Annotated in this window: 99 protein-coding genes and 2 tRNA genes (2 of these 101 running past the window's edge); 51 read left to right on the top strand and 50 right to left on the bottom strand. The window is 34.8% G+C overall.

From position 1 onward, the window contains the following. The 15 genes from BMZ76_RS01495 to BMZ76_RS01425 all read left to right on the top strand — a co-directional run. Positions 1 to 1,218, top strand: the 3' portion of a protein-coding gene (locus BMZ76_RS01495) for an NADP-dependent malic enzyme (RefSeq protein ID WP_091202887.1). Its footprint begins 1,071 nt before the window's first position; only the last 1,218 of its 2,289 coding nucleotides appear in the window; its start codon lies beyond the left edge, outside the window; it ends in the stop codon at positions 1,216 to 1,218. 94 nt (positions 1,219 to 1,312) lie between these two features. Further along, positions 1,313 to 1,894 carry a Holliday junction branch migration protein RuvA gene (gene ruvA / locus BMZ76_RS01490; protein ID WP_091202885.1) on the top strand — a complete coding sequence of 194 codons (582 nt, stop codon included), beginning with the start codon at positions 1,313 to 1,315 and terminating at the stop codon, positions 1,892 to 1,894. A 25-nt stretch (positions 1,895 to 1,919) separates the two neighbouring features. Continuing rightward, on the top strand, positions 1,920 to 9,104 hold the full coding sequence (gene sov / locus BMZ76_RS01485) for a T9SS outer membrane translocon Sov/SprA (protein ID WP_091202883.1): 7,185 nt from the start codon (positions 1,920 to 1,922) through the stop codon (positions 9,102 to 9,104). A gap of 94 nt (positions 9,105 to 9,198) precedes the next feature. Next, positions 9,199 to 9,579 (top strand): glycine cleavage system protein GcvH, encoded by a 381-nt coding sequence (gcvH, locus tag BMZ76_RS01480; protein WP_091202879.1) that lies wholly within the window; start codon positions 9,199 to 9,201, stop codon positions 9,577 to 9,579. A 79-nt stretch (positions 9,580 to 9,658) separates the two neighbouring features. Beyond that, complete coding sequence (locus BMZ76_RS01475) at positions 9,659 to 9,949, top strand: VanZ family protein (protein ID WP_244281725.1); 291 nt, start codon at positions 9,659 to 9,661, stop codon at positions 9,947 to 9,949. A gap of 234 nt (positions 9,950 to 10,183) precedes the next feature. Further along, positions 10,184 to 10,927: a deoxyribose-phosphate aldolase gene (gene deoC / locus BMZ76_RS01470; protein ID WP_091202872.1), complete on the top strand. Its 744-nt coding sequence runs from the start codon at positions 10,184 to 10,186 to the stop codon at positions 10,925 to 10,927. 19 nt (positions 10,928 to 10,946) lie between these two features. Beyond that, positions 10,947 to 13,070, top strand: a complete 2,124-nt coding sequence (locus BMZ76_RS01465; RefSeq protein ID WP_091203089.1) for a gliding motility protein RemB — start codon at positions 10,947 to 10,949, stop codon at positions 13,068 to 13,070. An 81-nt stretch (positions 13,071 to 13,151) separates the two neighbouring features. Beyond that, positions 13,152 to 14,054 (top strand): heme o synthase, encoded by a 903-nt coding sequence (gene cyoE, locus BMZ76_RS01460; RefSeq protein ID WP_091202870.1) that lies wholly within the window; start codon positions 13,152 to 13,154, stop codon positions 14,052 to 14,054. A gap of 2 nt (positions 14,055 to 14,056) precedes the next feature. Next, positions 14,057 to 14,644, top strand: a complete 588-nt coding sequence (locus tag BMZ76_RS01455) for a cytochrome c oxidase subunit 3 (protein WP_091202867.1) — start codon at positions 14,057 to 14,059, stop codon at positions 14,642 to 14,644. A 42-nt stretch (positions 14,645 to 14,686) separates the two neighbouring features. Beyond that, complete coding sequence (locus tag BMZ76_RS01450; RefSeq protein WP_091202864.1) at positions 14,687 to 15,664, top strand: cytochrome c oxidase subunit 3; 978 nt, start codon at positions 14,687 to 14,689, stop codon at positions 15,662 to 15,664. A gap of 18 nt (positions 15,665 to 15,682) precedes the next feature. Further along, positions 15,683 to 16,033, top strand: a complete 351-nt coding sequence (locus tag BMZ76_RS01445) for a cytochrome C oxidase subunit IV family protein (protein ID WP_091202862.1) — start codon at positions 15,683 to 15,685, stop codon at positions 16,031 to 16,033. 75 nt (positions 16,034 to 16,108) lie between these two features. Beyond that, entirely contained in the window at positions 16,109 to 16,750 is a 642-nt protein-coding gene (locus BMZ76_RS01440) for a hypothetical protein (protein WP_091202859.1), read from the top strand. A 6-nt stretch (positions 16,751 to 16,756) separates the two neighbouring features. Next, positions 16,757 to 17,443: an SCO family protein gene (locus BMZ76_RS01435; protein ID WP_091202857.1), complete on the top strand. Its 687-nt coding sequence runs from the start codon at positions 16,757 to 16,759 to the stop codon at positions 17,441 to 17,443. Between the two features lie 2 nt (positions 17,444 to 17,445). Beyond that, positions 17,446 to 17,988: a DUF420 domain-containing protein gene (locus BMZ76_RS01430; protein ID WP_091202854.1), complete on the top strand. Its 543-nt coding sequence runs from the start codon at positions 17,446 to 17,448 to the stop codon at positions 17,986 to 17,988. A 16-nt stretch (positions 17,989 to 18,004) separates the two neighbouring features. Further along, a complete protein-coding gene (locus tag BMZ76_RS01425; protein WP_244281724.1) occupies positions 18,005 to 18,247 on the top strand; it encodes a hypothetical protein in 243 nt (80 codons plus the stop codon). A gap of 113 nt (positions 18,248 to 18,360) precedes the next feature. On the opposite strand, the gene BMZ76_RS01420 is transcribed toward BMZ76_RS01425, so the two are convergent. After that, on the bottom strand, positions 18,361 to 19,770 hold the full coding sequence (locus BMZ76_RS01420; protein ID WP_091202852.1) for a DUF4403 family protein: 1,410 nt from the start codon (positions 19,768 to 19,770) through the stop codon (positions 18,361 to 18,363). Between the two features lie 193 nt (positions 19,771 to 19,963). Here BMZ76_RS01420 and BMZ76_RS01415 point away from each other — a divergent pair, with 193 nt between their 5' ends. The 3 genes from BMZ76_RS01415 (at position 19,964) to tsaB (ending at position 23,397) form a co-directional block, all read left to right on the top strand. Continuing rightward, a complete protein-coding gene (locus BMZ76_RS01415; RefSeq protein ID WP_091202849.1) occupies positions 19,964 to 21,334 on the top strand; it encodes a TolC family protein in 1,371 nt (456 codons plus the stop codon). Positions 21,335 to 21,340: 6 nt separating this feature from the next. Continuing rightward, positions 21,341 to 22,645 carry an efflux RND transporter periplasmic adaptor subunit gene (locus tag BMZ76_RS01410; RefSeq protein WP_091202846.1) on the top strand — a complete coding sequence of 435 codons (1,305 nt, stop codon included), beginning with the start codon at positions 21,341 to 21,343 and terminating at the stop codon, positions 22,643 to 22,645. An 83-nt stretch (positions 22,646 to 22,728) separates the two neighbouring features. Beyond that, entirely contained in the window at positions 22,729 to 23,397 is a 669-nt protein-coding gene (gene tsaB / locus BMZ76_RS01405; RefSeq protein ID WP_091203087.1) for a tRNA (adenosine(37)-N6)-threonylcarbamoyltransferase complex dimerization subunit type 1 TsaB, read from the top strand. Positions 23,398 to 23,400: 3 nt separating this feature from the next. Here the strand turns inward: tsaB and BMZ76_RS01400 are convergent, their stop codons facing one another. The 5 genes from BMZ76_RS01400 to BMZ76_RS01380 all read right to left on the bottom strand — a co-directional run bounded on the left by BMZ76_RS01400 (position 23,401) and on the right by BMZ76_RS01380 (position 28,533). After that, a complete protein-coding gene (locus BMZ76_RS01400) occupies positions 23,401 to 24,249 on the bottom strand; it encodes a mechanosensitive ion channel family protein (RefSeq protein ID WP_091202844.1) in 849 nt (282 codons plus the stop codon). A gap of 80 nt (positions 24,250 to 24,329) precedes the next feature. Further along, a complete protein-coding gene (locus BMZ76_RS15960; protein WP_208857622.1) occupies positions 24,330 to 25,100 on the bottom strand; it encodes a hypothetical protein in 771 nt (256 codons plus the stop codon). A 49-nt stretch (positions 25,101 to 25,149) separates the two neighbouring features. Further along, complete coding sequence (locus BMZ76_RS01390; protein ID WP_091202841.1) at positions 25,150 to 27,168, bottom strand: thioredoxin domain-containing protein; 2,019 nt, start codon at positions 27,166 to 27,168, stop codon at positions 25,150 to 25,152. Positions 27,169 to 27,319: 151 nt separating this feature from the next. Further along, on the bottom strand, positions 27,320 to 27,520 hold the full coding sequence (locus tag BMZ76_RS01385) for a dodecin family protein (protein ID WP_091202837.1): 201 nt from the start codon (positions 27,518 to 27,520) through the stop codon (positions 27,320 to 27,322). A gap of 113 nt (positions 27,521 to 27,633) precedes the next feature. Beyond that, positions 27,634 to 28,533 carry a NifU family protein gene (locus tag BMZ76_RS01380; RefSeq protein ID WP_091202835.1) on the bottom strand — a complete coding sequence of 300 codons (900 nt, stop codon included), beginning with the start codon at positions 28,531 to 28,533 and terminating at the stop codon, positions 27,634 to 27,636. 169 nt (positions 28,534 to 28,702) lie between these two features. On the opposite strand from BMZ76_RS01380, the gene BMZ76_RS01375 reads away from it, so the two are divergent. Together BMZ76_RS01375 and BMZ76_RS01370 are read left to right on the top strand one after the other, a co-directional pair. Further along, complete coding sequence (locus BMZ76_RS01375) at positions 28,703 to 29,701, top strand: PorP/SprF family type IX secretion system membrane protein (protein WP_091202833.1); 999 nt, start codon at positions 28,703 to 28,705, stop codon at positions 29,699 to 29,701. Between the two features lie 11 nt (positions 29,702 to 29,712). Then, positions 29,713 to 30,228 (top strand): gamma carbonic anhydrase family protein, encoded by a 516-nt coding sequence (locus BMZ76_RS01370; RefSeq protein WP_091202831.1) that lies wholly within the window; start codon positions 29,713 to 29,715, stop codon positions 30,226 to 30,228. An 11-nt stretch (positions 30,229 to 30,239) separates the two neighbouring features. Here BMZ76_RS01370 and murI read toward each other — a convergent pair whose 3' ends face one another. From murI to BMZ76_RS01330, 8 genes are all read right to left on the bottom strand, one after another. After that, on the bottom strand, positions 30,240 to 31,019 hold the full coding sequence (gene murI, locus BMZ76_RS01365) for a glutamate racemase (RefSeq protein ID WP_091202828.1): 780 nt from the start codon (positions 31,017 to 31,019) through the stop codon (positions 30,240 to 30,242). A 110-nt stretch (positions 31,020 to 31,129) separates the two neighbouring features. Next, on the bottom strand, positions 31,130 to 31,630 hold the full coding sequence (locus tag BMZ76_RS01360; protein ID WP_091202826.1) for an OmpH/Skp family outer membrane protein: 501 nt from the start codon (positions 31,628 to 31,630) through the stop codon (positions 31,130 to 31,132). A gap of 21 nt (positions 31,631 to 31,651) precedes the next feature. Beyond that, a complete protein-coding gene (locus tag BMZ76_RS01355) occupies positions 31,652 to 32,662 on the bottom strand; it encodes an OmpH/Skp family outer membrane protein (protein WP_091202824.1) in 1,011 nt (336 codons plus the stop codon). Positions 32,663 to 32,698: 36 nt separating this feature from the next. After that, positions 32,699 to 35,428: an outer membrane protein assembly factor BamA gene (gene bamA, locus BMZ76_RS01350; RefSeq protein WP_091202822.1), complete on the bottom strand. Its 2,730-nt coding sequence runs from the start codon at positions 35,426 to 35,428 to the stop codon at positions 32,699 to 32,701. Continuing rightward, positions 35,361 to 36,101, bottom strand: a complete 741-nt coding sequence (locus tag BMZ76_RS01345) for an isoprenyl transferase (protein ID WP_091203086.1) — start codon at positions 36,099 to 36,101, stop codon at positions 35,361 to 35,363. Before BMZ76_RS01345 ends, bamA begins: the two co-directional genes overlap by 68 nt. Before the next feature lie 4 nt (positions 36,102 to 36,105). Then, entirely contained in the window at positions 36,106 to 36,780 is a 675-nt protein-coding gene (porG, locus tag BMZ76_RS01340; protein ID WP_091202820.1) for a type IX secretion system protein PorG, read from the bottom strand. A 168-nt stretch (positions 36,781 to 36,948) separates the two neighbouring features. After that, positions 36,949 to 37,833, bottom strand: coding sequence for an NAD kinase (locus tag BMZ76_RS01335; protein WP_091202817.1), 885 nt, complete (start codon positions 37,831 to 37,833; stop codon positions 36,949 to 36,951). Positions 37,834 to 37,919: 86 nt separating this feature from the next. Further along, a complete protein-coding gene (locus tag BMZ76_RS01330) occupies positions 37,920 to 38,579 on the bottom strand; it encodes a CBS domain-containing protein (RefSeq protein WP_091202815.1) in 660 nt (219 codons plus the stop codon). 114 nt (positions 38,580 to 38,693) lie between these two features. Between BMZ76_RS01330 and BMZ76_RS01325 the strand changes: the two genes are divergently transcribed. The 3 genes from BMZ76_RS01325 to BMZ76_RS01315 all read left to right on the top strand — a co-directional run bounded on the left by BMZ76_RS01325 (position 38,694) and on the right by BMZ76_RS01315 (position 40,671). Continuing rightward, entirely contained in the window at positions 38,694 to 39,407 is a 714-nt protein-coding gene (locus BMZ76_RS01325) for a pyridoxine 5'-phosphate synthase (protein WP_091202812.1), read from the top strand. A 106-nt stretch (positions 39,408 to 39,513) separates the two neighbouring features. Continuing rightward, complete coding sequence (locus BMZ76_RS01320; protein WP_091202811.1) at positions 39,514 to 40,272, top strand: alpha/beta fold hydrolase; 759 nt, start codon at positions 39,514 to 39,516, stop codon at positions 40,270 to 40,272. 54 nt (positions 40,273 to 40,326) lie between these two features. Beyond that, a complete protein-coding gene (locus tag BMZ76_RS01315) occupies positions 40,327 to 40,671 on the top strand; it encodes a phage holin family protein (RefSeq protein ID WP_091202808.1) in 345 nt (114 codons plus the stop codon). 102 nt (positions 40,672 to 40,773) lie between these two features. Here BMZ76_RS01315 and BMZ76_RS15665 read toward each other — a convergent pair whose 3' ends face one another. Next, the gene (locus tag BMZ76_RS15665; protein ID WP_143071038.1) at positions 40,774 to 41,007 is read right to left on the bottom strand and encodes a hypothetical protein; all 234 of its coding nucleotides are present in this window, start codon (positions 41,005 to 41,007) and stop codon (positions 40,774 to 40,776) included. Between the two features lie 278 nt (positions 41,008 to 41,285). Here BMZ76_RS15665 and BMZ76_RS01305 point away from each other — a divergent pair, with 278 nt between their 5' ends. The 10 genes from BMZ76_RS01305 (at position 41,286) to BMZ76_RS15820 (ending at position 51,993) form a co-directional block, all read left to right on the top strand. Beyond that, positions 41,286 to 42,161: a DUF3347 domain-containing protein gene (locus tag BMZ76_RS01305; RefSeq protein WP_091202803.1), complete on the top strand. Its 876-nt coding sequence runs from the start codon at positions 41,286 to 41,288 to the stop codon at positions 42,159 to 42,161. A gap of 238 nt (positions 42,162 to 42,399) precedes the next feature. Then, positions 42,400 to 42,870: a TlpA family protein disulfide reductase gene (locus BMZ76_RS01300; protein WP_091202799.1), complete on the top strand. Its 471-nt coding sequence runs from the start codon at positions 42,400 to 42,402 to the stop codon at positions 42,868 to 42,870. 6 nt (positions 42,871 to 42,876) lie between these two features. Continuing rightward, on the top strand, positions 42,877 to 43,407 hold the full coding sequence (locus BMZ76_RS01295; protein ID WP_091202797.1) for a heavy-metal-associated domain-containing protein: 531 nt from the start codon (positions 42,877 to 42,879) through the stop codon (positions 43,405 to 43,407). Then, complete coding sequence (locus tag BMZ76_RS01290) at positions 43,407 to 44,216, top strand: hypothetical protein (RefSeq protein ID WP_091202794.1); 810 nt, start codon at positions 43,407 to 43,409, stop codon at positions 44,214 to 44,216. Before BMZ76_RS01295 ends, BMZ76_RS01290 begins: the two co-directional genes overlap by 1 nt. Positions 44,217 to 44,310: 94 nt before the next feature. Next, entirely contained in the window at positions 44,311 to 45,024 is a 714-nt protein-coding gene (locus BMZ76_RS01285) for a DUF3347 domain-containing protein (RefSeq protein ID WP_091202791.1), read from the top strand. 137 nt (positions 45,025 to 45,161) lie between these two features. Then, a complete protein-coding gene (locus BMZ76_RS01280) occupies positions 45,162 to 45,446 on the top strand; it encodes a heavy metal-binding domain-containing protein (protein WP_143071037.1) in 285 nt (94 codons plus the stop codon). A gap of 77 nt (positions 45,447 to 45,523) precedes the next feature. Next, the gene (locus BMZ76_RS01275; RefSeq protein WP_091202786.1) at positions 45,524 to 48,061 is read left to right on the top strand and encodes a heavy metal translocating P-type ATPase; all 2,538 of its coding nucleotides are present in this window, start codon (positions 45,524 to 45,526) and stop codon (positions 48,059 to 48,061) included. Between the two features lie 38 nt (positions 48,062 to 48,099). Beyond that, entirely contained in the window at positions 48,100 to 50,745 is a 2,646-nt protein-coding gene (locus tag BMZ76_RS01270; protein WP_091202784.1) for a multicopper oxidase domain-containing protein, read from the top strand. A 311-nt stretch (positions 50,746 to 51,056) separates the two neighbouring features. Beyond that, complete coding sequence (locus BMZ76_RS01265; protein ID WP_091202781.1) at positions 51,057 to 51,443, top strand: DUF302 domain-containing protein; 387 nt, start codon at positions 51,057 to 51,059, stop codon at positions 51,441 to 51,443. Positions 51,444 to 51,819: 376 nt separating this feature from the next. Further along, positions 51,820 to 51,993: a hypothetical protein gene (locus BMZ76_RS15820; protein ID WP_167547398.1), complete on the top strand. Its 174-nt coding sequence runs from the start codon at positions 51,820 to 51,822 to the stop codon at positions 51,991 to 51,993. A 172-nt stretch (positions 51,994 to 52,165) separates the two neighbouring features. Here the strand turns inward: BMZ76_RS15820 and BMZ76_RS01260 are convergent, their stop codons facing one another. The 3 genes from BMZ76_RS01260 to BMZ76_RS01245 all read right to left on the bottom strand — a co-directional run bounded on the left by BMZ76_RS01260 (position 52,166) and on the right by BMZ76_RS01245 (position 55,980). Continuing rightward, entirely contained in the window at positions 52,166 to 52,345 is a 180-nt protein-coding gene (locus BMZ76_RS01260; protein WP_091202779.1) for a hypothetical protein, read from the bottom strand. 580 nt (positions 52,346 to 52,925) lie between these two features. Next, complete coding sequence (locus BMZ76_RS01250; protein WP_091202775.1) at positions 52,926 to 54,377, bottom strand: flavin-containing monooxygenase; 1,452 nt, start codon at positions 54,375 to 54,377, stop codon at positions 52,926 to 52,928. 763 nt (positions 54,378 to 55,140) lie between these two features. Beyond that, positions 55,141 to 55,980, bottom strand: coding sequence for a hypothetical protein (locus BMZ76_RS01245; RefSeq protein WP_091202773.1), 840 nt, complete (start codon positions 55,978 to 55,980; stop codon positions 55,141 to 55,143). 340 nt (positions 55,981 to 56,320) lie between these two features. Between BMZ76_RS01245 and BMZ76_RS01240 the strand changes: the two genes are divergently transcribed. From BMZ76_RS01240 to serB, 4 genes are all read left to right on the top strand, one after another. Continuing rightward, a complete protein-coding gene (locus tag BMZ76_RS01240; protein ID WP_091202769.1) occupies positions 56,321 to 57,646 on the top strand; it encodes a trigger factor in 1,326 nt (441 codons plus the stop codon). Positions 57,647 to 58,044: 398 nt separating this feature from the next. Then, entirely contained in the window at positions 58,045 to 58,719 is a 675-nt protein-coding gene (gene clpP, locus BMZ76_RS01235; protein ID WP_091202765.1) for an ATP-dependent Clp endopeptidase proteolytic subunit ClpP, read from the top strand. Between the two features lie 76 nt (positions 58,720 to 58,795). Then, complete coding sequence (clpX, locus tag BMZ76_RS01230; RefSeq protein WP_091202762.1) at positions 58,796 to 60,028, top strand: ATP-dependent Clp protease ATP-binding subunit ClpX; 1,233 nt, start codon at positions 58,796 to 58,798, stop codon at positions 60,026 to 60,028. Positions 60,029 to 60,190: 162 nt separating this feature from the next. Next, positions 60,191 to 61,429 carry a phosphoserine phosphatase SerB gene (serB, locus tag BMZ76_RS01225; RefSeq protein ID WP_091202759.1) on the top strand — a complete coding sequence of 413 codons (1,239 nt, stop codon included), beginning with the start codon at positions 60,191 to 60,193 and terminating at the stop codon, positions 61,427 to 61,429. Positions 61,430 to 61,480: 51 nt separating this feature from the next. Here serB and BMZ76_RS15815 read toward each other — a convergent pair whose 3' ends face one another. Next, the gene (locus tag BMZ76_RS15815) at positions 61,481 to 61,630 is read right to left on the bottom strand and encodes a hypothetical protein (RefSeq protein WP_167547397.1); all 150 of its coding nucleotides are present in this window, start codon (positions 61,628 to 61,630) and stop codon (positions 61,481 to 61,483) included. A gap of 12 nt (positions 61,631 to 61,642) precedes the next feature. Beyond that, complete coding sequence (locus BMZ76_RS01220; protein WP_091202757.1) at positions 61,643 to 63,166, bottom strand: GH3 auxin-responsive promoter family protein; 1,524 nt, start codon at positions 63,164 to 63,166, stop codon at positions 61,643 to 61,645. Positions 63,167 to 63,261: 95 nt separating this feature from the next. Here BMZ76_RS01220 and BMZ76_RS01215 point away from each other — a divergent pair, with 95 nt between their 5' ends. Continuing rightward, on the top strand, positions 63,262 to 64,056 hold the full coding sequence (locus BMZ76_RS01215; protein ID WP_091202754.1) for a DUF2797 domain-containing protein: 795 nt from the start codon (positions 63,262 to 63,264) through the stop codon (positions 64,054 to 64,056). 246 nt (positions 64,057 to 64,302) lie between these two features. Here the strand turns inward: BMZ76_RS01215 and BMZ76_RS01210 are convergent, their stop codons facing one another. Then, on the bottom strand, positions 64,303 to 66,906 hold the full coding sequence (locus BMZ76_RS01210) for an AsmA family protein (RefSeq protein ID WP_091202751.1): 2,604 nt from the start codon (positions 66,904 to 66,906) through the stop codon (positions 64,303 to 64,305). A 194-nt stretch (positions 66,907 to 67,100) separates the two neighbouring features. Beyond that, positions 67,101 to 68,861, bottom strand: a complete 1,761-nt coding sequence (sppA, locus tag BMZ76_RS01205; protein ID WP_091202749.1) for a signal peptide peptidase SppA — start codon at positions 68,859 to 68,861, stop codon at positions 67,101 to 67,103. 138 nt (positions 68,862 to 68,999) lie between these two features. Here sppA and folK point away from each other — a divergent pair, with 138 nt between their 5' ends. Next, a complete protein-coding gene (folK, locus tag BMZ76_RS01200) occupies positions 69,000 to 70,136 on the top strand; it encodes a 2-amino-4-hydroxy-6-hydroxymethyldihydropteridine diphosphokinase (RefSeq protein WP_091202746.1) in 1,137 nt (378 codons plus the stop codon). A gap of 18 nt (positions 70,137 to 70,154) precedes the next feature. Here folK and BMZ76_RS01195 read toward each other — a convergent pair whose 3' ends face one another. The 3 genes from BMZ76_RS01195 to BMZ76_RS01185 all read right to left on the bottom strand — a co-directional run bounded on the left by BMZ76_RS01195 (position 70,155) and on the right by BMZ76_RS01185 (position 73,409). After that, a complete protein-coding gene (locus BMZ76_RS01195; RefSeq protein ID WP_091202743.1) occupies positions 70,155 to 72,314 on the bottom strand; it encodes an Ig-like domain-containing protein in 2,160 nt (719 codons plus the stop codon). Positions 72,315 to 72,353: 39 nt separating this feature from the next. Continuing rightward, complete coding sequence (locus tag BMZ76_RS01190; protein ID WP_091202740.1) at positions 72,354 to 72,890, bottom strand: RNA methyltransferase; 537 nt, start codon at positions 72,888 to 72,890, stop codon at positions 72,354 to 72,356. A gap of 69 nt (positions 72,891 to 72,959) precedes the next feature. Next, positions 72,960 to 73,409, bottom strand: a complete 450-nt coding sequence (locus BMZ76_RS01185; RefSeq protein ID WP_091202739.1) for a DUF1573 domain-containing protein — start codon at positions 73,407 to 73,409, stop codon at positions 72,960 to 72,962. 160 nt (positions 73,410 to 73,569) lie between these two features. Between BMZ76_RS01185 and mutS the strand changes: the two genes are divergently transcribed. The 4 genes from mutS (at position 73,570) to BMZ76_RS01165 (ending at position 77,013) form a co-directional block, all read left to right on the top strand. Next, the gene (gene mutS / locus BMZ76_RS01180) at positions 73,570 to 76,176 is read left to right on the top strand and encodes a DNA mismatch repair protein MutS (protein ID WP_167547396.1); all 2,607 of its coding nucleotides are present in this window, start codon (positions 73,570 to 73,572) and stop codon (positions 76,174 to 76,176) included. 148 nt (positions 76,177 to 76,324) lie between these two features. Next, positions 76,325 to 76,397: transfer RNA gene (locus tag BMZ76_RS01175), tRNA-Gly, on the top strand. Between the two features lie 14 nt (positions 76,398 to 76,411). After that, positions 76,412 to 76,497: transfer RNA gene (locus BMZ76_RS01170), tRNA-Leu, on the top strand. A gap of 168 nt (positions 76,498 to 76,665) precedes the next feature. Next, positions 76,666 to 77,013 (top strand): DUF1508 domain-containing protein, encoded by a 348-nt coding sequence (locus BMZ76_RS01165; RefSeq protein WP_091202737.1) that lies wholly within the window; start codon positions 76,666 to 76,668, stop codon positions 77,011 to 77,013. A 159-nt stretch (positions 77,014 to 77,172) separates the two neighbouring features. Here BMZ76_RS01165 and BMZ76_RS01160 read toward each other — a convergent pair whose 3' ends face one another. The 4 genes from BMZ76_RS01160 to BMZ76_RS01145 all read right to left on the bottom strand — a co-directional run bounded on the left by BMZ76_RS01160 (position 77,173) and on the right by BMZ76_RS01145 (position 81,472). Beyond that, entirely contained in the window at positions 77,173 to 77,406 is a 234-nt protein-coding gene (locus tag BMZ76_RS01160) for a PG1828 family lipoprotein (protein WP_091202735.1), read from the bottom strand. 193 nt (positions 77,407 to 77,599) lie between these two features. After that, positions 77,600 to 79,774: a S46 family peptidase gene (locus BMZ76_RS01155; protein WP_091202733.1), complete on the bottom strand. Its 2,175-nt coding sequence runs from the start codon at positions 79,772 to 79,774 to the stop codon at positions 77,600 to 77,602. 23 nt (positions 79,775 to 79,797) lie between these two features. Further along, positions 79,798 to 80,244: a GNAT family N-acetyltransferase gene (locus tag BMZ76_RS01150; protein ID WP_143071036.1), complete on the bottom strand. Its 447-nt coding sequence runs from the start codon at positions 80,242 to 80,244 to the stop codon at positions 79,798 to 79,800. Beyond that, positions 80,237 to 81,472, bottom strand: coding sequence for a 3-deoxy-D-manno-octulosonic acid transferase (locus BMZ76_RS01145; protein WP_091202731.1), 1,236 nt, complete (start codon positions 81,470 to 81,472; stop codon positions 80,237 to 80,239). The genes BMZ76_RS01150 and BMZ76_RS01145 overlap by 8 nt, the downstream gene beginning before the upstream one ends. Positions 81,473 to 81,702: 230 nt before the next feature. Here BMZ76_RS01145 and BMZ76_RS01140 point away from each other — a divergent pair, with 230 nt between their 5' ends. Next, positions 81,703 to 82,833 (top strand): DegT/DnrJ/EryC1/StrS family aminotransferase, encoded by a 1,131-nt coding sequence (locus BMZ76_RS01140; protein WP_091202729.1) that lies wholly within the window; start codon positions 81,703 to 81,705, stop codon positions 82,831 to 82,833. A gap of 81 nt (positions 82,834 to 82,914) precedes the next feature. Continuing rightward, a complete protein-coding gene (gene galE, locus BMZ76_RS01135) occupies positions 82,915 to 83,928 on the top strand; it encodes a UDP-glucose 4-epimerase GalE (protein ID WP_091202726.1) in 1,014 nt (337 codons plus the stop codon). Positions 83,929 to 84,032: 104 nt separating this feature from the next. On the opposite strand, the gene fabD is transcribed toward galE, so the two are convergent. Continuing rightward, positions 84,033 to 84,908 carry an ACP S-malonyltransferase gene (gene fabD, locus BMZ76_RS01130; protein WP_091202724.1) on the bottom strand — a complete coding sequence of 292 codons (876 nt, stop codon included), beginning with the start codon at positions 84,906 to 84,908 and terminating at the stop codon, positions 84,033 to 84,035. A 184-nt stretch (positions 84,909 to 85,092) separates the two neighbouring features. Here fabD and BMZ76_RS01125 point away from each other — a divergent pair, with 184 nt between their 5' ends. Beyond that, positions 85,093 to 86,736: a hypothetical protein gene (locus BMZ76_RS01125; RefSeq protein ID WP_091202721.1), complete on the top strand. Its 1,644-nt coding sequence runs from the start codon at positions 85,093 to 85,095 to the stop codon at positions 86,734 to 86,736. Between the two features lie 39 nt (positions 86,737 to 86,775). Here the strand turns inward: BMZ76_RS01125 and BMZ76_RS01120 are convergent, their stop codons facing one another. From BMZ76_RS01120 to BMZ76_RS01085, 8 genes are all read right to left on the bottom strand, one after another. Beyond that, a complete protein-coding gene (locus BMZ76_RS01120) occupies positions 86,776 to 87,099 on the bottom strand; it encodes a DUF6370 family protein (protein ID WP_091202718.1) in 324 nt (107 codons plus the stop codon). Positions 87,100 to 87,139: 40 nt separating this feature from the next. Beyond that, positions 87,140 to 87,502: a DUF983 domain-containing protein gene (locus BMZ76_RS01115; protein WP_091202716.1), complete on the bottom strand. Its 363-nt coding sequence runs from the start codon at positions 87,500 to 87,502 to the stop codon at positions 87,140 to 87,142. Between the two features lie 161 nt (positions 87,503 to 87,663). Further along, on the bottom strand, positions 87,664 to 88,854 hold the full coding sequence (gene purT / locus BMZ76_RS01110; RefSeq protein WP_262987271.1) for a formate-dependent phosphoribosylglycinamide formyltransferase: 1,191 nt from the start codon (positions 88,852 to 88,854) through the stop codon (positions 87,664 to 87,666). Between the two features lie 232 nt (positions 88,855 to 89,086). Next, entirely contained in the window at positions 89,087 to 89,242 is a 156-nt protein-coding gene (locus BMZ76_RS16340) for a VOC family protein (protein ID WP_317615040.1), read from the bottom strand. Between the two features lie 22 nt (positions 89,243 to 89,264). After that, complete coding sequence (locus BMZ76_RS01100) at positions 89,265 to 89,741, bottom strand: hypothetical protein (RefSeq protein WP_143071035.1); 477 nt, start codon at positions 89,739 to 89,741, stop codon at positions 89,265 to 89,267. Further along, positions 89,728 to 90,534 carry a hypothetical protein gene (locus BMZ76_RS01095; protein ID WP_091202708.1) on the bottom strand — a complete coding sequence of 269 codons (807 nt, stop codon included), beginning with the start codon at positions 90,532 to 90,534 and terminating at the stop codon, positions 89,728 to 89,730. The genes BMZ76_RS01100 and BMZ76_RS01095 overlap by 14 nt, the downstream gene beginning before the upstream one ends. 467 nt (positions 90,535 to 91,001) lie before the next feature. Continuing rightward, positions 91,002 to 92,189: a pyridoxal phosphate-dependent aminotransferase gene (locus tag BMZ76_RS01090; protein WP_091202705.1), complete on the bottom strand. Its 1,188-nt coding sequence runs from the start codon at positions 92,187 to 92,189 to the stop codon at positions 91,002 to 91,004. Between the two features lie 91 nt (positions 92,190 to 92,280). Beyond that, positions 92,281 to 93,375 carry a fatty acid desaturase family protein gene (locus tag BMZ76_RS01085; RefSeq protein WP_091202703.1) on the bottom strand — a complete coding sequence of 365 codons (1,095 nt, stop codon included), beginning with the start codon at positions 93,373 to 93,375 and terminating at the stop codon, positions 92,281 to 92,283. A 105-nt stretch (positions 93,376 to 93,480) separates the two neighbouring features. Between BMZ76_RS01085 and rsmG the strand changes: the two genes are divergently transcribed. Next, complete coding sequence (gene rsmG, locus BMZ76_RS01080) at positions 93,481 to 94,110, top strand: 16S rRNA (guanine(527)-N(7))-methyltransferase RsmG (protein ID WP_091202701.1); 630 nt, start codon at positions 93,481 to 93,483, stop codon at positions 94,108 to 94,110. 135 nt (positions 94,111 to 94,245) lie between these two features. Here rsmG and pruA read toward each other — a convergent pair whose 3' ends face one another. From pruA to BMZ76_RS01065, 3 genes are all read right to left on the bottom strand, one after another. After that, a complete protein-coding gene (pruA, locus tag BMZ76_RS01075) occupies positions 94,246 to 95,871 on the bottom strand; it encodes an L-glutamate gamma-semialdehyde dehydrogenase (protein ID WP_091202699.1) in 1,626 nt (541 codons plus the stop codon). Positions 95,872 to 95,978: 107 nt separating this feature from the next. Further along, positions 95,979 to 96,365, bottom strand: a complete 387-nt coding sequence (apaG, locus tag BMZ76_RS01070; protein WP_091202696.1) for a Co2+/Mg2+ efflux protein ApaG — start codon at positions 96,363 to 96,365, stop codon at positions 95,979 to 95,981. Between the two features lie 81 nt (positions 96,366 to 96,446). Further along, positions 96,447 to 97,712 (bottom strand): type IX secretion system plug protein, encoded by a 1,266-nt coding sequence (locus tag BMZ76_RS01065; RefSeq protein ID WP_091202694.1) that lies wholly within the window; start codon positions 97,710 to 97,712, stop codon positions 96,447 to 96,449. Between the two features lie 167 nt (positions 97,713 to 97,879). Between BMZ76_RS01065 and BMZ76_RS01060 the strand changes: the two genes are divergently transcribed. From BMZ76_RS01060 to BMZ76_RS01045, 4 genes are all read left to right on the top strand, one after another. Further along, positions 97,880 to 100,690 (top strand): M16 family metallopeptidase, encoded by a 2,811-nt coding sequence (locus BMZ76_RS01060; RefSeq protein ID WP_091202692.1) that lies wholly within the window; start codon positions 97,880 to 97,882, stop codon positions 100,688 to 100,690. Between the two features lie 256 nt (positions 100,691 to 100,946). Beyond that, the gene (locus tag BMZ76_RS01055) at positions 100,947 to 101,345 is read left to right on the top strand and encodes a Riean_0653 family protein (RefSeq protein ID WP_091202689.1); all 399 of its coding nucleotides are present in this window, start codon (positions 100,947 to 100,949) and stop codon (positions 101,343 to 101,345) included. A gap of 176 nt (positions 101,346 to 101,521) precedes the next feature. After that, positions 101,522 to 102,043, top strand: coding sequence for a Riean_0653 family protein (locus BMZ76_RS01050; protein ID WP_091202687.1), 522 nt, complete (start codon positions 101,522 to 101,524; stop codon positions 102,041 to 102,043). A gap of 95 nt (positions 102,044 to 102,138) precedes the next feature. Next, positions 102,139 to 105,345: a T9SS type A sorting domain-containing protein gene (locus tag BMZ76_RS01045; RefSeq protein ID WP_091202685.1), complete on the top strand. Its 3,207-nt coding sequence runs from the start codon at positions 102,139 to 102,141 to the stop codon at positions 105,343 to 105,345. Positions 105,346 to 105,408: 63 nt separating this feature from the next. Here the strand turns inward: BMZ76_RS01045 and BMZ76_RS01040 are convergent, their stop codons facing one another. The 9 genes from BMZ76_RS01040 to gpmI form a co-directional block, all read right to left on the bottom strand. Next, complete coding sequence (locus tag BMZ76_RS01040) at positions 105,409 to 106,173, bottom strand: class I SAM-dependent methyltransferase (protein WP_091202683.1); 765 nt, start codon at positions 106,171 to 106,173, stop codon at positions 105,409 to 105,411. 91 nt (positions 106,174 to 106,264) lie between these two features. Continuing rightward, the gene (locus BMZ76_RS01035; RefSeq protein WP_091202680.1) at positions 106,265 to 106,639 is read right to left on the bottom strand and encodes a GxxExxY protein; all 375 of its coding nucleotides are present in this window, start codon (positions 106,637 to 106,639) and stop codon (positions 106,265 to 106,267) included. 76 nt (positions 106,640 to 106,715) lie between these two features. Next, complete coding sequence (gene map, locus BMZ76_RS01030) at positions 106,716 to 107,534, bottom strand: type I methionyl aminopeptidase (RefSeq protein WP_091202677.1); 819 nt, start codon at positions 107,532 to 107,534, stop codon at positions 106,716 to 106,718. Positions 107,535 to 107,578: 44 nt separating this feature from the next. Next, positions 107,579 to 108,967 carry a TolC family protein gene (locus BMZ76_RS01025; protein WP_091202675.1) on the bottom strand — a complete coding sequence of 463 codons (1,389 nt, stop codon included), beginning with the start codon at positions 108,965 to 108,967 and terminating at the stop codon, positions 107,579 to 107,581. After that, entirely contained in the window at positions 108,967 to 110,313 is a 1,347-nt protein-coding gene (locus BMZ76_RS01020) for an HlyD family secretion protein (protein WP_091202673.1), read from the bottom strand. The genes BMZ76_RS01025 and BMZ76_RS01020 overlap by 1 nt, the downstream gene beginning before the upstream one ends. 2 nt (positions 110,314 to 110,315) lie before the next feature. Beyond that, complete coding sequence (locus tag BMZ76_RS01015) at positions 110,316 to 111,977, bottom strand: peptidase domain-containing ABC transporter (RefSeq protein ID WP_091202670.1); 1,662 nt, start codon at positions 111,975 to 111,977, stop codon at positions 110,316 to 110,318. 17 nt (positions 111,978 to 111,994) lie between these two features. After that, complete coding sequence (locus tag BMZ76_RS01010) at positions 111,995 to 112,666, bottom strand: TetR/AcrR family transcriptional regulator (RefSeq protein WP_091202668.1); 672 nt, start codon at positions 112,664 to 112,666, stop codon at positions 111,995 to 111,997. 356 nt (positions 112,667 to 113,022) lie between these two features. Then, entirely contained in the window at positions 113,023 to 113,661 is a 639-nt protein-coding gene (locus tag BMZ76_RS01005) for a leucine-rich repeat domain-containing protein (RefSeq protein ID WP_091202666.1), read from the bottom strand. 227 nt (positions 113,662 to 113,888) lie between these two features. Then, on the bottom strand, positions 113,889 to 115,343 hold the 3' portion of the coding sequence (gene gpmI / locus BMZ76_RS01000) for a 2,3-bisphosphoglycerate-independent phosphoglycerate mutase (RefSeq protein ID WP_091202663.1). Its footprint extends 63 nt past the window's final position; only the last 1,455 of its 1,518 coding nucleotides appear in the window; the start codon falls outside the window, past its right edge; the stop codon is at positions 113,889 to 113,891.

Genomic DNA, 115,343 nt, shown 5'->3' with positions numbered 1-115,343 from the left:
GTTCCAGAGCAAGTGAACATAGCTTACGGAGCTACAAAATTGGTTTTTGGAAAAGAATATATTATTCCTTCTCCATTCGATCCTAGATTGATAACTGTTGTTGCGCCAGCTGTTGCAAAAGCAGCGATGGATTCCGGTGTAGCGTTAAATCATATTACAGATTGGAAAAAATACGAAGAAGAATTATTAGACCGTTTAGGGAATGATAATAAAATGGTTCGTTTAATTACCAATAGAGCTAAGATGGATCCTAAAAAAATTGTTTTTGCTGAAGCAGATCATTTAGATGTTCTCAAAGCAGCGCAAATTGTATGGGAAGAAGGTATCGGTTTCCCAATTTTATTAGGGGATAAAGAAATTATTTTAGAATTAAAAGCAGAAATAGGTTTTGATGCCGATATTCAAATTATAGATCCTAAAATTAACGAAGAAGAAGAACGAAGAAATAAATTTGCAAATACCTACTGGTCCACTCGACAAAGACGTGGAATTTCTTTTTTAGATGCGCAAAAATTAATGCGTGAAAGAAACTATTTTGCCGCAATGATGGTCAATGAAGGAGAAGCAGATGCACTGGTAACAGGACACTCAAGAAGTTATCCTTCTGTGGTTAAACCAATGTTGCAACTCATCGAAAAAGCGCCAGGAGCTTCTATTATAGCTACTACTAACATGATGATGACGGCTCGTGGGCCCATGTTTTTGTCCGATACTGCAATAAACATTAATCCATCAGCAGATGATTTAGCTAAAATTGCCATTATGACGGCCAAAACAGCCAAAATGTTTGGGGTAGAACCGGTAATTGCAATGGTATCATTTTCTAATTTCGGATCGTCTTCAAGTGAAAGCGCAACCAAAGTAAGAGAAGCGGTAGCTTATTTGCATAAAAATCATCCGGAGATGATCATTGATGGTGAACTTCAAGCAGATTTTGCTTTGAACCCAGAAATGCTGAAAGCAAAATTTCCTTTTTCAAAATTGGCAGGTAAAAAAGTAAACACTTTGATTTTTCCAAATTTAGAATCAGCAAACATTACCTATAAGCTTTTGAAAGAATTGAATAAAGTAGATTCAATAGGGCCCATCATGCTGGGAATGGGAAAACCAGTCCATATATTTCAATTGGGTGCAAGTGTTGAGGAAATGGTCAATATGGCTGCTATTGCGGTGATTGATGCACAGGAAAAAGAAAATAAAAAAGCCAAACAAATTTAATTTAATACACTGAAGACAACAAGTATAGTTAAAATTATGAATTTAATTTAACTCGATGCTAATTTTGTTATATTTGGAAATATATTAACACTTCATGATAGCACATTTACAAGGCAAATTGGTAGAGAAATCGCCCACACAAATAATCATTGATTGTGGAGGTGTTGGCTATCATGTAAATATTTCTTTACATACGTATTCCTTATTACCAAACACAGATTTAATAAAAGTCTATACGCATCTTCAGATAAAAGAAGATGCGCATACGCTTTTTGGTTTTATGGAAAAGTCAGAAAGAGAAATTTTTAGGCTCTTATTATCTGTTTCCGGCATAGGAGCGAGTATAGCCCGAACCATGCTTTCCTCATTAGATCCAAAACAAATTACAAATGCCATTGCATCTGCGGATGTAATTACTATTCAATCAATAAAAGGAATAGGCAGTAAAACAGCTCAAAGAGTAATATTGGATTTAAAGGAAAAAGTATTAAAATTGTATGATTTAGATGAAGTTTCTATGTCAAAAAGCAATACTAATCGAGATGAAGCGTTATCAGCTTTAGAAGTTCTTGGGTTTGTACGAAAAACTTCAGAAAAAATTATTGAAAAAATAGTCAAAGAAGATCCAGATGCTTCTGTAGAATCAATTATCAAAAAAGCTTTAAAAAACCTTTAAAAGATATTCAAGAAAAACGAGTTGTATGCATAAAATTTGTATTTTTTTACTTGTTTTATTTTGTGGATTAGTGTCGCAGGCACAAGTAGAACAAGCAGCTCAGGATACCGTTAAAACTGGTTTTTCTATTGGGAAACTTCAACTAAAAAACCCTCAAAGTATTCTTTCTGCTTACACGTATGATCCTGTTACGGATCGTTATGTTTACACCAATTCTGTTGATGGATTTTCTATCAATTATCCTATTATTTTAACACCAAAAGAGTACGAAAGCCTTGTTTTGAAAGAATCCATGCGTGATTATTTTAAGAAAAAGGTAGACGCAATTGATGGGAAAAAAGAAGGAAGTGAACTTGCGAAAAGAGATTTGTTACCCAGATATTACATAAAATCAGGACTGTTTGAATCTATTTTTGGAAGTAACACAATTGATGTAAAACCTACCGGATCTGTAGAAATGGATTTGGGAATGCGTTACACCAAACAAGATAATCCATCTTTTTCTCCAAGAAACAGATCCAATCTTTCTTTCGATTTTGACCAAAGAATAAGCATGAGCTTGATGGGAAAAGTGGGAACACGACTTACTGTGAATGCCAATTATGATACGCAGTCTACATTTGCTTTTCAAAATTTAATCAAGTTAGATTACGCTCCTTCTGAGGATGATATCATTCAGAAAATTGAAGTGGGGAATGTCAGCATGCCGTTAAACAGTTCTTTAATTCGAGGCGCGCAAAGTTTGTTTGGTGTAAAAACGCAACTGCAATTTGGAAAAACAACAATAACAGGCGTTTTTTCGGAACAAAAATCACAAACAAAGAGTTTAATTGCTCAAGGGGGAGGAACAATTGAGAATTTTGAAATGTTTGCTTTGGATTATGATAGTGACAGACACTTTTTTTTATCCCAATATTTTAGAAATAGATATGATAAATCGCTGACAAATTATCCCTTCATCGATAGTAGAGTCCAAATTTCCAGAATTGAAATTTGGGTAACCAACAAACAAAACCGAGTTACCGCAACCAATAATAATCTAAGAAATATTATTGCGCTTCAGGATTTAGGAGAAGGACAGTTGTCTGGTTTGCCTGATAATGAAGTGGTTGTTTTAGATCCTTCAACAGGAATTTTCAACAATCCTTTAGATTCTCCTACTGACAACTCCAATAATGATTATGATCCGGCTCAGATTCTTACAGGAACGGGTTTGCTAAACCCTAATATTCGCGAAATAGTAACTTCGAATTCCGGTTTTAATGCAACGGTAAGCGAAGGTCAGGATTACTCAAAATTGGAAAATGCCAGAAAACTGAATCCAAATGAATACACATTCAATCCACAATTAGGATATATTTCATTGCAACAACGATTGGCAAATGATGAGGTTTTAGCAGTGGCGTACCAATATACGATTGGTGATAAAGTTTATCAGGTGGGAGAATTTGGTAATGATGGTGTAGATGCAACCGTTGTGACAGGAAATACTCCTTCAAACCAAGCTATTATTTCTCAAAGTTTGATTTTGAAAATGTTGAAAAGTAATTTGACCAATGTTAAAAATCCAGTTTGGAATTTGATGATGAAAAACATCTATCAGATTCAAGGCGGCTATCAATTGAAACAAGAAGATTTTAGATTTAATATTCTTTACACAGATCCTTCGCCATTAAATTACATTACCGAAGTGCCGGGAAGTCCTTTTCCAGCAAATCCTACTAAAGAAAATAAAGTTGCCGAAACGCCGTTGTTGAAAGTATTCAATTTGGATAAATTAAATTACAACAACGATCCGCAAACTGGTGGAGATGGTTTTTTTGATTTTATGCCAGGCTTGACTATTGATGCGCAAAACGGAAGAATAATATTCACCACCAAAGAGCCCTTTGGAGAATTATTATTTTCTAAATTATCTAATAGAGGTTCCGGAGAAAATTATAATAATAGTAGTACTTATAATGAAAATCAAAAAAAATATGTGTTCCGCAGTATGTACCGAAATACACAATCTGGCGCTTTGCAGGACAGTGATAAAAATAAATTTTTATTGAGAGGAAAATATAAATCGACCGGTAGTGACGGAATCCCAATTGGTGCATTCAATGTTCCTCAAGGTTCGGTTGTGGTAACCGCAGCGGGAAGAGTTTTGGTTGAAGGAATTGATTACAGCGTCAACTATCAGTTAGGCCGCGTTCAAATTTTGGACCCCTCGTTGCAAGCATCAAATACACCTATTGAAGTCTCATTGGAAAACAACTCTGTTTTTGGTCAGCAAACCAGAAGATTCATGGGACTAAATGTAGAGCATAAAATTTCCGATAGCTTTGTGGTTGGGGGTACATTCTTAAAAATGTCTGAACGACCGTTTACACAAAAATCGAGCTTTGGTCAGGAATCCGTTAACAATACTATTTTTGGATTCAATACAAATTTCTCTACTGAAGTTCCTTTTTTAACCCGTTTGGTAAATAAATTACCAAATATTGATACCGACGTTCCTTCTAACCTTTCGGTTCGAGGTGAAATAGCTTTTTTGAAACCGGACTCGCCAAAAGCGGATCAATTTCAGGGAGAATCGACCATTTATCTTGATGATTTTGAGGGCTCGCAATCTACCATTGACATGCGTTCCTCGTATTCTTGGAGTTTAGCATCCACACCAGAGCGAAATCCATCAAGTACGTATGATTTTAATGCAACTGCCAATGATTTAAGTTATGGATTCAAAAGAGCTAAATTAGCTTGGTATTCTATTGATCCTGTTTTTTATACGCAAAAGCCCGTTGGAATCTCAAATGAAGATTTGTCTTTCAATAAAACCCGAAGAATTTTCAGTGAGGAATTGTATCCTTTGACAGATATTGCACAAGGACAATCACAAGTTGTAAATACATTGGATCTAAGTTATTATCCATCGGAGCGAGGGCCGTATAACAATAATCCAAATGGAGCTTTAAATCCAGCAGATAACTTTGGTGGAATTATGCGATCGTTAAATTCAACAAATTTCGAACAAGGAAATGTGGAGTACATTCAGTTTTGGGTGTTAGATCCTTACGTTGGAAATGGTCAGGCTACTCAGTCAAACATTGGAAAAATATATTTCAATTTAGGAGAAATAGCAGAAGATGTTTTGAAAGACGGAAGGAAACAATATGAAAATGGACTTGGGCCAGACCAGATTTTGGTTAATCCAAGACCGTTATGGGGAGATGTTCCTGCTTCCCAATCCTTGATTTATGCTTTTGATACTAATGCTGATAATAGAAAAAATCAGGATATTGGTCTGGACGGTCTGGCTAATGCCAATGAAGGAGCGGTTTATACAAATTTCGCCTCGGAGCTGGATCCTGCAGCAGATGATTACACCTTTTATCTGAATGCTTCGGGAGGAATTTTGGATCGGTATAAAAGGTATAACGGTACAGATGGGAATTCAGCGGTAGACATCACTGATCCCAATAGAGGATCATCAACGGTTCCTGATGTCGAAGATATTAACAGAGACAATACGATGAATACCATCAATGCGTATTATGAGTATAGTGTTGATGTACAACCTGGAATGAATGTTGGACAAAATTACATCACCGACATAAGAAATACACAAGTGACACTGCCAGATGGTTCTACTACTGAAGCCAGATGGTTGCAGTTTAAAATTCCGGTTGCTCAGCCTGAAAATACGATTGGGAATATTTCTGATTTTAGATCCATCCGTTTCATGAGAATGTTTATGACTGGATTTAATGAGGCTGTAACGATTCGTTTTGGAGCCTTGGATTTAGTTCGTGGCGAATGGAGAAGGTATACCAATACTCTTGATTTTAATGATACGAATGTTTTGAATGACGACACTAACTTAGATGTTTTAGCTGTTAACGTTCAGGAAAATAACGAAAGATGTCCGGTAAATTATATTACACCGCCGGGAGTACAAAGGGAACAATTATTTAATAATAATACGATAATCAATCAAAATGAGCAATCGTTAGCGTTGAGAGTTTCCGGCGACGGATTAGAGCCGGAAGATTCCAGAGCAGTCTTTAAAAATGTGAGTATTGATATGCGTCAATTCAAGAAATTGAAAATGTTTTTGCACGCAGAATCTTTAACGGGTGAAATTGCACTTCAAGACAATCAAATGGTTGGTTTTATACGTTTTGGAAATGACTTTACTCAAAATTTCTATCAAATTGAGATTCCATTAAAAGTGACGGTTGCTGATCAAGTTGTTATTCCGGATCCCAATAATCCAATTCCCAAAAATCCAAATATTAAGGATTGTTCTGCATTAAGCGCAGAAGCGGTTTGGCCAGAAGAGAATGAAATTGATTTGTCTTTGGCATTATTGACTAAATTGAAGATTTTAGCCATGAGTGTTGACCCAAACACGCTGCCTTTAGATGGGATTTATTATCCAGATTCGGATCTTAGTAAACCAGACGGAGACGGAAGCAGTTCGTTAAAGTTAGGAATAAAAGGAAATCCAAATTTTGGTTTGGTCCGCACACTTATGGTTGGTGTGAAAAACAATGATCTTCTTAACGATATTAAAGGAGAAGTTTGGTTCAATGAACTTCGTTTGGCAGATATGGACAATCAGGGCGGAATGGCGGCAGTATTGAATGTAGATTCAAATTTAGCTGATTTTGCCACCGTTTCTGCATCAGGTAGAAAAAGCACTATCGGTTTTGGCGCATTAGAACAAGGGCCAAACGAGAGAAACCGTGAGGATACAGAGCAATATAGTATTGTGACCAATGTAAATCTTGGAAAATTATTGCCGCAAAAATGGGGTGTCAATTTGCCATTCAATTACGCTATTGGTGAAGAAACCATAACTCCAGAATACGATCCTTTCAATCAAGATATCAAATTAAAACAGTTGCTTGATAATACAACCGATCAAAATAAAAAAGATAATATTACCAATAGAGCAGTTGATTATACAAAACGTAAGAGCATCAACTTTATCGGAGTGAGAAAAGAGCGCCAGCCGGAACAGAAGCAACATGTTTATGATCCTGAAAATTTTACGTTCTCCCAGTCTTTTAACGAAGTGGAACGCCATGATTTTGAAATAGAAGATTACGTAGATCAGCAAGCAAATTCATCTGTGGATTATGCGTACACTTTTCAGTCTAAACCAGTAGAGCCGTTCAAAAAGACTAAATTCATGAAAAAAAGTAATTATTGGAAGCTGTTAAGCGATTTTAATTTTAACTATTTGCCTTCCAATATTTCATTTAATACAAATATCAACAGACAATACAACCGCCAACAATTCAGACAAGTTGAGGTAGAAGGAATTGGAATTGACCCACTGTACCGTCGAAATTTTGCGTTCAATTATCAATACGGGTTCAATTATAATTTGACAAAATCGTTGAAATTAAATTATACGGCATCTTCAAGCAATATCGTGAAAAACTATTTGAATGAGGATAACGAGCCTATTGACAGTTTTACAATTTGGGACAGTTATTGGGATATTGGAGATCCAAACCAGCACATGCAACAATTGGTTCTAAATTATGAAATCCCTATTAATAAAATTCCATTATTCAGTTTTGTCAAAGCAAATTACTCCTATACGGGTGATTACAGCTGGCAACGCACTTCTAATGCATTATCGCAAATTCAAATTGACGGGCAAGATTATAATTTAGGAAATACAGTTCAGAATGCAAGCTCCAATAATTTGAATGCATCATTCAATATGGACATGTTGTACAAGTATTTAGGAGTGACAAAAAACAACAATAAAACGCTTCCAAAACCTAAAGCGGCAGCGCCAAAACCAGGCGAAAAAATAGTGAATACCAGTGCCAGTCAAATTCCCAAAAACAATGTATTTGTTGATGGTTTAATTGGAGTGTTGACCAGCGTAAAGAATATTCAGATGAATTATACCCATAATAGCGGCACAATTTTACCTGGATATACGCCGGGAGTTGGTTTTTTGGGATCTTCAAGACCGTCGTTAGGCTTTATATTTGGAAGTCAGGATGATGTTCGTTATGAGGCGGCCAAAAATGGTTGGCTGACGAATTATCCGGACTTTAACCAAAATTTTTCTCAAGTCACCAATAAATTATTTAAGGCTACAGCCAATGTAGATTTGTTTCCCGATTTGAAAATTGATTTGACATTAGACAGGGCTTATTCTAAGAATTCGTCAGAACAATACGACGTTACCGACGGAATTTACAATCCGAGATCGCCGTATAGTACAGGTATTTTCTCTATATCGGCAGTTTTAATAAAGACCTCATTTTCTACCAGTGATGAAATTTCGTCAATAGCGTTTGATGATTTCAGAATGAATCGTCTAACGGTAGCAAACCGTTTAGCAACAGAAAGAGGAATTGACATTAATAATCCTGTCAATATTGATGCGGAAGGATTTCCATTAGGATATGGAAAAAATAATCAAGCCGTATTGTTGCCGGCCTTTTTAGCGGCTTATTCCGGAGGTGATGCCTCAAATGTTTCCCTTGGAATTTTCAGAAGTTTTCCAATACCGAACTGGGCTGTAAAATACAATGGATTGATGCGTTATGATATTTTCAAGAAGAATTTCAAACGCTTCTCTTTGCAACACAATTATCGCGCTTCATACACTATAAATGCATTCAGATCGAATTTTGAATATGATAATTCGCCAGATGGAGTAGATGCCAGCGGTAACTTTTTCAATCAGACAATTATGTCTAATATCAACTTGGTAGAACAATTCAGTCCGTTGTTGAGAATGGATTTTGAATTAAAAAGTTCTTTAAAAGTATTGACTGAAATTAAAAAAGACAGAGCATTATCAATGAGTTTCGACAATAATTTATTGACGGAAGTAAAAGGAATTGAATATGTGGTAGGATTGGGGTATCGATTCAAAGATGTGATTTTCTCTTCTCGATTGGCGGATAATCCAACTGGAATAATAAAAAGCGACATCAATTTGAAAGGAGATTTATCGTATCGAAATAATCAGACAATTGTTCGTTATTTAGATTATGATAACAATCAATTGGCAGGCGGTCAAAATATATGGTCTATAAAATTGACGGCGGATTACGCATTCAGCAAAAACCTGACGGCTATTTTCTATTACGATCATTCTTTTTCGAAAGCAGTAATCTCTACTTCTTTTCCGCTGACGAACGTTCGTTCCGGATTTACGCTTCGTTATAATTTTGGAAATTAATTTTTCGAAATCTAAACCAGATTTGGATAGAAGATTGTTACATTTGTCAAAGAAAATTTCAATTATCAATTAATAATTATCAATTACAATTTAGATGAACATACCAGCAAATTTAAAGTACACAAAAGATCACGAATGGGTTAGTATTGAAGGCGATATCGCAACAGTAGGAATTACTGATTTTGCTCAAAAAGAATTAGGAGATATCGTTTACGTTGAGGTAGAAACTTTAGATCAATCCTTAGAGAAAGATGAAGTTTTTGGAACAGTGGAAGCGGTAAAAACGGTTTCCGATTTGTTTCTTCCAATAGCAGGTGAAATCATTGCTTTCAACGACGCTTTAGAAAGTAATCCGGAAAGTGTAAATTCTGATCCTTACGGTGCTGGATGGATGATCAAAGTGAAAATAGCTAATATGGTTGAAGTTGATGGATTGCTTTCAAGTGATTCATACAAAGAATTAATAGGTGCGTAAACAGCTTTATTTTTGGGCCGCTTTACTTTGGACTGGAATAATTGCTTTTTTTTGTTTGGTACAATTGAATAATGTCCCAATGGGAAATGTTTCAAATTTGGATAAATTGGTGCATGCCTTTTTTCATTTTGTGCTTACAACGTTTTGTTTTTTGTTTTTAAAAAGCCGGGCAATTGATGCAAATAGTTTTAAGCCCTTGATTGCTTCGTTTCTGTTTTCTGTTTTTTTTGGAATAGGAATCGAAATAGCACAAGAGTTACTAACGACAACCAGACATGCAGATATACTTGATATTTTAGCAAATGTATCCGGAGCGACTTTAGCAGTAGTGCTTGTTCTTTTATTTGGGTTAAATACTAAGGTCAGATAATTTAAAAATAAATAGAGTCCCACTTCGGTGGGATTTTTTGTTTTTACAGGTTTCAGGAAAGGGATAAATAATGTTTTCAGGGATGTTATTTAAAGTCATGTTTTATATAAATGGCAGGGAGCTTTGGTTTACGTTTAAAAAAAAGAAATAGAAGCGTTTTATATTAAACTTATGTGCAGATATAATGTATTTTTGTGAGTCAGAATTAGTTATAATTAAGAAATCGATAACGCCATGAATATTAAGCAATATTTAGATTCCACCTATTTAAAAACGGAAGAACAAGCGGGAATCAGCGAAGAAAAAAATATTCTTATCGTTAAGGGATTTATTCAGGAAGCTATTGAAGAGCATTTTAAACTTATAATGATTCGGCCGAATATGGTTTCGTTAGCGAAAAAAATGATTATGGAATCGAATTCGATTGTCCAAATAGGTACTGTAATTGATTTTCCAGAAGGGAAATCTTCATTAGAAGATAAGCTTAAAGAAGCTGCTCAGGCGATTCAGGATGGCGCAGATGACTTGGATTTTGTATGCAATTATGAAGCTTTCAAAAATGGTGAAATAGATGTAGTCAAAGAAGAAATTCTAAAATGTACCCAATTCAGTTTGGCTCACAATAAAGTTGTAAAATGGATTATTGAAGTGGCTGCACTAACTGAAAAAGAAATTATTCAATTATCAAGCGTGATAAAAAATGTTGTTGTTTCTAATTTTGAACAAGAGCTGTTTCCTCAGGTTTTTGTGAAGTCTTCCACCGGATTTTACAAAACTGAAAATGATTTACCAAATGGCGCCACTATTCCTGCTATAACAATGATGCTTGAAAATGCCTCGCCTCTTCCGGTAAAAGCTGCTGGCGGAGTCAGAACTTATGAAGAAGCTGTTGCAATGATTCAGTTAGGGGTAAAAAGAATAGGAACTTCAGGTGCCAAAATGATAGCTAATGGTCAAAATTCAAATGATGAATACTAAATATAAAAAGAAAATAAGCATGAACAAAGGATTTTTGGTTTTACTAATACTCTTGAATTCTTTTTTAATTTCTGCGCAAGAAATTACAAGTGTTACTGTTCGATCAGGGAGTACTGCGGAACGTTTTCCTGTTTTTTCAGATTGCGTCAACTTACAATCAAATGCATTAGAGACGTGTTTTTATAATCAGGTTCAGGATTTTGTTTTTGCAAATTTTGAAGTTCCGGAGGATTTGAAACAAAACAATTTTCAAGGCAATATAAAAGTACTTTTTGAAGTAGACAGTAATGGATTTTTTAAAGTGATTTATGTTGATGCAACAGAGGAGAAATTGATTGCTGAAACGAAAAGAGTTTTTGGTAAATTTCCAAAAATCCAGTCATCAACATACAATGGAAAACCAACTTATGCTAAGTTTACCATGACAATTTCAATTCCTTTGAAAATTAGGGAAGCAGTAGCCACTGAAACTTTGGCGCAAGCCAAAATCGTTCCCAACAAAACAGAAAAGCTAACGGAACTGGATAGTATTGTGTACAAAAAATTCAATAGTCCTGAGTTCGAGAGTCATTTGAACATCCCGTTTTCACATAGTTATTATGCGCAGTTTGATGCTTCGTTAAACCAAATGGGAAGTAATAATCATACGGCTTCAAAGCCATATACGTATGCAGAAGTGTCTAAATATTATGACCTTAAGGCTGTAAATGAGAAGCTAAGAAAGAAAGCCTCAAGTTGGTGGGCGAGAAAATTATGGAATGAAAACATGGTGGAAATTCAAGGGGATGACTATTGGTTTACACTAAATCCTATATTTGATTTGCAAGTTGGTAAAGCTTCTAAAAATGATGTTTCGTATACCTATGTAAATACACGCGGAATCAATTTTCGTGGTGGTTTGGGCAAAATGCTGAATTTTACCACAACTGTTTTTGAAAGTCAAGGACGTTTTGCGGATTACTTCAATAATTACGCAGAATCAATTAGACCTGCAGGAGGAAATCCAGCCATTATTCCTGGAGTGGGAATTGCGAAAGATTTCAAAACGGATGCCTATGATTTTCCATCGGCGGAAGCGAATTTGACTTTTACGCCAAGTAAACACATCGATTTACAGTTGGGTTACGGCAGAAATTTCATTGGGGATGGATACCGATCTTTATTAGAAAGTGATGGTGCAAGCCCGTATCCTTATTTTAAATTAAATACTAATTTTTGGAAAATAAAATATACCAATACGTACATGTGGCTCAAAGATGTTCGACCGGAAGTAACATTAGAACGAACGTATGCCACAAAGTTTATGGCAAATCATTATTTGAGTTGGAATGTTTCTAATAAATTAAATCTTGGTTTCTTTGAATCTGTGATTTGGACTAATACGAATGACAGAGGATTTGACGTGAGTTTTGTGAATCCAATTATTTTTTATCGTTCGGTTGAATTTGCATCTTCGGCCAGAAGCGGAAATGCAATTTTAGGGTTGACATATAAATACAAATGGAGCAATCAAATTAATTTTTACGGACAGTTTATTCTAGATGAATTTTCTCTTGGAGACGTCAAAGAAGGCGATAATAGTTGGAAAAATAAATACGGTTATCAGCTGGGTGTTAAGTACTACAACGCTTTCAAAGTAGATAATTTACTGTTGCAATTAGAATACAATCATGTGCGTCCGTATGTGTATTCTCATAGCATGCCAATTACAAATTATGGGCACAACAACCAAAGTATAGGCCACCAATGGGGAGGGAATTTCAAAGAATTAATCGCCATTGCCCGATATCATAAAGGAAGGTATTTTGCTGACGCAAAAATTACTATGGGAACTCGAGGACTGGATTTTGATACCACTGAAGACAATTTCAATTACGGTGGAAATATATATAAAGATTATGATGAAAAAAGACCGTTTGATAGCGGAGTAAAAGTGGGACAAGGAAATAAAACCGCAGTTTTTATTGCTGATTTTCAAGGAGGTTTTTTAGTAAATCCAGCAACAAATTTAAAACTCTTCGGAAGTTATATTTACAGGAGTTTTGATCCAACAAAAAATACGGCAACAACTTTCAATCAGAGCACTAATTGGCTAACATTAGGATTAAGAGCTGATATTTTTAATTGGTATTTTGATTATTAATTTTTTGTGAATTGTTTTTTGTCAAATCCCTTTTGATATACTACTTTTGCAAAAGTTTTTAAGAATAAATAAACGCTAATATTGAACGCAACACAAAGTACATTTTCATTAAAATCCATTTATATTGATTTCCGAGAAATCACTAAGGCACGTTTAGCTATTAGTGTCGTATTTTCGTCTATCGCTGGATTTATGTTGGGTATTTATGATTTGCATTCATTAGATTGGACGGTTTTGTTAAAATTGGCAGTTGGTGGCTATTGTATGGTGGGAGCGTCAAATGCTTTCAATCAAGTGATTGAAAAAGATTTGGATGCCTTGATGGACAGAACTAAAAACCGTCCTGTTCCAGCCGGCAGAATGTCTCGCGTTACGGCTTTGATTATTGCGAGTCTTTTAACGATTGTAGGAATTGCTTTGCTGTATACTATCAATCCAAAAACCGCAATGTTTGGCGCCGTTTCAATATTTTTGTATACGAGTGTTTATACTCCTTTGAAAACCATGACCTCATTGTCTGTTTTTGTTGGAGCTTTTCCGGGAGCAATACCTTTTATGTTGGGTTGGGTTGCGGCAACGGGAGAATTTGGAATAGAAGCAGGAACTTTGTTTTTAATTCAGTTTTTTTGGCAATTTCCGCATTTTTGGGCTATTGGATGGTTTTTGTATGAAGATTATGAAAAAGCAGGTTTCTTTATGTTGCCGACAGGTAAAAAAGATAAAGGTACTGCCTTGCAGATTATTTTATATACTGTTTGGTTGATTTTAGCGTCACTTTTACCCGTATTGGGTTATACTGGACGCTTTTACTTGACGCCAATTGCTGCAATTGTTGTATTTTTACTTGGATTATGGATGCTTTTTTATGCTGTTCGATTATATAAATTGAGAACTGCAAAAGCGGCAAGAACATTAATGTTAGTTAGTGTTTCTTATATTACATTGTTACAATTGATTTATGTATTTGATAAATTTTTAAGATAGTTATGGAGATGATAATGACAACTGAGGAACAAGAATCCAGAATGGCAAGATCCTACAAATTGATTTTGTTGTTTGCAATGGTAAGTATGATAATGATGTTTGCGGGACTTACCAGTGCTTTTGTAGTAAGTAAATCCAGAGCTGACTGGTTGAAGGATTTTCAATTACCAACAGCTTTTTATTACAGTACTATTGCGATAATAGGATGTAGCGTTACTTTTCATTTGGCTAAAAAAGCGATTCAGAAAAACAATCAAAGTAAAACTACAATTTTTCTTTTGACTACATTAGTTCTAGGAATATTGTTTGTAGTTTTACAGTTCGTAGGATTTGGACAAATAATAGATAATGGTCATTATTTCACCGGAAGCGGAAGCTCAATAACCACTACTTTTTTATACGTTGTTACCGTTGTGCACTTGATTCACCTTGCGGGTGGCGTGATTTCACTTCTAATTATAATTTATAATCATTTTAAACAAAAATACAATTCATCTCAAACCCTTGGAATTGAACTAGGTGCAATGTACTGGCACTTTCTTGACTTATTGTGGGTTTATTTGTTTTTGTTTTTATATTTCTTTAAATAAGAAAAAAACGTAAATTTGGGAACTTTTTAACGAATAACTTTTATGGAAGCGACAGTTACTACTGCAAATAGTGAAGGAAAAACTTGGGGAGGCGGCAATGAGCCAATGGGAGCAAGTTATGGCAAATTAATGATGTGGTTTTTTATCGTGTCAGATGCTTTAACATTCTCGGGATTTTTGGCCGCGTATGGTTTTTCTCGATTTAAATTTATTGAAACATGGCCTTTGGCTGATGAAGTGTTTACTCACTTCCCATTTATGCATGGAGTATCTGCTCCGATGTACTACGTGGCATTAATGACTTTTATTTTGATTTTCTCATCTGTAACAATGGTGTTAGCTGTTGATGCAGGGCATCAGATGAAAAAAAATAAAGTAGTTCTTTACATGTTCTTAACCATTATTGGAGGTTTGATTTTCGTAGGATCTCAAGCTTGGGAATGGAAAAATTTCATCAAAGGTGAATACGGAGCTGTTGAAACAAAAGGAGGAAGTTTACTTCAATTTGTGGATAAAGACGGTAAGCGTGTAGCTTTGGCTGATTTTGCGGCTTTTTTACCGGAAGAAAGAGAACAACTGACAAGAAATAAGGCTAAATGGTTCATGGATGAGCCAGCTTTACCATCGTACTCTGTTGCTGAAGTTCAAGCGGGATTCAAAGCGCACCCTGAAATTCTAATCAGAACGGAGGTAATAACTAAAGAGAAGAAAAAAACAATTCTTTCAAGAGCAGAGTCTGAAGCAAGATTGAGTCAGGCACAATATGTTGTTGAAGGCGCCAATTTGATCAGAAACGAATACGGAAGTAAATTATTTGCTGACTTCTTTTTCTTTATCACTGGATTCCACGGATTCCACGTTTTTTCTGGAGTAATCATAAACATCATTATATTTTTCAATGTATTAATTGGAACATATGAAAAAAGAAGAAGCTATGAAATGGTAGAGAAAGTAGGTCTTTATTGGCACTTTGTCGATTTAGTTTGGGTTTTTGTATTTACAGTTTTCTATCTAGTTTAATTTCAAAAAGTAATTATCATGTCACACGAACACGTATCTAATATAGGTAGAATCTGGAAAGTTTTCGGAATATTATCCGCCGTTACAGTAGTAGAAGTTATTTTGGGTATTTTAAAACCTGATGCGCTTCATATGAACAATTTTATGGGTATGAATTTACTGAATTGGATATTTTACGCTCTTACAGTTTATAAAGCGTATTATATAGTTTATGCCTTCATGCACATGGAAGGAGAAAAAAGTACTTTACGAAGTGCAGTTGTTTTTCCCCTAATTTTTCTGATATTATACTTACTCTTTATTCTTTTGACAGAAGGGGATTATATTTATGAGGTTTTTAAAAATTCTACGATAAAATGGAATTTTTAATAAGATATTAATTCAAAAAGAGGGTACGCATTGCGTACCTTTTTTTATTTTTGTACTTTAATAACTTTCACTACAATGAAAAAAAATATTGTCCTTTTCGTTCTTTTTATTTTACCTATTGTTGCATATCTTTTTTTTGCTTCTGGTGTTAATGGTTTTACCAAATTACCAATCATAACTCCTAATACAGTTGATTTGGGTGATTGGCAATCTTTAGACGGTAAAAAAGTTAGTTTGAATGGCAAAGTAACGATTCTCGGTTTTATGGGTAATGAGCTCTTAAAAAACAGAGGAAATCTTTTCAATTTAAATCAAAAAATTTATCAAAGGTATCATGAGTTCAAAGATGTTCAGTTTGTGATGATTTGTCCGACCGGTACTGAAAAAGATGCTAAAAAAGTGGTGGATGCGTTGGGAGCTTTCACTGATGTCAAGCAATGGCGTTTTGTTTTCGCATCAACCGAAGCTATCAACAAGTATTATAATCAATTAAAATTAGTTGAGAAATTAGATAAGCATTCCGGTACGCCAAAAGTCTACATCATTGATAAAAAACGTAATCTTCGCGGTCGAAAACTAGTGAAAGATATAAAAGAAGGCTACAATACATTTCATCCAGCGGAGTTGAGTAATGAAATGCTTGATGATTTTAAAGTAATTCTGTATGAATATCGTGCAGCGCTAAAAAAGAACAATAACGCCACCAGAAAAATTTAATATTTTATGTTTAAAAATAAATCATACATAGGAATCTCCTTCATTATTTTGATTTTTGGAATTTATGCTATTCCAAAAATTGTGGATAGGATTAAGAATGACAAAGTAGTTCAAGGAGAGCGCTTAGACAGCGTTAATCCAGCAACTGCAGAAGAAGGGCAATTACTTAAAATAGGTCCTGCACCTAAATTCGAATTAATAAATCAAGACAATAAGAAGATTACAAATCAAACTTACAAAGGGAAAGTCTATGTATTGGAGTTCTTCTTTACCACCTGTCCTACCATTTGTCCAAAAATGAATGAAAGTATGTTGGTTTTAGAAAAAAGTTTTTTTGGTAATCCTAATTTTGGAATTGTTTCAATTACAATTGATCCGGAACATGATACAGCAAAAGTATTAAAAGACCACGCAAAGTTCTTAGGAGCGAAATCTTCCAACTGGAATTTTTTAACAGGCGACAAAGCGTATATTTTTAATTTGGCCAATAAAGGATTTAATCTATATGCTGGTGAAAACAAAAAAGTAGCTGGTGGTTTCGAACATTCAGGTTTGTTTGCGTTGATTGATAAAAATGGAAACATACGTTGTAGAAATGATGATTTTGGAAATCCTATTTTATATTATGATGGTTTGGATAAAAAAGGAGTTCGAAACATTCAACAGGACATTAATATTTTATTAAAAGAATAAAAATGGAAAATAATTCTTTGGAACAAAAATTCAATACGTTGATTATAGCGGTATCAATCATAATCCCGGTTGCAGTGGCCATTCTGTTTGGAGTTAAACTTAAAGATTTTGGTTATAATGTGGAACCTCTTTCTTTTTTGCCGCCTATTTATGCTACTACTAACGGAATTACTGCTATCCTACTAATTGCTGCGGTAATTGCGATAAAGAATGGTAAGAGAAAACTTCACGAAAGATTGATGACTGGTGCAATTGCATTATCTGTTGCTTTTTTGGTGATGTACGTTGCGTATCACATGACTTCTGATTCTACTAAATTCGGAGGTGAAGGAGCTATCAAATATGTTTATTTCTTTATTTTGATTACGCATATTATTTTGTCAATTGCAATTATACCGATGGTTTTAATTACCTACGTGAGAGCATTATCAGGAAATTTTGATAGGCATAAAAAAATTGCGAAAATCACTTTCCCAATCTGGTTATATGTCGCTTTAACTGGAGTAGTTGTTTATTTAATGATTTCACCTTACTATGTTTATTAAAGATAAGAATACAGAAATGAAAGTCAAAAATAATGTGGACAAGGTCGTAATTTATACCTTTCTGATGGTTTTTGGATTATTCAGTGGTACTATAAATGCGCAATGTGCCATGTGTCGCGCTGCATTGACCAGTGAAGGCAATGCAAAACAAGCTGCAGCGGTGAATGACGGTATTGTTTACTTAATGGTAATTCCTTACATTCTAGTGGCGGGCATTGGCTACGCTATTTATCGAATGAAAAAGAAAAAAACAAGCTAAGGATTACTGTTTTTTAGACAAGATATTTATTTCAATTTTAAAATCAATTTTAATAAAGCGTATTTTAGTTTAAAGTATTGTTCTATTTATGACTAGGTGCGGAACACTGCAAGCTATTTTAATCCGTTTACAGATACGTTCACTGTTCCTTTTACTTTTATAAAGGCAATGATAGCCTGATTGGTTAATTGTACTTTTTGGAACTGAATTTCTTCTATTTTTCCATTTACAAAAACGCCTTGCATAGGAGAGTAGTTTTTTAAATACGTCATCATGCTCTTTTGACCTTCTTCAAGGTTTGGTTTTATAGAGTATCTGCAACTTTGTTCAATTTTTTTGAGCACTAACCCTTGTGCAAGCCAATTTGCAGTTCGCATCAATTTGTTTTTTGTATCTAAAACATAATCTAGTTGGTCGAAAAATACTTCTTTGGTCTTGTCGTTATATTGGGGGAAACCAGCTAAATAAATAGTTCCATTTACAGATCCCAATACTTCTAAAGCAATAATCATTTTTCCTTTTTTGTGCCAAATTGTGACATTTTGAACTTTTACTTTCTGCGAACCCGAGCCAAATACCTGTCCCGCAAAATTCTTAGTCATGATTTTTGAAGCTTCTTGATACGTCGAAATGGCAACAATATTAGCCGTAATGTCTTCCGGAATTTTGGTAACGGGTTTTAAGATAATTTTGGAGGCATTGAATTTGGATTCTGGTTGTTTCCCCATTAATGTTTCCATGTTACATTTCATTCCCATTTCCAATACGAAAGCATCATTTTTCAATTTCGCATTGGTTGAGTATATTTCAATAGGAACAATTCGTAGCCAACTTTCATACGTGTCATTCATCAGGAACGGAACGCAAATTTTCTCTAAAGCTGCCAAAACATTTGGTTTAAAATCCATAGCTTTTACAATGGCATCGTCAATTTTCTTTTCAATTTTTGATTTGAAAAGTTTTACGCCAGAATTAATTAGGTAAGTAACTGGAACATTTTTTCCAAAAACAGTAATCGTTGGACTTTCATTCCAATCTAAAGATTTTAGTTCCGTTTTTGTGTTTAGTTTCCAATTTATCAACGTCACTTCACTTACTAAAGTCACAACACCATCAAGATTAAATTCGCGTGTATCGTACATTTCGACTCCCATTTTTTTGGTGCCAATTCTGTATTTTACAATCGCTCTTAATGGTAAAATGGTTCTTATTTTCTCGCCTTTTCCGCCAGTTTCATTTTTGATTGTTATGGAAGCCAGCTTCCAAACCTTCATTTCAATATCATCGTCTTCAATGTTATTGTCTTCATAAATTAATCCGCTTAGTACTGCATTAGTTTGGTTCTCAACGTCTTTTAGTTTGACACTAATAGGCATGTTTATATACGAAGGAGTGTTTTCGTAAATTAATGGTGTTGCGTCATCAGGTTCTGGTTTTAAAGCGTTTATTTTATTGGTTGTAGCACAACTTGAGACGAATAAAATCGAACTTAATAAAAGTAGAGTGAAAGTGAATTTCAGCATTTTTACGGGAGTTAAAAAAACAAAATTAACAAAAGAATTCTTTTTTTATGAATTTTTGTAACAAATGATAAGTTCCAAAGTCTAATTGTTTTATAACTGATTTATGATTAAAATATTTTATATTATTTCATAAGTTTTTATTAGAAAAAGTTAAATTTGTTTGCAGCTATGCTGCGCTTTTATTCAAAAATATATGGAAAAAAGAAGTTTTCTTAGTTTAATTGTCATGTTAGTTTGTTGCGTAGCAGTTCAGGCACAACCAAAAATGTGGACCTTAGAGGAATGTGTAAAATACGCCATACAAAATAACATCTCTATCAAACAATCCGAATTGGATTCAAAAATAGCATTAATTGATAAAAAAGGAGCCATTGGGAATTTCCTTCCTTCTCTTAACGCCAGTGCTTCCCATTCTTGGAATATAGGTTTAAACCAGGATATTACTACAGGGCTTTTGCGAAATCAAACGACACAATTTACCTCTGCCGGTGCTAATGTTGGTGTAGATATTTATAAGGGATTGCAAAATCAGAACACGCTTCGCAAAGCCAACCTTTCAATAGTGGCAGCCAAATATCAATTGCTGAAAATGCAGGAAGATATTGCCTTGAATGTTGCTAATGCTTTTTTGCAGGTACTTTTCAATAAAGAAAACTTAAAAGTACAGAAAGAACAATTGGGGATAAATCAAAAGCAATATACTCGTTCAGAAGAATTAGTAAATGCAGGATCGATTCCTCGAGGCGATTTATTGGACATCAAAGCTACGGTAGCATCAAACAACCAAAATGTTATTGCCGCGGATAATGCATTATTAATCTCGAAATTAAGTTTAGCGCAATTATTACAGTTAAAAGATTTTGAAAATTTTGATGTTGTGGATGACACAAACATGAGAGATGGGAATAATATTTTGGCACAAACGCCAGTCGCTATTTATGACAAAGCGGTAGAAAGCAGAACTGAATTGAAAATTGCCAGAACTAATTTAGAAATTGCCCAAAAAGATGTTGAAATTGCAAAAGGAGCTTTTCAGCCTACTTTACAAGGTTTCTACAGTTTTAATAGCAGGGTTTCTTACGCTGATGTTCTGGTATTTGATACCATGGGAAATATAATTGGCACGAGAAATTCAGCGCCATTTTTCAATCAATTTAGCAATAATAAAGGACAATCTTTTGGAGCACAATTGTCGATTCCAATATTTAATGGGTTTTCAGTAAGAAACAATGTAGAGCGTTCCAAAGTGAGTTTAGAACGATCAAAAATTGCTGTGGAGCAACAAGATTTGGATTTACAGAGAAATGTTTTTACAGCATTTACAGATGCAAAAGGGGCGTTGAATGCGTACGAATCGTCAGTCGTCGCATTAGAAGCCAGACAAGGAGCGTATAATTATGCTAAAGAAAGATACGATGTAGGTTTGATGAACTCTTTTGATTTTAACCAGTCGCAAACCTTACTGACCAATGCACAATCAGAAGTCATCAGAACCAAGTACGATTATATCTTCAAAATCAAAATTTTAGAATTCTATTTTGGAATTCCTCTTATCAAAAACTAATTTATTATGTCTAAGAAAACAATTTATATCCTAATAGGTGGAGCAATAATAATCATTGCGGGTCTTGTAATACTTTCAAAAACGGGCGTTATCGGAAATAAAGATAAAGGAACCGAAGTTGAAATTACTCAAGTGATACCAACGACAATTATCGAAACGGTTTCCGCAACAGGGAAAATTCAACCGGAAATTGAAGTAAAAATTTCATCAGAAGTATCTGGAGAGATTATTTCCTTGAATGTTAAAGAAGGTCAAGTGGTTAAAAAAGGAGATTTGTTGGTAAAAATAAATCCGGATTTATATACTTCGGGGTACAATCGTTCGGTTTCAAATTTATCAGGAACTAGAGCAAATTTAAGCCAAGCAGATGCTTCTTTTAAAGAATCAAAATCCAATTACGACAGAAATAAAACTTTGTTTGAAAAAGGAATTATTTCAAAAGCTGATTGGGATAAAGCAATTGCGTCCTTTGAAGTAGCAAAAGCGGCCAAACAGAATGCTTATTTTAATGTTCAAAGTGCCTCTGCAACAGTAAACGAAGCTAAGGACAACTTAGGTCGAACTACAATTTATGCTCCCGCAGATGGAACTATTTCTATGTTAAACGTTGAATTAGGGGAACGCGTTTTAGGGACACAACAAATGACTGGAACAGAAATTTTGAGAGTGGCCAACTTGAATAATATGGAAGTTGAAGTCGATGTTAATGAAAATGATATCGTAAAAATAAAGGTGGGTGACGAAGCTAATGTGGAAGTGGATGCGTATTTGAAAAAACAATTCAAAGGTATTGTAACTAGTATTTCAAACTCCGCCAGTTCTGCTTTGACTGCAGATCAAGTAACTAATTTCAAAGTTAAAGTTAGAATTTTGAAAGAATCGTACGAAGATTTATTAGAAGGAAAACCAGATACCTATTCTCCTTTTAGACCTGGAATGACAGCAACGGTGGACATTATTACTGAAACTAAAAGTAATGTGTTATCAGTACCAATTAGTGCTGTTGTTATAAAATCAGACACTGCCGCTGTAAAAGACATTGTTGTAGTTGATCCTAAGGAAGAGCAAAAAGGAGCAGCGCCTAAAAGCGATAAAAAATTCGAGTGTGTGTTTGTAAAAGTTGGGGATAAAGCTAAAATTAGAATTATTAAAACCGGCATTCAAGACGATACCAATATTGAAGTTATGACTGGGCTTAAAAAAGGAGATGTCGTGATTACAGGACCTTATTCAACGGTTACGAAGGATTTGAATTCAGGTGACAGAGTAATGCTAAAAACGGATAAAGAAAAAGGAGAAAGTAAAAAGTAACCTATAACGTTAACAATTTTGAAATCACAATCATAAAATCTAATTTTGTGATTGTGATTTTTAATTTAAAACAAAATCTGAAATTGGGCTATATACTGAACATTGAAACCGCGACAAAGAATTGTTCTGTCGCTCTTGCAAAAGATGGGAAAACGATTTTTTGCAAAGAAATTGCACAAGAAGGATATTCCCATGCGGAACGACTTCATGTTTTTATTGAAGAAATTATAAAAGAAGCCGGAATAACGTTTAAAGATTTATCAGCGATCGCAGTAAGTCAAGGTCCAGGTTCTTACACTGGATTGCGAATAGGCGTTTCAGCTGCAAAAGGACTCTGTTACGCACTAGATATTCCACTAATTGCTGTTGATACTTTGCAGGCTTTAGCGTCACAGGTCACTATATCAAGTGGTCTAATTATTCCAATGATTGATGCCCGAAGAATGGAAGTGTACAGTGCTTTTTTTTCTCCAACTCTAGAAAAAAAACGAGAAGTTCTAGCCGAAATTATTGCTGAAAACTCATTTGGAGATTTGCAGGAAACACTATACTTCGTGGGTGATTGTGCGGAAAAGTGCAAATCAGTATTAAATAAAGACAACTATGTTTTCTTAGAGGATATAAAATATCCTTCGGCCAAGGAGATGAGTGCTTTGAGTTATGAAAAATTCAAAATAAACGACACGGTTGATGTCGCTTATTTTGAACCGTATTATCTAAAAGATTTTATGATTACCGCTCCAAAGAAATAAATTTTACAGTAGCGGATCAGTAGTCTTGTTATTGTTTTTAGAAGATTCTTTTACAAACGGCTGAACCACGATTCCAGCTGAATCAAAAGCATGTTTGCAATTCTCTAAGGTGTCTGCATAAACACCCCAAAAATCTTCATTTGTTGCCCACGGTCTCACTGCTAGTTGAATGGAACTATCGGTCAGGTTTTTCACGGAAACATCGGCAGCAGGCGTTTGCAATACTTTTGGATTGTTTTTTAAAACGGCCGTTATTATGTCTTTAACTTTTTTAATATCCGTGTCATAAGAAATGGCAATGGTCAAATCAGCTCTTCTGATTTTTTGCAGCGAATAATTGATAATGTTTCCATTCGATAAAGATCCATTAGGTACAAAAATAGTTTGATTGTTCGCATTAATTAATTTGGTTACAAATATTTGTATTTCGCTCACCGTTCCGGTTACTCCTTGCGCTTCGATGATGTCATTCACTCTAAAAGGTTTGAAGAGAATGATTAGCATCCCGCCGGCAAAATTAGACAAGGAACCCTGAAGTGATAAACCTACAGCAAGTCCCATAGCGCCAAGAATGGCAACAAATGAAGACGTTTCAATTCCAAGCTTGGAAATAAAAGATACAAATAATATTACTCTCAACACCCAAAGTAAAATATCGGCAAGAAATCGTGTCAGTGTAGGATCTAAATTCCTTCTTACCATTAATGTCCTGATGAATCTATTGATAAGTCTGATGATATATAGTCCAGCAAATAAAATAATAAATGCAGAAATTAATTTTGGGGAATAGTCAATCAATACGTTTAGAAAAGTATTGGCGTAATTAGTAAGTTGGTCTGGATTCAAATTCATTTTTGTGTAATAAAAAACCTTCTCAAAGGAGAAGGTTAAGTTTAAAATACAAAAATACGAATAAATTATTTTTTAATAAATTAATCCGCGTCTTCTTCTATTTTATTTTTGGTTTCTTTGGTAATTTGTTTTGCTTCTTCTTCGGCATCATCAGCAAGTTCACTTGCTTTTTCAGTAACATTTTCAGCAGCATCTGAAGCATTTATTTTGGCTTCACTACCAAAATCTTTAATTTTTTCAGCAGTTGCATCGGCTTTTTCTTCTAATGTTTCTGCAGTATGTGATATAGCGGTTTTAGCTTCACCGGCTACCTCTTCTGTATTATCTTTCAAAGTTTCTACTGTATCTGCAACGACAGTTTTGGCTTCACTGGCCGCATCTTCAATTTTGTCAGCAGTTGCATCCGCTTTTTCTAGTAATGTTTCTGCTGTATCTGACATTGCGATTTTAGCTTCGCTGGCTAAATCCTCGGCTTTATCAGTTGTTCTTTCAACTTTTTCTTTAGTGTGGTCTGCTATATTTTCCAACGCGTCTGAAGTTTTCTCTGACTGTTCGCTTATTACTTCTTTGGTATGTCCTGTAAAATTCTCTACTTTCTCAATAATTGGAGCAGCAGTTTCTTTTACTTTTTCAAAAGCATCTTCGGCAAAAACTTCTGCTTTTTCAAGATAAGGTGTTGCGGTTTCTTTCGCTTTTTCAAATGTTTCTTCTGCGAAAGTCCCGGCTTTTTCAAGATAAGGAGCTGCACTTTCTTTTGCTTGTTCGAAAGTAGTTTCTGCTTTGTCCGCTAATTGATTGGCTGTTTCTTTGGCTGAGCCAAATAATTTTTTAAAAAATGAAGATAGTCCCATGGTATTATTATTTGATTAGTCTTACAATAGTAATCAATTTTTCTTAGGATTACTTCATTAAATCATTAATAATTTGTTGATAATCAGTATTTGGCATAAGACAGGTTTTGTTTTTACATAGGTAAAACAGTGTTTCTTGGTCGTGGTAACGGGAATTTAAAAAAGGCAATGTGGATTCTTTTTGTGTCCCGGCCAAAATAACATTGGGAATATATTGACTGTTTATTTTTGCACAATACGTTAAAGCATCTTCACAGCAAACGGCTAGTTCTTTGTTTTGTTCCGAGTAATTTAAAGCCAAATCCATCCAATTTGAGAATGCGGACGGATGATCGATTCCTGGTAATACGGCCATCAGCATTTGATGGCTGATTTTTTCATAATAGGAATTATTAAAATAGATACTCAGTTGAAATAAGTTTTTTGCCATCACTGAATTAGATGCCGGAATCACGTTGTCTTCGGTTTCGTAATGCGAGGTGATCAAGGCTTCGTCGAGATTTGACGTAAAAGCAAAAAAGGATTTTTTATCGTCATAAAAATGTTTCAAACTGTAATCTACCAGTTGTTTGGAATCTTGAAGCCATTTTTCGTTTAAAGTTGCTTCATACAAAGAGATAAACGCGGCAATTACAAAACAATAATCTTCCATGTAGCCATTGATGGTGGTTTTTCCGTTTTTATAATTGTGGAATAAATTACCTTCAGTAGACCAGAGATTTTTTATTATAAAGAGGGCATTTTGTTGTGCATTATCTAAATATTTTTGATTTCCCAAAGCCTTATAAGCATCAACATTTCCTTTCAGCATTATTGCATTCCAAGAAGTTAGACATTTGTCATCAAGTCTTGGTTTTGGCCGTTTTTCTCTTTCGTTGTAGAGTAAATTTTCCCAAAATATTTTTTTAGTTCGAAGTTCTGAAACGGGAATATTATTTTGTGCTGCAATACTGTCTAAAGTTTGGTTTTGGATTAAAACATATTTTTCGCCTTCCCATACTCCAAACGCATTGCAACTGAAAACCTGACCGAATAAATTAAAATCTTTTTTGAGAATTACCTTTAATTCTGGAATTTTCCAAGCATAAAATGCTCCTTCTTGGAGATCATTATCCGAGTTTAAACTGTCAGCATCCAAAGCTGAATAAAAACCTCCTTCCGAATTCATTAATTCTCTCTCGACAAAACGTAGTGTCTTTTCAATCACTTCTTTATACAGAGGATTTTTAGTCAATTTGTATGCGTCGCTGTACAAGGAAACCAACTGACCGTTATCGTACAACATTTTTTCAAAATGTGGAATATGCCATTTCATATCAACGGAATAACGTGAAAATCCACCATCGATGGTGTCAAAAAGACCGCCGTACGCCATTTTGGTCAAAGTAAGATTTACAAAATCCAATACTTTTTCATCTTGTTTTTGATAACCATAACGCAGTAAGAATTGGTAATTATTTGGCATCATAAACTTAGGTGCTCTGGCCATGCCGCCAAATTCCAAATCGAAACTTTTTTTCCATTTTTCGACTAAGAGTTTCAGTATGTTTTGGTTTACCTCAGTTTCTGGTTCCTCGTTTTGTATCAGTCCGGTGGCTTGAATTCCCTGATGTAATTTCTCGGCATAATCAATCATTTTTTCAGGGTGTGATTGATAGAATTCCTGCAATTGTTCCAGGGTTTGTATCCATTCCTTTTTTTTAAAATAGGTGCCACCCCAAACTGGTCTACCGTCAGGAAGTGTCACTAGGTTTAAGGGCCATCCGCCGCTACCGGTCATTATTTGGACTGCTTTCATGTAAACGGCATCAACATCCGGGCGTTCTTCCCGATCGACTTTGATTGCAATAAAATGCGCATTCATTATTTGTGCGACTGCTGCATCTTCAAAACTTTCGTGTTCCATAACATGGCACCAATGACAAGCGGAATAACCAATGCTTATGATTATGAGTTTGTTATTTTCCTTAGCTGCTGCCAATGATTTTGGGTTCCAAGCTTTCCAGTGTACAGGATTGTTGGCGTGTTGTAATAAATATGGACTGGTTTCTAAATTTAGTTCGTTCATGAGGTCGTTTTTAGCCCCGGTAGTAGTGGAAATCCTTTCTCGTCCTGAATTTTTTCAGGACGAGAAAGATTGCAACGGATAACGGGAAATAGCTCCTAAAAATAAAAAAAGCGTCTCAAATGAAACGCTTTAATTTTGTTTTATAATTTCTTTATTCGAGTTCGAACGTCAATTTCAGGTTCACTCGAAATTCTGTAATACCACCATCACTTACCGTTGCGCTTTGTTCATGAACATAGACAGAACGGATGTGTTTTACTGATTTTGACGCCTTAGCAACACCTTTTCGGGCTGCATCTTCCCAACTTATTTCAGAGCTTGAAAGTATTTCAATTACTTTTAATATTGACATGATTTCTATTTGTTAAGTGAAATATAAATTTACCAATTTTTTTTAAATTGAACATTTAAAAAGGAAAAAATTTATATTAACAATAAGATTGTCAATGTGATAGTACTTTATGTTTACGCGTTTACAGCCTCAACTTTGATACTTTCATCATTCAACATACTTTTCAACATGTTTTCGATACCGCTTTTTAAGGTAAAAGTAGAAGAGGGACAACCGCTGCAAGCACCTTGTAAGATGACTTTTACGGTTTTGTCACTTTCATTGTATGAATCAAAAGCTATATTTCCACCGTCGGCTTGTACGGCAGGTTTAACATATTCCTCTAATATATTGATGATTTGTTGCGATGTCACATCCAGAGTGTCAAATTCTTTTGCTTTCGAAGTTTCTTCTGCGGTTACTGTTGCGACATAATTTTCGTCTAAAACAGTTCCTCCGTTTTCAATATACTGTTTGATGAAACTTCTTAATTCTAAGGTTATTTCCTGCCACTCATTGATTTCATATTTGGTTACAGAAATATAATTTTCATCAATAAAAATTTCTTTTACATAAGGAAATTTGAAAAGCTCTTTAGCTAACGGTGAAGCAGCAGTTTGATCAATGTTTTTGAATTCTATCGCATTTTTAGTCAGCATTTTGCTTACTACAAATTTTAAAGCAGCAGGATTTGGAGTGGATTCTCCATAAACGGTTACGGGCTGTTTTTTAGTTTTATTTTCGTCAACAGTGATTATTGTCCCACCATCAGTTACAAATTTTTCAATTTGTTCTGCTACAGCATCTTTAACATCTTCCCATTCCACAATATTGTATTTTTCGATTGCGATAAAATTTCCAGATATATAAATCGTTTTTACAAAGGGCAGGTAAAACAATTGCTGTGCCAACGGAGATGTTTTTGCTTCATCAATGTTTTTAAATTCAAAACTTTCATTTTGAGTTATAAATTCTTGAAATTCAAACTTTAGTATGGTTGGGTTTTGTGTTTCTTTTATAGTAACTTTGTTCATGGCTTTTGAAATTTTCACAAATTTACTAAAGTTATTTTCTACGAATAACTATATTTGGTTTTTTAATGAATAAATTAACTTTAGTTTAATTTTCGAATTAGGTAAATCACTTTTTTAGTACAAAAATTTATATTGATTTGGAATTATTCATTTTACTAAAAGTATTTCGATGTATCATAAAATTAGAATATTAGCCGTCTTATTATTTATATCTCAATATTCTTTTTCTCAAGAAGGAATTCCTGTATATTCCGATTATCTATCGGATAATTATTACCTGATACATCCTTCCATGGCTGGTGCCGCAAACTGTGCTAAAATTAGGTTAACAGGACGCAAGCAGTGGTTTGATCAGGAAGATGCACCGGAATTACAAACACTTAGTTTTAATGGTAGAGTAGGAGAAAAAGCCGGAGCTGGGGTTATTCTTTTTAATGATAAAAACGGATATCATTCTCAAAAAGGAATCAAATTTACGTATGCCTATCATCTAATGTTTTCGCGAGATGAAATCGACTTAAATCAATTGTCTTTTGGTATGAGTGCAGGTTTAATTCAAAGCCAATTGGACGAAACAGAATTCAGGCAGTCGGGTGATTTTGATCCAATTATTGATGGAACTGTGGTGCAAAAGGATTCTTATTTTAATGTAGATATTGGAGCTTCGTATAATTTTCTGGATTTTTATGCGCATGCAACCGTGAAAAATGTCATCGAGACCAGAAGAGATATTTACACGGAATATGAAAGTGATAATTTACGGAAATATTTGTTAAGTGCCGGTTATATTTTTGGAAATCGAGACAAAATATTATGGGAGCCTTCTGTTTTATTTCAAATGGTTGAAAAAACGAATGAAAAAGCGATTGACGTAAATTTGAAAGCCTACAAAAATTTAAATTTTGGAAGAGTTTGGGGCGGACTGTCCTATCGAAGAAGTTTTGATGGTGCTGAATATATTGACGGCAACACGATTTCAAAACAAAAACTACAATACATTACTCCAATTGTAGGTGTAAATTTTGATAAGTTTATGTTTGCTTATACCTATTCTCAATTGTCTGGAGCTGTAAAGTTTGATAATGGTGGCTATCACCAAATTACCTTAGGAGTTGATTTGTTTTGTAAACCAGTAAAATACGATTGCAATTGTCCGGCAATTAATTAATTCATTTTATCATGCTAATAAAATCCGTTAACGGCAAATCGCCTTCTATTCCAGAAGACTGTTATGTAGCCGAAAATGCCACTATTGTTGGCGATGTTACCTTTGGTGCAAATTGTAGTGTTTGGTTTAATGCTGTAATTCGTGGTGATGTCAATTTTATCAAAATCGGCGATAAAGTAAACATTCAAGATGGAGCAGTTATTCATTGTACGTACAAAAAACACCCAACTATTATAGGAAATAATGTTTCTATTGGCCACAACGCAATTGTACATGGTTGTACGGTTCACGATAATGTGCTAATCGGTATGGGAGCAATTGTGATGGACAATTGTATCATCGAAAGTAATTCGATTGTGGCTGCTGGTGCTGTCATCACTCAAAATACAGTTGTTGCTTCCGGTTCTATTTGGGCTGGAGTTCCTGCCAGAAAGGTGAAAGATATTGACCAATCTGATTTTGCAGGTGAAATCGAACGTATTTCTAATAATTATGTCATGTATTCCAGTTGGTTCAAAGAGGAATAATAACAAATTTTTTAGAATTTTTTTTCTTCAACAGTAAATTTATTTCCTAAAATTTCCCTCAAAACTTTTGGATTTGTATTAATATAAAAAATAGGCTGATTATCCTGAGTTGAGGAGAATCCTACTTTGTCACGCAATACATTTTGCGTTTGTTTCGCTACCGCTTCGCCCGAATCAATAATTTGAATGTGGTCCGGAAGTATTTTTTTTATTTGAGGAATAAGATAGGGATAGTGACTGCAGCCTAAAACTAAACAATCGATATTGGCTTCAATCATTGGATTGAGATAGGAGTGCAGTAAATGAGTCATCTCTGGGGAATTGATTTCTCCATTTTCAATAAGCTGTACTAATCCATGACCAACCTGTTCAATTATTTTGGTGTCTTGGTACTTCTCAGTACTTTTATTAAAAAGAGCACTGTTCAGCGTGCCTTGTGTTGCCAGGATTCCTATGATTTGTGTTTTCGAATGTGTCACTGCCGGCTTTATGGCCGGCTCAATTCCTATGAAAGGAACGTTATATTTAGCTCTTAATTCTTGAATTGCATTCGTTGTGGCTGTATTGCAGGCTACTACAATTATCTTACAATTCATTTTAAGCAGAAATTCAGTGTTTTTCATACTTAATGCAACAATCTCCTCTTTAGCTTTTTGTCCATAAGGTGCATTTTTACTGTCTGCGAGATATATGGTTTTTTCGTTAGGCAGCAATTGATGGATCGCTTTCCAAATAGAAGTTCCGCCAATTCCCGAGTCAAAAATTCCTATAGGTTGATTGTTACTATTCATAAAAACAAAGTTACACGCTACGATTTAAATTTCCTATGATTTGTTTTAAACAAAAAAAACTGCTCAATCCTATTTTAGGTTGAGCAGCTTTTATGCGATACATGATTTTTTTAGAAACCTAAATCTTTTTTTACATCCATAGTCAAGTTTGGACCATCAGCAAGTAAAAGAGAAGAACCATCAAGAACATATTGGAATCCTTTTGCTTTACCTACTTTTTGGATAGAAGCTCTTACTTTTTCCATTAATGGTTTTACGATATCAGATTCTTTTTGTTGTAATTCTTTTTGAGCATTATCTCTAAAGTCAACAATTCTTTTTTGCATATCCTGCACTTCTTTAGAACGATCGCCGTTTACAGCTTCAGTAACTGTTGCAGCTTCGGTTTCGTATTTTTTTAATTTTGCTTGGTATTCTTCAACCATCTTTTTGTAATCAGCATCATAAGTGGTACTCAATTTGTCTAATTGTTTTTGAGCATCTAACATCGCTGGCATTTTTGTCATAATTTCACTTACGTCAACATGAGCTGTTTTTGCTTGTGCATTCATTGTTTGATTTGCTCCGAACATTAAAATTGCAGCAATTAATAGAGTTTTGATTTGTTTCATCGTTTTTAAAATATTTAGTAATTAATTATTGTTTGTATTTTCTTTTAATTTTTCTTCTTTCGCTTTTTTAATAGCCTCTCGGTCTTCGAGTATTTTTTTTCTTTTTTCTTCTAAAACCTTTTTGCGATCTTCGAACACTTTTTTACGGTCTTCTAATACTTTTGCTCTCGCGTCAGCTTGCTTTTGTTTCGCCTCATCGGCAGTTGCTTTAGTCTCATTATTTCCAGTTAAATTAGTGGGTGTATCCTCTTTTTTAACATTTGCAGAAACCGTGCCATTTTTTTTAGCTTCTCTGTCTTCCAGAATTTGCTTTCTCTTATCGTCAAATTCTTTTTTCTTTTGCTCTTGCAGCAATTTTCGGTCTTCTAAAACTTTTTCTCTGGCAACCTTTTTATCATCCAAGAGTTTTTGGCGTTCAGCCAATGCTGGATTTGTATCTAATGCATCTTCTTTGCTTTCTCTTGCCTCTGCTTCTTTTTGCTGTTTTTTAGTCAGCTGTTCTCTTTTTTCAGTGCGATTTAAAACTCGTAAAACCTGATCACTGATGTCAAATCTTTTTGCTGCGAAAAGCATTGTCAAATCAGAAGCTTTATCAAATATGAAATCATATTTTAATCGTTCTGCAATATCCTGAACCGCTGTAAAAACTTGATCTTGGATTGGTTTGACCAAAACAGATTTTTGGATAATCAAATCTCCGTTGGCACCAAATCTTTTTTGTTGGTATTCTAAATTTTCGTTTTCAAGGAAACTAATTTCGGTTTCTCTTTCGTCGATCAATTCCTTAGTTAGCAACGCTTTTTCTGCTTTTAAAGCTTCTTTTAATTTATTGATTTCAATTTTTTTAGAATCAATCTCCGATTTCCATTTTTGAGCTTTTTGCTCCAATTGAACTTTTGCTTCAGTGTAATCGGGTACATTTTGTAAAATGTATTCCATATCAATGTAGCCCAGTTTATTTCCTCTGGTTTGTGCGTCAATTGTTTGTGTGACAAGTAAAACTAAAAATATATATAAAAATTGTTTTCTCATAACTGTTCCATATTAGAAAATCGTAAACCAATTTTTTTAGAATTGTTGCCCAATGATAAAATGGGTTTCCCATCCATTAGCTTTTGCTTGTCCTGGTAATGCGTCAAATCCATGTCCGAAATCAATTCCCAATAAGCCAAATGCTGGCATAAATACACGTAATCCAACCCCAGCTGAACGACTTAAAGCAAATGGATTGTAGCTTTTGAAATCACTAAAGGAAGAACCTGCTTCCATAAAGGCTAATGCGTATATTGAGGCTGATTGTTTTAAGGTTATTGGATAACGCAATTCCATCGAGAATTTATTGAAAACCGTCGCGCCAATTTGATCTCCTACGTTATTTGTGGGTGTCAAAGAGTTGTTAGGATAACCTCTTAATTGGATTGTCTCTCTACCATCCATAGAGAAGTTAGCCAATCCATCTCCACCAAGATAGAATCTTTCAAATGGAACAGCGCCTCTTTCTTGATTGTATGCACCAAGGAAACCAAATTCGGCCAATACTCTCAATACCAATTTACCATAAATTTTGGAATACGTGTCTGCTTTGAATTTAACTTTGTAGTATTCCAACCAATTAAATCTCTTTTGATCGACTTTACTCGCATCAGCTGCCGCTAAATTAAAGTTAGTTACTTTGTTTCCGTTAGTGTCAACATAATCTCCAATATTAACAATGTTTCCGTTGGCATCTGGAACATTTTGTCTGTCAACAGTGTTTTTTAATTTGTATTCTTCTTGGTCTCCTAATGTAGCATAATCTACTCCATTAAAGAGAGAATAAGGAGGAGTCAATTTTGCTGAAACACTAAATTCAGAACCGTATGTTGGGAATATCGGATTTAATCCTTTGCTGTTTCTTGTAAGACCTACGGTGTACGCTAAGTTTCTGGAAGTTCCATTTCCAAAAGTAAATAACCCCGTGTTATAATTGTTCAAAGCATAATGTTGGTAACTTACAGACTGTGACAAAACGAAGTAATCATCTGGTACTGTCAGTCTTTTTGCCAAACCAACAGATAACGTTAATATGTCAAAACTTTTTGTTCTGTCCGCTCTCTGTGTTATGAAATTATTTAAAAACTGTTTGCTGTAGGATATTGAAGAACTGAATTGTACTGGTTTTTTACCGCCAAACCATGGTTCTGAAAATGATACACTATAGGTTTGAAAAAACGTACTGGCTTGCAAACGTAACGATACCTTTTGACCATCTCCCATAGGTAATGGTCTGTAAGCATCTTTATTAAACATATTTCTTGCTGAAAAGTTATTGAACGAGAGTCCAAGTGTACCAATGAAACCACCTCCGCCGTAACCTCCTTGAAGTTCAATTTGGCTAGAACCTTTCTCTGCAAGGTTGTATTCTATATCTACAGTTCCTGCTCCTGAATCTACATTCTTGAACTTGGGATCAATCGCTTCAGGATCAAAAAATCCTAATTGACCAATCTCACGAATCGTTCTTACTAATTCTTCTTTGCTGTATTTTTCTCCTGGTTTTGTTCTTAATTCACGGTAAATTACACGGTCATTTGTCTTGTCATTTCCTACAACTGTAATTTTGTTGAAATAAGCAATTGGACCTTCTGTGATTCGTATTTCAAAATCAATAGTGTCGTTCGCAGTTTTTACCTCAACGGCATTTACATTCGAGAATAAATACCCGCTGTTTTGGTATAAATTCGTGATGTCTTCTGCATCTGGTTTAGACTTGTCTGCAATTCTTTTTTCAAGAAGAACACCATTGTAAGTGTCTCCTTTTTTAACACCTAAAATTCTGCTTAAAAACTGATCGGGATAAACGGTATTGCCTAAAAACTTAACATCTCCAAAATAATATTTGTTTCCTTCTTCGACGTTAATTTTGATATTTAATGCATTTTTATTCTTATCATAAGTTACAGAATCCGAAAGTATTCTCGCGTCTCTGTATCCTTTTTCCTTGTAAGTTGCAATTACTTTTTCTAAATCAGTTTTGTATTTATCTTTTATGAATTTTGAGGCTTTTAAGATTCTAATTGGATTTTTTTGTTTCGTGTCTTTCATCGCCTTACGCAACGTTTTATCCGATATTTTTGTGTTTCCTGCAAAGTCAATACTCTGAATTTTCACTTTGTCCCCTTTGTCAATAGTAACAAGCATATTGACTTGGTTTACTGTAGCGGTATCTTTTACAGTATTGATGTTTACTTTTGTATTGTAGTAACCATCTTTTTTGTATTTGTTTTCAATGTAATTTTTGGTAGTAGTAATCAAATTTTCATTAACTACTTTTCCTTTATTCAAGGAATTGTCTTTAATCAAACCTTCGGTTTTTGTTTTCTTAACACCAACAAATTTCACCTCATTTAATTTAGGTAATTCGATAATGTTTAAATCAAGATATATACTGTCATTCTGTATTTTATTGACATAAAAAGAGATTTCATCAAAGAGACCTAATTTTCCCAGTTTTTTTATAGCAGCGCTGATTTCCTCACCTGGAATTGTAATTTCCTGTCCTTTTTGCAAACCTGAAAAAGTAACTACAGTTTGTGAATTGAAACTGATATCTCCTACTACGGCTACATCGGCTAAAATGTATTTTTTACCCTGATCGAAAGGAACTCTTTCTTGAGCTTTAACTTGTGTAAAACTTCCAAAAATCAAAACGGTAAGGACTATTTTTATGCTTTTATTTAACACTAAAAAATTATTTAATTTGTTCACTTGTTTTTCCAAATCTACGTTCTCTTTTTTGATAACTAATGATAGCCTCATATAAATCTTGTTCTTTAAAGTCTGGCCACAATATGTCAGTAAAATACAATTCTGCATAGGCTATTTGCCACAACAAAAAGTTACTTATCCTATGTTCTCCACTTGTTCGTATTAGTAAATCTACGTCAGGTAAATTTTGCGTGTAAAGATGCTCATTAATAATGGAATCGTCAATAGTGTCTATTGAAATTATATTATTTTTAACTTTACTGCAAATGTTTTTAACTGCACTGACAAGTTCCTCTCTGGATCCGTAGCTTAACGCCAAGGTCAGAGTCATTTGTGTGTTATCTTTAGTTTTATCAATTACATCAAGAAGTTCTTTTTGTGCTGATTTTGGTAATTTTTCCAAATTACCAATAGCATTAAGCTTAATGTTGTTTTTTTGTAAGGTGGTAAGTTCCTTTTTCAAGGAGTTGATGAGAACCTTCATCAGAGTTTCGACTTCTAATTTTGGTCTGTTCCAATTTTCAGTGGAGAAAGCGTATAATGTAAGGAATTCGATACCTAGTTTAGCACTGGCTTCTATGATTACCTTCACTGATTTTGTCCCGCTTTCATGACCTAAAGCACGTAAAAGTCCTTGCTGTTTTGCCCAACGCCCATTTCCATCCATTATAATGGCTAAATGTTTGGGTAATCTTGTCGCGTCGATATTCTGTAGTAAATTCATTTCTTTATTCTGCACAATAGCAGGCTTTGTCGCCAAAAGTATATGTTAAAGTAACTCCTGAGAAAACATACCAATCATTGTTATTTATATTTCCAAAATCTTGATTAAAACTTCCGTCTATATTATCCGTCAAAGTATATCTGGCTCCAGTTTCTAATGCCAGTACAAAACTAGGTGTAATTTTTGACTTAATTCCTACAATCATAGGTATCGCTATTGATTTTCTTCTTTCGGTTCTGCCTTGTACTGTTAAATCTGCTTTTGCATTGGTTAACGTGTATTTTGTTAGAAAATAGTTTAAACCGGATGCTACATAAGGAGTGATTTTAGTGCTCGATTCATGTAGATTAAAATCAAAAAAGTTGAATTCAAGACCTAAAGATACTTCTTTTAAGTCGTTTTCAAATCGATAACCCCTTTGGTTTCTGCTTGCTTCCTTTGAATCCAAATCATTAGATGTGATTTTAGATTGGGTGTAGGAAAATCGATAAGAATGTCTCGGACTTTTATTCCATTTGTACAACAAACCAAAAGCCGGTTCGTTTGGTGCAATATAAGTCGTAAGGCCTACATCTCCAATATAGTTGCTCCCGCCAAGAAAAACACCAATCTCATGAATTTGAGCTTGGGTCGCCATCAAAGGGGAAAAACAGAAAAATAAATAAAAAAGCTTCTTCATTAAATCAAAAATTGCGTGCAAATATAATAATTATCAATTCGATACAATACCCATTCAGTTAAATGTGTGTTTTTTTAATAATTAGCGAGCTAACTAACACTTTGTAAGTATTTGTTTGATTAAAACGGGAAAAATTGATAAAATCGTATAGCTGGAGAATAAATTGATTTAATTCCGCTTGTCTTGTCCCCAAAGTAATTTGCTGCGAAGTGTTTTTAAGAAGGTTTCTTCAGGAATTTCAACCATGTTTATCTGAAAAGGTGTTTTCTTTAAAATCAGAATCGATTCGTTTTTTACCGAAGTTACTCTGGAATCTAAGGAAACCAGGTAGTTTTCCTCTCTTCCCGAAACTTTTAATCTGATTTCAGTGTCGTCCGGCACAACAAGTGGTCTTGCGGTGAGATTATGTGGCGCAATAGGAGTTATGAGTAGACTTTTTACATCAGGTGTCAAAATAGGTCCGCCACAACTTAAGGAATATCCGGTTGATCCTGTTGGGGTAGAAATGATTAAACCGTCGGCCCAGTAGGAATTCAAAAATTCATCATTTAAATAAGTGTCAATCGTGATCATCGATGTCGTGTCTTTTCGACTTACCGTGATTTCATTCATCGCAAAATTGATTTCCTCAATCGATTCATTGGTTGGAGAGCAAGTTAAGCTTAGTAATGCCCTTTTAGAAATCGTGTATTTTCTATCAATAACAAATTGCATGAATTCAGCGATATTTTCTTTTTGAACGGTTGCCAAAAAACCAAGTCTGCCGGCATTTATACCTAATATAGGAATACCCGAATCTCTTACTAATGTTGCAGCTCTTAGTATTGTTCCATCTCCGCCAATGCTTATCAGCATGTCAAAACTGGAGTCGAGTTCCGTGTGGGAAGTAAAAGTTTTGTACTTATTTTCTACTATTTTTTTCTCATTAAGCATCAATAAAAAATGCGACTCAATAACCATCTCCACATTGTTTTTGTTAAAAAAAACAAAGATGTCATTTATAATAGGTTCTGTACTGTTTTGATAATATTGACCGTAGATAGCTACTTTCATCTTTTTGTTAAATCGTTAATTTGATTATTTGGTTAATTGAGATTGCGATTGCGAATAACCGAATCAACAAATTTCCCAATAAGCGGTTAAATGTTCAAGTACTTGTCTAAATAATCAGAACGTTCCTTTAAATTATTGATATAATTGTCTTCTTGATGCTCTGAAATGATTTCATAATTGTATCTTCTAAAAGTCTGGATGATTTCGTTCATCGCACCCAAAGTTATTTTCAAAGTAACTTCAACACTGTCAACATCTGTTTCAGAAATGAATAATCCCAAAAGTTTGCCGTTATTGCTTTCTACAATTTGGGTAATTTGACTCATCGAATAATCTAAAATTGGCTTTCTGACGACGATGATTCCGCCTGGTTCTTTTAAAAAGGGTGTTTCATGAAAAAATTTCATGATGTCTTCAATTTCATAATAGCCCACGTAGGCATTGTTTTCGTCCAAAACGGGAACTAAATTAGTGTGGTTTTTTGCAAAAACTTCCAAGACGTCCAGCCACATTGTATTTGTCCTGGTAAAAAATCCTTCTAAAGTAAATCGATAATCAGACGCTTTTTTATCACTTTCAAAAGTCTCTATATCCTCGGATGCAATACTGCCAATGTAAACCCCCTCTTCGACAATTGGAAAATGTGAAAAGTGTAATTCGCTAAAAAAGTCTTGAATAGCCGCAATAGAATCTTGGCTGTCAATCGCTTTATAGTCATTAGCAATATATTCTGTTATTTCTGTCATAAATCAATCGGCAATATTTCATGCAAAATAATCAAAAATAAGCAAAATCTCCTAAGTTTTACTTTGTATTTTTGTTCCAAGTAAATACTTGTATCAAAATAAAAATATTTTTCAATGACAAAATTAAGTGTAAATATCAATAAAATTGCCACTTTACGTAATGCTCGCGGAGGAAATGTTCCCGATTTATTAAAAGTTGCTGCTGACATTCAAAAGTTCGGTGCCGAAGGAATTACCATTCATCCCCGTCCGGATGAGCGTCACATCCGGTATCAGGATGCCCGAGATTTAAAGTCTATCGTTTACACCGAATATAATATTGAAGGAAATCCAGAGAAAACTTTTATAGATCTTGTTCTTGAAATAAAACCGACTCAAGTGACCTTGGTGCCGGATGCTATTGATGCCATCACCTCTAATGCAGGTTGGGATACCATAAAGCATGCTGCGTATTTAACCGAAATCGTTCAGGAATTTCAACGCAACGGAATCAGAACGTCGATTTTTGTAGATCCTGTTCTTGAAATGATTGAAGGCGCCAAGAAAATTGGAACCGATAGAATTGAATTGTACACTGAAGCATTTGCACAGCAATACAGTCTTGGAAATCAAAATGGAATTTTGCCGTACACACAATCAGCGATTTTGGCCAATGAACTTGGATTGGGAATCAATGCAGGACACGATTTAAGTTTGGATAACATTCAGTTTTTTAAACAAAATATTCCGGGATTACTCGAAGTTTCTATTGGTCACGCATTAATTTCAGAAGCCATTTATTTAGGATTGGATAATGTGGTGAACATGTATTTACAAAAATTAAAATAGTTTTTTTAAACCATTAAGAATTTAAGATGGATTAAGTCAAAAGCTTACTAACCTTAATTTCTTACTAGTTTGTAATTTAAATTATAACGTTAAAATCTAAAATTATATGCTTTTTTCAAAAATAGAAGGATTCGGGAAGCCACTTTTAATTCTCCACGGATTTCTAGGAATGTCCGATAACTGGAAAACACTCGGAACGCAATTCGCAACTGATTTTCAGGTTCATATTCTCGATTTACGCAACCACGGACGAAGCTTACATTCAAAAGATTTCAGTTATGAAATTATGGCGAAGGATGTTTACGAGTATTGTCAGGCTCATAAATTAGAAAATATTAATATTTTAGGACACTCGATGGGCGGTAAAGTAGCGATGGTTTTGGCTACAACACATCCGGAATTAGTTGATAAATTAATTGTGGCTGATATTGGACCAAAATTTTATCCGCAGCATCATCAGGATATTTTGGCGGGATTGAATGCTGTGGATTTTTCAAAAAAGCCAAGTAGAAGTGATGTTGAAGAAATTATGGAAAAGTATATTCCTGATTTTGGAACCAGACAATTCCTGATGAAAAATTTATTTTGGCAAGAGCCGGGACAACTCGCGTTCCGATTTAATTTGGCAGTTTTTAATCATAAAATGGATGAAGTAGGAATTCCGTTAACTAGGAATGCAATTTTCGAGAAACCAACATTATTCATTCGAGGTGGAAATTCCAGGTATATTTTGGACAGCGATTTCGAAAACATAAAACAACATTTCCCAGATTCAAGTATTGAAACGATTCCTAATGTAGGGCATTGGCTTCATGCCGAAAACCCGGCTGAATTTTATCAAAAAGTCACTTCTTTCTTAAAATAAATTAATCAGATTTAAATTTTTCTTACATTTATTTAAATTTTAAAACAAAAATCTATGAATTTATTATTCAGAATCCTTATTACATCAGGTTTAGTATTGCTTATTGCTCACTTTATGCCAGGGGTTCATGTCGCTAATTTTACTACCGCTTTGATAGTAGCTATAGTTTTAGGGTTACTTAATATTTTTATCAAACCAATATTGGTAATACTTACACTGCCAGTTACGATTATTACTTTAGGATTGTTTTTATTGGTAATAAATGCGCTGATAATTTTGTTGTGTACCAAAATTGTGGGCGGATTTAGCGTGGATACGTTTTGGACCGCCTTAATTTTTAGTATCATATTGTCAGTTTTACAGTCTATAATGAATGGAATATTTGGCGAGGGAAAGTAAAGAATCGTTTTTAACACGTATTTGTGAATGAATTAATTTACAGTATTTGTTAATTTTTATACCTTTGTGTTTCTATATAAGATAAACAATGTCTAGAAAGTTTTACATACTGTTATTAGTTATGCTTGGTTTTTTTATGATGCCAAGCGTAGCTTTTGCATGTGGAACAAAAACCGAGATGGCATGTTGCAAAAAAGAATCTTCTTCAGAAACGGAGCAAAAAGACTGTTGCAAGAAAGAAAAAAAATCAAATGAAAGTTCGCATGACGGCTGTAATGGCGCCTGTAAGAATATTTCTTGTGGCAGTTCAGCAATCCATTTGGGTTTAACATCCATATTTAATACAGAATTAAATAAGCAAATTTTTAGTTTTTCCACTGAAAAACAAAATTACTATTACTCGGAAATCTTTATTTCATCCCATTTCCGTTCTATTTGGCTTCCACCTAAAATAAGCTAAATTCCTTTTTTGACAGCCAAAAAACTGTCTGCCTGAAAGCATATTATGCTTTTCAAATTATTAAATTTTTGTCATTTACAATATGGAATATAGTGAAATATGCTATTATTTTCTATATAGTTTGCGACTCATTCACCTCAAAATTAATTATACAATGAACTCAATAAAAAGAATATTGATGGCAATAATCCTATTGCTTTCAGTTACAATTGCAAGCGCGCAAATTAAAAACGCGAAAACAGAAACCGTTAAAATTTACGGAAACTGCGATATGTGTAAATCGACTATAGAAACTGCCGGAAACTTAAAAAAAGTAGCGAAAGTCGAGTGGAATAAAGATTCCAAAATGGCAACCCTTACGTATAATTCCACTAAAACAAGTCAGGACGAAATCTTGAAACGCATTGCTTTAGCGGGTTACGACAGTGATAAATTTCTTGCTCCGGATTCTGTTTACGACAAATTACACGGATGTTGTCAATATGAAAGAGAAGCTAAAGTAGCTGTTTCAACAGAAATGAAAATGGAAACCACTACTACAGAAAATCATGCAAACCACGCCAGTCATTCTGATACTGCAGTTGCAAAACAACAGGTTGATACTAAATTAAAAGTTGTTTTTGATAGCTATTTTCTTTTGAAAGATGCTTTGGTAAAAACTGATGGAAAAGCTGCTGCTACTTTAGCGAAAGACGTTTCAACAGCATTAAATGCAGTAAAAATGGGCGAGCTTGCTATGGATGTTCACATGATTTGGATGAAACAAATGAAAGGTTTAATGGCTAGTGCCAAGAATATTTCAGAAACTCAAGACATCAAACGTCAAAGAGAGTTTTTCATTTCTTTTTCAAAATCAATGTACGAAGTGATAAAAGTAGCTAAATACGATACTCCGGTTTACCTTCAGTTTTGTCCAATGGCAAATGACGGTAAAGGTGCAAACTGGTTGAGCAAAGAAAACGCGGTTAAAAACCCATATTATGGTTCTCAAATGTTGACTTGCGGTAAAACGGTCGAAACAATTCAATAAATATTTAAAAAAAAGCGTTGGGTGTAATTCAAGTTTCTTTTTTTTTAACGCATAGAAACATAGTTTTTATGTATTTCTATTAAGACGTTTTACTCTATTATAGTAAAACACAGCTTTGTTGCCCAAGAATTGGGCTATCCTGCTCTTTTTTTCTATAAATCTATGTGTTTATTTTTAAATTCTTTTCGGACTTCTTAATTTTAAATAATTGCACCCAACGGGTTAAAAAGAATATAAAATGAAAAAAATAATGCTGTTATTCAGTTTACTAATCAGTATTTCAACTGCAACTGCCCAAATGAAAATTGGAGACAGTTTGCCTGATTTTGAACTCAAAAACAATAAAGAAACAACAATAAATTTGGCTTCTCTGAAAGGGAAGACGGTCTTAATTGACTTTTGGGCTTCTTGGTGCGCGCCTTGCAGGCTGGCCAATAAAAAGCTGGCTCCTTTGTATAATCAATATAAAAATGACAACTTCGAAATCGTTGCCATATCACTGGATACAGATAAAACGAAGTGGATGAATGCCACTCAAAAAGATAAATTAGCGTACGAGCAATTAATTGATGCTAAAGGTTTTGATGCAAAGTCAGCACTACTTTTTGGAGTAGAAGAATTACCCAATTCGTACTTATTTGATGTATCAGGAAAATTAGTTGCCATCAATCCTACGGAGGAACAAATAATAATGCAAATAAAAAAATAAAGCAAAATGAAAAATATAAATTTAAAATTCATTGGTCTCGCTTGTTTACTTTTAATAACAAGTGTAAACTCCTATTCTCAAATCTCAAAAGCAGAAATAATTGCTACAGGTTTAACGTGTTCTATGTGCTCTAATGCTATAAATAAACAACTGAAAGCAACCGTTGGTGTGGATAGCGTGAGTACTGATTTGAATACGAATACTTTCACGGTTTATTTTAAAAAAGAAAGTAAAATAATGCCAAGAGTATTGAAAGAAGGAGTTGAAAAAGCAGGCTTCTTTATTGGTTCTTTAGTAATTACAATGCCTGCAGAAAGCTTGAAAACGGAAGGAGATAAAACTATTTCATTTAATGGATCCACTTTTGTTTTGTTGAATGAAGAACATAAAAACAGGACCGGAGAAACAAAAGTAAAGATTTTTGACAAAGGGTACGTAACGCAAAAAGAGCATAAAAAACTGCTTAAAACGTTTTCAAAAACTGCATCATATCCATTAGATAATGAAGATGATTACCATATCAAAACTGTAATTTAATGAGAAAATTTTTAATCGTATTTACGTTTTTTCTTGTTCAGATAATTTCGGCTCAGGAGCTTTTTGTGGTTACTGATCCGGCAAGTAATGTTCCTGCGGGTTCACTAGGAATTCGTTTGGGACAATCCATTTTCAAGGAACAAATGGAATCAGGATATAGTTATCACTTTATGCCCGAAGTTACTTGGGGTGTAAATAAAAATTTGATGGTTAGAACATCAATGTTTGTGAGCAGTAGAAGCAATAAATTGGTGACAGAGGGCGCTAGTTTTTACACTAAATATCGGTTCCTTTCTACGGATGACTTGCAGAGTCATTTTAGGATGGCAGCATTTGCAAGATGTAGCTTTAACAATGCCGATATCCATCAGGAACAAATAGAAATTATGGGGCATAATAGTGGTTTTGAAACGGGAATTGTGGCTACGCAGCTTATAAAAAAGGTAGCTATTAGTGCTTCTATTAGTTTTGAAAAAGCATTTGATAATAAGCCGGATTATAAATTTCCTGTTGAACAAAATGATAACGCTACTAATTATACACTGTCGTTAGGGAAACTGATGTATCCAAAAAAATATACCAGTTTTAAACAAACGAATATTAATACAATGCTGGAGTTTGTTGGGCAAACCTTAAACGAAAATGGAAAATCATATTTGGATATTGTGCCTTCCATTCAATTTATTATAAACAGCCAAGCGCGAATTGATGTTGCTTACAGACACGAATTATATAGTTCTATGTTACGTTCTGCGCCAAATGGATTTTATTTAAATTTAGAATATAATTTTTTTAATGTTTCAAAATGATAGAGATGATGATCATTTTCGTTTAAATTTTAAAAAAAAATCGTCAATAAATAGTGCAATTCACCACAAAAATCAACAATTAATAATTTACTAAATGAAAAATATAATTTTAGCAATAATGATATTGGCCCTTGTGTCAGTTTCTTGTAACCAAAAAAACAAAGAAACGGCGGCTGATTCAACAGTTGCGACCAAAGCAACTGCTTCATTGTACTCGTGTCCAATGCATTCTGAAATTACTGGCGAAAAAGGTGCAGAATGTCCCGAATGTGGTATGGAATTAACCGATAAAGTGGAGGAAAAAATAACATTGGAAAAAAATGATCCCAATAAGACTGTTGTTAAAACGGAAAACACAGTCGCTGCAACTTCGTTTACTATTAATGAAATAGTAAGCAGTTATTTAACGCTAAAAAATGCATTGGTAAAAGATGATTCGAATGGCGCCGCCAAAGCTGGAAACGCTTTGTATGCCACTTTTGAAAAAGTAGATTCTAATACCATTTTGAATTTGAAGCTGAAAAATAAGTATAATGAAATTGCTGTAAATGCAAAGAAACAGGTGAAATATATTGGTGAAAACGCCGGTAAAATAGCGCGTCAAAGAGAATATTTTGCCTTGTTGAGCAAAGAAGTACATGATTTGATAAAAACTTTTGGAACTGATCAAAAATTATATCAGGATTATTGTCCAATGTACAATGAAGGAAAAGATGGGTATTGGATAAGCGAAACCAAAGACGTTAAAAACCCATATTACGGTTCTGAGATGCTAAGTTGTGGCAGAATGGTTCAAGCGTTTCTCTAATTATTACATGTGAATTATGTAACATAGATTAATAAAAATACAACTTTCTAACCAATGTTTTTTGTACATTTTAGGGGTGGAAATTAATCTGCAATTAATAAATAGATACGATGAAAAAAATATTTTTTTTAGCCCTAATGACGACTATTGTAATGGTTTCCTGTAACCAAAAGAACAAAGAAAATTCAAATACTGATTCTCGTATGATGGATGATAGCACTGGTATCATGAATTCTGACACGGTGATGCACAGTGATTCAACCATTATGGGCAATAACACAAAAATGATGAAAAATAATGTAGCAATGTATGCTTGTCCGATGCATCCCGAAGTTCAAGGCAAACTGAATGATAAATGCCCCAAATGTGGTATGAAGTTAACAGAGCCAGTAACTGAAACCGGCACAAACAACAGCAAATAAATAAGGATTTCATCTTATGTAAATCTAAACAACCTTACAACTTAAAAAACGGTAAGGTTGTTTCAATTCAAACTCAAATGAAACACACCTACCATATAATGGGAATGACATGTAATGGCTGTCGTTCATCAGTTGAAAAGACATTAAATAGCATTGCGGGCGTTGAAGCAACTGTTTCTCTAGATCCGCCAATTGCTACCTTAATAATGAAAGAGCATATCCCATTAGTTCAGTTACAAGAAACGCTTTCCAAAGCTGGCAAATATTCCATTTCTATGGAATCCCCAATCGATACTGTTTTAGAACTATCAAATAAACCTCCAATAAAAGCATGTTGCGGTTCGAATAAACCACCAGAAGAGTCAAAAGTTACTTCACCGAATAATGTACCGGGAACATATTATTGCCCGATGCATTGTGAGGGTGAAAAGGTGTATAATAAACCGGGAGATTGTCCGGTTTGTGGAATGGATTTAGTTAAAGAAGCAGAATTGGCAAGTAGTAAAACAATGTATACTTGTCCCATGCATCCCGAAGTTGTCAAAGAAGGTCCGGGTTCTTGTCCCATATGTGGAATGGATTTAGTGCCAATGGAACCCACCGATTCTGAAGAAAATAAGGTGTATAATGATTTGGTGCGCAAAATGAAAATAGCGGTAGTTTGTACTGTTCCCATTTTCATAATTGCCATGTCAGATATGATTTCGAATAATCCAATAATGAAAATTATGGATTTAGAAAAGTGGAATTGGGTACAACTAATTTTGTCGCTTCCAGTCGTTTTTTATGCGTGTTGGATGTTTTTTGAGCGTGCATGGAAATCCATTGTTACTTGGAATCTCAATATGTTTACGTTGATTGGAATTGGTTCTGGAGTCGCTTTCTTATTTAGTTTATTTGGATTATTTTTCCCGGCTATGTTCCCCGACGAATTCAAAACGCATAATGGAGCGGTGCATCTTTATTTTGAAGCAACGACAGTCATATTGACATTGGTTTTATTAGGGCAATTGTTAGAAGCCAGAGCGCACAGTCGAACCAGTGGTGCGATAAAAGAATTGTTAAAATTAGCACCAACCGAAGCCACTTTGGTTAGCAATGGAGCTGATAAAGTAATTTCAATTCATGATATCAAAAAAGGAGATTTGTTGCGTGTAAAACCGGGAGATAAAATTCCAGTGGATGGAAAAATTACCGATGGAGAAAGTACTATTGATGAATCGATGATTTCAGGAGAACCTATTCCCGTTGATAAAAAAATAGAGGATTTCGTTATAGCGGGAACCATAAACGGAAATAAATCCTTTGTCATGATTGCCGAGAAAGTTGGTTCGGAAACCTTGCTTTCGCAAATCGTAAAGATGGTAAATGATGCGAGTCGTTCCAGAGCACCAATCCAAAAATTAGCGGATAAAATTGCTAAATATTTTGTGCCAATTGTAGTTGGGGTTTCCATAATAACCTTTTTTGTTTGGTCGCAATTTGGTCCTGAACCTGCAATGGTTTTTGGATTTATTAACGCTATTGCGATATTGATAATTGCGTGTCCTTGCGCTTTGGGCTTGGCTACGCCTATGTCAGTGATGGTTGGTGTTGGAAAAGGGGCTCAATCGGGAGTTTTGATTAAAAACGCCGAAGCACTGGAAAACATGAACAAAGTAAATGTCTTAATTACCGACAAAACAGGAACAATTACCGAAGGGAAACCTTCTGTTGAAAAAGTATTTTCCCTGCAAAATGACGAAAATGAGCTATTGCAAAGCATCGCATCTTTAAATCAGTACAGCGAACATCCTTTGGCGCAAGCCGTAGTCAATTTTGCGAAAGCGAAAGAAGTCACTTTAATAGAAGTAAAGGATTTTGAAGCAATTTCAGGCAAAGGCGTGATTGGAACAGTAACTAATAATAAAGTGGCGCTGGGAAATAAAAAATTGATGGAACAAGTGAATGCCACGGTTTCTGCAGAATTGGAAAATCAAATTATTGCTGAGCAAAAACTAGGGAAAACCGTTTCTTATATTTCTGTTAACGGAATTGCAGTGGGATTTGTATCAATTACAGATGCGATAAAAGCAACAAGTGTTACAGCCATTAAAGAATTAATTCGTCAGGGTGTGGAAGTAATTATGCTAACAGGCGACAATGAAAACACGGCAAAGGCTGTGGCTGCGGAACTGAATTTAAGTTCTTACAAAGCGGGTTGTTTGCCGGAAGACAAGCTGAAAGAAATAAAACGATTGCAATCGGAAGGAAAAATTGTAGCTATGGCAGGTGACGGAATCAACGATGCTCCGGCTTTGGCGCAAGCTGATGTCGGAATTGCCATGGGAACAGGAACTGATGTGGCGATAGAAAGTGCGAAAATAACTTTGGTGAAAGGGGATTTACAAGGCATAGTAAAAGCCAAAAATTTAAGTCACGCGGTAATGCGAAATATAAAACAAAACCTATTTTTTGCTTTTTTCTACAATGTACTGGGAATTCCAATTGCGGCGGGTGTTTTGTATCCGTTTTTTGGAGTGCTGCTTTCGCCAATGATTGCGGCTTTGGCCATGAGTTTTAGCTCGGTTTCAGTAATTGCAAATGCATTAAGATTGCGTGGTTTAAAACTTTAAATGAAAATATTTCAAAGTTTATTTATAAATTAAAAAATATGAAAAATACGATCTTATTAGTTTTATTCCTGATGCTTATTCCTCTTTTTGCAATAGCAGAAAATAAAAGTGGAAATGCCATTTCCCGAAAAGCATCCATTCTTCAGGCACAACCTGTAACGTACACTTGTGTAATGCACCCGGAAATTCATGCCAGTAAACCTGGAAAATGCCCAAAGTGTGGCATGGATTTAATCAAGGAAAAAGCCAAATCAGTAAAAAAAGCAGGCGCCAAAAAACAGGCACCAAAAGCAATTGGTAAAAATCGAATGCCGTTGCGAACCAGCGGTAATCAATCTAATGCAACACGTGAGGATGTGCCTCAAAATCATACAAATGTTCCCGCAGATAACAATAAACTCAAAGAAGAACCGGTTAAAAGAACAGCGAAAAACGCTCCTTCAAGAACCGTGCGTTATGATTTATATGTTCGAGACACCATTGTCACTTTTGGTGATAATCCCAAAAGAGCGATTGCCGTAAACGGACAGATTCCGATGCCAACACTTACTTTTACTGAAGGAGATATTGCCGAAATCTATGTGCATAATGAGTTGGATGAAGAGACTTCGTTGCACTGGCACGGATTGTTTTTGCCCAATAAAGAAGATGGTGTGCCCAATTTGACCCAAATGCCAATTAAACCACATACGGTACACAAATATACATTCCCTATAATTCAACATGGAACGCATTGGTATCACAGCCACACGGGTTTGCAGGAACAAATTGGTATGTATGGTTCTTTTATCATGAATAAAAGAAATGAAGACCCAACTTTTAGAACAGGAATTGATGATTTACCAACGGTGCCAATCATTTTGAGTGAATGGACGGATTTGAATCCAAAAAATGTCCATCGGATGCTGCACAACGCAACCGATTGGTTTGCGATTCAAAAAGGAACAACACAAAGTTATGCAGAAGCCATTAAAGCGGGACATTTTAAGACCAAAGTTGCCAACGAATGGAAACGAATGAATGCGATGGATGTAAGCGATGTATATTACAATAAGTTTTTGATTAACGGCAAAAATGAAAGTCAACTTTCGCAGTTCAAAGCGGGCGATAAAGTGAGGTTGCGAATTGCCAATGGTGGCGCTTCTACCTATTTTTGGCTGAATTATGCAGGTGGAAAAATCACAGTTGTTGCCAGTGATGGAAATGATGTGGAGCCAGTTGAAGTGGATCGTCTGATTGTTGCGGTATCTGAAACCTATGATGTTGTCGTTACGATACCTGCCGAAAAGACTGCTTTTGAATTTTTAGTCACTTCTGAAGATCGCACAAAATCCGCTTCTTTATATTTAGGGGATGGTGTGAAACAACTGATGTCGCCTTTGCCAAAATTAAAATATTTTGAAGGGATGAAAATGATGAACGGCATGATGAAAATGAATGGCGATTTAGATGATATGGGAATGAAAATGTCACTGAACCAAATGGATATGAATGTAGTAATGTATCCTGAAATCACGGGGCCGATAGATTCTAAAGAAGGAACGCAAAAAGACGTTGAAATGGATCATTCGTCTCATGATATGGGAAAAATGAAAATGGAGGAAACCTCTCCAAAGATGGATAATATGAAAATGACGGAGGAGGATTATAATAGTAATGCATTATCTGATATTACTACCTTAAATTATGCGATGCTGAAATCACCTACTAAAACAACCTTGCCAAAAGACGCGCCCGTAAAAGAATTGCGGTTTGAATTATCAGGAAACATGAATCGGTACGTGTGGAGTCTGGACAATAAAGTGGTTTCGGAAGCCGATAAAATACTAATTAAAAAAGGAGAGAATGTTCGAGTTGTACTCTTTAATGGCTCCATGATGCGCCACCCGATGCATTTACACGGACATGATTTTAGGGTCCTGAATGGTCAGGAAGAGTTTGCTCCCATGAAAAACATCATTGACATTATGCCCATGGAAACCGATACGATTGAGTTTAATGCGAATGCGAAAGGCGATTGGTTTTTTCATTGTCACATTCTCTATCACATGATGGCGGGAATGGGTCGGGTTTTTAGTTATGAAAATCAAGAGCCCAATCCTTTGATTCCAAATCCAAAATTAGCGCAACGCAAATTATTCGCTGATGACAGAGCTTTTCATGTGATGGCCGAAAATGATTTTGCCACCAACGGAAATGATGGAATGCTGATGATTCAAAACACGCGTTGGAGTATTGGTACCGAATGGCGTTTGGGTTATACCGATGAACACGGTTATGAAACTGAAACACACATTGGACGATACATCGGGAAAATGCAATGGTTAATGCCGTTCATCGGTTTTGACTGGCGGTATCGAAAAATGGAAATGGGGGCAATGGAAGAAAATCTTTTTGGTCAATCTAATACCAAAGACAATCGGGCTGTTTTCAGTGCCGGAGTCGAATATATATTGCCAATGCTCATCAAAGCACAAGCTGAAGTCTATACCGATGGAAATTTCAGGTTGCAATTTGAACGTATGGATATACCGGTTTCCAAAAGATTGCGCATGAATTTAATGTGGAATACCGATAGAGAATACATGGCGGGTTTGCGTTATATTGTCAAGAGAAATTTTGGAATTACAACTCATTATGATAGCGATATGGGATTAGGTTTTGGATTGAATCTCAATTATTAAAAGATAGAAGAAGCGATTTATCGCGGGAGAAATATTTTGCACATTTTGGGTACATTGCAGATTTTGTGTCTTTTGTTGTTTAAAATTTTGTTTAATATTTAAAATATCAATTATGTTGAATAACGATAATGGAGAAATGCACTTGGGATCTTACATGTTTATGGGGATACATATTTTTTGGTGGTTTTCAATAATCGTTTTAGGACTGGCATTATTGGTGGCAGCTCACAGATACAGGAAAAGAAAGTGATATTGAATTAGAACTCAATAATTAATTGAAATAGATTTTAACTTATAAAAATAAAACAATCATGGAATATTATTTTAGTAAAACAATTACAGACAGTTTCGAAAATGCGATTCAAAAAGTTACAGAAGCACTCAAAAAAGAAGGATTCGGAATATTGACAGAAATTGATTTGAAAGCGACTTTAAAGAAAAAATTGGATGTAGACTTTTATAATTATACCATACTGGGCGCTTGTAACCCGTTATTTGCTTACAAAGCTTTGTTGACAGAAGATAAAATAGGTACAATGTTGCCTTGTAATGTAATTGTTCAAGAGAAAGTGGCTGGCCAGATAGAAGTATCTGCGGTTGATCCTGCAGCTTCCATGCTGGCAGTTGAAAATAAGGGACTTGTTGAAATCGCAACAGAAATTAGAGATCGATTAAAGAAAGTACTAGAACAATTGTAGTTTTGAATTTCAAATTTTAATTGCTAATTGTTTCTTAGCTTTAAATACTTACAGGTGTTAATACTAATCAAAATATTATTCCATTTTTACTAAAAAATTGAAGTTGATTTTTTAGATTACTGCACGTTGTTCTTTAGATTTGTAAAATAGAATCAACAATAAAATGGTTTAAAGTCTGGAGAGCTAATGGTGTTTGTATTTTATAATATAATTTTAAAAAAAAACACAAGGCTAGTGACGTTTGTGTAACATATTTGCTAAAAATATGTGAATGTTGTAATGATAGTCTTTAATTGTGTTACATTTAGTCAGATTTATAATGATATTTTTACTTTACCGAAACATATTAAGTTCGGAACAACTTTAAATTATACATATGAATAACCCTTCAGCACCAAAGAAAATTACCTGGATTATAGGTTTGATTTTCGGTATACTTGGAATCATCGGACATTTTGCAAAAGTGCAGGTTTTAACAGAACATAGTTTCACACTATTGCTTATTGGTTTCGTTGTTTTGGCATTAGGAACGACTGTACGAGGAGTTTAAACAGTTAGGGATTATCCCTCAAAATTGCGTTTGCAAAACCGATTTCATAGTTCTTAGGGTTTGCTAATACTCAACACTTTGCGGAGCTTGGTGTTTTATAAGATGAAAAAAGCTAGGTTTTACTCCTAGCTTTTTTGATTTACTGTCGCGCAGTATATTTGCAAGAATCAAATCAATCTTTTTTATGTTGTTCCGTGTGATTTTGATTTCCGTTAATCGTATGGTCTCCCACGTTCATTCCGTTTGACATTCCGATCATAAATGCGGTAATGATTAGAATGATTTTTCTTTTTACCCAAAGAACAGGGCGTTTAGATTGCTCTAAACGTGGTTTGTTGTTGTGTTTATACATTTTGTAAATGATAAATGATTAGACATTTGGTATCATCTTTATGCATGGAATTGCATAAATGCGTAGAAAGAATTATCTAGGCTGTGTATAAACTTTTATAGGAGTTTCGGGAAGTAATCATCTCATTTATAAAAATGTATTCAGATGTAAATGAACTTACTTTTTGATAAAGTAACGTCTGTAATTTAAGCAGAACCGTAATTTGAAGACTATAACTATCTTGAAATTGGAGATAAACAAAGTGAAATAGGAATGATGTTTTTTCAGACGGATTTGCCTGATTGAACACATATAATTTTGAACCCTTATAGTTTAATTCTCTTCTAAGAATTACGTTCGAGAATTGATAGTAATCTGCTGAATTTGATTGAGAGTCTAAAGTACCATCATTTGCAATCAGGCCAAAAGCCAGAAAGAGTGAAATGAGATATTTTAAATATTTTTTCAATCTATTTAATTTGAAAATTATTAATATGTTATATGACGTTCCTATGTTTTGTTAGGATCTTGGAGCTAAAATACCATTTATTTTCGGATTTTTAATACCCAATTCTTTACTATCCGGACTCTTGAACCTTCTTTACTTGAAAAACGTAAGTCGTTTGTCTTTAACGGCATCCAAGCGAAGCATTTTATAATCCAGCACATAATTTTGGTAAATACGCCAAGGTGCTTTGTTTCCCTGACTAGGAAGCGTATTCGCTGCTCTGTTAATGTAGCCGGAATTCAGGTTGAGTAGTGGAACCGGTTTTAAATTTGTCTCGACTACTTTTGCCTGCACCGCTTTATAATGGTGTTTGTCCAAATAATTTAAAACCCGAGATATATATTCGCTGGTAAGGTCACTTTTCAACGTCCACGAAGCATTGGTATAGCCAACAAAAATAAAGAAGTTGGGCAGTTCGCTTAACATGAGGCCTTTATAGACAAAAGATTTAGAAACATCAAAAGGTTGCGAATCTAGTTGAATTTTTACGCCTCCAAACGCCACTAAATCAAGTCCAGTTGCGGTGATTATAATGTCGGCGGCCAGTGCCTTCCCCGATTTTAGTAAAATTCCATTTGCTATAAAACAATCGATATGGTCAGTAACTACCGATGCGTTCCCTTTTCTGATGGCTCTAAAAAAATCTCCGTTTGGCGCAATGCAAAAACGTTGTTCCCATGGATTGTAGTTAGGTATAAAATGAGGGTCCACGGGAAAGTTACCCAAAGCTTTTTTAGCCCCTTTTATGATGAATTTTTTCATTGCCTCCGGAAAGAACTTGCACAGATTAAAAAAGACAATAGCGTAGAAAATATTTTTATAACGAATCAGTCTATAGGCTACTTTTTTTGGAAACAGGCTTTTGAGGCGAGCAGCAATTTTGTCTTTATTTGGTAAAGCAGCAATATAGGTTGGCGATCGTTGCAGCATGACAACTTGTGCACCTTCGGCGGCAAGCTCCGGAACGATGGTAACAGCAGTGGCGCCGCTGCCAATTATAACCACTTTTTTATTGGCAACATCTAATTTTTCAGGCCATTTTTGCGGATGGACTATTTTACCTTCAAAACGGGATTGATCCTTAAATTCAGGAGTGTATCCTTTGTTATAATTATAATAGCCGCTACAGCTAAAGATAAACTGGCACATGTAAACTGATTCTTCTTGCGTGACGATATTTACGGTAGTGACCGTCCATGATTTTTTTTCTGTGTCAAAGTTATAAGAAAGAGCGCGTTGATTGTAGATAATATGCTCGCGCACTTTATATTCGTCTGCGGCTTCATTCAGGTATTTTAAAATAGAAGGTCCGTCAGCGAAAGACTTTTGATCTTCCCATGTTTTAAAGGAATAGCCAAAAGTATACATATCCGAATCGGAACGGATTCCAGGGTATTGAAACAAACTCCAGGTACCTCCAAGTTCAGCTCTTGCCTCTAAAATAATATAGTTTTTGTCTGGATTTTTGCGTGACAAATGACACGCGGCGCCTATACCGGATAAACCTGCTCCTATTATAATAATATCTGTATGATTAGTATTCATGTTTTTATTTTAGAATTAAATGCTGTTGCAAAATACAAAATTGTAGCAATAAAAAAACACCATTACATTTTCTTAAGTAACGGTGTTTGTAATTGATATGAAAACCTTTTAAAGTGAAAAAGAAGGGAGGGTTTTATTAGGATTAAACGACAAATTTATTTTTCAATAAACACGCTGTAGCGTTGAGGTCATTCTTTTGTCCAACTAATAATTTGGCTTTTAAAATTTCCCCACCTATCATATATGTCGTCACTAAGGATAGCGCGGTTTTGCAAACCGTGCCCACCAACGAGGTCAGATAAAACAAGTCAGAAAAGCTATATTTTTAAAACGGCATAGCTTTTTTACGTTATCACGTCAGATTTTTTTAATAGTTTTGTTAGATTTACTTCTTCTGTTCCCTGCCGATTAAGTGTTTTAATTACCAATTGGAATGGGCACGGTTTGCAAAACCGCGCTATCCGTTAACGAGAAAATTTAGTGTATTTCTGAGCCATCTTATTTCCGTTGATGAATTTCATACTTACATATATAAAAAATCAACTAGTTGCGCAATTAATTTGAGAGATTTTTAATACAAAAAATGCAAGCACTCAAAAAGAAGCTTATTAGACAGTTTGACGTTCCCGTGCTTTGCAATGTGGCGGATTAAGGAAGCCGAAACTTTCGGTTAATGACTGATTTTCCAGGTACAAAACCATCTTTAAATTAAGCCTAAACCCGCCATATAGGAAAATCACGTGTTGGCAGATCATTGTTTTATTTAGAATTTTGTTTTCAAAGTGGTTATTGAACTATTAATTGCATCTTGGATTGAATTTTTTAGATTCTCAAAATCTTCACCTTTTTTCCAATTACCATTTACTTTAGCGACTGTTTGAAAATTTTCTTGTTGCAATAGAGAATTATCGGATAAATCAACGACTTCTGTTCCAATATTCACATATCCTTGTTTGTCCAATTCTATCATTCCGTAGTAACTTACTAATATTCCGTATTTCACTTTTACAAACATTATTTCATCTACACTATTTGTAATTTTTAGATTTCTAAAATCTTTTTTACTGTACTTTTTGTCTGCATTTGGCTTTTCAAATTTATTTAGACTTTGAATGTCTATTTTTTCGCTAATAAATTGGAATTGTTTATTTTTTGCATTTAAAATATTTGTAATTTCTGATTTCAATGTTTCATTCAAATTAAATTTTGGTTCAACTTTTTTCAAAGGCTCTGTAAATCTATTTCCCGGAGTTAAAGCCATATCTAGTAATCCTTGTCCACCCGCTTTTGCCATTCCAATGCTATCAACTTGCAAAATTACTCCAACTTTTTTATTGTTATAAAATTGTCGATTTAGAGGTAATGTTGTTACACAACTCGTAACTGTTAATAAAAATAAGATGCCAAAAGTTAATTTAAGTAGTTTCATTTTTGTTTTTAATTTATTGTTTATAATTAATTTAAGTTCAATATTTATGTTTCGTTTACACGCTTTTTTCGGATACAATGTCTGCCAACTTATATACACCCGCCACAAAGTATCGTTTAGGTCCCCAATTTTGGTTGGCTTTGCGTTACTTTGTTTCGTTTTAACTAATTTCAAATATATAAATAATTTTTTACAAAATATCAAGACAACTTTATATTGTTGAATACCATAGCTCCGCGTGAAGGATGGCAGTGAAAATCCTTTTATGAAGCGCAGCGCAATAAAAGATTACTTCACAATATTTTTAATTTTTAGCGGAGTTCATTGAACTTTGTTTGCAACGCACAGCCTGACCCGCAGTTTTTACGGAGGGACACGCCCAAATTATTTTTCTTTTCTCACCTCTTATTTTTTCAAATAACTGCCTAAAATTCAAAATGGTAAAATACTTGTTTGGGTTGCAAAAATTTTATAATTTTGCAACCCAATTTTATTATGTAAATTAAAGAAGAAGATGGATATCAAAAGAGTAGCAATAGACGCTGTGAATGAAACAATTGTAATGACTGTTGTTCACATGGATTACAAAGGACAAGTAGCAAAAAGAATAAACGAAAAAATGCCTTTGGCAACTGTTAAAGGATTTAGAAAAGGAGCGGTGCCTAAAGATCTTGTTGAAAAACAATATGGTAAAGCGATCAAACAAGAAGAAATTCAAAAAGTGGTTGATTTGGCTTTAGAGCGTTTTGTACAATCAGAAAGATTAAATCTTCTTGGAACGCCACTTCCTAAAGCAGACGAGCATTTTTCTTGGGATGCTGAAGAACTGGTTTTCGAATATGAAATTGGTTTGGTACCTAACTTTGAATTGGATTTAGAAGCTAAAAATGACATTGTAAAATATGTAGTTTCAGCGGATGATAAAATGATTGAAGGTCAGGTAGAACGTATTCAAAAACAATTTGGAACTGCTATTCCTCAAGAGGTTGTTGCTGCAGATTCAGATGTAACGGGAACATTCACTGACGAAGAAAAAGGAATTAATAACGCGACCACTATTGCTGCTGATCTTTTCAAAGACAAAGCGACTTTTGATTTATTCATCGGTAAAAAAGTAGGAGATGTTGTGACCGTAAATACAAAAGATTTATTTGAAGACGTGCATCAATTGATGGATGTGTTAAAAGTAAGTCATGATGAAGTTCACGAATTGGCGGTTGATGTAAACTTCACAATCGAAGCGATTAATACAGCAGAATTGGCGGAATTGAACCAAGAATTGTTCGACAAATTGTTTGGAGCCGGAACGGTTTCTTCACTAGAAGAATTGAAAGCAAAAATCAAAGAAGATGCTGAGACTCAATTTGCACAACAAGCAGACCAAAAATTATTAGGGGATGTAACGGAATTTTTAATCGAAAGTACCAAATTCGATTTGCCAGCTGAATTCTTGAAAAAATGGTTGCAAACTGTAGGAGAGAAAAAATTGTCTCCTGAGGAAGCTGAAGTGGAATATGTACGTTCTGAAAAAGGACTGCGTTTTCAATTAATCGAAGGTAGAGCAATGGCTCAATCTGATATCAAAATCACTTTTGAAGATTTGAAAACGTTCACTACAAAAAATATCCGTCAACAAATGGCGCAATTCGGACAAACAAATCCTACTGACGAAGAAGTTCAAGGAATTGTAGCTAGAGTTTTGTCAAACCAAGACGAAGTGAAAAGACTTTCGGACCAAGTTGTTGCTGAGAAGCTATTGGACTTATTCAAAGAAAAAGCAAACCCTACCACTAAAGAAGTAACCTACGACGAATTTATTGCTGCGTCTTACGGAGAATAAATAGGAGTTTGTACTGTCATAAAGTCGAAAGTAAAAAGCCCTAAGAGCGCAAGTGATTATTAAAATTTTATGATTTTATTACAAATACGAAACAATAAAAAATAGTTATATTTGAGCGTCAGAAAAAATATTTTTTGGCGCTCTTTTGTTTCAATTAGTTGCGGGAGCCAATCCAGCTGTACGTTACAAGTTTTTTCTTCCGTTTCAGTTTTTTAAATTCCTGCAAGAGCTTCTTTCAGTCGCTTTGCAAGAATAAAAAAACTAAAAAACGGAATTCAAAAAGCTTTTTACTCCCATCTGGGCTAAAAACAAGACATATTGACATCATTTGGAAATAGGTATGACCTTTGCATTAAGTCGAACCACAAGATACTACGTAAAACTTAGAACAAAAAAATATGAACTACGGTAAAGAATTTAAAAAATTTGCTACAAAAGACCACGGCGTAAACTCGATGTATTACGATAAAATCGTAGGTGCAATGACTCCTAAAAACATGACTCCATATATCATCGAAGAACGTCAGTTGAATATTTCACAATTAGACGTTTTCTCCAGACTGATGATGGACAGAATTATATTCCTTGGAACAGGAATCGATGACCAAATTGCAAACATCGTTCAAGCACAGTTATTGTTCCTTGAAAGTGCTGATGCTTCTAAGGATATTCAGATTTATTTGAATTCTCCAGGAGGAAGCGTTTACGCAGGATTAGGAATTTATGACACAATGCAATACATCAAACCAGATGTAGCAACGATTTGTACCGGAATGGCAGCTTCTATGGGAGCAGTGCTTTTATGTGCAGGTGCGGCAGGAAAACGTTCGGCATTGCCACATTCAAGAGTAATGATTCACCAACCATCAGGTGGAGCGCAAGGAGTAGCAACGGATATGGAAATCAACTTACGTGAAATGTTGAAACTGAAAGATGAGTTATACAAAATTATCTCTCAGCACTCAGGACAAACTTTCGATAAGGTTCATACAGATAGCGAACGTGATTATTGGATGATTGCCGAAGAAGCAAAAGCATACGGAATGATTGATGAAGTTTTAATAAGAGGATAAATTTAGTATTCAGTTTGCAGTCGCAGTTTACAGTATTGTAACTGCGACTGCAAACTGCGACTGAAAACTAATAAAAATGGCAAAAGTAGTATTAGAATGTTCGTTTTGTGGAAGAAAGAAGCCAGAAACCCAATTATTGATTGCTGGGATCAATGCACATATCTGTGATAAATGTATTGAACAAGCGCACGGAATTGTTCTTGAAGAAATAAAATCCAGCGGAAGTTCAAAACTGGTTGGAGATTTGATATTGAAGAAACCAAAAGAAATCAGAGCCTTCTTAGATCAATATGTGATTGGACAGGATCAAACTAAAAAAGTAATGTCGGTTGCGGTTTACAATCACTACAAACGTTTGATGCAACAGCAATTAGACGATGAGGTTGAGATTGAAAAGAGTAACATCATCATGGTGGGACAAACAGGAACAGGAAAAACATTGGTGGCTAAAACCATTGCAAAAATGTTGGATGTGCCTTTAGCGATTGTTGATGCGACAGTTCTTACTGAGGCAGGTTATGTGGGGGAAGATGTCGAAAGTATTTTGACACGTCTTTTACAAGCTGCTGATTATGATGTAGCCAAAGCCGAACGCGGCATTGTATTCATTGACGAAATAGATAAAATTGCACGTAAAAGTGACAATCCTTCTATTACGCGTGACGTTTCTGGGGAAGGTGTGCAACAAGCATTATTGAAATTATTAGAAGGAACGGTTGTGAATGTGCCACCAAAGGGAGGACGCAAGCACCCAGACCAAAAATTTGTTGAGGTAAATACACAAAACATTTTGTTTATCGCCGGTGGTGCTTTTGATGGAATCGAAAGAATTATTTCGAAACGATTGAACCGTCAAGCGGTAGGTTATTCTACCTCAAAAAATGTAGACAATATTGACAAAGACAATTTGTTGCAGTACATCATCCCGAAGGATATTAAAGATTTTGGATTGATTCCTGAGATTATTGGTCGTTTGCCAGTATTGACACACATGGATCCTTTAGACAGAGAAACCTTGCGTGCGATTTTGACACAACCTAAAAATGCGTTAATCAAACAATACGAGAAATTGTTTTTAATGGATGATGTTGAATTCACGATTACCAATGAAGCCCTTGATTTTATTGTTGATAAAGCATTAGAATACAAGTTAGGCGCTCGTGGATTGCGTTCTTTATGCGAAGCTATCTTAACCGATGCGATGTATGAATTGCCGAGTTCTGATGATAAAACATTAGAAATTGACGTAAATTATGCAAAAGAAACGTTGAATAAAAATTTATTGAAACGTTTAGAGATTGCATCATAAAAATTGCGTTTTTCTTAAAAATACAAACCTGTTTATTAATTTGAACAGGTTTTTTTATGTGGAATTTACACTATTTGTTATTGTTTGAAAAAAGGAAGATTATTTTTTTTTATCAACGTCAGATTGTCGATTTTTGTACATTCTAAATTAAATGATTATAGCATGCAAGTAGAAGAGATTGAGGTTATTTTATTAAAAGTTTCTGGTCAGGACAAACTTGGTGTAACTGCTGGTTTGACATCCATCTTGGCAAATTATGATGCCATTATTTTAGATATTGGACAGGCTGATATTCATGACACGTTATCTTTAGGTATTTTATTTGAAATAAAAGCGGGTTCATCTTCTGCGCCTGTTTTGAAAGATTTATTGTTTAAAGCATATGAATTGGGTGTTAAAGTTAAATTTATTCCTATCTCGATTGCAGATTACGAAATTTGGGTAAAAGGACAACGCAAGCAACGCTATACCATCAATGTTTTGGGTGAAACATTAACAGCGGTACAATTGGCAGCGGTAACTCGGATTCTATCCAACCAAAATTTAAATATTGACGCAATTACAAGATTAACGGGTCGGGTTTCTATTGTTGATAAAGAAGAATTTCCCCGCTCTTGTATACAATTATCAGTTTCAGGTACAATTGTAAATAAAACGTTTATGACCGCTAGTTTTATGGAAATTTCCAGAACTTTAGATGTGGATATTTCTTTTCAAGAAGATAATATGTATCGCAGAAACAGACGTTTGGTGTGTTTTGATATGGATTCGACCTTGATTCAAACGGAAGTGATTGATGAATTGGCTGAGTTAGCGGGTGTCGGTGAGCAAGTAAAAGCCATCACAGAAGCAGCAATGAATGGCGAAATCGATTTTAGTGAAAGCTTCAAGCAGCGTATGGCTTTGTTAGAAGGTTTGAGCGAGGATGTGCTGCAAACAGTTGCTGAAAATCTACCCATAACCAAAGGAGCGCATCGCCTAATGAAGGCCTTGAAATATTACGGTTATAAAACCGCGATTTTGTCCGGAGGCTTTACCTTTTTTGGAAAATACCTTCAAAAAGAATTAGGTATTGATTATGTTCATGCCAATGAATTGGAAATTAAAGACGGTAAACTGACGGGCAACTATCTCGGCGAAATTGTCGATGGTAAAAAGAAAGCAGAATACCTTCAAGCCATAGCTGATAAAGAAGGAATACACATCAACCAAACTATTGCAGTGGGTGATGGTGCCAATGATTTGCCTATGTTGAATTTGGCAGGCTTAGGAATTGCTTTTCATGCCAAACCTACGGTAAAAGAAAAAGCAGAAAGTTCTATTTCCAGCTTAGGTCTCGACGGTGTTTTATACTTGTTAGGCTACCACGACAGGCATATTGATATGATGGAGGAGGAGTAAATAATGAATAATAATGAGACTGTCCAAAAAGTGATTTTTGGACAGCCTTTTTTATGCTTTAGAAATAAGCGCTTTTTGAGGTTTTTCTAAAGTTTGTTGTTCGGGAGATTTACAAATTCCTCTGGCACCACAACTCATTCTGTGCGGTCCGCAGGAACTCAAAAAAATTAATGTGATCAAAATGTAGATGGTGTTTTTCATCTTTTTCGTCTTTTATGCGGTTTGAAACTGCATGCTTTTCAGTTGTTCCAAATAATCTCTTTGGTTAGAAAGTCTTGGAATTTTATGTTGTCCACCCAATTTGTCCTTGCATTTTAACCAATCGTAAAACAAATTTTTTCGCGCCACATTGATTATTAGCGGATTTAATGTCATGTTGTTGTAGCGTTTCGCTTCGTAATCTGAATTTAAAGATTGGATGGATTCATCCAATGCTTTCTGAAATTGAGATACATCCGCGGGATTATCTTTGAATTCAATCATCCATTCATGGGCTCCTTTTTCTTTGCCTTCCATAAAGATAGGCGCAACAGTGTAATCGACTACTTCTGTTTGGGTCAGTTTACACGCTTTGGCAATGGCCTGATCGGTATTTTCGACCATCAATTCTTCACCAAAAACATTGATGTGATGCTTGGTTCGTCCTGTAACCCTAATTCGATATGGATTCAATGACGTAAAACGAACAGTATCGCCAATCAAATAACGCCACAAACCAGAATTAGTGGTAATTACTAAAGCATAATTTTTGCAAAGTTCCACATCTGCCAGTCGAATAACTTTTTGATTTGGTGTCCCAAAAGTATCCATTGGAATAAATTCATAGAAAATTCCGTAATCCAACATCAACAGTAAATCGCTGGAATTATTTAGATCCTGAATGGCAAAAAAGCCTTCAGAAGCATTGTATATTTCGTAATATTGAAACTCTTTTTTCGGGAGTATTTTTTTGTATTGTTCTCGGTATGGTTCAAAATTTACGCCGCCGTGAAAGTATACTTCTAAATTAGGCCAAAGTTCAAATAAATTTCCTTTGCCGGTTTCTTCCAGCATTTTATTCATTAAAACCAACATCCAAGAAGGAACTCCGGCAAAACTTGTTACATTTTCGTTTTTCGTTTCATTTATAATCGCAGCAATTTTGGTTTCCCATTCGCTCATCAGGGATATCTTGTTGCTTGGCGTACTGCTGAACTCCGCCCAAATGGGCATGTTTTCAATTAATATTGCGGATAAATCTCCAAAAAACGTATTGTTGTCCTCATAAATTTGGGAACTTCCACCAAGACGCAGACTTTTTCCAAGAAACAGTTCTGAATCTTCGTTGTTGTTTAAATACATGCACAACAAATCCTTACTGCCTTTATAATGACAATCTTCCAAGGCTTCATTGCTTACCGGAATAAATTTACTTTTGGCATTGGTTGTTCCGCTTGATTTTGCAAACCACTTTATAGGTGTTTCCCAAAAAACATTTTGTTCTCCTTTACGGGTTCTTTCAATCAGTGGCTGTAATTCTTCGTAAGTAGAAATAGGAATTCTTTCGGCAAAAGTCGCGTAGGAATGTATAGAAGCATACTCATATTCTTTGCCTGTAACAGTATTTTTGGATGACCGAATTAAATTCATAAGCAATTCTTCCTGAACTTCATTTGGATATTTTAGGAAGAGTTCGATTTGATGGACTCTTTGTTTTAATACCCAAGAGGCAAACGAATTGATTATGGTTAGAGGCATTTTTAAATTATGAATTATGAATTACGAATTATAACTTTACCAAAAATAACAAATTTTGTTTAACTTGAAGTGTTAAACTTGAAACTTTAAATAGAATGACTTACGAAGGTGTACTTACAAAAATGCAAACCGAATTTGGAAACCCAATTCAATATTACTTGGTTTTTGAGAATAGTTTTTTGAATGTGAATCAGTTGTTGAATAAAGAACTGGAAATCAATTTTGTGGGGTACCAATGTTTGAATTGTGGCAAGAAGAAAAAGATATTTCGTCAGGGATTTTGTTATGATTGCTTCTATTCTAGTCCAGCTGTAGGTAATTGGATTATGAAACCAGAGTTGAGTACGGCTCATCTTGGGATTCAGGATCGTGATTTGGCTTATGAAGAAAAAGTACAATTGCAACCGCATATCGTCTATTTAGCTTTGTCGAGCGAAGTCAAAGTAGGAGTGACCAGAACAACACAAATGCCAACGCGCTGGATTGATCAGGGTGCAACCCAAGCGATTTCGATTGTGGAAGTTCCCAATCGATACTTAGCAGGAATTACGGAAGTGGCGCTGAAAAATCATTATGCCGATAAAACCAATTGGAGAAAAATGCTGACGAATAATGTCGAACAAATTGACTTAATCGCGGAACGATTGAAGGTCGAGAATCTTATTCCGACCCAAGTTCAGGAATATTTCTATTCGCAAAAGAATGATTTATATGAAATGCATTATCCTGTGTTGCAGTATCCAATTAAAGTAAACAGTTTGAGCTTGGATAAAACACCTCAGTTTCAAGGAAAACTTACCGGAGTAAAAGGGCAATATTTGCTTTTTGAAGATGGAACAGTCTTTAATATCCGTGGTTCAGAAGGGTATATGGTTACAATTGCGGTTTAAGTAATACAATTTTGGGCGTACCCTTTTTTTTAAAATAAAAATTTTAAAAAAAAGGTCAGGCTGTCCGCTGTATCTTTTACTCCGCTGCGCTTCATAAAAGGATGCCGCTACCATCCTTTGCGCAAGTACAGCTACGCAACAACATCATGCGGGCATAATTACAAACCACAAACAAATGTTACTGGCCAAAAAAAAGAGGAATTCACTCAAGTAAAATTCCTCTTTATTATTTTTTGTAAAGTTGCTTTAGTTTACTTTTATCGTATCTACCGCTTTACTTTTCTTATTAAACAATCCATTTAGTAATTCTGTAGCCTTAGCTCTTACCTCTTCTTTTGTTGCGGGAGTAGCCGCATTCGTGGTGTCACTGGGTTTCTTATTTTTATTGATATAATCCGTCAAAGCCGAAGTTCCTTGTTTTACTAATCTGTCTTTTTGTTGGTTTACTAATTGAGTAGTCAATTTAGTCACCGCACTATTGATGTCGGTTGTGATTTTTGGATTCGTAAAATTACCCACTAATACAGCATTTATCGGAAAGCTTTCTAATTTTGCAGCATCGGCAGCAGATAATTTTGCGATTAAAGCATTCATCTCTGAACCCAAATACTTAGCGGGAACATCAAATTTTAGGTTGTAATTCATGCTTTGGTCAAAACCATGCATTCCTCCAACAGTTGCTTTGATGTCTTTGTATTTAATATCAAATGGTTTTACATTTACTTTTCCATCTTTGAACGTGATTGCCGCTTTCAAATCATTCAAATTAATTTTACTCACATCAATAAATTTCAAATTAGAACCTAGAGCGGTCAGTAAAGTCGAATTGGTCGAATTGACTGTCGTTGAAAGCAGTTGTCCTAATAAATCTCCGGTTAGCGTTTCTAGGTCAGGAGTTAATTCTGTTGCATCCAGATTTCCATTCAATTTGATACTTGAATTTAATTTTCCATTGATTATTCCGGCGATTGGTGCAATTTTTTTTAGCATATTTAATTGGGTGAACGATTGTGCAATATCGACTTGATTTAGTTTCAAATCCATATTGAATACCGGCGTTTTTCCTTTTGTGGAAACAGCACCATTTACGCCAATTGTTCCTCCAAAAATCGATGTTTTTACATTTTCTAAAGTCACTTTTTCGTCTTTCACGATGAGTTTTCCCGAAACATCTTTAAGAGTCAGATTATCATATAGAACTGTAGTTGCTTTTGCGGTAAGCGTACAATTTAAAAAAGCAGGAATCTTCATTGCGTCTGCTTTTTTAGTCCCAACTTTAGTAGTTTCACCAGTTGTCATAAAATCATCAACGGCTAATTGTTTAGAATTCATATTGAAGTTTCCTTTCAATTCTTGGTTTCTAAATATAAAACCGTAAAAATTCTCTAAAACTCCCGTTACACTAATGTCACTTTTTCCTGTGGTTGCATTCAACTCTTTCAAATTGACCTGACTAGGATTAAATTGAACCAGCGCATTGCTGATATTCATTGTTTTGCCGTTTTCGTCCACGTAGTTGAAACCAGACAAACTTATCGTTCCTGCATTGTTGATATTTTGATATTGACTTTTTTCCACCGATTCCATATCAAATTTAGTAGTGACATCAGCATTTAAAATCCCCGTCAATGGTTTGTATAACTTTATAGGATAGGCCTTAGAAAGATTGGCTAAATTGATAGTTCCTTTTAAAACGGCATCAACAATTGCATTTTTTGTTATGTTGCGGATGTTGGCTTTAGCATTGAAAACATCTTGGTCAATTTTGAAAGAGAGCTTGTCCAAATTGACATACGTGTCATTTAGAATTCCTGTTTCGTTGATGATTTTAGTGTCAATAATGATATTTTGAACTGTTTTCGGTAAGTTAGGATACTTAAAGGAAGCGTTATTGGATGTAATTTCAACATTAAATTTTGGCACCGTTGTATCAGTATAGAAGCCTTTTGCAAAACCCATTACAGTAAAATCCCCGGTTGTTTTAACGTTGTCTAAACTCGCGGCATACACTGCAGGAATAATTCCTAAGAAGTTTTTGAAAGAAGAGGTAGGCGTTTTAAATTTCAAATCATACTGTTGACCAGCCTCCACCATTTGAATAAATCCATCAAATTCCAACGGTAATTGATTGATTAATGCCTTGTTTTCTTTGAAGGTGTATTTACTTTTTTCTAAATCAATTCCTAGAACTGCGTCCAGCGTCAAGGCAATATCTTTCATGTAATTGACTTTGTTGATGTCCAACGTAATTTTGGCAGTTGACTTGGTAACTAAATCCAGTTTTTGTGCTGCAAAATCTCCTACGCCTTCATGATTAATGCTGTCAATAACCATTTTGATTTTAGATTTTTCGTCAAAGTAGCGAAACTTGTAATTCTCAATTTTATAATTCTTTATCTTCAATGATAAAGGTTCGCTTTTGCCGCCCTTTTCATTTTCTTTATTTTTTATTGCGATGTCGTAATTCCCGATTCCGTTTTTATTGAAAATGATATTGATTAATCCATTTTTTGAAGTAATTCCATCAATATTGATGGCTTCCTCTTTACCTTTGAATAATTCTTTGATGGACATTTTCAGATCTACTTCACCTAATGATATCAGAGTATCGCCTTCAAAAGGTGCTTTATTTATAATTACTAATTGATCTAAAGAAACATTCGCACTGGGAAAACTTTTGATTAAACTTAAATCAACATCCGAAAAAGTAACTTTTGCATCCACTTTTTCATTGATAGCTTCGGCAATTTTAGCTTTTATCTGATCCTCAAAAAAGTAAGGAATAGCAAATAAAGCAACTAAGAATAGGATAATCAGGACTCCAATAATTTTTAAAATTGTTTTTAGCATAATTTGATCGTCTTTAGATTTATAATTTAGGCAAAAATGATTCCTTCTATCCACAAAAATAGGGGATTATAATTAAGTAGTCTACATTCATTTCACAAATAGCAGCACGCTTCATTATAGTATGCATTTTTGATTTAAAAAAAATCCGTTCAAATTATTATCTGAACGGATTTTCATCGGATATTTTTAAAAAATTAATTGATATTGATTTCAAACGGAATGATGGCTTGAATTCCTTTTCGTGCTTGCAGTTTTTTTATTTCCTGCATAATACGGTAATTTTCTTCCCCAATTTCTTCTTTTATGAAATCAGCTTTCGATTTTGCAAAAGGAAGATTAGCTAAAAGATCATCAAAATTCTTCTCATATTCTGGATAATTTTGGGTGCTGTAGCTTTTTACTTTTGCCAAAGAAGCGGCTTTTGCAACAGCATCATCTAAACCTCCAATTTTATCTACAAGTCCAATTTTCAAAGCTTCAGAACCAGTCCAAACTCTGCCTTGCGCAATAGCATCCACTTGTGCAAATGTCATTTTTCGACCTTGAGCTACATGTGTCACAAAAGTTTTGTAAATGTGCTCCACACCTTCTAATGTAACGGCTTTGAATTTCTCATCGATTGGCACAAATGGACTGTAATTAGCGGAATTTTCATGCGTTTTAACTTGTTCCGTGTAGATTCCTATTTTAGTAGCCAATGGTGTAAAGTTTGGCAATATTCCAAAAACACCAATAGAACCGGTAATTGTATTTTCTTCGGCAAAAATAGTGTTGGCATTACAAGCGATGTAGTATCCGCCCGAAGCCGCATAATTCCCCATAGAAACTACTACGGGTTTTACTTTTTTAGTCAATTCAATTTCTCTCCAAATCAAATCGGAGGTTAACGCGCTTCCACCCGGACTGTCAATGCGAAGTACAATCGCTTTTACATTTTTGTTTTTTCTGGCTTCTTGCAACGAGCGTCGCATAGAACCTTCTCCAATAACGTTTACATCACCTTCGCCTCCCAGAATTTCTCCTTGGGCATAAATAATGGCAATTTCGTCTTTACTGTCGAAAGATTGCGATGTAGTAGCTACTTTTTGAGCATAATCTACAACAGCTACTTTATTGTAATCTTCGTCATTACTTACTTTAAGCGCTTTTTTTATCGCGTTATGATACACATCTTCATAAGCAATGATGTCAACTAATTTTTGAGATTTTGCCATTTCTGGAGTTCGAGCAAGAAGTCCGTTTGCAATTTGATTCAATTGAGCTACCGATATGTTTCTGCTTTTGGAAATGTCAGCGGTAATGGAACTCCAAACTGAATTTAATAAGGCGGTCGTTTGTTCTCTGTTGGCATCGCTCATTTTATTTTCTAAAAAGGGCTCAACGGCACTTTTGTATTTTCCGTGACGGATTACTTCCATTTTCAATCCTGATTTTTCCTGAAAATCCTTAAAGAACATAATTTCAGATGATAATCCCTTGAAATCCATTTCTCCAACAGGATTTATATAAATTGGACTGGCAACAGAATTTAGATAATATTCTTTCTGAGAATACGAATTGGCATAAGCCATAACGAATTTTCCTGATTTTTTAAAGCTTTCCAACGCATCTCTTAAGGCTTTGCTTTGCGCCATACCTAATGACGAAGCATTGTTTAATATTGAAATACCTTTGATGTCATTGTCCGTTTTGGCTTCTTCAATGGCATTAATAATGTCTGACAGACCTACTTTTTTGTTTTCTGAAAAGATAGTCATCCACGGATCTTTATATTTTCCGGCATAATCATTTCTTATGTCTTCCAAGTCCAATTCGATAACCGAATTGCTTTTTACCGTTACACCTTCAGATTCGCCGCCAAATATAGCCCCTATAAGGATGACTCCAAAAAAGAATAACATGAAAAAAACAAAAATACCTACAAGTGTCGCTAATACATTCCCTAAAAATTTCATAATTATATTTTTTTAATATGTCGCAAAAAACGTAGAAATGTTACAAACAATTGGTTAGAATTTCCAAGTTTAATTATCAACACAGGATGCAAATATATTGCTAATTCTAAAATTCTTTTAGTTAATTTGCAATCAATTATGAAATCACAACATCAGGTCATTTTATCGATAGGAAGCAATCAAGGCAATCGTTTGGAAAACATCGAGCGTTGTTTAAAATTGATACATCAAGAAATTGGCACTGTAATCAAAGTTTCCAGATTATATGAGTCTCCGGCTTGGGGTTTTGAAAGTGATGCTTTTTATAATTGTGCGCTGGTTTTACACACATTTACGTCAGCACATAAAATTCTGGCTCAAGTTTTAAAAATCGAAAAGCGTTTGGGTCGCTTGCGAAATAAAACTCAAGAATACCAATCGCGCACGATTGACATTGATTTAATTGCTTTCGATTCAGAAATTATTGCTACCGAAAAACTCCAAATTCCGCATCCTCTAATGCAAAATAGGAATTTTGTTTTGCTACCAATTCAGGATTTGAATTTAGATTGGAAACATCCCATTCTTCAAAAAAATATTTCGGAATTATTGGTATTGTCGCCGGATGAAAGTGTTTGTACGATTGTTCAGAATTTGGTAAATCCATTGCAGAGTATTCCGTTGGAGCAATTTAATTATGTTGCTTTTGAAGGGAATATTGGCGCGGGAAAAACAACTTTGGCTACAAAAATTTCCGAGGATTTTAATGCGAAAACAGTATTGGAACGTTTTGCCGATAATCCATTTTTACCCAAATTTTACAAAGATCAAAATCGATATGCGTTTCCACTGGAAATGTCATTTTTGGCTGACCGATACCAGCAATTATCAGATGATTTGGCGCAATTTGATTTGTTCAAAGACTTTCTGGTTGCCGATTACCATATTTTTAAGTCTTTGATTTTTGCCAAAATAACTTTGGCCGAAGACGAGTATCGTTTGTACCGCAACCTGTTTGATATTATTTACAGAGAAATGCCAAAACCGGATTTGTATATTTATTTGTACCAAAATTCAGAAAGGTTGCTGCAAAATATTAAGAAACGCGGCAGAAGCTACGAACAAAAAATTCCAGCCGAATATTTGGACAAAATCAATAGCGGTTATTTGGATTATATTAAATCACAAACCGATTTAAATGTTCTGATTATTGATGTTTCTGATAGGGATTTTGTAAAAAATCAAGAAGATTATCTTTATATTTTAGATGAAATTCAAAAGAAGATTAAGTTTTAGAATTTGAAGTTTTATAAATTATCTTTTGAGGGAAAAATGACCCCTTTTTTCAGGACTTCCCGCATCAATTTTTAATACATACCAATAATCCGAAGCGGGTAACAGTTTCTTATTAAAAGTTCCGTCCCAAGAGGGTTTAGCTGCGTTTAATTTCATGATTAAGTTACCATACCGGTTAAAGATGGTTACTTCTGCCTCAGGATAATTTATCAGCCCTTTTATTTCCCATACGTCATTGTAAGAATCGTTGTTTGGCGTAAAAAACTTTGGCGCTGTCAATATTGTAAATGCTGCACTATCAATTCCGCACGAATTTATTTCTCTTGCATACGCGGTTTGCAAACCGCTCGTTACATTAAAAAATACATTTGAACTTTGATAAGTAGTCCCGTCAACAGAATATTCAAAATAGTCTTTTGTGTTTTTTAAATAAATTATAACCGTTGTTTCGTTGACGTCGATTCTATCGATCTCTGGCGTATCATGTTCAGCTACAGTGATTTTTTTGGTACTGCTACAGCTGGCGCTATTTGTTATTTTTACGCTATAAGTATTAGGAGTTGTAACCTGAATTGTCTTTGTGGTTTCACCGGTGGACCATGAATAAGTCATGTTAGGGATTGCTGCATCAAGAGTTAAGCTGCCGGAATTACAAAGTATTAATTCTTGGTCAGTAACTACCGGAGGATCGTAAATTATAATGTCAACAGCAATCCGATTCCCATTAGTACATCCGTTATTTATAGCTTCTGCGTAATAGGTTGTGTTTTGAGTGCTATTTGGAACATTTAAACTTGTTCCGGTTCCTAAAATTGCGTCTCCGGTTAAACTTGAATACCAGTTTATATTTCCAATATCAGTGGTCGCTTGAAGTGTTACAGCACCTGCTCCACATCTTGAAACTGTCGTATTGGTTGATGTTATGGTAGGAATTTTATTAATGGTGGCTATAACTGCAGTTCTGTTTGTAAGACAGCCGGCATCAACATAATAAGTTGTTGTTGTGTTTAAAAAGGAGGATGTGTAAGTATTTCCAGTTGCTAATAAAGTTCCGCCACTTGCCGCATCATACCAATTTACGGTTCCAGCAGAGGTAGTTGCTTGAAGTGTAACAGTACCTGAATCACATCTTGACGCAGGTGTTGTTGATGTAATTTGAGGAATTGTTATTGTGGTACTAGCTGAAATTTCAAGAATTGGGTCATCAGGCATACCGCCGTATTCCACAATATATCCTTTGGGTTGATAATTTCCGTTTGCATCGCCATTCAATTGTAAATCATTCCACGATCCCGGTGTTCCAGCACCTGGTGCAGTAATGTGCGCATAGTGCTCTACACCGTTGCTATTGTTTGGTTCTCCAATATTCCAAAAAGAAAAAGTAGGGCTTGATCCATTGATGGCTCCATTCCAAAACGTCACTCTGTCAACAGCGGGTCCTGTTACCCATTTCCAAACACCTTCTGTTTCTGTATCGCTACCACCAATCCATCCCGCACCAGGAGCTTGTTTTCCTGCTAATTGTGCTTCATCAGAGGCGGTGATTGTTGCTAAATATCCTTGAAGTCCAAAATACTCGCTCGTTTCAGCTGCTGCTTTTGCCGCATTCCAATTAATGCCTATGTTTGAAATATATTGGTAATAATGACCGTTTCTGGGTAAGTAATTAGCTTGTCCAAGAGTGATTGAAAAGTTTCTGATGCCAGATGGAGTAGCAGCGGAATTACTGAAAGCAACATCTTTTATAGCTTTTACAAAGTCAGTATATAGTACTTGTGTTCCTGGAATTATATTGGATAATTTTAGTTTTCCTTCAAGAGGAGTCCATTCTGAGGCAATAGTGGGATGGAGTGCAAGATTGTTTAATCTAAGTTCGTCCTGCCCATTAACATAACCTGAAGAAATTTGAATGTAAATTGCTTCAGTTTCGGTGTCAGTGGCATTTGCGCCAGTTATGTTTACGTCTGTCACTATTTTTAGTGAAGTTTGTGGGCAGTAATTTTGATTGCCTGTGGCGGTGATTCTTGGAGCATTAGCTGTAACAGATGATTTTAATGTTTCTTTTGGAGTGACAATGCTGTTTTTATTTAGGTTGCAAAAAGGAATGGCGGAATGAGTAGCCATTGGTGCAAATAATAAAAAAGCTATTGTTATTATCAAGAAAGTATTAATTCTCATACGATACGGTATTGCGGTCCCTATTTTTTTTAAAATCTTTTATTTTGGCCAATTCATTTTTTGAAATAAATCCCATACCACAATTCCTGCACTTACGGAAATATTCAAAGAATGTTTGGTGCCTAATTGTGGAATTTCGATACAACCATCACACAATGCAACTGCTTCCTGCGAAACACCGTAAACTTCATTTCCAAAAACTAAAGCATATTTCTTTCCTTTTTCAACTTCAAAATTTTGAAGAAAAACGGCACTTTCTACTTGTTCTATGGCCAGAGTCATTACATTTTCCGCTTTTAATTTTTCGATAACCTCAAGAACATTTTCCTGATGTTCCCAAGTTACTGTTTCTGTTGCGCCAAGTGCTGTTTTATGAATTTCCTTGTTGGGAGGCGTGGCTGTAATACCGCATAAATATATTTTTTCAATTAGAAACGCATCGGCAGTTCTAAAAACGGAGCCAATATTATGTAAACTGCGAATATCATCTAATACCAAAATAAGTGGTGTTTTTTCAGATTTTTTAAAAGCTTCAATGGATTTTCGTTCCAGTTCGCTGTTTTCAAGCTTTCTCATACTTTGTAAATTATTCAAAAAAAAAGCTTCCGAAGTTAATGGAAGCTTTTTTGTGTATTTAGTTAAAATTTAGCTTTTTGAAGTGCCAGCAGCTAAAACATTTCCTTTTATTGTAAGTGTTTTACTTGGTACAACTGCATTAGTTGTCAAGGTTACTGTTTTTGTAAATGCTTGACCCGCTCTTGACGTGTCATATTTTACCCCAATAACACCTTTTGCACCTGGAGCAATTGGCTCTTTTGGATACGTTGGTACAGTACAACCACAAGAACCTTGAGCATTAGTTATGATCAATGGCTTGTTACCGTTATTAGTGAACACAAATTCACGACGACCGTCAGAGTTGTATGCAACATTACCGTAGTCAATAGTTTCTGTAACGAAAACCATTCCAGCGCCATTTACCTTAGCAGTGGCTACTTTAGTATTTGTTGCTTTTAATTTTTTTGATGTTTCCTGCGCATTAGAAGTAGCAGCTCCTAAAACAACTAGCATGGCTAGAGCAATTATTTTTTTCATGTGTGTTTAATTTTAAAAAGATTCACAAATCTATATAAAAATTAGAATCTACGCCTTAATTTTTTCTTAAAAAAATAGTTTAATTTTTTGAAGTGGTGACATATTTATTTAAAAATCGATAAATTCGCCCAGTATTTTTAATTTTTCAAACATTAAACCATTGGCATCTAAAGATAAAATAGTTAAGGAAACACCGTTAATGAAACAATACAATGAGATCAAAAGGAAGTATCCTGATGCTTGTCTTTTGTTTCGTGTGGGCGATTTTTATGAGACATTTGGAGAAGATGCTGTACGTGCCTCTAAAATATTAGGAATTGTATTAACGAAGCGTGGAGCGGGTTCTGAGACAGAAACTGCACTTGCCGGTTTTCCGCATCACTCCTTGAATACGTATTTGCCCAAATTAGTTAAAGCAGGTCTTCGTGTGGCAATTTGTGATCAGCTTGAAGATCCAAAAATGACTAAAACCATCGTAAAGCGTGGTGTTACAGAACTGGTAACTCCGGGGGTTTCCATGAACGATGAGGTTTTGCAGTCGAAAACTAATAATTTCTTGGCTTCCATTTTTTTTGCCAATAAATCTATAGGAATTTCCTTTCTGGATGTTTCCACCGGAGAATTTTTAACGGCGCAAGGAAACGCCGAATATATTGATAAGTTGCTGCAGAATTTTAATCCCAGTGAAGTTCTGATTCCAAAAAATAATAAGAGTGATTTCCGGGAAATTTTCGGAGACGATTATCACAGTTTTTATCTGGAGGATTGGATTTATAAAGAAGATTATGCATTCGAAACCTTAACCAAGCATTTTCAGACGATTTCGTTGAAAGGCTTTGGAATCGAAGAATTGAAAGAAGGAATTATTGCCTCGGGAGCCATTTTGTATTATTTGTCCGAAACACAGCACAATAAAGTACAACATATCACAGCGATTCAGCGTATTGCAGAAGATGCTTACGTTTGGATGGACCGGTTTACCATTCGCAACCTGGAGTTGTATCACAGTTACATTCCAAACGCGGTTACGCTGCTGGATGTGATTGATAAAACGCTTTCGCCAATGGGTGGTCGTTTGTTGAAACGTTGGCTCGCGTTACCGTTAAAAGACAGTCAAAAAATACAGAGTCGGCACCAAGTGGTTTCTTATTTAAAAGAGAACCAAAGCGTTTTAAAAAACATTCAAAATCAAATCAAGCAAATTTCTGATTTGGAACGTTTGATTTCGAAAATTGCAGCTGGAAAAGTATCGCCTCGCGAAGTGGTTTATCTAAAAGAATCGTTAGATGCTATTATTCCGATAAAAACCTTGGCATTAGAAAGTCCGCAAGAAGCAGTAAAAGTTATTGGAGACAGTTTGCACAGTTGCGAATTGCTTCGGGAGAAAATAAAAACGGTTTTAAATCAAGATGCGCCTGTGGCTATTGCCAAAGGGAATGCGATTGCCAAGGGAATCAATGCCGAATTAGATGATTTACGAGCGATATCTACTTCCGGGAAGGAATTCTTGGAAGGAATTGAGAAACGAGAATCACAACTAACTGGAATATCCTCTTTGAAAATTTCCTTTAATAATGTTTTTGGATATTACATCGAAGTTAGGAATATGCACAAGGATAAAGTTCCGACTGAATGGATTCGAAAACAAACTTTGGTCAATGCAGAACGCTATATCACCGAGGAATTAAAAGAATACGAAACTAAAATTTTGGGTGCCGAAGAGAAAATTCATAAAATAGAAGTAGAGTTATTCGAACAATTAGTCAATTGGATTGCCACGTATATTAAACCCGTTCAAATGAATGCTAATCTGATAGCCCAGTTGGATTGTTTGTGTTCTTTTACCCAATTGGCTATCGAAAATAAATATGTTTGTCCAGAACTAGACGAAACATTCGAATTGGAAATTAAAAACGGAAGGCATCCTGTTATCGAAAAACAATTACCGGTTGGCATGCCTTATATTGCCAATGATGTGTTCTTGGATCGTGAAACGCAACAATTGATTATGATCACGGGGCCTAATATGTCTGGAAAGTCGGCTATTTTGCGTCAAACTGCATTAATTGTGCTCTTGTGCCAAATGGGGAGTTTTGTCCCTGCTGATAGTGTGAGAATGGGAATTGTCGATAAAATATTTACCAGAGTAGGAGCCAGTGATAATATTTCGATGGGAGAATCTACTTTTATGGTTGAAATGAATGAAACAGCCTCCATCTTAAACAATATTTCCGATAGAAGTTTGGTGCTGTTGGATGAAATTGGAAGAGGAACGAGTACCTATGACGGAATTTCAATCGCCTGGGCAATCGCAGAGTTCTTACACGAACATCCTTCAAAACCCAAAACATTATTCGCAACGCATTATCATGAGCTGAATGAAATGAGTGAATCACTACCAAGAATTCAGAATTATAATGTGGCTGTCAAAGAATTGAAAGATACGGTGCTTTTTATTCGAAAATTAGTAAAAGGAGGAAGTGCCCATAGTTTTGGAATACATGTGGCAAAAATGGCCGGAATGCCTCAAATCGTCATTTTGAAAGCGCAAAAACTATTAAAAAAATTAGAAAAAAATCATTCCAGTGATGCGCTGAACGGAATTAAAGCTGCAAAGGAGGAAATGCAAATGAGTTTCTTTAATCTTGATGATCCTTTATTGGAGGAAATCAAAGAAGAGATCTTAAATCTGGATATCAATACCATTACACCTATGGAAGCGCTGATGAAACTCAATGAAATTAAAAGAATGTTGACCAGAAAATAGTTTTGCAAGTTTTAAAGTAGACGTTATCAGAAGGTTAAGATTTATGTGTAATTTTTTTGTAAAAAAGGCTTGTGTAATTCAATAAATGTCCTAAATTTGCATCCGCAATACAGAATAAGTATCGCGGTTCTTTCTAAAAATTGAAAATGCGAAAATAGCTCAGTTGGTAGAGCGCGACCTTGCCAAGGTCGAGGTCGCGGGTTCGAGCCCCGTTTTTCGCTCGACACCACATAATGCTCGGATGGTGAAATTGGTAGACACGCTGGACTTAAAATCCAGTGAACAGCAATGTTCGTGCGGGTTCAAGTCCCGCTCTGAGTACTAAAAAAGCTTCAAACTATGTTTGGAGCTTTTTTTATTTTATAATAAATCCATTTAAAATTTTACGACACTTATATAATCACTTAAAGTTGTATTGTTTTTTGATGCAGGGTTAAAATCGTCATTGTATGATTAGTTTTAATGTTACAATTTATTTCAAAATAAGTTATGGGTGCGTTTGTAATTAGTAAAAGATATAATGACGAATATAAGTTTGTTTTTACTTCCAGAAAGGGAAAGGTTGTTTTTACAAGCTTAAGTTATGAACTGAAATTTGAGTGTGAAGAAGATATTGAAAGGTTTAAGGCAGATATTGAATCGGCTAACTTTTTAAAGTTTAAGTCTTCCAGTGGGAAGTTTTACTTTAAATTGATGTTGGGAGGCAATCATTTTGCAACAAGCAGAAAATATACTACTTCATTGCGTTTGCAAAAAGGAATTGATGAAATTGTACGCTATGGATCACTATCCGAAACATTAGACTTTTCATCAAATGATTTTGTTTTTATCGATTGAATCTTTTAAATAAAGACATAAAAAAAGAGAGTCTCGGCTAGTTGCTAAGACTCTCTTTTTGCTTTTGAAAATCTGTTTCTCGAAAGTACAGGTTTTACAAATTAAAAAAGCCATCTCGCATAGCGGATGGCTTTAAAATTTTTAGAATTTAAGTTCTAATTATTTTTTTACTTCAGCAGCAGCATCAGTTGCAACAGCAGCAGCGTCAGTAGCAGCAGCAGCAGCAGAATCAACAACTTGAGCAGCAGAATCAACTACCATAGCAGCAGAATCAACTACCATAGCAGCAGAATCAACAGCAGTTGCAGAATCCTCAGCAGGAGCGTCAGCTTTTTTACATGATACAACAGTCAATACAGCAACAGCAGCTAAACTTAAAAATACTTTTTTCATCTTAATTTAATATAAAAGGTTAATTATTAATTCGTGGCAAAGATATAAATTTTTTAATATGTAAAATATTTTTTTATTTTTTTTTTAAAAAATAATATTTTTTGTCAACGCTGATACAAAGCTCAATTATTGTGCCAGTTAGAACAAATAATCAATAAATGAATAATATCGTTCTCTTACGCCTCTTTTTTGACTATTTTTGTTTTAAGTTTTTCTTTTTCAGGGATTTACTTTTCTTTGGGTGAACTAGTTTTAATTCGCTGATTAAGTTTGTTGCCCCGGCATATTTATCCATAATAAACAAGATATAGCGTACATCGACCATTATATTTCTACAAATACTTGGATCATAGTAAAGGTCACTCATTGTTCCTTCCCAAACCCTGTCAAAATTAAGGCCCACTAAGTTTCCTTGAGCGTCAATTGCTGGGCTTCCTGAATTACCGCCAGTAGTGTGATTTGTACCAATAAAGCAAACAGGCATTTTGCCATTTACTCCATACGGTCCATAATCTTTGGTGTTGTATAAGTCCACTAATTTTTTAGGAACATCAAATTCATAATCCCCGGGGATGTATTTTTCCATAACGCCGTCTAAATACGTTATTGGAGTATAAACGGTAGCATCTTTTGGTTCATATCCTTTTACTTTTCCGTAAGTTACTCGTAAAGTACTGTTGGCATCAGGAAAAATGCGGCTTTCTGTATTCAATTCTAATTGGGCTTTCATATATGTGCGTTGCAACGCAGTTATAGTTAAGTTGATTTCGTCGTATTTTGGTGCAACTTCTTTCAAATATTTATCGGCTAATTCTTTTACAAACAGGAAACCGGGATCATTATTTAAATTCGTTAAAACAGTTCGGGTATCACCAGACAGCAATTGTTTTAGGCCAGCATAATTTTGAAGTTTGGATTTTGTATATATTTCCGAAGCCAAATTTTTTGCATTCACTTTTGCCAAACTTTGTGGTAAAAATTGCTTTGGAGATTTTGTCGCATACAATTCAATCAATTGCTCAAAAACTTTTTCATCAACAGTTGCATTGAAATTTTTATAAAAATCAGCCAATGCGGTTATTAAATTGTTTTTTCGGTCTGTGAAGGATTGTTCCCCTTTTGCTTTAAAAACTTGTTCCAATTGGTACAACTTGTAACCCGTACTGAGCAATTCGGTATTACGCAATACCACTTCCGTGAAATATTCTCTTGATACGGCATAAGGAGCGATTTCTGCGTAATTTTTGTCAAAATCAGCCAACAGCGTTCCATATTCTTTTTCTTTGCCCGCTTTTACTATTTTTTGCTGAAAAGCCTTTTCAGTTTCTCTTTTTACGGCAACAGCATTTGATTTTTTTAATCCTTGAGTTTCGCCAATCCATTTTTTCCAATAATTGGCAATACTCGCATATTTTGAAGCATACTGAATTTTAATGGCATTGTCTTTTCGCATAAAACCATCGGCAACTTTCAGGGCTTTGTCCCTGATTTCGATTTTTGCAGGATTCAGTTCGTTTACAATTTGTTCAATCGCAACCGAAGGTAAATATTCGCTTGTTTTTCCCGGATATCCAAAAACCAATGTAAAATCATCTTCAGCTACGCCATCCAGTGAAATAGGCAAGAAATGTTTGGGAGTGTAAGGCACATTGTCTTTTGAATAGGCAGCTGGGCGATTGTTTTTGTCAGCATAAATTCTAAATAAAGAAAAATCTCCGGTATGACGCGGCCAAACCCAGTTATCAGTATCAGAACCAAATTTCCCGATAGAGGAAGGCGGAGCACCAACTAAACGCACATCAGTAAAGGTTTCCGTTACAAATAGCATGTATTGATTGCCTTCGTAAAAGGTACGGATTTTGTTTTCCTGCCAACTTTCCTTTGGCAACGAGCTGGATAATGCTGTAATATTTTCTTGAATTTTCTTTTGTTTTTCGGCTTCGTTGCTCATGGAAGCAGTTCCGTCCAAAACTAAAGTGGTTACATCTTCAATTTTTACCATAAAAGTCACAGTCAAACCTTCGTTTGGCAGTTCTTCTTCCATTTTGTAAGCCCAAAAACCATCTGTCAGATAATCATGGTCTACGGTGGAATGCGATTGAATTTGTGAAAACCCGCAATGATGATTGGTCAGGATCAGTCCTTTTGGGGAAATAACTTCTGAGGTACAGCCCCCGTTAAAATGTGGAACCGCATCTTTCATGCTCGACTGATTTACATCATAAATGTCTTTTACGGACATTTTCATGCCCAGATTTTTCATTTCGGTTTCATTCATTCCTTTCAGCAGCGAAGGAATCCACATCCCGCCTTGCTGGGCTTGTAGCTGAATGACAAATAGTAATAGGAATAATTTTAAAAATTTCATGGTATTAAATTTAGAGTGTAATTTTAGTTGATTTTGTATTTCATTAATTGCCTTTTGTGTGAGTCAAAACCGTTGGCAAGATACAATTTTTGTGCATTTTCATTGTGCGGTTCCACTTCCAGATAAATCAGTTTTAACGATAGTTTGTGACTTTCGGTTTTAATAAACGCAATAGTTTCGCTGCCAATTCCTTTTCCCCTTGCTTTTTCGATTATATACAATTCATCTAAAAAACCTATTCTTCCTTGGTATTCAAAACTAAAAATAAAGGTTAGAATTAGATATCCTACAATTTCGTTGTCGGATACAATCAGCCAAGCTTTTCCCAGATTTTCATTGGAAATAAATTCTTGAAACAAAGCTTTGGAAAAGTCAACGGAAATGGGATAATCATCAATTGTATAGAATTCCTGCATCATGGAGACGATGGTTTCGATATCAGGAGCAGCCAGAGGTTTAAATTCAATCATGCAGAATATTTTTTAAAATGATGGCAGTGGCGCCTTTGTTCATTTGTACAAAAGTGCTGCACATGTGTCCTTTTTCATTTCGGATGTCAGCATTGCGTATTAGGTTTTCAAGGGCTTCGTCCAATTCTTTTTGATTGGCAACCGCAACACAGGCATCCATATTTACCAGCGCGATTGCTTCTGCAAAATGGGAATAGTTGGGTCCAATAATGATTGGAACACCAAAAGTTGCCGGCTCTAATACATTGTGAACTCCGGGATTTCCAAAACCACCACCCACATAGGCGATGTCCGCATAACTGTAGATTTTTGTCAAAATGCCAATCGTGTCAATGATAAATACATCGAAATCAGCGAGATTCTGTTCTTCTTTTTCAGAGAATAAAACAGTTTTTTTGGTGATGCTGTTTTTTAACTGTTGAATTTGTTCTTCCTTTATATTATGTGGCGCAATTATAAACTTGATGTTTAAAGTATTCGAATCAATAAAATTCACTATCAAATCTTCATCTTTTGGCCACGAACTTCCCACTACAATAGTGATTGTGTTGTTTTTAAAATCAGAGATAAAATCCAGCGAATTATCTTTTTCTAAAATTGTGGCCACGCGATCAAATCGGGTGTCGCCGGAAACAGCAACGTCTGTTTTGCCTAACTGCTGCAGTAATTTTTTTGAAGTTTCATTTTGAACAAAAAAGTACGTGAACGCATCCAGCGCTTCTCGGTAAAAACCGCCATACCATTTGAAAAACAGTTGATTTTTTCTAAGAATTCCAGAAACCAAATAGGTTTTGATGTTTAATTTTTTGAGTTCCGCTAAATAGTTAGGCCAGTATTCATATTTAATGAAAAACACTAAATCAGGATGTACAAGTTTCAAAAATTGTTGTGCATTTTTCTTGCTATCTAGTGGCAAATACACCGTAACATCAGCAACGGTATTGTTTTTACGGACTTCATAACCCGAAGGAGAGAAAAAAGTTAGCACGATTTTGTGCGCAGGAAACTGCTCTTTTATTTTTTCAATCACGGGTAAGCCTTGCTCGTACTCGCCCAAGGAAGCTGCATGAAACCAGATTGTTTTGTCGGTAGGTTTTATTTTTTGTTCCAAAACAAGAAAAACTACTTTTCGGCCTTCCACAAAAAGTTTCGTTTTTGGACTGAAAAAAGCTATGATTTCCAATAAAAATCCAGCAAATAGAACCATTAAATTATAGAGAAAAAGCATCATTAAAATTTTGGGGCTAAAATACGTTTTCTTTATATGAATTTCTTCCGCAGCAATATTTAAATTTTAGTTGTCAGGATCTCCCTATTTTATTTCATTGGAATATTATCTTTTTTTACTGTGGGTTGCATTGGTTTCAACTCATAAATAACTATTTTTGTTCTTCGTTTTAAGAAAGTATTTACGGTTTTTAGAAACGGTAATCTTTCGAACATTAAACAAAAATTGCAATGAAAAAAATCCAAATGGTTGACTTGAAAAGTCAATATGAAAAAATAAAAGACAGCGTTAACGTTTATATTCAGGAAGTTTTAGATACGAACACTTATATTAATGGACCTCAAGTTCATCAGTTTCAAAAATCATTAGAAGAATATCTTGACGTAAAACACGTAATTCCGTGTGCCAACGGAACCGATGCGTTACAAATTGCCATGATGGGACTGGATTTAAAACCCGGTGATGAGGTAATTACTGCTGATTTTACTTTTGCCGCGACAGTGGAAGTTATTGCTTTATTGCAATTGACACCCGTTTTAGTTGATGTGGATATGTTTAATATGAATATTTCCATTGAAGGAATTAAAAAAGCGATTACGCCAAAAACAAAAGCGATTGTGCCGGTACATTTGTTTGGTCGTGCCGCCAATATGGAAGCTATAATGGCAATTGCTAAAGAATACAAATTATATGTTATAGAAGATAATGCGCAAGCGATTGGTGCCAACTGTAAATTTTCGGATGGCACTAAAAAGAAAGCGGGAACGATTGGACACGTGGGAGCGACTTCATTTTTTCCTTCTAAAAATCTTGGATGTTATGGAGACGGTGGAGCGATTTTTACCAATGATGATGCTTTGGCGCACAAACTTCGCGGAATTGTAAATCACGGAATGTATGAGCGATACCACCATGATGTAGTAGGTGTAAATTCGCGTTTAGACAGTATTCAGGCAGCAGTTTTGAATGCAAAATTACCTTTATTAGACGAGTATAGTAAAGCCAGACAAGATGCAGCCAGAAAATATTCAACTGCTTTTGAAGGGCATAAAAATATAGTTGCACCAAGTATTTGTTCCATTTGTGACTGTCACGTTTTTCATCAGTATACGCTGCGAATCATTGATGCAGATAGAAATGGCTTGATGCAACATTTATTGGATAAAGGAATTCCTTGTGCTATTTATTACCCAATTCCGTTGCATTCGCAAAAAGCTTACGCGGATTCCCGTTACAAAGAAGAAAATTTTCCCGTAACCAATCAATTAGTAACGGAAGTGCTTTCGTTGCCGATGCACACCGAATTAGATGACGAGCAAATTAAGTTTATCACAGATTCGGTTTTAGAATATTTAGGATAATTTTAAAAAAGACGCAATTTATCGCGTCTTTTTTATAAACGGTAGGACGTACTAAATCGCGTTTGTACAAAATAAGAAATCATGAAAATATTAGTCACAGGTGGTTTGGGTTTCATAGGATCGCATACTGTAGTAGAATTGCAAAACGAAGGATATGAAGTTATCGTTGTCGATAATTTATCAAATACTTCCTTGAGCGTTTTGGACGGAATTCAGAATATTACGGGAAAAATTCCGGCTTTCGAAAAATTAGATTTGCGCGAAAAAGAAAAAGTGCAGGATTTTTTCAAAAGGCATCATGATATTTTAGGTGTCATTCATTTTGCAGCTTCAAAAGCAGTGGGCGAAAGTGTTGAAAATCCGTTGTTGTATTATGAAAATAATATCAATGCCTTGGTTTATGTTTTGCAGGAATTGCAGCAAAAACCGGAAGCAAATTTCATTTTCAGTTCGTCTTGCACGGTTTATGGTCAGGCCGAAAGTATGCCAATTACTGAAAATGCTTCAATTCAAACCGCGATGTCACCTTATGGAAACACAAAGCAAATAGGAGAGGAAATCATTACCGATACGACCAAGGTGACTAATATTAATGCCATTTTGTTGCGTTATTTTAATCCAATTGGGGCGCATCCTTCAACTGAAATTGGGGAATTGCCTATTGGAGTTCCTCAAAATTTAGTGCCGTTTATTACGCAAACTGGTTTTGGATTGCGAAAAGAACTTTCGGTTTATGGAGATGATTATCCAACTCCGGATGGTACGGCAGTTCGTGATTATATTCACGTAGTCGATTTGGCGAAAGCCCATGTAATCGCTTTGCAACGTTTATTGAATAAAAAAAATACGGCCAAAGTAGAAACGTTTAATCTGGGAACCGGGACGGGTAGCTCGGTTTTAGAAGTCATTCATACTTTCGAAAAAGTGAGCGGTAAAAAACTGCCCTACAAAATTGTAGGTCGTAGAGAAGGAGATATAACTTCGGCTTACGCCAATACCGATAAAGCGAACGATATTTTGGGATGGAAAGCACAATCTACGCTCGAGGAAGCGATGGCAAGTGCTTGGAAATGGGAACAGAAGATTCGTTCATAGAATAATCCGTGTTCCGTTTTTAGTATTCAATCTAAAAATAGAATCCCAAATTATCGTGATGATAATTTGGGATTTTTATTTTCTAGATACTTAGGGACTATTAATTAAGCATTCGCAGTCCTTGCTTCTTTATCTATTTTTCCAATCAACCCGGCTAGTACTTTTCCAGGACCTACTTCGGTAAATAAAGTTGCTCCGTCTAATATCATTTGTTGCACAGATTGTGTCCATTTTACGGGAGCAGTCAATTGAATAATTAAATTTTTCTTGATTTTGTTTGGGTCAGAAACGGCACTTGCTGTTACATTTTGGTACACTGGACAAATAGGAGTTGAGAACGTCGTTGCTTCTATAGCAGCGGCTAGTTCTTCACGAGCCGGTTCCATCATTGGAGAGTGAAAAGCACCGCCAACAGGCAACAATAATGCACGTTTTGCACCAGCGGCTTTCATCGCTTCACACGCTTTTTCTACTGCTGATGTTTCTCCAGAAATTACTAATTGTCCCGGGCAGTTATAATTTGCAGCTACTACAATTCCGTCAATCGAAGCACAAACTTCTTCTACAATGTTGTCAGCCAATCCTAAAACGGCGGCCATTGTTGAGGGTTTTATTTCGCAGGCTTTTTGCATTGCCAAAGCTCGTTGTGAAACCAGTTTCAAGCCGTCTTCAAAAGATAAAGTACCATTAGCTACTAAAGCTGAAAATTCACCCAATGAATGCCCCGCTACCATTTCTGGTTTGAAATCCTCCCCTAATGTTTTTGCTAAAATCACCGAATGCAGGAAAACGGCTGGTTGTGTCACCTTAGTTTCTTTCAATTCCTCGGCTGTTCCTTCAAACATGATGTCTGTGATGCGAAAACCTAAAATATCATTGGCTTTTTCGAATAATTCTTTTGCGAGAGCGGAATTTTCATATAAGTCTTTACCCATTCCTGTGAATTGCGCGCCTTGACCTGGAAATACGTATGCTTTCATGTGTTTATTTTAAAGATTGAAAAAAATTAAAGACTGAAAAATAAATTTCAATCGGAATGCAAAAATACTATTTTTTGCGGTATTGTAAATAGGGTTGTTGTTTTCTTTAAAATTGACACTTTTATTAGTGTAACATTTAGAAGTATTAAAGACTAATATCAAACATATCAAAGATTTAAATATTATGAAAAAAATATTCTCAATTATTTTCCTGCTCTTTTTTGGTTTTTTCTTGTTGTACAACAATCTCCCCGTAATCAATTATGGATTTACTGGTTTTGCTTTTATTTTATTACTGTTGTTAGTGATAGGAATCTTATTTTCTGTTGGTTTGACTATTTCTCAGCAAACAAAGCAAGTCAAGATTGTTTCCAAGCCTAACAAGATTTTGTTTGTTTTGGCAGGAGTGCTTTTATTGTATTGTATTGCGCTACCTTTTGTGACCAGCTTAAAAATGTTTAGAAGCGACTCGTATCAAAAATTAATAGGCGAGGTTAAAAACGGCCAAAAAATAACCAATCACATTGCTCCAATTTCTATTGATAAAATCCGTGTGGTCGATGAGGAACTAGCCCATCTTTTGGGAGAGAAAATTTTAGGTTCGCAACCCGCTTTGGGGAGCCAAGTAGAATTAGGGGATTTTTGTATACAGAAAGTAAATAATAACCTGTACTGGGTTGCTCCATTATTGCATTCGGGTTTTTTGAAATGGTTTAACAACCAAGAGGGAACTGCGGGATATGTTATGGTTTCTGCAACCAATGAACGTGATGTGAAATTAGTTCAGAGTGTAGGAGGGAAGAACATTAAGATTAAATACCAGCAAGGCGCTTACTTCCAAAGTGACATTCACAGACACGTTTATTTTAATGGAAATGCTACTGTTGGTCTGGCTGATTTTAGTTTTGAGATTGATGATGCTGGAAATCCGTTTTGGATTGTCACTAAATATGTGAAAAAAATTGGTTTTTCAGGAAAAGACGCTGTAGGTGTCGTAGTGGTTGATGCACAATCTGGAGCAATAAACGAATATTCAATTGCTAAAACACCAAAATGGGTGGATCGAATTCAGCCTTTGGATTTTATAGAAAATCAGTTGAATGATTGGGGTGAATATGTTCACGGCTATTGGAATTTTTCTAATCAGGATAAACTTCAAATTACAGAAGGAATGACATTGGTATATGGAAAAGACAATAAATCCTATTGGTACACAGGATTGACTTCTGTTGGGAAAGAAGAATCTGCAGTTGGTTTTGTTTTGGTGGACACCAGAACCAAAGAAACTACTTTTTACAAACAAAGTGGCGCGACGGAATATGCGGCTCAAAGTTCGGCACAAGGGAAAGTTCAGGAAAAAGGATATAAAGCATCTTTGCCTATTCCTTATAATATCAATAACATTCCCACGTATGTGATGACGCTTAAAGATAACGGTGGATTGGTTAAAATGTTTGCGATGGTTGCCATTTCAGATTATACGATTGTTGGCGTAGGTAATACGATGCGAGAAACCTTGACTTCGTTTAAAAACGTATATAATATGGCGGATAATAAAATAAACCCGAATAGTGTGTCCAATAAAAAATCGCTGAAATCAGTTGTAACCCGAATACAGAATGATGTAAAAAACGGGAATAGTTTTTATTATTTTAAAGTCAAAGATTATCCTAATATATTTGTGGGTTCTTCACAAATATCCAATCAATTGCCGGTAACAATTGTAGGCGATAGTATAAATATTTCTTTTGATGTAGATTTGGAAGAAGTAATTGATATTTCGAGTTTTGAGAATATCAATCTGAAAGCAACCATGAAATCGAAATAACTAAAAAAGGGCTCAAAGAATTCTCTTTAAGCCCTTTTTTTATTTTTTGGGTAGTAATTTAAATGAGGTGACTTTGAATTTATTGTCCACCACTTTACCAACGACTTCCGCTTTTCTTATCGCAGCACAAAAGCCTTCACTGGCATGCGCATCACCATGGGAGTCGATAGAACTTCCGTCAACGAAATAGGATTTTCCGTCAATGCGAACGGCTAATTCACAACCATGACCTTCCATTCCAAACTGGCATTGCCCGCATGAAGCTTCGACAATTTGGGGTTTTGGCTCTTCTTTTTTATCTTTATCCTGAGCACTTACAAGTGTTGCCGAGAACAAAATAGCTAAGTATAGTATCTTTTTCATAAATGATTAAATTTTTACTTCAGCTAAGATACTGGTTTTTTTACATCGAATAATTTTTAAACATGTAAATCCACAATAATCTGGAAAGACGAATATTAAGAGAAGCCATGGCGATAATCACAATAGCAATAATTGGAATGATTCTTAAATCGAAAGTTTTGGTAAAGAAAAATTGGGCAATAACATAGGTAACAATTCCTTGGGCTACTGTTAAACCATAATTTACATACATAGCTCCAAAAAAGTAGCCTGGTTCTTTTTCGAATTTATAATTACAATGAGAACAATATTCGTTCATTTTTGGAAATCCAAAATTGAAAAATATACTTTTTTCATTGAAAACTTTGCCTTTAAGGCAATGAGGGCAATCATTATTCAGGATGTGTACAATAGAATTTGACATCGTCATTATTTTTTTCAAAGGTATTTAAAGGTTTAGGAAGAACTTTCGAATGTTTAGGCGATAATTCACATGATGATAAAAGGGAACGCTGATAACACTGATTTAGCGGATTTTTTTTTCACCTTGTTTTCGATGTAATATTGGAAGTTTATTAAATGTAATTACGAATGCACGGTAATCAACCTTGCTGCATTTTTTGCTTTTTCTACTACTTCTTCAATTGCAGTTTCTACGGTATCACTCACTAAAGCCACTGCCATTCTACGGTATGGTCTTGAAGTTGGTTTGCCAAAGATTCTAAAATCGGTTTTAGGTAGAGCCGCAATTTTTTCGATTCCGGAGTAGGTTGGATTTGTGGAGTTTTCCGAAGCTAAAATGACTGCACTGGCTCCCGCTTTTTCTAATGTAATTTCGAAAATAGGCAAACTTAAAATAGCGCGTAAATGCAATTCAAATTCGTTGAAGTTTTGTGTTCCGGCTAATGTTACCATTCCGGTATCATGCGGACGAGGCGATAATTCTGAGAAATAAACGCCGTCATCAGCCAAGAAAAATTCGACTCCAAAAAGTCCTGCGCCGCCCAAAGCTTCGGTTACTTTTTCGGCCATGTCTTGCGCTTCGTATAAATTATTGTCGGAAATTCTCGCGGGTTGCCAGCTTTCTTGATAATCGCCACGCTCTTGGCGGTGACCAATTGGTGCACAAAACAATGTTGGATTATCGTTTTGAACAACAGTCAATAAAGTAATCTCCGAATTGAATTTGACAAACGATTCTACAATCACTTCTACGACATCTCCACGCGAACCTTCCACAGCGTACTTCCATGCTTTTTCAATATCGGCTTCGGTTTTTATAGTGGATTGTCCTTTTCCGGAGGAAGACATTAATGGTTTTACTACGCAAGGCATTCCAACGGCTTCAACGCCTTTTTGTAATTCCTCAGCAGTTGTGGCGTAACGGTACTTCGCGGTTTTTAATCCTAATTCTTTAGATGCTAAATCACGGATTGCTTTCCTATTCATCGTGAAGTTTGCCGCTTTCGCAGAAGGAACTACGGTAATTCCTTGCTTTTCATAGTCATAAAAACGCTCGGTTCTGATGGCTTCTATTTCTGGAACAATAAAATCAGGTTTATGTTTGGCGACGATTCGGTCTAGGGCTTCTCCGTCGAGCATATTGATTACTTCAAAATCATGGGCAACTTGCATGGCGGGAGCATTTTCGTAACTGTCCACTGCAATTACAATTTGCCCGATGCGTTGTGCAGCGATTGTAAATTCCTTTCCTAATTCGCCTGAGCCAAGAAGTAGTATTTTCATATTTTGAAGTCTTAATTGGAATGTAAAAATACTAAATTGCTTTTTTATCACTGCAGATTTGCTACAAACTTTGCCCGAAAGTCAATAGATTATTATCTGGGTCTAATATCGAAAATTCCTTTTGTCCCCAAGGTTTTATTTGCAAAGGACCATTGGGATGCATGGCGACGCCGTTGTTCAAGAAGTTGCTATAAACGGTTTCGATATCCTGCACCCGAATGTAAACTTGGCCGTAATTTTCAGCAGGATTAATTGTGGAAAATTAAAAAAAATGAATTTCAATCGTGTCTTTTTGCACCATCAAATACCCGTTAAAGTCCGCATTACCCAATTCCTGAAAACCTAATTGAGTGATATAGAAATCCCTTGTAATCGCTTTGTTACGCATGGGTAATTTTGGGTTGATGGCGGTGAGCATGGTGGTTTGGGTTTGATTGTTACTATTTAATTAATTTTCCAGATTTAATTACAAATTTTGAAAAAGTATTAAATAAAATAACGAACGAAATTAGCGATAAAATTGAAAAATATAGTACAAAAGATTTTAAAATGGCCATTGTAGTAATTTCAGTTTCACAAACTTTAAACATTGTTGGAATATATTTTTCAGGATATAAATTTAGTAATACAATAAGACAAATAGTTGTTATAAAAAGTATCATAGATGTTTTAAACTTATCTACAAGTTCGTGAAGTAAAGTTTTAGAATTGTCTTTACTACTTTCTTGGTTATATAGATTTTTTGAGAAAGGAGAAGTAGCAATAATTGATAATGCAGTGATTGAAAAACCTGTTGTTATTGATAAAAAATTGGCAACAACTTCAAAAGCTTTCATATTCAGGTTAAAACTTATTGTAAAAAAGGATATAGCAAAAACTGAAGTGAAAATTTTAAGTATTATTTTAAGTGTTTTCATTTTTTACTTTACTTATTAATATATTGTATACATCATCAGATGAAAACATTTCATCTTCATCAACTAGAGCCTCAATATCAATTTTTCGTGAAAAGCCTTCGGTATTAAAAAGCATTCCTAAATTATTTTCATCTTTACCTGAGATAACAATGCTTCTTAGTGAATTTTTTTGTTTAAATATTGATTTAACTTTGTCGATTAAGTAATTATTCGTTAATCTATTGTTATAACTTAAACTTAAAGTGGCAACACTAGCTTCATATCCATTGATCTCTTCAGATAAAATTTTGCTTAATAATCCTGAATCACTGAATAAATTCGGCACTGCAGAAATTTTTATATTATCAAGGGTTTTTAACATCTCAATGAATTGTGTTTCATCGTAAATTTCTTTTATAACAATTGATGAAGTCGGGAAATATCTTTTAAATAACTCTATTAATGCAGTCCTCTTTTTGGAATTGCTAATCCATAGAAAGCTAGTTTTAAAATCAATGATTGCAAAAGTTTGTCTAGGTTCAACTTGATTTTTTTGTCTAGGATTTGGCTCTTCTTCGTTTGTATTAAAATTATAAACGTTTGGATTTCTTGGTCCTACCATTCCCTCTCCAAAATTCATTTTCAGGTAACTTTCTTCATATTCTATATTGAAAATTTGAACTTTACTATCATCATTGTTTGTATATGAACCCGTCGGAAGATTCTGTTGAAAATTATCAATATGTAATCTTTCATCATTTAGATATAGAAAAACTCCGCTAAAAATTAAAGATTTCTTATTTGCTTTCTTCATATAATTTTTAAATTGTTATTCCTAAATTTATTGATTTCTTCCTTTTGTGTGTGTGCATTATCGCTGGCTAACTTGCTTACAGGATTTATATCGTTATTCAAATCTACCTAAAATTTTGCGGCTTTAGGTAGTCAAACGAAATTTAAGTTAATCTCCTAAAAGTATAAAATTAAAAACATAAATCATCAGAAATTTCATTGTTTTTCCGTTTGTGATGATAATCGTAGGGACAGCTCACTAGCAGTCCGTAATGAATTAGAATAAATAGGATTTTGGCAGGGTTTGCGTGAGGGAGTGCAGCGGAAATCCTCTATATTTTTTCTTTAAAAATATAAAGATTGCAGCGAAAAGCCCGACCCTTGTGGTCACGCCCAAAAACAACAAAACCCCAAGAACATCTTGAGGCTTTGTTAGTATATTGTAAGTTAGATTTTTGACTTTCCAACTTTCGACTTTAAGATTTTTGACTATAACGCCACCGCTTCTTTGATTCGGCGTAAGGCTTCAATCAGCAATTCTTCGCTTGTTGCGTAAGAAAAACGGATACAGTCTGGGTTTCCAAAAGCATCACCAGTAACGGTTGCTACATTAGCTTCGCCCAAAAGGTACATAGAGAAATCATTGGCATCCTTTATAAACGTTCCTCTTAGTGTTTTTCCGAAGAAAGAAGAAACGTCTGGGAATACATAAAAAGCACCTTCGGGAACGTTAATTTTTACTCCTGGAATGTCTTTTAATAATCCAACGACTAAATCTCTACGGCTATGGAAAGCGTCCACCATGTGTTTTAAAACACTTGGATCAGCATCTACTGCGGTAATGGTAGCACGTTGTGCAATACTATTAGCACCGCTTGTTACTTGACCTTGAATTTTTGTACACGCTTTAGCGATGAATTCAGGAGCTCCAATATATCCAATTCTCCATCCTGTCATAGCGAAAGCCTTGGCAACTCCATTTACGGTAATTGTTCTTTCTAACATTCCCGGGATAGATGCGATGCTGCAAAAAGTTCCGGAGAAATTGATGTGCTCGTAGATTTCGTCGGCAACAACATATACGTGCGGGTGTTTTTCCAACACTTTGGCAAGAGCCGTTAATTCTTCTCTGTTGTATACCGATCCGCTTGGATTACAAGGGGAACTGAACCACATCATTTTTGTTTTTGGTGTAATTGCTGCTTCTAATTGTTCTGGTGTGATTTTGAAATCCGTATCTACAGAAGTTGGAACTTCTACAGGAATTCCACCGGATAATTTTACGATTTCGAAATACGAAACCCAGTAAGGAGCCGGTAAAATTACTTCGTCACCGTCGTTTAACATTACTTGAGCAATGTTGTATAACGATTGTTTCGCTCCTGTTGATACTACAATTTGAGAGGGTTTGTACTCTAAATCATTGTCTCTTTTGAATTTTCTGCAAATTGCTTCTTTTAATTCTAAATATCCTTCTACCGGAGAATACGTGCTGTAGTTTTCGTCAATTGCTTTTTTAGCCGCTTCTTTGATAAAATCAGGTGTATTAAAGTCCGGTTCTCCTAAACTTAAACTGATAATATCTTTTCCTTGTGATTTTAATTCTCTGGCCAAAGCCGCCATTGCTAATGTTTGAGACGTTGATAAATTGTTTATTCTATCGGATAATGGATTCATTGTAATAGGTTGTAGTTAGTTTTTTATTGTAAAAATACACGGTAGAGATGCACTGCAGTGCATCTCTACAACATGTTATGTTTTTGTGTGATTATGTAAGTTCCGGTTTCATTCCCAAATTTTTCAAATGCTTGAAATGAGCAATAACGGCACTTCGCATTGTTTTGTATTCGTAATATGGCAAGTTGCATTCCTGAGCAGTTTCTTTTACGATACTTGCAATTTCGCCATAATGTACGTGGCTGATATTTGGGAAAATATGGTGCTCAATTTGATGATTCAGTCCGCCGGTGTACCAGTTTACGATTTTGTTTTTTGGAGCAAAATTCGTTGTTGTGAACAATTGGTGAATGGCCCAAGTATTGTCCATTTCTCCTAATTCATTTGGAGATGGATTCGTAGTTTCTTCAACAACGTGTGCTAATTGGAACACTACACTTAAAATTAAACCAGCTGTGTAATGCATCACGAAGAAACCGATAAGCACTTTCCACCACGTGATTCCAATAACGATTGGTAACACGATCCAGATCGAAACGTAAATTATTTTAGTGATGATTAAAGTCGTCCAAAGTGTTTTTGGGCTTTTTGCTTCTCCGTAAGATAATTTTCTTTTCAAGTAGCTTCTCATCTGTTTGAAGTCAGTTGTGATGGCCCAGTTGAAGGTTAATAATCCGTATAAGAATACCGAATAATATTGCTGAAAACGGTGAAAGTTATACCATTTGGCATCTTTTGTAAAACGAATTACACGTCCGGCATCTAAATCCTCATCGTGACCCGGAATGTTTGTATAAGTATGGTGTAAAACATTGTGTTGAACTTGCCAGTTGTAAACATTTCCCGCCAAAACATAAATAGTTCCACCCATGAATTTGTTGACCCAATTTTTATTAGAATACGAACCGTGATTACCATCGTGCATCACATTCATTCCTACTCCCGCCATTCCAATTCCCATAACTATTGTCAACAGAAGATGTGCCCAAAAAGGCATACCAAGTGTTAGAATTAAAAAGTAAGGCGCAAGAAAAACAGAAAACAAAATTATAGTTTTCAAATACAGTTTCCAATTGCCTGTCTTTTGGATATTATTTTCTTTGAAGTAATTGTTAACCCGTGAGTTAAGTGTTCTAAAGAACTTTAAGCTATCTTGCTTAGCAAATGTCGGAGCATTATTATTCATATGTATTTAATAAAGTTCAAAGGTAATTATTATAAATTTTTGGATATACAAAATTGAGATAAATATTTTAACTCTAAAGTATTACTTTTGTTAAAAAATTAATAGATGGACGAGATTCTTAAGTATTTCCCTAATTTAACTGATATTCAGAAAGAACAGTTCGAAAAACTGGATTTTTTATACCACGATTGGAATGAAAAAATTAATGTTATTTCGAGAAAAGATATTGATGCTTTGTACACCAAGCATATTTTGCATTCGTTGGGAATTGCCAAAATAATAAACTTTGAACCCGGAACGTATGTTCTGGATGTAGGCACTGGTGGAGGATTTCCTGGTATTCCATTGGCGATTCTTTTTCCGGAAACGCGTTTTTATTTAATTGATATTATTGCCAAGAAGATAAAAGTGGTTCAGGCTGTTGCCGAAGGATTGGGATTAAAAAATGTAAAAGCGGAGCAAATGCGTGCCGAAAATGTCAAAGGAGATTTCGATTTTATCGTGAGTCGTGCCGTAACGAATATGCCGGATTTTGTTTCTTGGGTGAAAACCAAAATCAAAAAGAACAATAAACACGAATTGAAAAACGGAATTCTCTATTTAAAAGGAGGCGATTTAACCGAAGAACTAAAGGATTTTCCAAAAGCTATTGAATACAATCTTGCTGACTTTTTTGAAGATGAATTCTTTGAAACTAAGAAAGTGGTGCATGTGCCGTTGAAATTTACGGTTTAATCATAAGGTAGAAAGTCTTAAAGTCGAAAGATAGAACTGAGTAGGAAAAATGTAAAAAAAAGCCGAATCTAAATTTTAGATTCGGCTTTTTGTGTATTTGTAAAGTTCTTTAAGACTTTCGTCTTTCAAAATAAATTATCCTAAAAATGGATATCTGTAGTTCTCTGGAGTAACAAAAGTTTCTTTGATTGTTCTTGGCGAAACCCATCGCAATAAGTTCAATACAGAGCCTGCTTTGTCATTAGTTCCTGAACCTCTGGAACCACCAAATGGTTGTTGTCCTACAACTGCTCCTGTTGGTTTGTCGTTGATGTAGAAATTACCTGCAGCATTCTCTAAAACTTTCATTGCATATTCAATTGCATAACGGTCTTGGCTCAAGACAGCTCCTGTCAATGCGTATTCAGAAGTTGAATCTACTAATACAAGTGTCTCTTCCCATTTAGCATCTTCATAAACGTAAATAGTCAGTACTGGTCCGAATAATTCGGTTTCCATTGTAGTGTATTTTGGATTTGTAGTTACGATAACGGTAGGCTCAATAAAATAACCAACGGATTTATCGTAATTTCCTCCTGCAATAATTTCGGCATCAGCATCTTTTTTAGCTTGGTCAATAAAACCAGCTAATTTGTCAAATGAACCTTCTGAAATTACAGATGAAACGAAATTATTAGTGTCTGCCGGCGATCCCATTTTCATGGAAGCTAAATCAGCTACTAATAATTTTTTTACTTCTGGCCACATTGATTGTGGTACGTATGCTCTTGAAGCTGCAGAACATTTTTGTCCTTGGTATTCGAAAGCTCCTCTTGAAAGTGCTGTAGCAACTTGAGCCGGAATAGCAGATGAATGCGCTACAACAAAATCTTTACCTCCAGTTTCTCCTACGATTCTTGGATATGTTTTGTAATTGCTGATGTTTTGTCCAATTTTCCCCCAAATGTCATTGAAAACACGCGTTGAACCGGTAAAGTGAATTCCTGCAAAATCACGACTTCCTAATAACGTTTCAGAAATCATGGCAGAGTCTCCATAAACCACATTGATTACACCATCCGGTAATCCAGCTAGTTTGAATACTTCTACAATTACATTTGCAGAATAAATTTGTGTCGCACTTGGTTTCCAAACCACAACATTCCCCATTAATGCTGGAGCGGCTGGTAAATTACCTGCAATTGCTGTAAAGTTAAATGGAGTGATGGCATAAACAAAACCTTCCAATGGTCTGTGTTCTAGTCTGTTCCAAACACCTTCGGATGAAGCGGGTTGTTCTGCATAAATTTGAGACATAAATTGCACGTTGAAACGCAAAAAGTCTATGAATTCGCAAGCTGCGTCAATTTCAGCTTGGTGTACTGTTTTTGCCTGAGCGATCATTGTCGCCGCATTTATTTTGGCACGGTAAGGTCCGGCAAGCAATTCAGCAGCTTTTAAAAATATCGATGCTCTGTGTTCCCAAGCTAAATTAGCCCATTTCTTTTTTGCTTCCAGCGCAGTAGAAATGGCTTTTTCTATATGTTCTTTGTCGGCCTCGTGGTATTGTCCCACAATATGTTTGTGGTCGAAAGGAGGATTTATGGTTTTCGTTTTTCCAGTGCGGATTTCTTCTCCTCCAATGTATAAAGGAACATCAACGGTTTCACTATACATTTTCTTGAAAGTGGCAAGAACTTCCTCTCTTTCCGGACTTCCTGGAGCGTAGGATTTAACGGTTTCGTTAAACGCTTTTGGGACGTTGTAAATTCCTTTTGGCATATTAAATAGATTTTAATTAGAATCAAAAATTGAGTGGTAAAGGTAGCAATAATTCATCAATCAGAGAATCTGATTAGAAGTTAAAATTCTAATAAAAGAGTAGCAATTTAATTCAAAGCAAACGGAGCACATAACCTAAAAGTAGGTACGATAACTTTGAAGTTTTTTGTTGAGGTAAAATTAATCATGTTGAAATACCCTTTCATGGCACCATAAGGAGATGACAATAAGCATCCTGAACTGTATGTATGCAATTCACCAGGTTTTAAAACTGGTTTTTTTCCAATTACTCCTTCGCCATCAACAATTTCGATTTCATTTAAAGAATCAAAAATTTCCCAATGGCGGGAAATCAACTGAACAGAATCCTTACTGTGATTTTCGATTGTGATTACGTAACTAAAGGCAAAATGGATCTTGTAGTTTTTGAAGTAAGTACCCTCAAAACTAGTCAATACCGAAATTTTTATGCCTCTTGTTATTTGAGAAACCATGTTAAATGGATGAATATGTGATTATTATTGACAAATTTACAAAAAAATGGTATCTTTTTGTCAAAAGTCAAAAAACTTTTTTTAGTTAATTATATTTATGGAACTCGCCATTCCTTTCCCAACAACTCTGTCGTATCTGTCAATGTTTTCTTTGTAATAGACTAGAATGGTATACTCATTTTCTGTTTGGTAGAAATTGCCGTCTATTGCATTTTCCTGATCAATGACTCCTTGGTCATCCGCTATGGTGTATTGAAAATTTGTAAATCCTTGTTTAATTAAAATGGCTTTCTCATAAATTCCCTTTTTCGAATTATAATCCATTTTAAATTCAGGACTTAAGTTGTAATTATTGAACATTCCGGTCACATAAATGTTTTTGTTCAATCGGAAACTGGGTGCCGAAAGGCTGAAATATACCCAGGCATAATCCGCTTCGATTTCGCTCTTCGTTACATTTAAATTATTGATAACAAAACCGCCATTTACATCTTGAGTGAATGAGTAAGGCTGGTTTGCTCTTGCATCACTGGTAAACAGAAATGACCCATAAATGGGCGTATTAGAATCGATTCGGGCTACATTGTTGCTTGCGGATCGTATGTCTTTGTTTTCAAAAAATAGAAATTCGTTTCCCGCCCAAAACTGAGTTTCGCTATCGTATTTGTAAATTAAATCATTGCCAATGGTGTATTGAGGCGCAATGTTTTTTAGAGCTGTTTTCCATTGCCCGTTTTGAAGCGCAAGCACTTTGACGTTTCGCAGCGGATTTTGGAACGTAATTGTATTTGATTTGATACTGAAATCCAAATTTTGTTTTGCTTCAATATTGCTTACTGTTCGCGCTCTTTTCACCTGAATGGGAACCGTAACCAAATCTTCATAGATAATAAATTTTCTGGAAAACACTACTTCTTTGTTTTCGTCCAATACTTTAATCATGTAATTTCCGCTGATCTTTAATTGTTGCGTAAACTGATTTGGAATCGCTAATTTGTAATGCGAGTAGATTTGCAAAGTGTTGAATGAATTGGTGTAATCCTGAATTCTTTGATTGTCAAAACCTTCCAGGTATTCATTTTTAGGGATTGCGGTTGGGTTCCAGTTGTAATCGCAATGAATTATTTCGTAATAATAATTGGCTTCATTGCCAAAAAGATCATCAAATTCTAATTGAAATCCTTCTCCTAATTTTAAAAATGGAATTATATTTTGGTTATTCTGAATAAAAAAAATAGTCTTAATGTGGTACGGAGGAGCGATTTCTTTTTCTGCTTGCGCAAAAGAAAAACAGGAAAAAAATACACTGAGAATAAGAAAGGCTATTTTTAGAAAAGGTTTCGTCATTGTCTAGAACTTATGATTGGGTAAATATAACAATTACCTTTTGTTTTTGGTAAATGATGTGTTTTTAGGTCACTATTTTTTTTGTGCGTAATATCTGTTAATTTTATCTTAATCCAAGTTATTTTTAATTGCTAACTAACTAGTTTTACTTTAAATAAACAAACCTTATGAAAAAAATCAACAAATTAGTATTTGGCGTTTTGCTTTTTCCATTAGCGGCTTTTGCCCAACAAATGGATTATTCAAAAGTCATTCCTTTTGATCCAAGCGTGAAGACTGGAAAATTGGAAAATGGATTAACCTATTATATCAAGAAAAATGCCAAACCGGAAAACAAAGTAGATTTGCGCTTAGTCGTCAATGCGGGATCTATTTTAGAAACTGATGACCAACAAGGATTAGCGCATTTTATGGAGCACATGTGTTTTAATGGAACCAAGCGCTTTCCAAAAAACCAATTGGTTGATTATTTACAGAGTATCGGTGTAAAGTTTGGACAGCATTTAAATGCTTACACCAGTTTTGATGAAACAGTTTATTTTTTACCAATTCCATCAGACAATCCTGAAAAACTGGAAAAAGGATTTCAAATTATTGAAGATTGGGCTTTTAATACAGTTTTGACACCTGAAGAAATCGACAAAGAAAGAGGCGTAGTTTTGGAAGAATATAGGTTAGGTTTAGGAGCTGGAAAAAGAATGTTGGGCCGCTACATTTCAAAAATGATGCATGAATCCCACTACGCGGAGCGTTTGCCAATTGGTCAAAAAGAAGTTTTAGAAAAATTCAAACACCAGTCGTTAATTAACTTTTACAAGGATTGGTACCGTCCAAATTTGATGAGCGTAATTGTCGTAGGTGATATTGATGTTGATGCCATGGAGCAGAAGATTATTTCTCATTTTTCAGGGTATAAAAATCCAGCTAATGAAAAACCTAGAAAATTTTATGACGTTCCTAATCATAAGGAAACTTTTGTAGCTGTTGAAAGTGATAAAGAAGCATCAAGCGCTCAAGTACAATTGATGTACAAAGATTACGGCGCTCCAAAACCAGTAGTGAATGTTGGTGATTTTAAGAATTATATTGTTGAGGGATTATTCTCAACGTTGTTAAATACTCGATTGGGTGAATTGACTAACTCAGCGACACCGCCATTTACTTATGGATATTCGTATTACGGAGGAACTTTTGCCCGAAATAAAAAAGCATATCAATCTTTGGCGATGTCTCAGGAAGATAAACAATTAAGCGCTTTAAAAGTGTTGGTGACTGAAAATGAAAGAGCTAAGAAATTTGGATTTACTCAAGGAGAATTAGATCGTTCTAAATCAGAATTTCTTGCTGCTATTGAAAAAGCGTACAATGACAGAGATAAAACCAACTCCGTGAATTTTGTTGGAGAATACCAATCTAATTTCTTGGAAAAAGAGCCCGTTCCCGGAATCGAATGGACGTATCAAACGATGAAACAATTGATGCCTTTGATTGATTTGAAGGATGTAAACAATTTGATTAAGGATTATGTTAAAGAGGATAACCGTGTTGTTATTCTTACTGGTCCTGAAAAAGAAGGCTTGAAAAAAGTTACAGAACAACAAGTTTTAGAGGTTTTGAAAATCAATACAGATGATATTAAGCCTTATGAAGATGCTGTTGTTGCTACAAGTTTATTAAGAAATGAAGTTAAAAATGGTACTATTGTTAAGCGTGAAAGCAATGCTAAAATTGGAACAAAGACTTTAATTTTATCCAATGGTGTAAAAGTAGTTTACAAAAATACAGATTTTAAGAATGATGAGGTTCTTTTTGAGGCAGTGAGTCTTGGAGGATCTAATTTATATTCTAATGAAGATATGAAAAAAGTTCAATTTGCAAATGGAGCTTTGGCGGAAGCCGGATTCTCCGGATTAAAATTGAATGATATCAATAAATTTATGACGGGTAAAATAGCGAGAGTAAATCCATATATAGGGGGAACTACTGAGGGTTTAAGAGGGAATGCTACTCCTAAGGATTTAGAATATCTGTTCCAAATGACGTATGCTTATTTCACGGATTTGAACTATGATCCTGAAGCTTTTGAAGGCTTTAAACAAAAACAGTCTAGTTTCTTTAAGAATATGGCTTCGCAACCACAAAACTATTTTCAACAAGAGTTTTATACTTATCTGAATAAAGAAAATCCAAGATTCAACGGAATTATGCCGACGGATCAGTCGTGGGCTGCAACAGATTACAAGTTAGCCTACACTAAATACAAAGAGCGTTTTGCCAACGCTGCTGATTTTGAGTTTTATTTCGTTGGAAACATTGACGATAAAATTATGGAAGCATATGCCGTAAAATATTTAGCATCTTTGGCTACTACTAATAAAAAAGAGAAAGCAGTAGATTTAGGATATAGAATGCTAAAAGGAGATTTGAAAAAAGTGGTTAATAAAGGAACAGATCCTAAAAGTAATGTAACTATTATGTATTATGGAGATGCAAAATATTCTGCTAAAGATGCCATGAGTATGCAAGCTTTAGGTGAAGTTTTGACAATAAAACTAATTGAACAATTACGTGAAAATGAAAGTGGCGTTTATGGTGTTTCGGCACGAGGAAGTTTAAATAAAGTTCCAAATGGATCCTACAACTTTTCAATTGGGTTTCCATGTGGACCAGATAATGCTGAAAAATTGACAGCTTCTGCTTTAAAAGAACTTCAAAACATTATTGATAAGGGACCAGATGAAAAAGATGTGGCTAAATTTAAAGAAGGGGAGCTGGCTGATTTCAGAAAAGATAGTAAAGAAAATAGATATTGGTTGTCTAATTTTACTAAATCCTATACGAATGGAAGCAGCGCTGAAGAAGTTTTGAAATTTGAAGAAACGGTCAATTCGGTAACGGCTAAGGATATGCAAGATATTGCAAAAAAATACCTTACAAAAGATAAAGTAATTGGAATACTAATGCCGGAAAAAAAATAAATCAATTTAATTATAAACTAAAAACCTGCTAAAATTAACTTTAGCAGGTTTTTTTTATGGTAGAAATTATAGTAGGACGATTCGCTGTAATTATTAACAATAACAGACTTTAAATACAAACACATTGGAGTTAAAGTAATTATTAATTAACACCGCACTTACATTAACTTGTTGCAAGAAAGACGACAGCAAACCACAAAACCCAATAGACCAATTACCTCCTGCTACACAAATTGGCGCAAATACTGCTGGATGCTTGTTAGATGGAAAAGCCTTTTTACCAAAGGGCTATTTACCTACAGGTAATTTAGTTTGTAATTATATTGATGGAAAAGATTTCACTGTTAACCTCGCTCAAAAACTAAATAATCAAACAATATTAATAGGCATTATAAGCAATAATCAAAGTTTAGTTGTTGGTCAAACGTACATTTTAAAAGAATATGGAGCAAATTCTCAATTTGGGGAATATAATATATATCAAAATATTGGAGATTTGCGATATAAAACAACTTCAACAATCACAGGCGAACTAAAAATAACCAATCATAATTTTAATAAAGCAATACCGTCTGGTACTTTCTGGTTTGATGCAATAAACTCTGAAGGGGGAAAAATACAAGTACGCGATGGTCGATTTGATAGGGAATATTAAAAATTAATTATAAAAAGTAAGATTGGCAAAAAGATAATTTTACAAAGATCAAATTAAACAACACCTCACATTTATGTAATTTAAAAAATCATTAAGATCAAATAGTTGCAATAAAATTAACTAAAAATTAACACGTAAAAACTATATATATTTTATTTTTAACAAAAACTTAACCAATGAAAAACCTACTATTTTTATTCGCAACAGTTCTTATATTAAGTTGTTGCTCTACAGATGACAACAAACCGAAAAAGCCAATAGACCAACTACCTCCTGCTACACAAACAGGTGCAAATACTGCTGGTTGTTTAATAAATGGTGAAGCATTTTTACCAAAAGGAACTGGAATAATATTAAATTGTTTATATCAAGACGGATTGAATTTTGGATTAAGAATTACTGAAAATATGAATGATACTTCAAGATCAATTTATATCTCAACTTTAAATCAAAATTTAGAAATAGGTAAAATATACGACTTACAGGAATATAATTCTAAATGGGGGCAGTTTGTTGTATTTACGGGAGGTATCGGTAAAGATGATTACAGAACAACCTTAACAATCACTGGCGAACTAAAAATCACTAATCATAATTTTAGCAAAGCAATACTATCGGGAACATTTTGGTTTGATGCTGTAAACTCAAAAGGAGAAAAAATTCAAGTTCGTGAAGGTCGCTTTGATATGGAATATTAAAACTAATTATAAAAAAGTAAGATTGGCAAAAAGACAGTCTTACCAAAATCAAATTGAACAATATCTCATCTTTATTTAATTTAAAAAACAAATTTATGAAAAAAATTACATTCCTCCTTTTTGCTTTTTTATTTTCTATATTTTCAAATGCGCAACAAGACATCAATACGACTTTTGCAACACAAATGAACACTGTATTTGGATCGCTGGACAAAACCAAAATACCACACGGTATTCTGCTCGATTATGGTATGGAGTTTACCAATGTACCTGCTTACAATGGTACACTTACAGATAGTACGTATTCAGACAAATCTAGTTTAAATCAAATTTATAACACATTACTTTCTAGCAGAGTACGAGAAGTAAGTACGGCCTGGATAACTCCTACAGAATATGACAACAGATGGAACGGCAATAGATCAATAGGTGTTATCGCCTTGAGTGGGCTGTATTTTAAGTACGCTCAATTTGCAGATAATGCCCTTACGACTAATAAGATTATGTTGTCCAACAATAAATTTTATGACAAGGTAATCAACGGAGTATGGCAAAATCCATATCAAGAGTTGCAAACTTTTGCAATGGCAGCGCCCATCAAGCAATATGATGAATTGACTATGCAAGTAAAAATTCCTTCCAATATATTTATCTCTAATTATCAAAACCTAATAACAAGCATACAAATAGATTTTGATAATGGACAGGGATACGTAACAGTGACGTATAACCAAAACATTACGGTTAATTATACCACATACGGGACAAAAATTTGGAAATACAAACTGAATCTCAGTAATGGTACAGCTTTGTATAACCAATCAAGGATGAAAATAGGCAAAAATCAGGTAAATGGACAAACAGGACCTCCAGTTCCTCCACCCTGCCAAACCTGTAGAATTTCTCCAACAGAAAGCCCAATAAGTATAACAGCTGCAATTCCTTATCTAGGCGGATTAGGAACTGTAAAGCTGACGATTGATTATGCTGGGGATCCTAGTCAGGGACTTAAGAGACCGCTAATTGTAGCCGAAGGATTTGATCTTGGTGTAGTTTTGAATCCTGAAAAAGCATATGGGAATAATACCTATTCTGGAACATTTCAACCAAGTCTTCTTGAAAGCGGAGTTGAATTAAAAAATCTACTTTACGAAGACTACAAACAATACGACATTGTCTATGTAGATTGGAATAATGGCGTAGATTATATGCAACGTAATGCTTATGCCCTTGAGGCGGTCATAAAATACGTGAATGACCGTAAAGTTTTGAGCGGGAGTACCACTAAAAATGTAGTTTTAGGACAAAGTATGGGTGGTGTTATTGCTCGTTATGCCCTTGCAGATATGGAGCAGCGAGGCGAAAATCATCAAACCAGTCTGTTTATATCACACGATGCACCGCAACAAGGGGCTAATATTCCGATTTCTTTTCAGTATATGTTTCGTCACCTTAAAAGTCAGTATGTAAAATCTCCTTTACTATTGTATGGTGGTGAAGTTTATCTTCCCATGAATACAGATACCCAACCTGTTTCTTCTTATTTGTCTATTCTCGACGCTCCAGCTTCTAAACAATTAATCGGCAATTTTGTAAATTCTAATTACGCAATAGACAATTGGGAAAACACCTCATTCTATGATGAATTAAAAGGAAAAGGGCTTGCAAATAGTGGTGGCTATCCGTTACAATGCAGGAATATCGCGATCAGTAATGGTAGCGAATGCGGTACAACTCAAAACTTTAATCCAGGTGATGACTTGGTCAATATTCAATTAAACAAAGGATTGTCTTTTTGGGGTGATTTATTCAGTTTGATTTACAATCCTTTAGGAGGATATATTGGTGGAACATTTGTAGATTCTGATCTTTATGGGGTAGCAGTTTTAGGACTATTCCCTGGGCACTCAAAATACAATGTCGATTTTAAAGCTAAATCATTATATGATACTTCCGGTAACGAGATTTACAAAGGACGTATGTCATATACCAAGAAAATTCTTTGGGTTTTAAATGTCACGGTTGATATTACTAATGTAACAAAAAACCAACCTTTGGGAATTTTACCTTTTGATACTTATGGAGGTGGCTATTTTGATACAAATACTCTAGCTGGAACTGTTAATAGCCCAAATCTAATTATAAAAGATCGTTTTGGTTTTATTCCAACAGCAAGTGCTCTAGATATTGGTAAAAGAAACATAACCTTAATAGATGAAGACTACAAAAAATCATATGTTGGGGCAATACCACTTGTTTCTCCCAAAAATAGTCCGTTTGCCAATTTCGTCACAGATTTTGATATAGTAAACCCAAACGCACACAACAAACAACACATTTCATTTAATCCCAGAAATGGAAAATGGCTAGCATCTGAACTAAACGCATTGAGCAATCCGTATACTAATCCAGAATTAGCAAATTGTTCCTTTATGTGTTCAGGAAATTCAGCATCACAAATCACTGGAAACGATGCCGTTTGTGGGACGAGTGTTTTTTCAGTTCCAAGCGGTGCTGATTCATATAATTGGTCTATAACCGAAGGTGGGTATCTTGCTAATTTAACGGGTAACAACACGTCGACTGTAACCCTAACAATTAATAATGGAAGTGGTTACGTAACTCTGCAAGTAATATATGGTAATGCTATTTGTGGTGGCATTACAATAACTAAAAGAATTTGGGTAGGTGCGCCACAAATTACAGGACTAATTTGTCCAAATCAATCTACAATATGTAGTGGCACTTTTTGCCAGCAAGAACTAGGGTTGCCTTCTTTTGATTTAACAAATAATGTTGAGGCAAGTGTTATCGGTATGACTGATTTAGAAATTGGAGAAAAAACAAATTGGGAATGGGAAAGAATTAATGCAAACATTGTAATTGCTCAAGACACTAGGGGAAATGAAATTTATATAGCTCCTAATTATATTGGACAAACAGGTGTTAGAGTTCGAGCTAAAAATAATTGTGGGTGGAGCGAATGGAGTGAGTTGTATTTTGAAGTTGTCGATTGTAGCAATAATTTAATGAGACTATCAGAAGACGAAAAAACATTTTTGGTTTATCCAAATCCTTCAAATGAAAAAGTAAACATAGACTTAAGAGATGCAAATAATCTTCCGGAAAAGAATGCTAAGATTTCAGGAGAATTATTTGATATTATGGGAAAATCAAAAGCCAAAATTCAAATTAAAGATAATAGAGCTTCATTTTTTGTTAGTGGTTTAAATAAGGGAGTTTATGTTTTAAAAATTTATATAAATGGTAAAATAGAAAGCCATCAAATTGGAGTTAAATAAACCAATTTATTTATAAACTAAAAACCTGCTAAAGTTGAATTCAGCAGGTTTTTTTATGGTGAATTATTTAAAACAAACCGGGATAATTTCCCCTTTGGCCAAGCAATATTTTTCTACTAATTCGGGTGCAATTTTAGTGGTATACTCTTCTTCGATTACTTTAAAACCAATACTTCGTAATTTATCAAAATAATCGCGTCCATAAATCCGAACGTGATCGTATTGACCAAAGATTTTAGCGCGTTCTTTTTGATCCTTAATGGTGTCATCAGCAAAAGTGGTGACTCTGGACAAATCCTGTGGAATTTGTAAAATAGCCATTCCGCCCGGTTTCAAAACCCGATACAATTCCTGCATCGCTTTTGTGTCATTCGGAATGTGTTCTAAAACATGATTACAAAGAATAACATCATATTGATTATCCTCAAAAGGCAAATTACAAATGTCCGCTTTAACATCTGCCAAAGGTGAAAATAAATCGGTTGTCGTGTAGTCGAGATTTTTTTGGTTTCGAAACAATTTATAAAAAGCTTGTTCCGGTGCAAAATGCAATACTTTTTTTGGAAACGTAAAAAAATCAGTTTCTTTATTCAGATACAACCACAATAAACGGTGTCTTTCCAGCGAGAGTGTACTTGGCGAAAGCACATTATTTCGCTGTGTTCCGTAACCGTATGGTAAAAACATTTTGAAACTTTTACCGTCAATAGGATCAGTGAATGTAGTTCCTTTTAAGGCAAATGCAAGAACTGGGCGCGCTACATAACTCATTCTTATTAATAGAGGACGAGGGATGGTGTTGAGTATAAGTTTAAAGAGTTTTTTCACGGATAATTGATTTATTTAAACACGAATTTCACTAATTTTCACAAATAAATCAGATATGAAAAATATGAATTTCATTAATTTTAGATTGTTATTAAAGAATTATTCTTCGATATTTGAGGCTGTCTTCTCCAAAATTAACTAATAATCCTAGTTTGTTTTGTGAAGCTGCCAGATAATTTAAAGTTTGTCTTATTTCACCACTAGTTAAACTTTGAATTGCTTTTAATTCTAAAATAATTTCATCAAAAATGACGAAATCTGCAAAATAATAACTTGGTAATATGGTGTCTTTGTACGCGATATTATATTTGGATTCTCTGTTATAAGGAATTTCATTTTTCTTTAATTCATATTCTAAAGCATCTCCATAAACAATCTCACTATGTCCTTTCCCAAGAATTTTATGAACTTCCATGCAAAATCCAATAATCTTGTATGCTTCTTCTTTTAAATAAAGATCGTCCATGTGCTTGAATTCTTAAGTTTGCTTATTTACTATGGTCCGTTTAAAATATAATTTGTAAAAATTCGTGAAATTTGTGTTATAATTTAATAGGCTCTCTTCTAAACTCATCTTCCTCATTACTTACAATTCCCAACGCTTTGTAAACGTAAGCAAAAGTGGATAAAATCTCCGGTTTTCCATCGATAATAGCAACGTCATGTTCAAAATGGGCGCTTGGTTTTCCGTCAGCAGTCGTGATTGTCCAGCCGTCCTTGTGTTGCTTGATGTTTCGGGTTCCCAGATTAATCATCGGTTCAATAGCGACGACCATTCCTTCTACAAAAAGTTTTCCTCTTCCTTTTTTGCCATAATTTGGCATTTCAGGATCTTCATGCATTTTTTGTCCTACGCCGTGACCTACTAGTTCACGAACCACACCATAACCATGTGATTCGGTATATTTTTGAATTGCGTTTCCAACATCTTCTACGCGGTTTCCTAATTTTAATTCGCGGATTCCAACGTACAAGGATTCTTTGGTTACCTGCAATAATTTTTTAGTTTCAGGAGTGACTTCACCTATCTCAAAAGAATACGCATGATCGCCGTGATATCCGTTTTTGTATGCGCCACAATCTACAGAGATTACATCACCGCTTTTTAAAGGCGTGTTGTTTGGAATTCCATGAACTACTTGCGAATTTGGACTCATGCAAAGTGAATTTGGGAAACCATACAATCCAAGAAAACTTGGTTCAGCTCCATGATCGCGAATAAATGTTTCAGCTAATTTGTCCAGATATAACGTGGTGACTCCTTCTTTGATTTCAGAAGCAATCATTCCTAATGTTTTTGATACAATTAAGGCACTTTCGCGCATTAATTCTATTTCTTCACGTGATTTAACTATAATCATAATTTTGAATTTTCAGTTTGCAAAAGTACGATTTTATAAATTATTTAATCCGGATTGGCCATTATTTTAAAAAGCTCTGAATTTGAAATGTAAAAGCGGTTTTCCAAAGCAATCTTCGAAAGCTGCGCAATTACTAAATTATTCTCACGGGTATTTATTAAAAACAGGGAACTTTCACCAAAAGAAAATAATCTTTCTTCTGAATTTAACATCGTGAGATTATCCTGAACCAAACTTTTTATGAGCTCTTTTTGTCTTAACAAGGATTCAATTTCCATTTTTTGAGCATTGATTTTATTGGTCAATTGTACTTTTTCTAAGTCCAATGCAAATTCGGTTTCCTGTACTTTGTATTTTGCCAATTTCAAACTTCCGCGTTCTTTTCGAAGAAACAAAGGAAAATAAAAATCCAATCCGATTTTGTAATCCTCAAATTGATAATTATCTAGATAGCTGGGTTCTGAAATATAGGAGTAACCCACATCAATTTTAGGTAAAAGCATGTTGGCCTTAAGTTTTCTCTCCACATTGAGCATGTCAATCTTGCTTTGCAACGCATTTATTTTTGGATGATTGGTTATGGAGAAATCCGTATTCAGTAAATCATTCGTTTTTAAACTTTCCTGAATCGTGAATTCCAATTGAATTTCGGGAATTAATTCATCGGATAATTCAAGCGGAATGTTGTTTTCCAACCAAAGAAAATTAGCGAGTTCTAATTTGGCTTTAGCCAATTTAAGTTTGGAATCTTCTAAATTTAATATGCGGTTTTTTACAATAATTCCCGCTTCAACACTGTCTATCGCAGGTTTATCTCCTTGTTTGATTAACGATTGAATTCCTTTCAATCTTATTTGTGCATTTTTGTTATATTCCTCATACAATTGCACTTCATTAAAGTTTTTCTTCCAATTAAAATATGCCAAAGAAGCATCATACAACACAACAATAGCCTGCAATTTTCGTTCTGCCTGGCTCAACTGAATTTGCATTTTTGCTTTTCGTACATCCGCCATCCTCTGATTGATAAATAACCCTTGCCCAAGCGGAACAGTTACGCCCAGCGAAGTTAATCCTTGATTAGGAAGCGTATTTTGGGGATTCAAATACACACCTTCACTATTATCAAAGCCCGCTTTAATCTCGATTCCATACCAAGTTGGGATTTTGAAACTACTGTTCAAAATAGAATAATATTCGGTGTCTTTAAATTGTTTTTTGCTAAAATCGACTTCGATTTTTGGATCAAATCCACCGCGAGCCATCATCAAATTAGCTTGTGCTTTATTGATTTCTAAGTTGGCATTCTTCACCAGCGGATGGTATTTTTTTACATAACCTAAAAACTCGGTATAAGTGAATTCTTTTGAGTTAATATCTTGAGCTGATGCAACGAACCCAAAAAATAAAAACGCTAAAAATAGGTGTTTCATTATTTCTTTTCTTTTGTGGTTTTGGTCGTTGGTTTGTAATAATTAGGAGGAAATCCGTTCAATGTTCTCCAAATTTCAAACCAAACCGGTACATTATGCAGCAAGGCAATAGTTTGCGCTCCAGCTCCTATACTTAATTGTTTCGGCCATTTATCTTCGTTTTTATCGGGAGCAATTAATACTCGGTATTTGCCATTTTCACTGATAAAGTTTTCAATTGCAACAATTTCACCGCCAAAGGTTCCATAAGACATGTTTGGCCATCCTGAGAACACAATGGTGGGCCATCCATCAAACCAAACCCGTACTTTTTCGCCTTTGCTTAACAGTGGCAGATCTATTGGGTTTACAAAAGTTTCAACCGCTATGTCATATTGCGAAGGCATTATGGTTGCAATTGCTGTTCCTTCTTTAATAGTTTCTCCTAAACCAGATTGTAGCGCCCTATTAATATAGCCATTTTGCGACGCTTTGATGTAATACATGCCGTTTCGAATGCTGTAATTGGCATATTGATTTTCGAGTTTATTTACCTGTGCATCAGTATCGTACTGACTACTGAGTGCTGTAAATTTGTCACTATTGGCCTTAGAGACTTTCTCAGCATATTCCGCGCTTATTCTGTTTATTTCAACTTTCGAATTTATAAGCTCGTTTTTACTGGTTAAATATTTATTTTCCTGCGTGATAATTTTAGCTTCCACTTCTTGTAATTTCAGCCTTTTTTCTTCAATATCAGTCAGTGGTTTTAACCCTTCTTTATTCAGCTGCACTGCGCGATTGTATTGCGTATTGGCTATTTTTAATTGGGTTTTCACGGCCACCAAATCCATGCTGTCACTTTCAATTTTTAAGCGAGATTGCTTGATTTTATTTTGTGCTTGTTCCTGTTTCAAAATCTTTTCTCTTTCAATAGCTTCTATTTGACCCGAAAGTGTAGTTACTTTTGAGCTATATGATTGTAACGATTGTTTCTTGGCATCTATTTGATTTTTTGTATTTTGAACTAAATTTGGATCCATGTAATCCTCTTTTATCTCTGAAATGAATACAATTGTATCGCCTTTCTTGACAAAATCACCTTCTTGAACATACCATTTTTCTAAGCGGCCAGAAATCACACTTTGAATAGATTGCGGTCTTTGGTCTGGTTTTAATGTAGTAACGCTTCCGGATCCTGAAATGTTTTGTGTCCAGGGCAGAAACAGTGCTGTTACAGCTATAATTGATACAACTGCGATAATTTTATTTAAAATTTTATAATGTGGCCTGTTTGTCAAGTTTTTTACAGTAGCAAAACGATCTAATGGCTGCAGTTTTGTTTTATTATCAGATATGTTTAGCATGACTAATTATTTTTTAAATCCAGTTGAATAGCTCCATTTTGCATGGTGATAATGCGATTGCATTTGGTTTTCCAATATGGATTTTTTGAGGAAACGATTATCGTCCAGTTGTTTTTATCGGAAGTAAGGAAATCAATAATTTCATTAGCAACTTTAATGTCCATCATGTCCGTTGGGTCTTCGTAAAAAAGCACTTTTGGTTTGTGTAAGATACTTCTGGCTAGAAGTACTTTTTCAGCGTCAGAAGAGGTTAATTGTTTGCCTTCTGGAAAAATGTGAGTATCTAGACCCTTTGAGAGTGTTTTAACAAAGCTAGAAAGTTGGACGCCGTCAAGAGCCCATTTTAGATTTTCATTGCTTACGGCGTTGCTATTAAAGGTAATGTTTTCTAATAGTGTTCCTTCGAAAGGTGTTTCACCGTGGATAACACCACCAATTTGTGAACGATATTGTTTCAAGTTAATTTTTCTAAAGGTATCGTCATTTATGTAAAAAGTACCGGATGTAGGTTGCAATAAACCAGATAATATTCGGATTAGTGTTGTTTTTCCAGAACCATTTGGTCCCTCAATTGCTATCTTTTCTCCTTGTTCAATTTTTAATGACAGATTACTCAATATTTCTTTGTTTGAATGGGGAAATTTAAAAGTAAGATTTTCTATTTCCAATGAAATATTAGCGTAACAAGTATCACCGTCGAACGCTGTTTCTTCATCTAATTCGAGATCAGTTACTTGTCCTATTTTTTCGATAGAAGTTAAGACATCATAGAATGTTTCCAGTCCAATTATTATTTTTTCGACTGAATTGATGACCAATAAAATAATGATTTCTGCTGCTACAAATTGTCCTATGTTCATTTGCTGTGATAATACCAAAAAACCACCAATAGATAATAAACTCGCGGTAATCATGATTTTAAAAATAATTAACTGGCTGAATTGCCTTTTGATTACATTAAAATGTTTTTCTCGATAATTTAAGTAATCACTTACTATATCATTGTTTTTTTGCAAGCCAAAATTGTAGTGAAGGTCATTTTTAAAACTGTAATTATTTCGAGCTAATTCTTGTAGCCAACCCGCAACTTTATATTTGAATTTTGATTCTTTTAAGCTGGTTTCCAGTCCTGATTTAAATGAGAATTTGAATATAAAATACAAAAGGAAAAACAGTAAAACACCAAATACAATAAAGTAGGGGTGGTACAAGGATAGTAAAATTACTCCAAAAACAATTTGTAACAACGCCGCTGAAAAATCAGTTAATAGTTTAGAAGTTCCTTTTTGAATGGTCATCGTGTCAAAAAAGCGGTTGGCTAATTCTGGTGGATACGAATTGTACAATTGATCCATTTTTATTTTTGGCAATCGGGCCGCAAATTCAAATGAAGAACGGACAAATATTTTTTGTTGCAAATTTTCAGTAATTCTTAGTTGCATTAAAGATAAAATCCCAACTAATGCCACACCAAAAATAACTAAAATAATTAAAACTATCCAGGAAGCGCTTACTCTTCCAGATTGAATAAAATTGGTTATTGCCTGAATTCCCAGCGGCAAAGACAAGCTGATTAATCCTGCAAAAATGGCGTAAAAAAATATTTGATAGACATCTTTTCTATCTAATGCAAGTAGTTTATAAAAACGATTTAAAGGAGTCATAATAGCTGTGATTTGTTTTATCGTAAGACATTTTTAATAAGATTCAGGTAAAACTGGGTGGTGGTAATGGATTCATTACAATCGGTTATGGTTTTTAAATGCTCCTTCAGGAAATGTTGGTGTAAGCTACCCTCAACTATTGTTGAAACTAGTGATTTTGCGAAGGGATAACTTGGATTGACCTCGTTTACAATTGCCACAATGCGATTGATTACCCGCTTGTATATCAAAAAAAAACCCTCCTTATTTTCCTGATCTATCTCTTTGGTCTGAAATGTTTTCGTGAATTCCGCAATAATAATATTATTTAAAATGGCTTCATTGATATGCGCCGTATTGGTGTCATCTGTAACTTTTTCAGTTACGATGGTTATTGCATTGTTCAGTTTTTCAACTGGATCTGTGATATTTGTTGTAGCAAAAAGAAGTTTGTATTCCATCCAACTCCAATACCACGAGGATAAATAAACTAACAATTTATGTTTATTTTCAAAATATCGATAGATGGAGCTTTCATTGGAACCAATTTTTTCACCCAATTTTTTGAATGTGAAATTATCAAATCCAATTTCGTCAATTAAAATAATTCCTTGTTCAATGATTTTTTTGCCTAAAGGAGATGTTTCTGGATTCTTAACGTATATTTTTTCGTTGACTTGTATCGTTAAATTAGCTAGGATGGTATTCATAATTGATGATGTTTGTATAAATGTTTCAGCAATGAGGTGTTTAAAAAAGCCTTTCGTTAAATAAAATATAATTAAGGAGTCGCATACTATAAAAATTCAAATTAGTGGATTGAAGATTATAAATTTCTTGTAAAAAGCATCGTATGAGGAACAAAACGGTTAAAGATACTAATGCAAAATCCGAATAAAATTGATTCTTTTAACTTACCGCTTTTGTACCAATTTAGTTTGGGACTGATGAAGAACTACATTAAAATTAAAATGAACGTGATTAGGTTTTATTTTAAAACAAATTAGATACGACAAATGATAAAGTTTTGCTACTACCAAAAAATTTACTTTTCTTGTTTTGTTTTTTACAGTTTGATTCTAAATCCAAAATTCAAATTTTCTTCGGAACGATTTAGAATTATGATTTTGTTATCGCGCATATCCAAGAACTGTAAATGCTCTAATTGTTTAATTTCTTTTGGAATCTCATTAAATTGATTGTTATTTAAATATAAAAATTCTAGATTTTTCAAACTACCAATAGTATTTGGTACACTTTTTAAATTGTCATTTTCTAGATGCAATATTCGTAAAGAAGGCATTTTGCTCATTATTTTGATGTTTGCCTCTAAATTTAAATTCTTTTCATCATTTAAAAACAGTTCCTCTAAGCTTCTTAACTTCCAAAAATCTTCTGGTAATACTGAAAAATCATTTCCACTTAATTCTAATATTTTAAGTTTTGATAAAAGGGTTATCTCCTTTGGAAGTTCCTTTAAGTGATCGTTTTTCAAACTTAGGTATTCAAGATTAATAAATTTTGACCAATTAATACCGTCTAGTTTTAATGTTTGATCACTCAAGTTCAGTCGAAATACTTTATCCGGATCCTTTAATGCTAGTTCAATATTTGTAAACTCTTTTTTGATATCATTTGAATCAGATATTTGCCCAAAGCTCAAATGGGCAATAAGAATAACGGCGATGGTGTATATAATTTTCATTTTATTGTATTTAGTCGGTTTTTTGTTACTATTAAAGAAGTGTTAACAACGATTATTTAAGATTCACGCGATCGCTAGTGTCACGAATCCAGCTTGTTGTTACAACAACCTATATATTAATTGCAAATATAATAGTAATACTATTGACAATAATGGTATTTAACTTTTATTTATAAAAAAAGCTACTCGTGCAGGGAGTAGCTCTTTGTTTAATACATATAAAGAGGTTATAGTAAAGAATGACAAGTCATTGCTTCGGGTTTTTCTATTCCCATTAATTCCAAGATAGTTGGAGCAATGTCACCAAGAACTCCATCGTGAATGGTTCTTAAATCATTGTCCACTAAAATCATTGGGACAGGATTTGTAGTATGCGCGGTATTTGGACTTCCGTCAGGATTAATCATCGTCTCACAGTTTCCGTGATCGGCAATTACGATGGTTGTATAATTGTGGGCTAATGCTGTAGTTATTACTCTCTCTACGCATTTATCAACGGCTTCACATGCTTTTATCGCTGCACTCATAATCCCGGTATGTCCTACCATATCGCCGTTGGCAAAATTAAGACAAACAAAATCCACTTCTTCTTTCTCCAATTCAGGAATCAAAGCTGCTGTCAATTCAAACGCGCTCATTTCAGGCTGCAAATCATAAGTGGCAACCTTTGGAGAGTTTTTCAAAATGCGGCTTTCGCCAATAAAAGGTCGTTCTCTTCCACCGGAAAAGAAGAAAGTTACGTGAGGATATTTCTCCGTTTCGGCAATACGAATTTGTTTTTTGTGAGCTTTCTCCAAAACCTCACCAAGCGTTTCTGTGATATTATCTTTGTTATAAACGACTTTTACGTTTTTGTACGTTTCGTCATAATTGGTCAGTGTAACATAGTACAAATTGAGTTTGTGCATGTTTTGTTCATGACAATCCATTTGCGTCAATACTTCCGTTAATTCTCTTCCTCTGTCCGTTCTGAAATTAAAGAAAATAACCACGTCATCTTCTTCAATTGTGGCTAATGGTTGGTCATATTCATCGACCATAACCATTGGGTGAATGAACTCATCGGTTACATTTACTTCATAACTTTCTTCGATGTTAGCTACTGCATTTCTCGAATGTGTTCCAATTCCGTTTACCAATAAATCGTAGGCGAGTTTTACTCTTTCCCAGCGTCTGTCACGATCCATCGCATAATAACGTCCCACAACCGAAGCTAGTTTTACGGTTGTATTAGCGATATAATCCTGTAAATCCTGAATGTAATGTTTGCCTGATTTTGGGTCCACGTCACGACCGTCAGTAAATGCGTGAACGAAAACGTTTTGTAATCCGTGTTGTTGTGTCGCGTCAATCAAGCCACGTAAATGAGAAGTATGAGAGTGTACACCACCATCTGAAACCAGACCTAAAAAGTGTACTTTTTTATTGTTTATTCGGGCATACGTAAAGGCATCAACTAAAACTTGTTCCTTGGCTAAAGTATCGTGTGCAACAGCGAGATTAATTTTGGCTAAATCCTGATATACAATTCTTCCGGCACCAAGATTCATGTGACCTACTTCGCTGTTTCCCATTTGGCCGTCAGGAAGTCCAACATTTAAACCATCAGTTCGAAGTTGAGCACTTGGATAATTTCTATAGAGACTGTTGATAAATGGGACGTTGGAATTGTCAATTGCTGA

It is taken from the genome of Flavobacterium xueshanense (assembly GCF_900112975.1).
GTDB classification, from domain to species: domain Bacteria; phylum Bacteroidota; class Bacteroidia; order Flavobacteriales; family Flavobacteriaceae; genus Flavobacterium; species Flavobacterium xueshanense.
Note: the sequence above shows the minus strand (reverse complement) of the source record. Positions and strands in the feature narration are given on the sequence as shown.

Excerpts from the sequence above, each read along its gene's own strand:
- BMZ76_RS01150 (WP_143071036.1), bottom strand. The coding sequence starts at position 80,244 with ATGATTGAATTTAAACCTCTGGCTGCTCCTGATATCGAAACCATCGTC.
- BMZ76_RS01420 (WP_091202852.1), bottom strand. The coding sequence starts at position 19,770 with ATGCTGAAATTCACTTTCACTCTACTTTTATTAAGTTCGATTTTATTC.
- murI (WP_091202828.1), bottom strand. The coding sequence starts at position 31,019 with ATGAATAGTAACAATCAACCTATAGGAATTTTTGACTCGGGAATTGGC.
- BMZ76_RS01045 (WP_091202685.1), top strand. The coding sequence starts at position 102,139 with ATGAAAAAAATTACATTCCTCCTTTTTGCTTTTTTATTTTCTATATTT.
- BMZ76_RS01295 (WP_091202797.1), top strand. The coding sequence starts at position 42,877 with ATGAAAAATATAAATTTAAAATTCATTGGTCTCGCTTGTTTACTTTTA.
- BMZ76_RS01330 (WP_091202815.1), bottom strand. The coding sequence starts at position 38,579 with ATGACAGAAATAACAGAATATATTGCTAATGACTATAAAGCGATTGAC.
- BMZ76_RS01250 (WP_091202775.1), bottom strand. The coding sequence starts at position 54,377 with ATGAATACTAATCATACAGATATTATTATAATAGGAGCAGGTTTATCC.
- BMZ76_RS01380 (WP_091202835.1), bottom strand. The coding sequence starts at position 28,533 with ATGAACAAAGTTACTATAAAAGAAACACAAAACCCAACCATACTAAAG.
- BMZ76_RS01240 (WP_091202769.1), top strand. The coding sequence starts at position 56,321 with ATGGATATCAAAAGAGTAGCAATAGACGCTGTGAATGAAACAATTGTA.
- BMZ76_RS01360 (WP_091202826.1), bottom strand. The coding sequence starts at position 31,630 with ATGAAACAAATCAAAACTCTATTAATTGCTGCAATTTTAATGTTCGGA.
- BMZ76_RS01385 (WP_091202837.1), bottom strand. The coding sequence starts at position 27,520 with ATGTCAATATTAAAAGTAATTGAAATACTTTCAAGCTCTGAAATAAGT.
- BMZ76_RS01375 (WP_091202833.1), top strand. The coding sequence starts at position 28,703 with ATGTATCATAAAATTAGAATATTAGCCGTCTTATTATTTATATCTCAA.
- BMZ76_RS01425 (WP_244281724.1), top strand. The coding sequence starts at position 18,005 with ATGAAAGTCAAAAATAATGTGGACAAGGTCGTAATTTATACCTTTCTG.
- BMZ76_RS01465 (WP_091203089.1), top strand. The coding sequence starts at position 10,947 with ATGAACAAAGGATTTTTGGTTTTACTAATACTCTTGAATTCTTTTTTA.
- BMZ76_RS01370 (WP_091202831.1), top strand. The coding sequence starts at position 29,713 with ATGCTAATAAAATCCGTTAACGGCAAATCGCCTTCTATTCCAGAAGAC.
- BMZ76_RS01060 (WP_091202692.1), top strand. The coding sequence starts at position 97,880 with ATGAAAAAAATCAACAAATTAGTATTTGGCGTTTTGCTTTTTCCATTA.
- BMZ76_RS01435 (WP_091202857.1), top strand. The coding sequence starts at position 16,757 with ATGTTTAAAAATAAATCATACATAGGAATCTCCTTCATTATTTTGATT.
- sppA (WP_091202749.1), bottom strand. The coding sequence starts at position 68,861 with ATGAAATTTTTAGGGAATGTATTAGCGACACTTGTAGGTATTTTTGTT.
- BMZ76_RS01275 (WP_091202786.1), top strand. The coding sequence starts at position 45,524 with ATGAAACACACCTACCATATAATGGGAATGACATGTAATGGCTGTCGT.
- BMZ76_RS15820 (WP_167547398.1), top strand. The coding sequence starts at position 51,820 with ATGAATAACCCTTCAGCACCAAAGAAAATTACCTGGATTATAGGTTTG.
- BMZ76_RS01455 (WP_091202867.1), top strand. The coding sequence starts at position 14,057 with ATGGAGATGATAATGACAACTGAGGAACAAGAATCCAGAATGGCAAGA.
- clpP (WP_091202765.1), top strand. The coding sequence starts at position 58,045 with ATGAACTACGGTAAAGAATTTAAAAAATTTGCTACAAAAGACCACGGC.
- BMZ76_RS01085 (WP_091202703.1), bottom strand. The coding sequence starts at position 93,375 with ATGAATAATAATGCTCCGACATTTGCTAAGCAAGATAGCTTAAAGTTC.
- porG (WP_091202820.1), bottom strand. The coding sequence starts at position 36,780 with ATGAAGAAGCTTTTTTATTTATTTTTCTGTTTTTCCCCTTTGATGGCG.
- BMZ76_RS01305 (WP_091202803.1), top strand. The coding sequence starts at position 41,286 with ATGAACTCAATAAAAAGAATATTGATGGCAATAATCCTATTGCTTTCA.
- BMZ76_RS01125 (WP_091202721.1), top strand. The coding sequence starts at position 85,093 with ATGAAAAAAATATTCTCAATTATTTTCCTGCTCTTTTTTGGTTTTTTC.
- BMZ76_RS15960 (WP_208857622.1), bottom strand. The coding sequence starts at position 25,100 with ATGGGACTATCTTCATTTTTTAAAAAATTATTTGGCTCAGCCAAAGAA.
- BMZ76_RS01345 (WP_091203086.1), bottom strand. The coding sequence starts at position 36,101 with ATGAATTTACTACAGAATATCGACGCGACAAGATTACCCAAACATTTA.
- BMZ76_RS01445 (WP_091202862.1), top strand. The coding sequence starts at position 15,683 with ATGTCACACGAACACGTATCTAATATAGGTAGAATCTGGAAAGTTTTC.
- BMZ76_RS01020 (WP_091202673.1), bottom strand. The coding sequence starts at position 110,313 with ATGCTAAACATATCTGATAATAAAACAAAACTGCAGCCATTAGATCGT.
- BMZ76_RS01335 (WP_091202817.1), bottom strand. The coding sequence starts at position 37,833 with ATGAAAGTAGCTATCTACGGTCAATATTATCAAAACAGTACAGAACCT.
- BMZ76_RS01120 (WP_091202718.1), bottom strand. The coding sequence starts at position 87,099 with ATGAAAAAGATACTATACTTAGCTATTTTGTTCTCGGCAACACTTGTA.
- folK (WP_091202746.1), top strand. The coding sequence starts at position 69,000 with ATGAAATCACAACATCAGGTCATTTTATCGATAGGAAGCAATCAAGGC.
- sov (WP_091202883.1), top strand. The coding sequence starts at position 1,920 with ATGCATAAAATTTGTATTTTTTTACTTGTTTTATTTTGTGGATTAGTG.
- BMZ76_RS01430 (WP_091202854.1), top strand. The coding sequence starts at position 17,446 with ATGGAAAATAATTCTTTGGAACAAAAATTCAATACGTTGATTATAGCG.
- fabD (WP_091202724.1), bottom strand. The coding sequence starts at position 84,908 with ATGAAAGCATACGTATTTCCAGGTCAAGGCGCGCAATTCACAGGAATG.
- BMZ76_RS01025 (WP_091202675.1), bottom strand. The coding sequence starts at position 108,967 with ATGAAACACCTATTTTTAGCGTTTTTATTTTTTGGGTTCGTTGCATCA.
- BMZ76_RS01440 (WP_091202859.1), top strand. The coding sequence starts at position 16,109 with ATGAAAAAAAATATTGTCCTTTTCGTTCTTTTTATTTTACCTATTGTT.
- BMZ76_RS01355 (WP_091202824.1), bottom strand. The coding sequence starts at position 32,662 with ATGAGAAAACAATTTTTATATATATTTTTAGTTTTACTTGTCACACAA.
- clpX (WP_091202762.1), top strand. The coding sequence starts at position 58,796 with ATGGCAAAAGTAGTATTAGAATGTTCGTTTTGTGGAAGAAAGAAGCCA.
- BMZ76_RS01210 (WP_091202751.1), bottom strand. The coding sequence starts at position 66,906 with ATGCTAAAAACAATTTTAAAAATTATTGGAGTCCTGATTATCCTATTC.
- BMZ76_RS01015 (WP_091202670.1), bottom strand. The coding sequence starts at position 111,977 with ATGACTCCTTTAAATCGTTTTTATAAACTACTTGCATTAGATAGAAAA.
- deoC (WP_091202872.1), top strand. The coding sequence starts at position 10,184 with ATGAATATTAAGCAATATTTAGATTCCACCTATTTAAAAACGGAAGAA.
- gcvH (WP_091202879.1), top strand. The coding sequence starts at position 9,199 with ATGAACATACCAGCAAATTTAAAGTACACAAAAGATCACGAATGGGTT.
- BMZ76_RS16340 (WP_317615040.1), bottom strand. The coding sequence starts at position 89,242 with ATGCTCACCGCCATCAACCCAAAATTACCCATGCGTAACAAAGCGATT.
- BMZ76_RS01270 (WP_091202784.1), top strand. The coding sequence starts at position 48,100 with ATGAAAAATACGATCTTATTAGTTTTATTCCTGATGCTTATTCCTCTT.
- rsmG (WP_091202701.1), top strand. The coding sequence starts at position 93,481 with ATGGACGAGATTCTTAAGTATTTCCCTAATTTAACTGATATTCAGAAA.
- BMZ76_RS01090 (WP_091202705.1), bottom strand. The coding sequence starts at position 92,189 with ATGAATCCATTATCCGATAGAATAAACAATTTATCAACGTCTCAAACA.
- BMZ76_RS01450 (WP_091202864.1), top strand. The coding sequence starts at position 14,687 with ATGGAAGCGACAGTTACTACTGCAAATAGTGAAGGAAAAACTTGGGGA.
- ruvA (WP_091202885.1), top strand. The coding sequence starts at position 1,313 with ATGATAGCACATTTACAAGGCAAATTGGTAGAGAAATCGCCCACACAA.
- BMZ76_RS01265 (WP_091202781.1), top strand. The coding sequence starts at position 51,057 with ATGGAATATTATTTTAGTAAAACAATTACAGACAGTTTCGAAAATGCG.
- BMZ76_RS01300 (WP_091202799.1), top strand. The coding sequence starts at position 42,400 with ATGAAAAAAATAATGCTGTTATTCAGTTTACTAATCAGTATTTCAACT.
- BMZ76_RS01010 (WP_091202668.1), bottom strand. The coding sequence starts at position 112,666 with ATGAATACCATCCTAGCTAATTTAACGATACAAGTCAACGAAAAAATA.
- BMZ76_RS01115 (WP_091202716.1), bottom strand. The coding sequence starts at position 87,502 with ATGTCAAATTCTATTGTACACATCCTGAATAATGATTGCCCTCATTGC.
- BMZ76_RS01155 (WP_091202733.1), bottom strand. The coding sequence starts at position 79,774 with ATGAAATTTTTAAAATTATTCCTATTACTATTTGTCATTCAGCTACAA.
- BMZ76_RS01475 (WP_244281725.1), top strand. The coding sequence starts at position 9,659 with ATGGGAAATGTTTCAAATTTGGATAAATTGGTGCATGCCTTTTTTCAT.
- BMZ76_RS01095 (WP_091202708.1), bottom strand. The coding sequence starts at position 90,534 with ATGAAGAAAGCAAATAAGAAATCTTTAATTTTTAGCGGAGTTTTTCTA.
- BMZ76_RS01320 (WP_091202811.1), top strand. The coding sequence starts at position 39,514 with ATGCTTTTTTCAAAAATAGAAGGATTCGGGAAGCCACTTTTAATTCTC.
- galE (WP_091202726.1), top strand. The coding sequence starts at position 82,915 with ATGAAAATATTAGTCACAGGTGGTTTGGGTTTCATAGGATCGCATACT.
- BMZ76_RS01195 (WP_091202743.1), bottom strand. The coding sequence starts at position 72,314 with ATGAGAATTAATACTTTCTTGATAATAACAATAGCTTTTTTATTATTT.
- BMZ76_RS01190 (WP_091202740.1), bottom strand. The coding sequence starts at position 72,890 with ATGAGAAAGCTTGAAAACAGCGAACTGGAACGAAAATCCATTGAAGCT.
- BMZ76_RS01065 (WP_091202694.1), bottom strand. The coding sequence starts at position 97,712 with ATGACGAAACCTTTTCTAAAAATAGCCTTTCTTATTCTCAGTGTATTT.
- bamA (WP_091202822.1), bottom strand. The coding sequence starts at position 35,428 with ATGAGGCTATCATTAGTTATCAAAAAAGAGAACGTAGATTTGGAAAAA.
- BMZ76_RS01140 (WP_091202729.1), top strand. The coding sequence starts at position 81,703 with ATGAAAAAAATCCAAATGGTTGACTTGAAAAGTCAATATGAAAAAATA.
- BMZ76_RS01165 (WP_091202737.1), top strand. The coding sequence starts at position 76,666 with ATGGGTGCGTTTGTAATTAGTAAAAGATATAATGACGAATATAAGTTT.
- apaG (WP_091202696.1), bottom strand. The coding sequence starts at position 96,365 with ATGGTTTCTCAAATAACAAGAGGCATAAAAATTTCGGTATTGACTAGT.
- BMZ76_RS01290 (WP_091202794.1), top strand. The coding sequence starts at position 43,407 with ATGAGAAAATTTTTAATCGTATTTACGTTTTTTCTTGTTCAGATAATT.
- BMZ76_RS01280 (WP_143071037.1), top strand. The coding sequence starts at position 45,162 with ATGACGACTATTGTAATGGTTTCCTGTAACCAAAAGAACAAAGAAAAT.
- serB (WP_091202759.1), top strand. The coding sequence starts at position 60,191 with ATGCAAGTAGAAGAGATTGAGGTTATTTTATTAAAAGTTTCTGGTCAG.
- BMZ76_RS15665 (WP_143071038.1), bottom strand. The coding sequence starts at position 41,007 with ATGGATGTTAAACCCAAATGGATTGCTGAACTGCCACAAGAAATATTC.
- BMZ76_RS01390 (WP_091202841.1), bottom strand. The coding sequence starts at position 27,168 with ATGAACGAACTAAATTTAGAAACCAGTCCATATTTATTACAACACGCC.
- BMZ76_RS01415 (WP_091202849.1), top strand. The coding sequence starts at position 19,964 with ATGGAAAAAAGAAGTTTTCTTAGTTTAATTGTCATGTTAGTTTGTTGC.
- BMZ76_RS01145 (WP_091202731.1), bottom strand. The coding sequence starts at position 81,472 with ATGCTTTTTCTCTATAATTTAATGGTTCTATTTGCTGGATTTTTATTG.
- BMZ76_RS01410 (WP_091202846.1), top strand. The coding sequence starts at position 21,341 with ATGTCTAAGAAAACAATTTATATCCTAATAGGTGGAGCAATAATAATC.
- BMZ76_RS01050 (WP_091202687.1), top strand. The coding sequence starts at position 101,522 with ATGAAAAACCTACTATTTTTATTCGCAACAGTTCTTATATTAAGTTGT.
- BMZ76_RS01220 (WP_091202757.1), bottom strand. The coding sequence starts at position 63,166 with ATGCCTCTAACCATAATCAATTCGTTTGCCTCTTGGGTATTAAAACAA.
- BMZ76_RS01035 (WP_091202680.1), bottom strand. The coding sequence starts at position 106,639 with ATGGACGATCTTTATTTAAAAGAAGAAGCATACAAGATTATTGGATTT.
- BMZ76_RS01315 (WP_091202808.1), top strand. The coding sequence starts at position 40,327 with ATGAATTTATTATTCAGAATCCTTATTACATCAGGTTTAGTATTGCTT.
- BMZ76_RS15815 (WP_167547397.1), bottom strand. The coding sequence starts at position 61,630 with ATGAAAAACACCATCTACATTTTGATCACATTAATTTTTTTGAGTTCC.
- BMZ76_RS01160 (WP_091202735.1), bottom strand. The coding sequence starts at position 77,406 with ATGAAAAAAGTATTTTTAAGTTTAGCTGCTGTTGCTGTATTGACTGTT.
- BMZ76_RS01215 (WP_091202754.1), top strand. The coding sequence starts at position 63,262 with ATGACTTACGAAGGTGTACTTACAAAAATGCAAACCGAATTTGGAAAC.
- pruA (WP_091202699.1), bottom strand. The coding sequence starts at position 95,871 with ATGCCAAAAGGAATTTACAACGTCCCAAAAGCGTTTAACGAAACCGTT.
- BMZ76_RS01260 (WP_091202779.1), bottom strand. The coding sequence starts at position 52,345 with ATGTATAAACACAACAACAAACCACGTTTAGAGCAATCTAAACGCCCT.
- BMZ76_RS01285 (WP_091202791.1), top strand. The coding sequence starts at position 44,311 with ATGAAAAATATAATTTTAGCAATAATGATATTGGCCCTTGTGTCAGTT.
- BMZ76_RS01325 (WP_091202812.1), top strand. The coding sequence starts at position 38,694 with ATGACAAAATTAAGTGTAAATATCAATAAAATTGCCACTTTACGTAAT.
- BMZ76_RS01100 (WP_143071035.1), bottom strand. The coding sequence starts at position 89,741 with ATGAAAACACTTAAAATAATACTTAAAATTTTCACTTCAGTTTTTGCT.
- BMZ76_RS01185 (WP_091202739.1), bottom strand. The coding sequence starts at position 73,409 with ATGAAAAAAATAATTGCTCTAGCCATGCTAGTTGTTTTAGGAGCTGCT.
- BMZ76_RS01400 (WP_091202844.1), bottom strand. The coding sequence starts at position 24,249 with ATGAATTTGAATCCAGACCAACTTACTAATTACGCCAATACTTTTCTA.
- map (WP_091202677.1), bottom strand. The coding sequence starts at position 107,534 with ATGATTATAGTTAAATCACGTGAAGAAATAGAATTAATGCGCGAAAGT.
- BMZ76_RS01005 (WP_091202666.1), bottom strand. The coding sequence starts at position 113,661 with ATGAAAATTATATACACCATCGCCGTTATTCTTATTGCCCATTTGAGC.